We start from the raw sequence: 91,434 nt of genomic DNA, 5'->3' as shown, positions 1-91,434 counted from the left end.
GGCCTATGAGGCGGGGCGGCGGGCGGGAAAATAACGCTAGGACCTCGGGGCGATGAGGCAGTGCAGACTTTTTCGGAGACGTCCAGCAGGACAGAGGAGGGCGTGACGGAACTCGGTGGTCGCGAGTAGCCGTGGTGCCGCCGCTCGTATTTCCGGCGTCCTACAGCGCCCCGGCAATTCGCGCTGCCAGCCGAGCATTGTTTTCGACCAGCGCGATGTTGGTCTTCAGGCTCCGGCCGCCGGTGAGTTCGAGGATTTTGGAGAGCAGGAACGGCGTCACCGCCTTGCCGGTAACGTTGAGCGCCTCGGCGGCCTTCTGGGCGGCCTCGATGTAGCCGGCCATCTCGCCGGCCGGGATTTCGTGATCCTCCGGCACCGGATTGGCGATCAGCATGCCGCCGCTCAGGCCCAGCGCCTGTCGCGTCTTGTAAAAATGCGCGATCTCTTCCGGCGCGTGCAAGGTCAGCGGCGCGCGGAACGGCGACTGCCGCGACCAGAAGGCCGGCATGGTCTCGCAGCCATGGCCGATCACGGGCACGCCGCGGGTCTCCAGCACCTCCAGCGTCTTTTCGATGTCGAGGATGGCCTTGGCCCCAGCCGAGACGACGATGACGGGCGTGCGCGCCAGCTCATCGAGGTCGGCGGAAATGTCGAAGCTTTTTTCGGCGCCCTTGTGCACGCCGCCGATGCCGCCGGTGGCGAACACCTTTATCCCAACCATATGCGCGGCGATCATTGTGGCGGCAACCGTGGTGCCGCCGGTGCGCCCTTGCGCGACGGCGAAGCCGAGATCGGCGCGAGAGAGCTTCATGGCGTCGCCGGTCATGGCGAGCGATTCGCGTTCTCCGTCGGAGAGGCCGATCTTGATGCGGCCCGCCACCACGGCGATCGTCGCCGGCACCGCGCCGCCGTCCGCAATGATCCTTTCCACTTCGGCCGCCATGGCGCCATTGTCGGGGTAGGGCATGCCGTGGGTTATGATGGTGCTTTCCAGCGCCACCACGGGCTTTCCGGCCGACAGGGCCTGCGCCACCGGCGCGTGGACATCGATGAAGGGGCGGGCGGTGTCTGGGGTCATCTTGATCTCCAATCCGGAGTGCGGCGCATCTTTTTGGACGCTCGATCGGCACTGCGGCACTGTGAACTGGCCGGTCTCATGCCATTTCCTGCTCTTCGGGCACAAGAGCCAGCGCTTGCGCGAAAGTCGCCGCGGTGAAATCGGGAACGGCGCCCGCGCTTTCAATAGCCAGCGTCGCGGCGGCGACGCCCTCGCGCAACGCCGCGCGCAAGGGCATGCCGCGCAGCAGGGCGGCGACCGTCGCGCCGGCAAGCGCATCGCCGGCGCCGGTGACGTCCACGACCTTTCTTGGAGGGGGCGGGACGACGGCAAAGCTGCCGTCGCGGTCGAAGCCCAGCACCGGGCCGCCGCCCGCCGTGACCACCGCGCTGTCGAGGCCGGCGCTTCTCAGCCCGTCGAGGACAGTTTTTTGAGAGGCGGCATCGTCAAGCCCGGCAAGCGCCACCGCCTCGCGCCTGTTCATGAAGGCGACGGCCAGGCCGCCGAGCACTGGTGTCAAGCGCACGACCTTGGCCGGTGAAATGGCAATGGCGAACACGGGCTTGCCGGCGGCAAGCGATACCAGCCGCTCCAGAGCCGCCGATGGCAGATTGGCGTCGCACAGGACGGCATCTGCGGCGGCGATCTCCTCCCTCACCCTGGAGCGGCGGATCTGCTTTGCAAATGCCAGCTCATAAAGCGCCATGTCGGCAAAGCCGACGAGCAGTTCGCCCTCGCGGTCGATCAGCGCCGTATAGCTCGGCGTCGTGCGGTCGAGGAACACCGCGGACAGGTCGGCAATGCCTGCTTCGGCGATGGCGCGCGAAACCGTGTCGGCGGCGGCATCGCCGCCGCGCACCGACAGCAACGAGCCCGAGACGCCTCGCCGCACCGTGCTGCGCAAAGCGTTGAAGACGCCGCCGCCGACATCCTCGCGCATCGTGCCCGGGTTGGAGGCAGCCGGCACGTAAGCGCCGGACACCTGGCCGCGCCTGTCGATATGGGCGCCGCCCACCGCCAGGACTCTTGGAGATCTCACCATGCGCCGATATGACCTTTGTTGGCGGTCACGCACAAGCGCCATGCTGTGCGACGGAGCTTCGCAGGCAACAACCAGCGATTCGTGAGGCCGGCACGGCGAACCAGCCTGGCCCAATATTCGGACCATGTTGGAGCCGAATCCTGAGACAAAAAAAGAACAAATCAGGATGTTGCTTATTTTTCAAATGCTTGATCCCTCTTGCCAAATGAGAACAAAAAAGGTACAAATAACCAAGGATTACGGATTGTCCGGCCTTCATTGACGACTACGGGGTGATGTATCATGGCTCAGAACAGCTTGCGGCTTGTAGAGGATAAGGCAGTGGACAAATCAAAGGCTCTGGATGCGGCGCTGTCGCAAATCGAGCGGGCTTTCGGCAAGGGCTCGATCATGCGGCTCGGCGCGAACGAGCAGGTCGTCGAGATCGAAACCGTGCCGACCGGCTCGCTTGGCCTCGACATCGCGCTTGGCGTCGGCGGCCTGCCGCGCGGCCGCATCATCGAGATCTACGGGCCGGAAAGCTCGGGCAAGACGACGCTGGCGCTGCACACGGTGGCGGAAGCCCAGAAGAAGGGCGGCATCTGCGCCTTCGTCGATGCCGAGCACGCGCTCGATCCGGTCTATGCCCGCAAGCTCGGCGTCGATCTCGAAAACCTCCTGATCTCGCAGCCTGACACTGGCGAGCAGGCGCTTGAAATCTGCGATACGCTGGTGCGCTCCGGCGCCATCGATGTGCTGGTGGTCGATTCGGTCGCGGCGCTGACGCCACGCGCCGAAATCGAGGGCGAGATGGGCGATTCGTTGCCCGGCCTGCAGGCCCGCCTGATGAGCCAGGCGCTGCGCAAGCTGACCGCCTCGATCTCGCGCTCCAACACCATGGTCATCTTCATCAACCAGATCCGCATGAAGATCGGCGTCATGTTCGGCTCGCCTGAAACCACCACCGGCGGCAATGCGCTCAAATTCTACGCCTCGGTGCGTCTCGATATCCGCCGCATCGGCTCGGTCAAGGACCGCGACGAGGTCGTCGGCAACCAGACCCGCGTCAAGGTGGTCAAGAACAAGCTGGCGCCGCCCTTCAAGGTGGTCGAGTTCGACATCATGTACGGCGAAGGTGTGTCGAAGACCGGCGAACTGGTCGATCTCGGCGTCAAGGCCGGCGTGGTCGAGAAATCGGGCGCCTGGTTCTCCTACAATTCGCAGCGTCTCGGCCAGGGCCGCGAGAACGCGAAGCTGTTCCTGCGCGACAATCCCGATACGGCGCGCGAGATCGAACTTGCGCTCAGGCAGAACGCCGGACTGATCGCCGAAAAATTCCTCGAGAATGGCGGCTCCGAAGGTGGCGATGATGGCTTCGAGGATGAAGCCGGCGCGATGTAAGCGCTCGTCGGCACGATCTAGCGTTCGCTGGCGCGATCTAGCGTTCGGTTTACGGCCCGAGTTCGGCCATAATCCCGGTTCATCAACTTGAGCTTATGTAATCGAGTTCTGTAGTATTGCGTTTCGAACCGCCGGCCCCGTGCCGGCGGTTCGCGTTTTGAGCGGCTGGCGAACCGCGAATTGGCCAGCTTGCGTGTTTCTGGACAGGGTGCCAAGCGGCGGCTAAAAGGCCAGCTCCATCTTCTAAAGCAGAGCCCATTTTCCGCCGGTCCGGCCGGCGGCTCTCTCGAAAAGGCAGCATTCATGAGTGGCGTGAACGAGATCCGGTCGACATTTCTCGACTATTTCCGCAAGGAGGGTCACGAAGTCGTGGCGTCGAGCCCGCTTGTGCCGCGCAACGATCCGACGCTGATGTTCACCAATGCCGGCATGGTGCAGTTCAAGAACGTCTTCACCGGCCTGGAGAAGCGGCCCTATTCGCGTGCCACGACCGCCCAGAAAAGCGTTCGCGCCGGCGGCAAGCACAACGATCTCGACAATGTCGGCTACACCGCGCGCCACCTGACCTTCTTCGAGATGCTCGGCAATTTCTCCTTCGGCGACTATTTCAAGGAGCGCGCCATCGAGTTGGCCTGGAACCTCATTACCAGGGAGTTCGGGCTTAAGAAGGACAAGCTGCTCGTCACCGTCTACCACACCGACGACGAGGCGGCCGGCTTCTGGAAGAAGATCGCCGGCTTTTCCGATGATCGCATCATCCGCATCCCAACCTCCGACAATTTCTGGGCGATGGGCGACACCGGGCCGTGCGGGCCATGCTCGGAAATTTTCATCGATCGCGGCGAGCACATCTGGGGCGGTCCGCCCGGCACCCCGGAGGAGGATGGCGACCGGTTCCTGGAATTCTGGAACCTGGTGTTCATGCAGTACGAGCAAGTGACGAAGGACGAGCGCATTGACCTGCCGCGCCCGTCGATCGACACCGGCATGGGGCTGGAGCGCATGGCCTCCATCCTGCAAGGCGTGGAAAGCGTGTTTGAGACCGACCTGTTCCGCCATCTGATCGATGCGGCGTCGTCCGCGCTCGGCCGCGGTCCCGACGCCGAGACCGTCGCATCCTATCGCGTCATAGCCGATCACCTGCGCTCGTCCTCGTTCCTGGTCGCAGACGGCGTGCTGCCATCGAACGAAGGCCGCGGCTATGTGCTGCGCCGCATCATGCGCCGCGCCATGCGGCATGCGCAATTGCTCGGTGCGAACGAGCCGCTGGTGTGGCAGCTGGTGCCGGCGCTGGTTCGCGAGATGGGTCAGGCCTATCCGGAACTGGTGCGCGGCGAACAGCTGATCACCGAGACGCTGAAGCTTGAGGAGACCAGGTTCCGCAAGACACTGGTGCGTGGCCTCGGTTTGCTGTCGGAGGCGACGGAAAAGCTCGGCGCCGGCGACATGCTGGACGGCGAGACGGCCTTCAAGCTTTACGACACCTATGGCTTCCCGCTTGACCTGACGCAGGATGCGCTGCGCCAGCGCAACATCTCGGTCGATCTTGCCGGCTTCACCAATGCGATGGAGCAGCAGAAGGCCGAGGCGCGTAAGCACTGGGCAGGTTCCGGCGAGGCGGCGACGGAAGCGGTCTGGTTCCCGGTGCGCGAAAAAGCCGGTGCCACCGAATTCCTCGGCTACGAGACCGAGCAGGCGGAAGGCATCATCCAGGCGGTTGTCCGCGACGGCAAGACCGTCGACAGCGCCGGCAAGGGCGAAGCGGTAGCCGTGGTCGTCAACCAGACGCCGTTCTATGCCGAATCCGGCGGCCAGATGGGCGACACCGGAACCATTTCAGGCGAAGGCTTCTCGATCGAGATTTCCGATACGCAGAAGAAGGCCGACGGGCTGTTCGTGCATCTCGGCAAGGTGGTCAGCGGCACTGCCAGGACGGGTGCCGCCGTCGAGCTGAAGGTTGACCATGCGAGGCGCTCCAGGCTCCGCGCGAACCATTCCGCGACGCATCTGATCCATGAGGCGCTGCGCGAGGTGCTGGGCACCCATGTCGCACAGAAGGGCTCGCTGGTCGCGCCCGAGCGCCTGCGCTTCGACATCTCGCACAACAAGCCCATCTCGCCCTCGGAACTCGAGGAGGTCGAGCGCATGGCCAATGAGATCGTGGTGCAGAACAGCCCGGTGATCACGCGCCTGATGTCGGTCGACGATGCCATTGCCGAAGGCGCCATGGCGCTGTTCGGCGAGAAATACGGCGATGAGGTGCGCGTCGTGTCTATGGGCACGGGCCTACATGGCGCCAAGGCCAACCGCCCCTATTCGGTCGAGCTTTGCGGCGGCACGCATGTCAGGGCAACCGGTGACATCGGCCTGGTGCGCGTCGTGTCCGACAGCGCCGTCGCCGCAGGCGTGCGCCGCATCGAGGCGCTGACGGGCGAGGCCGCGCGCAAGCATCTCGACGAACAGGACCGGCGGCTGAAGGCGGCCGCGGCAACACTGAAAATCTCGCCGGCCGACGTGCCGGCGCGTGTTGAAGCCCTGCTCGAAGAGCGCAAGAAGCTCGAGAAGGAGCTCACCGAAGCGCGCAAGAAGCTGGCGCTGGGCGGCGGGTCGCCCGCTGACGCGCCGGCCGCCAACGAGACCGTCGCGGGCGTCGGCTTCCTCGGCAAGTCGGTTTCCGGTGTCTCGCCGAAGGATCTGAAGCCGCTCGCCGACGCCGGCAAAAGCTCGCTCGGCTCCGGCGTGGTCGTGTTCGTCGGTGCGGGCGAGGACAACAAAGCGAGCGTCGTGGTCGCCGTCACCGATGATCTCGTCGGCCGTTTCAGCGCCGTCGACCTGGTGCGTGTCGCCTCCGCCGCCCTCGGCGGGCAGGGCGGCGGCGGCCGGCCCGACATGGCGCAGGCCGGTGGCCCCGATGCCTCGAAGGCCGACGACGCGATTGCTGCGGTGAGGGCGGCGCTGGAGGCAGCGTGATTCATTGCAGAATTGGGGGGCAACGCTCCAGGCCGGTTGCTTCCCTTCGAGGTCGCGCGGCCCCTCATGAGGGGCGGCGCGACATCAATGATCGGTTGTCCGCGAAATCGTTGACCTGAATCGAATATCGCTGCGCTGCGCTGTCGCAGATCAGCCGGCCTTTTCAGTCCTGGCAAAGCTTGTCTGTTTAGCAATACAATCCCACCAGTCCTGTATGTCGGCAAAGCGAGCCAGCAGTTTGCGCCCTTCCGCCACCTTGACGAAATAGCCGATGATCGGTGCCGCATGCAGGTCGGCGAGCGTCAGTTGATTGCCGAGCAACCACGGCCCCGGGGATCTCAATGATGAGAGCGCCTGAAGGACCGTTCCTGCTTGTCGTAATCCGCTGACAATCAGCGCTTCGTCAGGCGACGCCTTCTCCAGCCGCTCCACGGCGACGTCCCAGACCATGGCCCGATAGCCATAAGCGTCGAGCATGCCGATGATCTGGTTCATCCGCGCGCGGCCGCGCGGATCGTTCGGCTGCAAGGGCGGTCCGTCGAAAGCTTCATCGACATAGCGCGTGATCGCGCTGGCCTCGAACAGGCGAAAACCGTCATGCTCGAAGGCCGGGATGCGGCCGAACGGGTGGTGCTCGAAATACCAGCCGGGGATGCCCTCGGCGGCAAAGACATCGACCGGCACAAGCTCATAGTCGACGCCCTTCTCCTCCAGCGCCATGCGCGCTATGCGCACGTAAACGCTGTAGTCCGCGCCGTAGAGGACCGGTTTGGCCATGTTGCCAGTCCTTTGCTTTCGATTTCGTTGGCCCAAAAAAGCGAAGGCTCCTTCCGGAGCCTTCGGCGTGTTGAACCCGCGGGTGCCTACGCCATCGCCTTCTGCAAATTCTCGTCGATCTTGTCGAGAAATCCGGTGGTCGACAGCCAAGGCTGGTCGGGGCCGATCAGCAGCGACAGGTCCTTGGTCATGAAGCCGGATTCGACCGTCTGGATGCAGACCTTTTCCAGCGTTTCGGCAAAACGCTTCAATTCGGCATTGTCGTCGAGCTTGGCGCGGTGGGCCAGCCCTCGGGTCCAGGCGAAGATCGAGGCGATCGAATTGGTCGAGGTTTCCTCGCCCTTCTGGTGCTGGCGATAGTGGCGCGTCACGGTGCCGTGCGCGGCTTCCGCTTCCACCGTCTTGCCGTCCGGCGTCATCAGCACCGACGTCATCAGGCCAAGCGAGCCGAACCCCTGCGCCACCGTGTCGGACTGTACGTCGCCGTCATAGTTCTTGCAGGCCCAGACATAGCCGCCCGACCATTTCAGGCTGGAGGCCACCATGTCGTCAATCAGGCGGTGCTCGTACCACAGCTTCTTGGACTTGAACTCGGCCTCGAACTCAGCCTCGTAGACCTCCTGGAAAATATCCTTGAAGCGGCCGTCATAGGCCTTGAGGATGGTGTTCTTGGTCGAGAGATAGACCGGGTAGTTGCGCAGCAGGCCGTAGTTCAGCGAAGCGCGGGCGAATTCGCGGATCGACTCGTCGAGATTGTACATGGCCATGGCGACGCCGGCGCCGGGCGCGTCGAACACGTCGTGCTCGATCACCTGGCCATCCTCGCCGACGAACTTGATCGTCAGCTTGCCCTTGCCGGGAAAACGGAAATCGGTGGCGCGGTACTGGTCGCCATAGGCGTGGCGGCCGACGATGATCGGCTTGGTCCAGCCGGGCACCAGCCGCGGCACGTTCTTCATGATGATCGGCTCGCGGAAGATGGTGCCGCCGAGGATGTTGCGAATGGTGCCGTTCGGCGATTTCCACATCTTCTTCAGCTTGAATTCCTCGACGCGCTGCTCGTCGGGCGTGATGGTCGCGCATTTCACGCCGACGCCGTATTTTTTGATGGCGTTGGCCGAATCGACGGTCACCTGGTCGTTGGTGGCGTCGCGATGCTCGATGCCGAGGTCGTAATATTCAAGCTTGAGGTCGAGATAAGGGTGGATCAGCTTGTCCTTGATGAACTGCCAGATGATGCGGGTCATCTCGTCGCCGTCGAGTTCGACGACCGGGTTCGCCACCTTGATCTTCGCCATGGAAAGAATGCCTCGTTGCTGGGAAATGGGACGGCCTTGCCCGCGTGGCGTTCGGCCGGGGATGCGCCCCTATATCAAAGCGTTTTTGGCCGCGCAAACGACGATCGGTCACGAAAGCGAAGCGATCGCCCCGCCATTTGCGAATGGTTCATTTTCGCGGCCGAATATGGCAGGGGACGCTGAAATGCCGCAAACAGCAGTTCATTGACAATCATGCCCGTCACCAAAGATTCCGATACCGCTTCAGTCGCCAGCCCCGCCATCATCCTCGTGGAGCCGCAGCTCGGCGAGAATATCGGCATGGTTGCGCGCGCCATGGCCAATTTCGGCCTGGTCGAACTTCGCCTCGTCAACCCGCGCGACGGCTGGCCGAACGAGAAGGCGCGGGCGGCGGCCAGCCGCGCCGACCATGTCATCGACGCCGTCAAGGTTTTCGACGATCTCGCCACGGCGATGGCCGACCTGAATTTCGTTTTCGCGACCACCGCAAGGCAACGCGACGGCTTCAAGCCCGTGCGCGGGCCGGTCGAGGCGGGCAGGGTGCTCCGGGCTCGCCATGGCATGGGTCAGCGAACCGGCATCCTGTTCGGCCGCGAGCGTTTCGGCCTCTATAATGACGAGGTTGGCCTCGCCGACGAGATCGTCACTTTTCCGGTCGATCCCGATTTTTCCTCGCTCAACATCGCCCAGGCCGCGCTTCTCATGTCCTACGAGTGGATGAAATCCGGCCTCGAGGACGAGACCAAGACCAACTTTACGGGTCCGGACATGAAGCCGGCCAGCAAGGAAGAACTGCACGGCCTGTTCGCCTATCTCGAAGGCGCACTCGAAGCGCGCGGCTATTTCCGGCCGGCGCCGAAGAAGCCGAAGATGGTTGACAATCTGCGCGCCGTATTGACCCGGGCGGGATTTGCCGAGCCGGAGCTCAAGGTGCTGCGCGGCATCATCTCGTCGCTGGACAGGTTCTCGCCGGCGATGCCGCGCGGCGACGGCTCTCCGGGAGATGATCCAAGGCGGCTTCCGGCAGCGGCGCGCGCCGGCGGTCCCGGCCGCAAGACCAATGCGGATCGTCAGGTGGCCGATGACGACGACAACGCCGCGCCGCCGCTCGGCGGCAAGGGAACCGACAATGACTGATCAGCCGATCCTGATGTTCGATTCCGGCATTGGCGGGCTGACTGTGCTGCGCGAGGCGCGCGTGCTGATGCCCGACCGCCGCTTCGTCTACATCGCCGACGACGCCGCCTTCCCCTTTGGCGCCTGGGAGGAACCGGCGCTGCGGATCCATATTCTCGACCTGTTCGGCAAATTGCTGGACCGGTTCTCCCCGGCCATCTCGGTCATCGCCTGCAACACCGCCTCGACGCTGGTGATCGACGCGTTGCGCGAGAGATTTCCCGGCCATCCCTTTGTCGGCACCGTGCCTGCGATCAAGCCGGCGGCGGAGCGTACCCGCTCCGGCCTCGTCTCCGTGCTGGCGACGCCGGGCACGGTGAAACGGCAATACACGCGCGACCTGATCAGCAAATGGGCGCAGAAGTGCCATGTCCGGCTGGTCGGCAGCGACCGTCTGGCGGGGCTGGCCGAAGCCTATATGCGCGAAGGCTTCGTCGACGAGGAAGCCGTGCGCGCCGAGATCGCCCCATGTTTCATCGAGCGCGACGGCATGCGCACCGACATCGCCGTGCTCGCCTGTACGCACTATCCTTTTCTGGTCAACCGCATGCGCAAGACCGCACCCTGGCCGGTCGACTGGATCGATCCTGCCGAAGCGATCGCCCGGCGGGCGATGTCGCTGCTGTCGCCGGTCAATGGGCCGTTGCCGCATGGTGAGCCGGACATCGCGGTCTTCACGTCCGGCAAGGCGGATTTTGCCACCAGCCGTTTGATGCAGGGCTTTGGACTGACGGTCGCCTGATTTCCGGAACATTGGCGAGGCCGTTTCGTTTTCTCCCAGGCAATGAAGGGAGAAAAACCATGCCTGCCACCTCGAAAGCCCAGCAGAAGGCCGCCGGCGCCGCATTGTCGGCCAAGCGCGGCGAGACCAAGAAGAGCGAGCTCAAAGGCGCTTCCAAAGGGATGTACGAATCCATGAGCGAAAAGCAGCTCGAGGAATTCGCCGAAACCAAGCGCAAGGATCTGCCGGAGAAAAAGAAGCACTGAGGGAAGCGCTATTTGGCACGCCCTTTGTGAAGGGCTCGTCCAATGGCAAGAAATAGGCCCGCGACGGGGTCGCAGGCCTTGATGTTATTGTCTGGTCAATGGCCGACGTAATCAGCGCCAGTGGCGGCTGTTAGCGCCAGTGGCGGCTGTTAGCGCCAGTGGCAGCTGTTAGCGCCAGTGGCAGCGTCGCACTTTTTGGCGAATGACATGGCGGTGACCATGGCGCCAGACGACGCGCTTCTTGACCACGATCCGGCATACCTGATGAGGCCGGTGACCTTGCCAATGCCTTGCCATCGCCGGCTCCGGCGTGATGACGGCCATCGATCCGGCCAACACCGTCGCACCAGTCAGGCTTAGAAAGAACTTCTTCATCCGAATTCAGGCTCCTCTGCTCAAGTCCCTTCCTGGAGCGGTTCAGCTTCGGGGAATCGCCGCCCCGCTCCGGTTTTTTACACAATCCCGGGTAGAAACCGCTAGCGCTTTCCGGGAATTGTTCCAATACCGCGGGCGCGACAACCTCCCGCCGGATGCGACACCGCATTGAACAACAACACTGAAAATCGTAGATGGTCGCGGGGCGGCGCCAGTTGGAACCTTGACAGCGGTTAAATCTCTGTTTAACAGCGCTCCCAACACCGGGCCGCAACGCCCGGTGGTTTGTTTTGCATGCGCAAGACCTCGACGGAAACCAGTCTGTTTTCCAAGGTCTTGTTTGAACTGACGTGTCCCGTGGGTTTTTCGCCGCGTTGCGTGGAAAAACCCTGTCAGGTCTCGAAAACGGAGGCCAGAGGAGGGCGCGTTTCCTTCACCCGGACCATGAGGCTCCGGGTTATGTTGTTTTGAAAGGGAATGCGATGAGCAAGCGCGAATCCGCGAAGTACAAGATCGACCGCCGTCTCGGCGAAAACATCTGGGGCCGCCCGAAGTCCCCGGTCAACAAGCGTGAATACGGCCCCGGCCAGCACGGCCAGCGCCGCAAGGGCAAGCTTTCCGATTTCGGCCTGCAGCTGCGCGCCAAGCAGAAGCTGAAAGGCCACTATGGCGACGTTTCGGAAAAGCAGTTCCGCAAGGTCTATGAAGAGGCCGATCGCCGCAAGGGCGACACCTCGGAGAACCTGATCGGCCTGCTCGAGTCGCGTCTGGACGCGGTCGTCTATCGCGCCAAGTTCGTTCCGACCATTTTCGCCGCCCGCCAGTTCGTCAACCACGGCCATGTCAACGTCAACGGCAAGCGCGTCAACATCGGCTCGTACCGCTGCAAGCCGGGCGACGTCGTCGAAGTGCGTGAAAAGTCGAAGCAGCTGGTGATCGTCCTGGAATCGGTCGGCCTCGCCGAGCGCGACGTGCCGGACTACATCGAAGCCGATCACAACAAGATGACCGCGACCTTCTCGCGCATCCCGGGCCTGGCGGACGTTCCGTTCGCCGTCCAGATGGAACCGAACCTCGTCGTCGAATTCTATTCGCGTTAAGCGAAGGCTTTTTGCGAGACCGGAAGGGGCCGCCCATCGAGGCGGCCTTTTCTTTGTCGGCCATGTCCGCTAATCCGGGCGGCAACGAAGCTCCGAACGTTCGTTGCTCCAGGATTTGGAACCGACGCCATGAACATGCTGCCAGACGCTCAATCGCTTGAGCAGGCCGCCGACATCGAAGGCGGTTTTCACCCGCTGTTCGCCGATGTGCCGTCTTCGGTCGAGTTCAACAAATTGCGCAAGCGGCTGCTGCGGCTGACCCGCCAGGCGATCGAGGATTTTTCGATGGTCAGGCCAGGCGAGCGCTGGCTGGTGGCCCTGTCGGGCGGCAAGGATTCCTACGGCCTGCTTGCCATGCTGCTGGACCTCAAATGGCGCGGCCTGCTGCCGGTGGAGCTGCTGGCCTGCAATCTCGACCAGGGCCAGCCGAACTTTCCCAAGCACATCCTGCCCGATTACCTCAATGCCCACGGCATTGCACACCGCATCGAATACCAGGACACCTACTCCGTCGTCACCGACAAGCTGCCGCAGGGCAGCACCTATTGCTCGCTCTGTTCACGCCTGCGGCGTGGTCATCTCTATCGCGTAGCCCGAGAGGAGGGGTGCTCGGCGCTGGTGCTCGGCCATCATCGCGAGGACATTCTCGAAACCTTCTTCATGAACCTGTTCCACGGCGGCCGTCTCGCCGCCATGCCGCCAAAGCTGCTCAACGACGAGGGCGACGTCATGGTGCTGCGGCCGCTGAGCTATTGCGCCGAAATCGATCTGGAAAAGCTCGCCGCGGCGATGCGGTTCCCGATCATCCCTTGCGATCTCTGCGGCAGCCAGGAAGGTCTCCAGCGCAACGCCATGAAGGCCATGCTCGACGATATCGAAAAGCGCATGCCCGGGCGCAAGGACACGATGCTGCGTGCGTTGTCCAACACCAGGCCGTCGCATCTGCTCGACAGGAAACTGTTCGATTTCGCCGCACTCGATGAAACGCTCTCCAGCAGGCAAGACATTTCCGATGACATTTGACGATACCGCGATCGACTGGCTGGCCAGCACCCTGGCCGAAGCAGCCGAAGCCGAAATCATGCCGCGCTTTCGCCGGTTGGGCGGCGGCGACGTCCGCCAGAAGACGTCGGCCGCCGACCTGGTGACGGAAGCCGACGTCAGTGCCGAGCGGCTGATCACCGCCAAGCTGCGTGAGCGCTACCCAACGGCCATGATTGTCGGCGAGGAAGCCTGTTCCGACAATCCGGCGCTGCTCGACGGTCTTGGCGATGCCGATCTGGCTTTCACCATCGATCCGGTGGACGGCACTTTCAATTTCGCTTCCGGCGTGCCGTTGTTCGGCGTCATGCTGGGTGTCGTGGTCCGGGGTGAGACCGTCGCAGGCATCATCCACGATCCGGTCGGCAAGGACTGGCTGATCGGCGCCAGGGGCGCCGGCAGCCATATCAGGCACGCGCATGGCAACCTGGAAAAAGTGCGTGTCGCGGCGCCCGTGCCGATCTCGGGAATGACCGGCTCCGTCTCCTGGCAGTACATGGCCGAACCAGAGCGGTCGCGGCTGGCGCGCAACCAGACGAAAATCCTGTCGCAATTCGCCTATCGCTGCGCCGCGCATGAATATCGCCTGCTGGCCAGCGGCCATGCCCATTTCGTCGTCTACAACAAGCTGATGCCGTGGGACCATCTGCCCGGTGTCCTGATTCATGCCGAGGCCGGCGGCCACGCCGCGCGTTTCGACGCCAGTGCCTACCTACCGTCGCATGTCGGCGGCGGCCTGCTTGTCGCACCCGACCGGGAAAGCTGGCGCGAGTTGCGCAGCGAACTCTGGGCGCAATAGCCGGCTGCCAATTCGATTACCCAGCCGAGCGCCGCAAAGGCGACAATTCAATGCAGATCGGCAATGTGCCCCGAGACGGGTTGATTCTGCGGCTGGAACATCTTGCCGCGTTCGGCGATGAAGATCATCAGCAGGGCTGCGACCGAGACGCTGCAGAAGCCGGCGGCCAATGGCGTCACCGTGCCGTTGAAAGCCTGGCCGATCAGCGTGCCGAGAATGCCGCCGAGAAACGTCTGCATGAAGCCCAGGATGGACGAGGCCGTGCCGGCCAGCTGACCAAGCGGCTCCATAGCCAAGGCATTGAAATTCGCGCCGAGCGCACCGAAAGGGAGCATGGCGCAGGCAAAGAAGGTGACGAACAGCCAGAGCGGCATCTTCATTTCCAGCGAAACGACCAGCCAGGCCAGGCTGATGACCAGAAACAACAGCAGCGCGCTCTGCGACAGGCGGCGCATGCCGATGCGGCCGACAAGACGCGAGTTCAGATAGTTGGAGAAGGCGAGCACGCCGGCAACGCCGGCAAAGATGACCGGAAACAATTCGCCGACATTGAATATGTCGACATAAATCTGCTGCGCCGAGGCGATGAAGCCGAACATGGCGCCGAAGATGAACGTACTGGCGAAGGCATAGCAGATCGCGACGCGGTTGGTCAGCACGATGCGGAACCCGCCGACAATGGCATTGACGGTCAATGGCCGGCGATATTCCGGATGTAGCGTCTCGGGCAGGCGCAGCAGCGACCAGGCCGAGACGACAAGCGCGCCGACGGCCATGGTGACGAAGATCAAATGCCAGGTCGCGAACAGCATGATGAACTGGCCGATGCCGGGAGCAATCACCGGGATCGCCATGAACACCATGAAGATCAGCGACATCACCTCGGCCATGCGCCGGCCATCGAACGTGTCGCGCACGATCGAGACGGCGATGACGCGGGTCGCGGCCGCACCGATGCCTTGCACGGCCCGGCAAAGTAGAAGCGTTTCAAAGCTTGGCGATATGGCGGCCGCGGCGGCCGCCGCCACATAAATGATCAGGCCGGCGACAAGCGGCGCACGGCGCCCGAATCGGTCCGAGAGCGGTCCGAAAAACAGCTGTCCGCCGCCAAAACCCAGAATATAGGCGGTGATGACATATTGCCGGTGGTTTTCGTTCTCGACGCCAAGCGAGGCGCCGATCTGCTGCAGCGCCGGCAGCATGATGTCGATGGCCAACGAATTGAGCGCCATCAGCGCTGCGCACAGCGCGATGAACTCCCAGCGCGGAATGGGCAATTTGCTTGCCGATTGCGGTGCTGACGTCTGCTGGTCCACGGCAAGTCCGATCTCTCAAACGAAAACGCGCCGGTGGCCCGGCGCATTGGCTCGTCCTGGTCCGGGTCCCGGACGCAAAATTGCCGAGGCGGGGCTGCCCCGGTGCTCAGGGCATGTCGACGGCGACATGCCCAACCGAAATCAGGCGGCGCCTTTGACGCTCACGCCCTTCTCGACAAGGAATGTCTGCAACTCGCCCGCCTGGAACATTTCGCGCACGATGTCGCAGCCACCGACGAATTCGCCCTTGACGTAGAGCTGAGGGATCGTCGGCCAGTTGGAGTATTCCTTGATGCCCTGGCGCAGCTCGGCCGAATCCAGCACGTTCACGCCTTTGTAGTCGGCGCCGATATAGTCGAGGATCTGGACAACCTGGCCGGAAAATCCGCATTGCGGGAAACCGGGCGTGCCCTTCATGAAAAGCACGACGTCGTTGCCCTTCACCTCGTTGTCAATGTAGTCGTTGATGCCGCTCATAGAATATCCTTTCCCGCCTGTGGGAGTCAGGCTCGAAGCTTTTCCATCAGATAAACCCATAGGTTGCCCGAAACAAGACTTTAGCCGCGTGGTGGCCTGAATGGCGCAAAAGATGCGGCGTTTTGGGCCAAGCGACTTTGGCGTTGGAAGCCCCTAGTCCGGCACGCTGGTCTGCAGCGCCAGCGCGTGCAGCACGCCGCCCATATTGCCCTTCAGCGCGTCATACACCATCTGGTGCTGCTGCACGCGGCTTTTTCCGCGAAAGCTCTCGGCCACGACTTCGGCCGCATAGTGATCGCCGTCGCCGGCAAGGTCACGGATGGTCACCCTGGCATCCGGGATGCCCTCCTTGATCAGTTTTTCGATGTCGCGGGCATCCATTGCCATGGCAAGTTCCTGTTTTCGGGCGGGCTGCGGCATGGCTGCCCGTGCGATGAGAGTCGGAGTGAACCTAAAGCCTTTCCGGCCGGGATTGAAGCCGTTCCGTCCAGCCCCAGCGCGATTGTGGCTCACGACGCGTCCTCGCTCTGACCGCCGGCGTCGTCTGCGGGGTCGTCCTCGGGCGTCGAGAAGGTCCGCCCAAGGCTGAAGGTCAGCACATAGAGGGGAAGGTTGATCGCCAGGTTGGCAATCGGCAGGTAGGCGGTCATCCGCCAGACGGGCGAGAAGAACGGCTGGCCGTAGCCATCGCAGGCCAGCGAGGAGCCATACTCCCACAGTGCCCCCAATGCGGCCGCGACGGCGAAAAGTTTTATGCAGGTGAAGATGTGCCTTGTCCGTGCCCGGTCCGGCAGAAGCCGGCTCCAAAGCACTAGGCAGACAAGCGGAACTGCATAGAAAAGGTTTTGTAGGCCAAGCATCGGAAGCGTGTCGTTGGCCGCGGCGAGGAACTCCGCGCGTGTATCCAACCGGGCGCAGACCTCGCTCGATGTCGTAGACAGCAGGAAAAAGACGAACGGGCCGAGAAACCAGAAGAAGAACAGCGATGGCCAGAAGACGACTGCAAGCAGTGCCCGGACGGCCAGTTTCCTGTGGTTGAGCATGATTTTTCCGAAAAAATCGTTTCCCACTTTTCGGGATCACGCTCTGCTCAAATGGCCTGATCCATGAAGCGCGGGAACCAGCCTTCGTGCGCGGCGGTCAATTCGCCGAGCGGGATCGCCCGTGCCTCGCCGAGTTTCAGCGTGTTGCCGCCGGTCGAGCCGATCCAGGGCGCGAAAATGGCGAGTTCGCTTTGCTGTTTGCGGATCGCGTCCCAGTCCTCACTGTCTGGATCGATTGACAGCGTGAGGAGATAGCGGCCCTGGTCCTCGCCGAACCAGACCGGAATAGGATCGGTGCCGGCCAGTCCGGGGACCGTCGCGCCGATGCCTGATGCCATCGCCATCTCGGCCAGCGCGACCGCAATGCCGCCGTCGGAAACGTCGTGAGCCGCGGTGACGATGCCGGACGCGATGAGGGCGCGCACATGGTCGCCGACACGCTTTTCATGGTCGAGGTCGACCGGCGGCGGCGGGCCGTCGCTGCGGCCGTGGATGTCGCGCAAGTAGACCGATTGGCCGAGATGCGTGCCCCATGAGGCCGGCGCGCCGACCAGCAGGATCATCTGGCCTTGCTCAGCGAAGCCGGCCCGCACCATCTTCGACCAGTCGGCGATCAGCCCGACGCCGCCGATGGTCGGCGTCGGCAGGATGCCCTGGCCATTGGTTTCGTTGTAGAGCGAGACATTGCCCGAAACGATCGGGAAGCCGAGCGCGCGGCAGGCATCGCCAATGCCCTTCACCGCGCCGACCAACTGACCCATGATCTCCGGCCGTTCCGGATTGCCGAAATTGAGATTGTCGGTGGCGGCCAGCGGCAGCGCGCCGGTGGCGGTCAGGTTGCGCCAGCATTCGGCCACCGCCTGCTTGCCGCCCTCATAGGGATCGGCCTCGCAATAGCGCGGCGTCACGTCCGACGAGAAAGCCAGCGCTTTGGTCGGATGGCCTTCGACCCGCACCACGCCGGCATCGCCACCGGGAAGCTGCAGCGAATTGCCCTGGATCAGCGTGTCGTACTGTTCCCACACCCAGCGGCGCGACGACAGGTCAGGGCCGCCGAGCAGCTTCAGCAGTGCGTCGGCGACATCGGCCTGCGGAATGTCATTGGCCGCAAGCGGCGCCGGCTTCTTCGGCTCGATCCACGGACGGTCATATTCCGGTGCCTTGTCGCCGAGATCCTTGATCGGCAGGTCCGCAACCTGATCACCCTGATGCAGGACGCGAAAGCGCAGATCGTCGGTCGTCTTGCCGACAATGGCGAAGTCGAGCCCCCATTTGTGGAAGATCGCCTCGGCCTCCTTTTCCTTTTCGGGGCGCAGCACCATCAGCATGCGCTCCTGGCTTTCCGACAGCATCATCTCGTAGGCGCTCATGCGCTCCTCGCGCACCGGAACCTTGTCGAGCTCGAGCTCGATGCCGAGATCCCCCTTGGCGCCCATCTCGACCGCCGAGCAGGTAAGGCCGGCAGCACCCATGTCCTGGATAGCGATGACCGCACCGGACGCCATCAGTTCGAGACATGCTTCAAGCAGGCACTTTTCGGTGAAGGGATCGCCGACCTGCACGGTCGGGCGCTTCTCGTCGATCTTGTCGTCGAATTCGGCCGAGGCCATGGTGGCGCCGCCGACGCCGTCGCGACCGGTCTTGGCGCCGAGATAGACGACCGGCAGGCCGACGCCCTTGGCCTCCGACAGGAAAATCGCGTCCGTCTTGGCAAGACCCGCGGCAAAAGCGTTGACCAGGATATTGCCGTTGTAGCGGGCGTCGAAATTGACCTCGCCGCCGACCGTCGGCACGCCGAAGGAATTGCCGTAGCCGCCGACGCCGGAAACCACTCCCGCCACCAGGTGCCTGGTCTTGGGATGATCGGGAGCACCGAAGCGCAAGGCGTTCATCGCCGCGATCGGCCGCGCGCCCATGGTGAAGACATCGCGCAATATGCCGCCGACGCCTGTCGCCGCCCCTTGGTAGGGCTCGATAAAGGAGGGGTGGTTGTGGCTCTCCATCTTGAAGACGACGCAGTCGCCGTCGCCGATATCGACCACGCCGGCATTCTCGCCCGGTCCCTGGATGACCCGCGGGCCGGTCGTCGGCAGCGTGCGCAGCCATTTCTTCGAGGATTTATACGAGCAATGCTCGTTCCACATCGCCGAGAAGATGCCAAGTTCGGTGAAGCTCGGCTCGCGCCCGACGAGGTCGAGGATGCGCTGGTATTCGTCTGGCTTCAGCCCGTGCGCGGCAATGAGCTCGGGCGTGATCGGCACGGAATTGGAAATGGTCATGGGCGGCGGTTTTTATCCGTGGGAGCTTGGGATTTTGAGTCTCCTCTTATCGCAAGCTTTGCGGCCGATACACCCATGGACCGACGAAAAGTGGCTGAATCCGGAGAAAGCCACGGCGCCTTGAACGCGCGTCCCACCGGACCGGACTCAACCGATGCGCCTCGGGTCTTGCCTGGAGGCATCCTGAACCGCCGGCGCTCCAAGGCGATGCGGATCAGGAAAAACTGTCGTAGCCGGCGCGGCCTTCGTCGAGGAGCCTCCGGATCGCCGCAACGCCGTCCGCGATGTCCTTGCGCTGCCTCGGCTGCGAAATGCCGAAGCGCACACCGTGGAAGACCTGCTCGGAACGGCCCGCCTTGAACTCGTCTTCGTCGTCGATCAGCACGCCGTGCTCGAGGCAGGCGTTCTTGAACGTGCCGGAAAGCCAGGGGTCGGGCAAGGTCAGCCAGACAAAGGGTATATTGTCCCGCGACTTGAATTCGAAGCCGGCCAAAGTCTCGCACACAATGGCGGTGCGGGCGTTGATTTCGGCGATGGCGCGTTTGCGTATGTCCGCGGCCTGGCCCGACAGCACCAGCCGGGCATTCACCTCGGCCAGCAGGAAAGGCATGCCGCCGGTCATCATCTTATGGGCAACACGGATGCGATGGCGATAAGCGGGCGGGCAGGAAAGCCAGCCGCCGCGAACGCCGGCCGCTACCGATTTCGACAGGCCGCCTGCGACGATGGTGCGCTCGGGTGCATAGTCGGCCAGCATTGGCGTCGGATCTTCGGTCAGGCCGCCGTAAAGATCGTCCTCGATAATGACGACATTGTATTCACGCGCGATCCGCGCGATTGCCTCACGTCGCGCTGCCGGCAGGATCGCCAGCGTCGGATTCTGCACCGTAGGCATCAGAAAGATCATCTTCGGATGCTTTTGCGCGCAGACGCGCTCGAAATCGTCGGGGTCGAGACCCTGATGGTCCGATGCCACCAGCGCCGTGCGACGACCGATCAGGCCGGCGCTGCGCGAAATCTGCGAATAGGTCAGGTGCTCGAAGGCGACGTAATCGCCGGGCGTGGTCAGTGCGGCGATCGCCGCCATGACAGCGGCATGGGTACCGAGCGTCGGCACGATCGTATCGGCGCTCGGTCGAAACGAGTTGCGCGACAGCCAACTGGCGCCGGCCTCGAACCAGCGCTCGGGAAAATCCCGCGTGTAGCTCGAAATCTCATGCGCATGATCCGAAGCCGTGCGCGACAGCACTTCGGTGACGATGGCGCCCTGGCCGACATCGGGCGCCGCGGTGCTGTCGAAGCGCAGCTTGCCGCGCGGCGCATCGATGTCGCGCGTGCCTTGCGCGTCCGGCGCTATGAAGTCGGGCTTCGCGTTCTGCCGGCCGAGGACATAGGTGCCGCGCCCGACCTCGCCGCTGACCAGCCCGCGCTCGCGCAGCAATTGATAGGCCCTGCCGACCGTGCCGACGGTTGCGCCGATGTCATAGGCGAGATCCCGCTGCGGTGGCAGCTTTGCCCCGGCGTCGATCACGCCGCGGTCGATATCTGACTCAATGCTGTCAGCAAGGCGCTGATAAAGCGGGCCGGAGCTGGCCGTGAGGTCGGGAAGCCAATTTGTCATGGTGACAATTTTGTATATTGCGTCGAACGATGAGTCAATTCACATGCGTTGTGTGGAATAAAAGAGTGCAATTTGCAGCTTTGGTAGAGCGAAGATGGATACAATCGAGACAATCAGCCAGACAACCGCAGGATTGTTCGCCGCGCGACCTGTGGACCGCGGCGGCTTTGTCAGCCGCATCGTGCGTATGGTCAAATCGCTGGGGCGCTGGATCGACGGCCTGCTGGAGCGCAGGCGCAGCCGGCTCGCCTTGCTGGACATGACCGACGACCAGTTGAAGGACATCGGCATTTCCCGCTGCGACGCCCATCGCGAAGGGATCAGGCCATTCTGGGAATGAACAGGCGCGATGCAATGTTCAATCCTGCTTGCGTGGCTGCACAACTGGCGCCCTGATCCGCGACAGGCCGCGGTCCGCAAGCACGGCGCCAACGCACAGCGCCAGGAAAAGGGCGGTGATGGCCAGCGAGGCGATGGCGACGCTGGCGATGCCGTACCTGGCGACATCGAGGAACGGGTAGGGCACTTCGCCTGTTATGGACGCCCCCGCCAGCGCATAGGCCAGATAAGCGAGCGGATAGAGCATCCACCAGGAAACGTCTCGCCATCGCGTCTTGCCGTCGGCACCGGCGGCCAGCCACCACAGCACGAACAGTGCAGGCGTCACATAGTGCAGCAGCACGTCGCACAGCAGGAACAGGCCCTGCGGCTGCCAGAGGCGTGCCAGCACGGTGGCGTAGACCATGAAGACCACGGTGATGGCGACGGCGACGCCTGCCCGCATCCGCGCTCCGGCAAAGGCCGGAAACCAGGCATGGCCGGCGGGCGACAGCAGCGACGCATGGACGAGCACCGCACCGATGTTGGTCAGGATGGTAAAGAAGCTGAAGTAGAAGACGACCGAACCGATCAGGCCGCGGCCGGCTTCCATCGAGGCCGGAACGGTGATCGAGAACTGCAGGAAAAGACCGGCCAGCCCTGCGACCAGACCCGCGACCTGCAGCAGCCGGCCCATCTTACGCGGCGGCGGCGCAGGCCGGATTGCCGGCCTGCCAGCGGGCGATGTCGGAGCCGATGCGCGCGCCGAGCGGCTCGGCCATCAGCGGACCGAACACGTCTACACGGCTCGAATTGCCTTGCGCCTGCACCACCAGCAGCGGCTTGCCGCCATAATGCTTGGCCGGCACCAGCAGGAAGCGCGGCGTGCCGCTGAACGAATTCAGCTCATTGGCCATCTGGTAGGATTTGAAGGCCGGGTCCTTGCTGGCGATCCAGCATTTGTGGGCGGAGATCGCCACCTGTTCCATGGCCAGCAGCGCGGCGCTCTTGCCGGAAGGCGGCGGAGCGCTCTTCGGACCCGACTGGCAGGATGCCAGCGCAAGGCCGGCGGCAGCCAGGAGAGCAAAGCGAGCAATCGTCAGTCTCATCGTCAGGCCGCCCCCAGGTTCTGAAAGAATTTCGGAAGATATCAGGCGGCGATGCCGAGCGCGCCTTCGAACAACGCCCGGCCGTCATTGCCGCCATGTGCCGCTTCGATCAGGTTCTCGGGATGAGGCATCAGGCCCAGCACATTGCCCTGGCTGCTGATGATGCCGGCGATGTCGTTGATCGAGCCGTTGGGATTGGTGCCGTCCGCATAGCGGAACACCACCTGGCCTTCGCCTTCCAGGCGTGCAAGCGTCTCGGCATCGGCGAAGTAGTTGCCGTCGTGATGCGCCACCGGCGAACGGATGATCTGGCCCGGCTGGTAGCGGCGGGTGAACATGGTGTTGGCGTTGGCGATCTCGAGCTTCACCTGCCGGCAGACGAATTTGAGCGAGGAGTTGCGCATGAGCGCTCCCGGCAGCAGGCCGGCCTCGACCAGGATCTGGAAACCGTTGCAGACGCCGATGACCATGACGCCCTTGGCCGCCTTTTCAGCGACCGCCCGCATCACCGGCATGCGCGCCGCGATCGCGCCGCAGCGCAGATAGTCGCCGAAGGAGAAGCCGCCGGGAATGGCGATCAGGTCGACATCCGGGATTTCGGTGTCGGTCTGCCAGACCGTGGCTGGCGCCTTGCCGGAAATCTTGGTCAGCGCCGCGATCATATCGCGGTCGCGGTTAAGGCCAGGCAAGAGGACGACGGCTGATTTCATTTTGTTGGCACCCTGATCGTTTGGGTCAATCTGATCTGTCTCGTGAGGAACGCCATTTAGTCAGCTATTTCGACGAACCATGAAGGCAATCTCTCATGGTCTTGGATCATAAGGCGTTTGTGCCTTTTTCGGCCAGTTCGCGCAATTCGAGGCGCTGCTCGATTCGCTCCAGACGTTGATCGATACGGCTTGTTATTGAGTAGATATTGTTGATGTCTGTCTGCGTGCTCAACGCCTGCAATCTGATCGCGACGATCTCGTGCTTAACCTCGCCGAGACCATTCTCAAGTCGATCCATTCGCGAATGAATTTTCTTCAGCAGTTCGTACATCGTCGGTGACTTCGGGCATCCGTGCCTCCGGCGCAACCTCAGGTAAGCGTCACACTATAGTTCTCAATCACCGTGTTCGCCAGCAGTCTGTCGCACATGGCCTTGAGATCGGCCTCGGCCTTGGCCTTGTCGGTCCCGGCGAGCTCGACGTCGAACACCTTGCCCTGCCGCACCGAGCCGATGCCGTCAAAACCTAGCCCCGACAGCGCATGCTCGATCGCCTTACCTTGCGGGTCCAGCACGCCGTTTTTGAGGGTTACGGTGATACGGGCTTTCATCGATGCTCCTGAATGATCGGTATCGGTCTGCGCCGGACCTGCCGTTTCCGGCAAGCCCGTTGCTGGCAATTAGTGCTTCATGCCCTTCGGCGGCTCGCTCGACGCGACGAGCACCGGTCCGGTTGGACGCGGCGGCTCGTTCTCGTTCATGATACCGAGACGGCGGGCGACTTCCTGGTAGGCCTCCACGAGGCCGCCCATGTCGCGGCGGAAACGGTCCTTGTCGAGCTTGTCCTGCGTCGCCACGTCCCACAGCCGGCAGGAATCGGGCGAGATCTCGTCGGCTACGACGATGCGCATCATGTCGCCCTCGAACAGGCGTCCGCATTCGATCTTGAAATCGACGAGCTGGATGCCGACGCCCATGAACAGGCCGGACAGGAAGTCGTTGACGCGAATGGCCAGCGCCATGACGTCGTCGATTTCCTGCGGGCTCGCCCAGCCGAAGGCAGTGATGTGCTCTTCAGAGACCATCGGGTCGTCGAGCGCATCGGCCTTGTAATAGAATTCGATGATCGAGCGGGGCAGGACCGTGCCCTCCTCGATGCCAAGGCGCTTGGACAGCGAACCGGCGGCGACATTGCGCACCACCACTTCGAGCGGGATGATCTCGACCTCCTTGATCAGCTGCTCGCGCATGTTGAGCCGGCGGATGAAGTGGGTCGGAATGCCCATCCGGTTGAGATGATTGAAGATGTGCTCGGAAATGCGATTGTTAAGCACGCCCTTGCCATCGACGACTTCGTGTTTTTTCTTGTTGAACGCGGTGGCGTCATCCTTGAAGAACTGGATCAGTGTCCCGGGCTCAGGGCCTTCATAAAGTATCTTGGCCTTGCCTTCATAAATGCGGCGGCGATTTTTCATTTGATTTTTCTCTGGATTTGCGGGCAGGCGGCAAGCGACCAGTTCCTGTCCGTCTGCCTAAATTAGTGTGGCGACGGTGGCGTTCAATGCCGGTGTCTATCGTAATCGCCTTGTTTGCTCAATCGGCAAATCCTTTCAATCAACTGCTTTCGGGACCGAAATGCCGCAGCGCAGCAAGCCACGAAGCGTATTGACCGGCCGCCAGCCTTTTGGTTTGTGCTTCGCCATCACATATTCATCAATGCCAGCGAATCGATTTCCATCGGAGGGACGCCATGAGCAACATGAAGGATCGCGAAGAGGGTTTTGAGCGCAAATTCGTGTTCGACGAGGAGCTTCGGTTCAAGGCGTCGGCGCGCCGCAACAAGGCTCTCGGCCTGTGGGCCGCGGAAAAGCTCGGGAAATCCGGCGCCGAGGCCGACGCCTACGCCAAGGAAGTGGTTGTTTCCGATATCGAGGAAGCCGGCGATCACGACGTCTTCCGCAAGATCCGCAAGGATTTCGACGCTGCCGGCGTCAGCCAGTCGGACCATCAGATCCGCCGCACCATGGACGAATTGATGGCGCAGGCCATCGAGCAGATCAAGAACACCTGATCCGGCCGAAGCAGGTTCCGCAAAAATGTCCCACAATTTTGCGACGGAACCTGCGGCAAAAGAATGACTGGACCAATCGACCGCCCGGCCCAGCCGGGCGGTTTTTCTTTGCGTTTCCCGTCGTTTCCGGCTGAAACTGCGATCCTTAGCGAGGAAAGAGCCGATGTCCCTGAAATCCCGCCTTGCGGCCGATGAAACGCTGGTCACCGCATGGTCAGGCGTGCCGGACGCGCTGACCGTCGAAATCCTTGCCAGGCAGGGCTTCGATGCGGTCACGCTCGACATGCAGCATGGCGGCCATCATGAAGACAGCGTGTTGCGCGGCCTGGCGCCCGTGCTTGCCACCGGCAAGCCGGCATTGGTGCGTATTCCCGTCGGCCGTTTCGACATGGCCAGCCGGGCGCTCGATTTCGGCGCCGAGGCGGTGATTGCGCCGATGGTCAACTCGGTGGCGGATGCAAAACTGTTCGCTGCGGCGATGAAATACCCGCCGGTGGGCGAGCGCTCCTGGGGCCCCACCTATGCCTTCCCACGCCATGGCAAGGGTGATCATGCCGAATGGCTGCGCGACAGCAACCAGCGCACCATGGCCTTCGCCATGGTCGAGACGCGGGCGGCGCTCGATGCGCTGGACGGCATCCTCGATACACCCGGTATCGACGGCATTTTCCTGGGGCCATCGGACTTCTCGATTGCCTGGTCGAACGGCGCGACCGTCGATTCGACGCTCGAAAGCATGATGGAAACGGTGGGTTCGATCGCCGAGCGTACCCGCAAGGCCGGCAAGCATGCGGCGATCTACGTCATCGAACCGGCCATCGCCGGCCGCGTCGTGGCGATGGGCTACCGCCTGCTGGCCACAGGGTCCGAGCACTCGCTGATTTCGCTAGGGGCGAAGACGCTGTTGAAAGGCATCAAGGATTCGATCGGCGGCTGAGAGCCGCGATCCGGTCGAGGTCGTCAGGCCTTCAGTTCGGTTAGAAATTTGGCGAAGGTCATCGAACCTTCGGGCCATGGGCCGAAGCCTGAATCGGTGTTGAGGTGACCGGCTTCACCGGCATCGATGAACAGAGATCCCCAGGCGCCGGCAATGTCCTCGGCGACGTGGAAGGCGCAGAACGGATCGTTGCGGCTGGCAATCACCATGGACGGGAAGGGCAACGGCTCGCGCGAGTAGGGGCCGAACGTCATCAGGTGCCTTGGCCGTACCTCCGGATTGGCGACATCGGGCGGCGCCACGAAGAATGCGCCGGCGACCGGCTTGCGAAACTGCGGGACGGCTTGCACCGCCGCGGCAACGCCAAGGGAATGCGCGACGAGGACGACGGGCTTCTCGGCTTCATTGACCGCTTTTGCCACGCCCGCCGTCCAGTCATCGCGCACGGGCTTCGACCATTCCGCCTGCTCGACGCGCCGCGCGGTCGACAGCTTTGACTGCCAGCGGGTCTGCCAGTGCTCGGGTCCGGAGTTGGTGTAGCCCGGGATGATGAGAATATCTGCGTCTTTGACTTTCATGGCGCTGAGATAGCGAGCGTGATTGCCTCATGCAACCGTCGATGGACACGCTCCTGCTTGCAATGGTGAACACCATGTTCGCTTTTCGCTGTCTTGTGTGAACGATCACGATCGCCGATTTGTCCTCTGGAAAGAAACAGCCGTGAAGGACCGCATTTGGTGCTGACACGATGTACAATGATCGCCGGCGCCGGGCTCCTGACCTCGGGGTTTATGCCAAAGCGTCGCCGCAACGGAGACAATCATGAGCGAACTGCCCTTTGCCGCCACCACGCCGGTGAGCGTTGCCCGGGTCGGGCTGAAGGCGCGCGACGCCGAAAGCCTAGCGGCCTACTATCGCGCTGTTGTCGGCTTGCAGGAATTAAGCCGCGCCGATGGCGCGATCACCCTGGGCGCCGCCAACCGTCCGCTGTTGGTGCTGGAGCCGGACGCCTCGGCCAAGCCTGACGATCCGCGCAGCGCCGGCCTGTTCCACACGGCTTTCCTGCTGCCCAGCCGTGCCGATCTCGGCCGCTGGATCAACCACGCCATATCAGACAAGATCGCCATAGAGGGCGCTTCGGACCATCTGGTCAGCGAAGCGCTGTACCTCACCGATCCCGAGGGCAACGGGATCGAGATCTATGCCGATCGCCGTCCGCAGGACTGGACGTGGAACGGCGACAAGATCGCGATGGCGACCGAACGGCTGAACATTCCTTCGGTCGTCGCCGAAGTGCCGGCGGGCGACGCGGGCTGGCAGGGAGCGCCTGAAAACAGCATTGTCGGCCACGTCCACCTGCGCGTCGGCCGGCCGGAAGAGGCGGAAGCCTGGTGGAAACAGGAATTCGGCTTCGACACGGTGGCGAAGTATGGCGGCCAGGCTGTGTTCCTGTCGTCAGGCCACTACCATCATCATATAGGCGCCAATGCGTGGCAGAGCGCCGGCGCCGGCCGCCGCGACCCGGCCCGGTCGGGCCTTGCCTGGGTCGAGATGCGTTCCGACAACGTGGCCAGTGAAACGACCCGCGAAGATCCGTGGGGCACGGTGATCAGGACCATTCCCGGCAAAGCGTGATCGGCAGTTACGTCCTGCGGTACCTTCTCCTAGTATAGCGACGGGGAGAAGGAAAGCCCCTCACGCCTCTCCGAACACCCGCCGGAAGATCGTGTCGACATGCTTGGTGTGGTAGCCCAGGTCGAATTTCTCGCGGATCTCGGCTTCCGGCAAGACGGCGGTGACGTCATTGTCGGCCAGTAGTTCTTCAAGAAAATCAGCGCCTTGCTCCCACACCTTCATGGCATTGCGCTGCACCAGCCGGTAGGCATCCTCACGGGAGACGCCGGCTTGCGTCAATGCCAGCAGCACGCGCTGTGAATGCACCAGGCCGCGGAACTTGTTCATGTTCTTCAGCATGTTGTCGGGATAGACGAGCAGTTTGTCGATGACGCTGGTCAGCCGCGCCAGCGCGAAATCCAGCGTCACCGTCGCATCCGGCCCGATCATGCGCTCGACGGAGGAATGCGAAATGTCGCGCTCGTGCCAGAGCGCCACATTCTCCATCGCCGGCAGCGCGAAGGAGCGCACCATGCGGGCAAGGCCGGTTAGGTTCTCGGTCAACACCGGGTTGCGCTTGTGCGGCATCGCCGACGAACCTTTCTGGCCAGGCGAAAAATACTCTTCGGCTTCCAGCACCTCGGTGCGCTGCAGATGCCGGATCTCGATCGCCAGCCGCTCCACCGACGATGCGATGACGCCGAGCGTGGCGAAGAACATGGCATGGCGGTCGCGCGGGATCACCTGCGTCGATACGGGCTCCGGCTTCAACCCGAGCTTTGCCGCGACATGCTCTTCCACATAAGGCTCGATATTGGCGAAGGTGCCGACCGCTCCCGAAATGGCGCAGGTGGCTATGTCCTCGCGAGCATGCACGAGCCGCTCGCGGCAGCGCGAAAATTCGGCATAGGCTTGCGCCAGCTTGACGCCGAAGGTGGTCGGCTCGGCATGGATGCCGTGGCTGCGGCCGATGGTGACGGTATCCTTGTGCTCGAAGGCGCGGCGCTTCAGCGCCGCAAGCAGCGCGTCGATGTCGGCCAGCAGCATGTCGCTGGCACGCGTGAGCTGCACCGCGAAACACGTGTCGAGAACGTCCGAGGATGTCATGCCCTGATGGATGAAGCGGGCGTCGGGTCCGACGAATTCGGCGAGATGGGTGAGAAAAGCGATGACGTCGTGCTTGGTGACGCGCTCGATCTCGTCGATCGCATCGACGTCGAACTTTGCGGCATTGCCTTTTTCCCAGATGGTCTTCGCCGCCTGTTTCGGGATGACGCCGAGTTCGGCCAGCGCGTCGCAGGCATGAGCCTCGATCTCGAACCAGATGCGGAACCGGGTTTCGGGCGACCATATGGCCACCATTTCCGGCCGGGAGTAGCGAGGGATCATCGGTCAGTCCTAACGTGTCGAGAAATTTGCCCGCGTCCTAACAGAGGCGGACAAAATGCTCAACGCCGCCGCCGCGCAAACCAGAGGCTGGCGGCAAACAAGGCGAGGAACCCGATCGGGAAATAGAGCCTGATGCCCAGCACCACGAACTGGTAGAGCGCCACCGCCATCGTGAAGACGAACTGAAGCCCCCAGGTGAGGGTGAAGGTGGGTGCATGCCATGCGGCATAGTAGGACCGGTATTGCAAGGCATACAGCCCGGCGGTCAGGCCGATCGTCGCGGCGGCGAGACCCACGAATGCCGCCGCGAAGGCGACTTCCCAGCTCCTTCCGCGCGAGACCAGCCGTGCCGCGAACAGGCCAACAGGAAAGGCCAGAGCGCCGCCGCCTGCAAACAGCAGCGTCACGGTGCGGATTTTATCTGGCGTCACCCAACTTTCCAGCAACAGGTTGAGGAGCGCGCTGGCGCCCATCGTGGCGGCCCAAAGCAGCGCGCCGAGCAGCGCCGTGCCCGGCGTTGGTATGGCGCCGCGGAGGCGGCCCAGGGCGCGATGACGCCTGGCGGGGTGGACGAGCGGTGTCACAGGCGGCCGGTCACCGCGATCCAGCGATAGTCCGGGCCTTCGAAGCCATATTGGCGCACCGCGATCAGCACCGCATAGGCGCTGGGATTGTCCATCGAAAATGTCTGCACGGCTCCGATGCGGTAGCCGTTCGGGCAACCCCGGCTCTTGGGGATCGATTTGTCCTCGTGCAACAACTTCGTCGTACCGCCGGCTTGCGCCTCGACGCGCAGCAGCCGAAAGCCATTGATCTCACCCTGGCTCTCGCAGCCCTTAGTCTCGTTCATGCCGATCTCGTCCAGCCGGAACTCGAGCGGCTGGTCGACTGGCGAGAAGATCGGACGCGGATTGACCGCCATCCGATGCGGGTCGGCGGACATCTCCGTTACCGGGTTGAAGCCTGCGGTGATGCCCTTGTTCGCGGCCAACTCCGCCTGGCTGACGACCGCTTCGCCCTTCTCGCGGGCCTGAATACGAGCCGCCGTCAACGTGGCGTTCTCGTCGTCGAGCCGGACGCGAATAGGCGTTCCCTGGAGAAAGCTGTCGTTGCTGGTGTCGATATAATAGCGATTGGCGTAGGGAAATCCCGATCCATCCTGCACGCCATATTCTTCGAACGCGAAGATGCCGCCGTCCTTGGTGAAGCCCAGGATTTCAAGCTCGGCGACATCCCCGGCCCGGGCGGCGACGACTGCGCAAAACTGCGCAAGCAGGCAAACGGCAAACAGAAGAAGGTTTTGCATGAGGTTTTCCGCCGGCCAACGATATCGCCATTCCCTATCACGACAAGATACCGGCGTCGCGCTGCCCGATAAAGCAAGCGCCATGCATCCAATCGCGGCCTCGTCTGTTATTGTCGGCAGTCCCAATGGAGAACCACCATGACCGACACCAGCAAAATTCGTGAGCATATGGAAGTGATCGGTGCCGATGGCGTTCATGTCGGCACGGTCGACAAAGTCGAGGGGCAGCGGATCAAGCTGACCAAGTCCGACAGCGGTATGGGCACGCATAAGGGGCACCATCATTTCATTCCCCTGAGCCTTGTCGCGGAGGTCGAGGGAAAGAAGGTCTGGCTGTCGGCGAATTCCGACGTCGCGGGCACTTTCGAGGAAGAAAAGTCCGACCCCACCTGATCGCGTATAAGTCAGCGCGAAGACCAGACCGGAAACAGATCGCCCTCGGCGGGCGTCGCGGCGAAAACGCCGCGCGTGATGGCGCGCGCCATCGTGGCGCCTGCCGCGGCATAAAGGTCGATTGCCGCGTCGGCTTCGAGCCGGATACCGCTCCTGCCGGTCGCCAGCGCGAAGACCAGATCGCCATCGGCCGGCGTGTGCGTCGGCCATATGGCCCGCACGAAACCGTCATGCGCTGACATGGCCAGGCGCTTTGCGGCGGCCTTGGTGAGAACGGCATCGGTGGCGATAACGGCGATGGTGGTGTTGCCGCCGGCATCCGCCTTGCCCGTGAACGTCTTGTCGCGAAACTTCAAGAGGATGCTTTTGGCGTCGTCCGGCATTGGCGAGGGATAGCCAAGCCCGCCGAATTCATCGCCGATCTCGAACGGAGCCGCCCAGAAATGGCGGCTTCGGCTGATGGTCACCGAGCCGATCGGATTGACCGCCGCCAGCGCGCCGATGGTGACGCCATTGTCAAGCAGCGTCGAAGCCGAGCCAAGCCCGCTCTTGAGACCGGAGGTCAGCGCGCCGGTGCCGGCGCCGGTCGTGCCGATCTGGAAATCCGAACCGGCGGCCTGCACCGTCTCGTAGCCGAGGTCGCGGTATGGCGGATAGCGGCCCCAGTCCTTGTCGCCGCCATTGCGCAGGTCGAACAGGATCGCCGCCGGCACGATCGGCACGCGAAAGCCGCCGACCTCGAAGCCGATGCCACGCTCGCGCAGTGCTGCCTGTACGCCGGACGCTGCGTCGAGGCCGAAAGCCGACCCGCCCGACAGCACCACGGCATGGACCGTCTCAACCGAATTGTGGGGTTCGAGCAGGTCCGTCTCGCGCGTGCCCGGCGCACCGCCCAGGATCTGGACGCCGGCTACGGCCGGTTCGTCGCAAAGGACCGTCGTCACGCCGGATTTCAGTCGGGCATCGGAGGCGTTGCCGACGCTGAGACCGGCGACATCGGTGATCAGGTTGCGCGGGCCGGTGCGAAACATCAGTTGCTTTCCAACGGTACGAAGCGGGCGCCATCGAACCGGAAGACGCGGTACGGATTCCGGCTGAGGTCGCCCTTCGCATCAAAGCGCACCGGCCCGATCGCCGTGGTGAAATCATGCCCGATGAGCGCTTCCGCAAGCGGCCTGCCGGAGCTTGCGGCTTCCGCCATCGCCGCCTTGGCGGTTTCTACCGCCGCATAGGCCGGCAGCGTGTAGCCGTCCGGCACGATCTTCTGCGAGGCAAACACCTCGAGCACCTTGGGATTGGCGACATCGGCCCATTCCGGGGGAGCGATCATCAGCGTTCCCGTGGCATAGGGCATTGCGCCGGGCGGAGTGCGCAGGTTCTCGCCGCCGGCGAATACGATGCCGGCGTCGAGTTGCGCGGCGTCGCGACCCATGATGGCGATGTCGTCGCCGTCGCCACCGGCAAAGACATGGGTTGCGCCGGCCTTCTTCAGCCGGCCAATCAGACCGATCTGGTTGTCGAGCTGCGGCCGGAACGTATCGACGAACACCGGCTTCAGCGCCGCCTGTTCGGCCGCCGCCCGCAACGTCTCGGCGATCTCACGGCCGTAGATGGTGCCGTCATCGATGACGGCGAACAGTTCGTTCTGCCAAAGCCGGGTAAGGGTGTTGGCGACGGCATTGCGCTCGTCGTCGCCCCTCGGTCCGAGCCGGTAGACCGGCCAGCCGGTCTGGGGACGACGGTCAGTGAGGCTTTCGGTTCGCACGCCAACGGTGATGACGGCGATGCCTGCGTCCTTCAAGATCGGCATCGCCGCCTCGATCGCTTCCGTACAGAGAAATCCCACGACGACATTGACCTTGGCGGTCGCGAATTCCCGGGCTGCCGCGGCACCCCCATCGGCCGTGCAGGCATCGTCGATGGTCTTGAGCTCGATGCCGTTCGCCTGGGCCGCCACTTCGGCGCCGGCTTCGATCTGCCTGCCAAGGATCGCCGAGGATCCGGAGAGCGGCGCGGCAACACCGACGAGCAGCGTCTGGGCGTTGGCGGCGCCGGTTAGCAGCAGCCAGGCCAGCGCGGCAGATATCGTTGCCCCGGGTCGCATCCTGTCGAAGACTTCCTCCAAGCGAGCCCGGATGGTCCCGGCCCCACTCCCGCCAAGACCTAAAGGCTGCCCGGTCTTGGCGCAACACGCGAATTTCGGGATATGGGCCAAGCACTTCGCTTGTGGCTTGTCATATCTAGCCATATATAGCGATAGGGTTCAGGCTATGGAAAATCTCCGGTGTTGAAGAAGAACGACATAGGACCGCAGGCCTATCGCGACGCGATGAGCCATTTTGCCGGTCACGTCCATGTGGTGACCACCGACGGGCCGGCCGGCAAGCGTGGCGCGACGGTCATCGCCGCCTGTTCGGTTTCCGATACGCCGCCGACCATTTTGGTCTGCCTGAACCGTGAAAATCCCAAGAACGAGCCGTTCGTGAAAAACGGCAGGTTTGCCTTGAACACGCTTGCCTCGCACCAGGAGCCGCTGTCGATCGGCTTTTCCGGCATCACCGGCCTGCCGGTCGAGGAACGTTTCGCGCTCGGCGAGTGGGATGTGATCTCCACCGGCGCGCCGACCTTGAAGGGCGCGCTCGCCGTGTTCGACTGCGAACTGATCGACACCAAGGACCTGGCCACCCATCGTGTGCTTTTTGGCAAGGTGACAGGCCTGCGCATGGGCGATAATTTGCGGCCGCTGATCTATCACGCCCGCGGCTACCACGTTTTGGAAAGCGGGGCAGAGGCGTCCACGGAGAAGGAATGACCGAGCTAAAACCGCGCCCCGTGCCGCGGACGATCGACGAGACGCTCGATCTCTTGACCGGCGCGGACTATGTGGCGGACCGGTCGTTGGCCACCGTGCTTTTCCTGTCGCTGCGCATGAAGCGGCCGCTGTTCCTCGAGGGCGAGGCCGGCGTCGGCAAAACCGAGATCGCCAAGGTGTTGGCAGAGGCGCTCGGCCGCCGGCTGATCCGTCTGCAATGCTATGAGGGTCTCGACGTCTCGTCCGCCATCTATGAGTGGAATTATGCCGCGCAGATGATCGAGATCCGCATGGAGGAGGCGGCCGGCAAGGTTGACCGCTCCGACATGGAGCGCAACGTTTTCTCGGAAAAATACCTGATACGCCGTCCGGTGCTCGATGCGCTGACCGGCAAGGCCGGCGCCGCCCCGGTTTTCCTGATTGACGAGCTCGACCGTACCGACGAGGCGTTCGAGGCCTTCCTGCTCGAGATCCTTTCCGATTTCCAGGTGACGGTGCCCGAACTCGGCACGATCAGGGCGGAGGAGCCGCCGATCGTCATAATCACCACCAACCGCACCCGCGAAATCCATGACGCGCTGAAGCGGCGCTGCCTCTATCACTGGGTCGATTATCCCAGCGCCGAGCGGGAGTTGGAGATCGTGCGCCGCAAGGTGCCGCAGGCCAACAGCCGGCTTTCGGCCGAGGTGGTCTCCTTCATCCAGAAGCTGCGCCAGATCGAATTGTTCAAGATGCCGGGCGTTGCCGAGACCATCGACTGGGCCGGCGCGCTGACCGAACTCGACAAAGTCGCGCTCGACCTGGAAACCGTCTCCGACACGATCGGCGTGCTGCTGAAATACCAGGACGACATTGCCCGCATCGGCGAGGGCGAAGGCCGGCGTATCCTCGATGAGGTGAAGGCCGAGCTTTCGGCGGCGGAGTAGGGCCCATGGCCATGCCTCGCGCGGAACCCAAGGAGGCGACCGTCGACGGCCACATCGCCGACAACATCGTCTATTTCGCCCGTGTCTTGCGCAAATCAGGCATGCGCGTCGGGCCGGCCTCGGTCAAGGATGCCATCGAGGCGGTACTTGCCGCCGGCATCGGCTCGCGCGACGATTTCTACTGGACGCTGCATGCCGTGCTGGTGTCGCGGCATGAGGACCATGCCATCTTTGACGAGGCCTTCCGGCTATTCTGGAAGTCGCGTGAGCTGATCGAAAAGATGCTGGCGATGCTTTCGCCGGTGGCGCCCGATACCAGGGAGAAGCAGAAGCCACGCGCGGCCGAAAGCCGTGTCAGCCAGGCCATGTTCGCAGGCCACAGCAGGAACCAGCCGGCGCAGGAAATCCCCGAGATCGAGGTCGACGCGCGCTTTACTTTCTCCGGCAACGAGGTGCTGAGGGCCAAGGATTTCGCTCAGATGAATGCCGCCGAGATGGCCGACGCCAGGAAAGCGATCGCCGAACTGCGGTTGCCCTTCGATATGGTGCGGACGCGCCGTTTCAAGGCCGATTCGCACGGTCGCCGCATCGATCCGCGTGCCATGATGCGCTCGGCCGCACGCACTGGGGGCGAACTGATCCTGCCGAAATTCCGCTCGCTCCGCGAAGTGTATCCGCCGTTGGTCGTGCTTGCCGACATTTCCGGTTCGATGAGCCAGTACACGCGCATCTTCCTGCATTTCCTGCATGCTCTGACGGAAAAGCGCCGGCGCGTGCACACTTTCGTTTTCGGCACTAGGCTCACCAATCTGAGCCGACAGATGCGCCATCGCGATCCCGACGCCGCCCTGGCCGACTGTTCCACCGCGGTCAAGGACTGGTCGGGCGGCACGCGCATCGGCGACACGCTGGCCGAGTTCAACCTGATATGGTCGCGGCGCGTGCTAGGACAGGGCGCGGTGGTGCTTTTGATCACCGACGGGCTGGAGCGAGACGAGGTCGACGGCCTGTCGGAGGAAATGGAGCGTCTGCACAAATCCTGCCGGCGGCTGATCTGGCTGAACCCCTTGCTGCGCTTTGACGGTTTCCAGGCGCGCGCCCGCGGCGTCAGGGCGATGCTGCCGCATGTCGACGAATTCCGTGCCGTGCACAATCTCGACGCGCTCGCCGATCTCTGCGCCTCGCTGGACCGGAAGCCTGGATATGCCGTCGATCCTCGGCGATGGATGGAGGGTGGCGCGAGGCGCGCCGCGTAGCCATATGCTGCTGAACACACATATTTCCGGGAAAAACAGACCCTGAGAGAAGCAACGATGAGCGACAGCATTTATCTCGACGAGGCCCGTGACCCGCTGATCATCGCAGAAGGCTGGATGAAGGACGGCAAGGATGTCGCCATCGCGACCGTTGTCGAGACCTGGGGTTCCGCGCCACGCCCGGCCGGCAGCCATCTGGTCATCGACGCCGACGGCAATTTCCACGGCTCGGTTTCGGGCGGCTGTGTCGAAGGCGCCGTGGTGACGGATGCCATGGACGTCATCGGCACCGGCAAGCCCAGAATGCTGGAATTCGGCGTCGCCGACGAGACCGCCTGGCAGGTGGGCCTTTCCTGCGGCGGCCGCATCAAAGTGTATGTGGAAAGGCTAGGCTGATCTTCGATGGATCCCTATGCGCTGAAAACACTCAACGCCGAGCGCCGCGCGCGCCGCGCCGCGATCCTGGTCACCGATCTTGGTGACGGCCGCGACCGTGTCGTGCGCGAGGGCGATCCGGTCGCCGGCGATCTCGGTGCCGCGATCAGCAAGGCGTTCCGCACCGGGAATTCCGGCTCGGTCGAAGCGGAAGGGCGGACCTTTTTTCTCAACGCGCATCTGCCGCATCCTCGCCTGGTGGTGATCGGTGCCGTGCATATCAGCCAGGCGCTGGCGCCAATGGCCAGGATCGCCGGCTATCCAGTCGAGATCATCGATCCGCGCACGGCTTTTGCCACGTCGGACCGCTTTCCCGACGTCGCGTTGCACGCCGAATGGCCTGAGGAGGTGCTGCAACGACAGCCACTCGACAGCTATACGGCGGTCGCCGCCGTCACCCACGATCCCAAGATCGACGATTTCGCGCTGAAGGCGGCGCTCGACGCCAGGTGCTTCTATGTCGGGGCACTCGGCAGCAGGAAAACCCATGCCAAGCGTGTCGAGCGCCTGTTGGCGCTGGGCGCCAGTTCCGAGCAGATCGGTCGCATCCAGGCGCCGATCGGTCTCGATATCGGCGCGGCCAGCCCCGCCGAGATCGCCGTCGCCGTGCTGGCGCAGGTCATTCACGCGTTTCGCTCGCGCGGCCTTGAAGCCAGGGAAGCCGCAGCGTGAAATTCGGCCCGGTTCCTATCGAACAGGCCGAAGGCGCCGTGCTTGCGCACGCGACGACGGTCGGCGAGCGACGTTTCCGCAAAGCGCATCGGCTGAGTGCAGAGGATGTCGGGGTGCTGAAAGCGGCGGGCATCAGCGAAGTCGTCGCGGCCGTGCTTTCTCCCGGCGATCTGGGCGAAGACGCCGCCGCCGAACGGATCGCGACCGGTATGCGCCACCGCAATGTCGCGGCCAAGCCTGCCGCGACGGGGCGGGTCAACCTCCATGCCGAAGCCGCTGGCGTCTTCACCGTCAACAGCGCGATGATCGACGCCATCAATGCCGTCGATCCAACCATCACCATCGCCACGCTTGGCCAGCATGCGCCGGTCGAAAAGGGCCAGATGGTGGCAACCGTGAAGATCATTCCCTTCGCCGTTGGGTCGGCGCTGGTCGATGCGGTCATGGAAATCTGCGCCGGCGGCGAGATCTTTGCCGTCAATGCCTATCGGCCCATTCGTGTCGGTGTTATCCAGACCGTCTTGCCGGGCGTCAAGCCGAGCGTGCTCGACAAGACGCTGCGCGTCACCGAGGCACGGCTGGCGCGTTCGGGCGGGCGGCTGACGGCCGAGCGCCGCACGCCGCACGAGGTTGCGCCGGTTGCCGAGGCGGCCGCCTCGCTGGCGCGCGATAACGACATGGTCGTGATCTTCGGCGCTTCGGCCATGAGCGATTTCGCCGACGTCGTTCCGGCCGCGATCGAGGAAGCGGGCGGTACTGTCATCCGCGCCGGCATGCCGGTCGACCCCGGCAATCTACTGGTGCTCGGCAGGCTCGCCGGCAAGCAGATCATCGGCGCGCCGGGCTGCGCCCGCAGCCCCAAGGAGAACGGCTTCGACTGGGTGCTCGACCGGCTGATCGCCGGCCTCGACGTAACGGCGACCGACATCGCCGGCATGGGCGTCGGCGGCCTGCTGATGGAAATCCCGACACGCCCGCAGCCGCGCGAACCGCTGCCGGCCGTAAGCCGGCTCAAGGTCGGGATCGTGCTTTTGGCGGCAGGCCGTTCGAGCCGCATGGGCGGGCCGAACAAACTTATGGCGCTTTTCGACGGCCAACCGTTGGTCCGCCGTACAGCAGAGCGTGCGCTCGCCTCGAAAGCTTCGGGCACGATCGTCGTTACCGGCCACCAGCGTGAGCGGGTGCGCGGCGCGTTATCGGGCCTGGACGTGACTTTCGCCGACAATCCCGATTTTGCCGATGGGCTCTCCACCTCCCTGAAAGCCGGTATGGCCTATCTGCCGGGAGATGCCGCCGGTGCGATGATCGTTCTCGGAGACATGCCGGGTGTCTCGACCGGCGATCTCGACCGGCTGATCGATGCGTTTCGCGGGGCGGGAGGCAATTTGGTCGTCCGCGCCTCGCACCTTGGCAAACGCGGCAACCCGGTACTTCTGCCGCGCTCGCTGTTCCCGGCTGTCGCCCATCTCGAAGGTGATACCGGCGCACGCCATCTGGTCGAGGCCGGAGGACTTGACGTCGTCGATGTAGAGATCGGCGAGGGCGCGTCCGTCGATGTCGACACTCGCGAGGCGCTGGAAGGCGCCGGCGGCGTGCTGCAGGATTGACAAACCCGGGCCGAATTACGCAAGCCTGCGGTATGGCTTCCGGTTTCATTTCGTTAATGTCAACGCTTCTACCCCCCTCTGGCCTGCCGGCCATCTCCCCCTCAAGGGGGGAGATTGGACATCATTTCGGCTTTCGCCAATCTCGACGGCCGGCAGAAGGGCGCCCCCGCCGAAACTGCCAATCTCCCCCCTTGAGGGGGAGATGGCCGGCAGGCCAGAGGGGGGTGCTCACGCTCCCTGCCTTTCTGATTTCGATATTCTTCCTGTTTTCTGCTGCCCAGGCCTCTGCTCTCCAACTAAAACCCTTCAAGGACGATCTGTTCGCCTATCCCGCTACGCTCTCGTCAGACACCAACGGTGACTACACGGTGATCGACTACCGCGAGATGCGCGACATCAACCAGCGCGACGAGGTGCCGGAAAAGCGCGTGCATGCGCAGTATACCGATACCGGTGTGCGCAAGGTGCAGCAGGATCTGCTGTTGAAAACCGATGCCGGCGACGTCCGGCACATCGCCGTAGGCAAGACGCAAGGGGCTTCCGTCATCGTGCTCTACCTGCACGGGCAGGGCGGCAGCCGCAAGCAAGGTATCGATGACTTCACCTTCGGCGGCAATTTCAACCGCATCAAAAACCTGATGGCAGGCAATGGCGGCCTTTATCTCAGCCCTGACTTCCCAGATTTCGGCGACAAGGGGGCGGCACAGGTCGCGGCGCTGATCGATCACTATGCGCAACAGTCGCCGGGCGCGAAGATCTTCGTCGCCTGCGGCTCGATGGGCGGCGCATTGTGCTGGAAGCTTGCCGCCCGCACGGACACAGGCAGGCAAATCGACGGGCTTTTGCTGCTTGGCTCGCTGTGGGATGAGAGTTTCTTCTCCAGCCTTGCCTTCAGACGCCACGTGCCGGTTTTCTTCGGTCAAGGCAGCCATGACGTGGTCTTTCCCGTGGCAAACCAGGAATCCTTCTTCCGGTCCATCATCGCCAAGTCGAAAGCCTATCCGACCCGCTTCGTGCGCTTCGAGACCGGCACGCACGGCACCCCCATCCGCATGGTCGACTGGCGCGGCGCGTTGAACTGGATGCTGTCGAAGGCGCCGTGATCGGACCTCGCGGGGCTCAGGGAGCGGTGTTGTAGTCGACAACCGTTTGCGGGTTTTCCTCGCCGTCATAGGAGGCGTCGACGTCGTACTGGACGAGTGAAAAATCGCCGTTGCGGAACAGATAGGTGCCTGCTGACGAGGCATCGCCGGCGCCGCGCCACTTGTTGAAGGTGGTTATCGTGTGGGCGTCCTGGTCGTAGCTGGAATTGGTCGCCCAGCCGGTGGTCCGGAAGCCGACGATGTGCATGGATTCGACCTTGCCTTCGCTGTCGTTGTTCACGTAGCGGATGTCCATCTCCGGTTCGGTGAACTGCAGTTGCCTGACGCCGTTCGCCTCGTCGGTCATGTAGTAGATCGAGCTTTCATTGTAGGCGGCCGCCGAGCAGGAAAAATGGAACAGGCGCGTTTCCTTGTCGGGATCGCCGGCCGCCGCATCCTTGTCCCTGTATTTGATGGAAAAAATCTCCGGCTCCTTGGCCGCGAGATCCTTGTCGCATTGGTCGCTATAGCTGGCCAGGAAAGCCTTCTTGGCCTGCTCCAGCGCTGCATCCCTCTTCGGCGGCGGCGGGCCGTCGCCACAGCTAGCCGGCACAGCCTCCTCGAAGTCCGCGCTCGACGGCTTCAGCGCTCCGCTGTCGATGAAGATCGGCTGGAATGGCGGCGCCTGAATCTGGGCATTGACCTGGCGCAGCGTGTAGCAGCCGGCAAAGACCTTCGCCTCGCCCTTCTTGTCGGTTGCCTGGATGGCGACCGGCACGCTGTAGTAGATGCTGCCTGCCGCGCCCTCGTTGGATACGGCGCCGGTCCTGACATCCACCTTGTCGGTACCGTCATAGCCCTTGACGAAGCTGTCGAAGTCCTTGGCCGGCTTGGTATCGCCATAATAACCCCAGGCACGTGCGAATTCATGCCGGTTGATGGCACTGTAGAGCGAGCGGACAACTGCCTCGGCGCTCGACCTGTCATCGACGTAGGGCGCCTCGTCGGCAGGTGCCGACTGGGCGATCGAGGCAAGGGAGAACAAGGCAGTCGCTGCGAGAAAAGCGTGTCTCATCGGGAATCTCCACGCGGTAACGGAGATTCTACCACGGTGATTGCGGCGACGTGGTGACGCCTTGCGGGTATCGCTTGAAGAATCGCCCGGGAAGGCGCTAGTTCGCGCTCGCGGCGCTTCAACTGCCCCGGGAGATAATTGCGTGACCCTATCCATGTATGAAGTATCGGTGGCTGTGTTTTCGGCCCGGTTGAAAGCGCTGTCCAGCGTGCTGTCCACGGCCGAACAAAACGCCGGCGAGCGCAAGATCGACCCGCAGGTGTTCCTGACGGCGCGGCTGGCGCCCGACATGTTCGCCTTGACCAGGCAGGTGCAGATCGCCACCGACCACGCCAAGGGAGCCCCATCGCGGCTCGCCGGCCGGGAGGTTCCCAAATACGAGGACAATGAGGCGAGCTTTGCCGAATTGCATGCGCGCATCGCTAAGACGCTTGACCATCTGGCGACGTTCTCCGCGGCCGATCTGGAAGGTTCGGACGAGCGGATTGTCGAGGTCAGGCTCGGCGGGCGCGAGGTCTCGATGGCCGGTTTGCAGTATCTCCTGCATCTGGCCATGCCCAACTTCTATTTCCACCTCACCACCGCCTACGACATTCTTCGCCATAATGGCGTGCCGCTGGGCAAGGCAACGTTCCTGGGCTCGCGTTGACGGATCACGTCGTCAAGGCGTTGCCCGTCCGGAGCCGGAATATCCCTGGCTGGCCGAACTAGCGAACGGACATTTCGCGGGCGATGCGCGGGAAATCGGCGGGCTTGATGCCGATGTCGGCGCGGTCCGCATTGCTCATGGAATGCAGCAGCGCGAGCGCGGCACGATAACGCAGATGTTCCTGCGGCCGTGGCCGCGCGAACATTTCAGTGAAGAACCCCATAATCCAGGCCCCTGTTGGACCTCCCAGCGTCCGAATATAGGGGATTCGTGACAATTGTGCAGTGCAGCATTTGCATGCCTGCCATGCTCAGCAAATTTTTCTGCCATGATCCTGCATCGCCTGAAACTTTCGCAGATCGCGAATCGTATCCCTCTTGCTGGCACATGGCCGGTTTTTCCTCGCCGCTTCTGGCGAATTCCGGACTGCACCAACCGCAGTCCGGCTTTTTGTGACTGACCGGGCGTGGTCCAGCCCCGTAAACCTTCAATTGTTAAAATCGGCGGCATGCATTTTTAACGAGCGGACCCTAAGGTGGATGTCTCGGACACACCGTGAGACTGGGGAGGCTGACATCGTTACCAGCGCCAAGCGGGATTTCGCTTCGTTGCTCGATGATCTCTTCGTTGCCTCCGACAAGGACGGGGGAGGCGAAGAGGCCGCCACTCGCCCGTCGATTCCGTTTGACTATCTTTCCGTCGCCGACGAGCTCCATTCGGGCCGCATCAAGGTTTCTGGCAGCGGATTTGCCACGGAATATCGCGAGGCAGGCGCGGATCTCGCCGCAGAATTCGCGGCTCTGCTCGATCATGCGAAGCTGGCACTTGCGGGCGAAGAGACAAGGCCCGAAGAAAAACTGCCGCCGATCGATCCCGAATCGATTGCCGTGGAATTGGGATTGGACACGCCTAAGGCTGTCGCCGATTTTGGCCGCATGCGCCGCAGCTTCGCCTTTTCCAACCATCCTGATCGCGTCGCGCCGCACCTGCGCCAGCGCGCCATGATCCGCATGCAGGTGGCTAACATGCTGATCGACGAGGCCAAGCGGCGCGCCCTGGCAGGGGCTCGCCGCTAGCGCAGTCTGGTTCACGTAAAAGTCGGTTTGCCGAGGCTTGGAGAGCGCCTCTGCTTTCTTGTAGGATGAAAATTCCTTCCCCGCGCAGCCGCGCAAGCTTTCCCGCCGGAGCACACTTCCATGCACAAACGCCGTCTCGGTCGGACCGATCTTCTTGTCACCCAGATCTGCCTCGGTTCGATGACCTGGGGCCAGCAGAACACCGAAGCCGACGGCCACGCCCAGATGGACCTGGCCTTTTCGCGCGGGGTGAATTTCATCGACACTGCCGAGCTCTACCCGATCCCGCCCAAGGCGGAGACGCAAGGGCGGACCGAGAAGATCATCGGCAGCTGGATGAAGGCAAAGGGCAACCGCGACAAGGTGATACTCGCCTCCAAGGTCGTCGGTCGCACCGCAAACAGCTGGTTTCGCGGCGACAGGCCGTCGCAGCTGGTGCGCGCCGATATCTTCGATGCCGTCGACAAGTCCCTGGCCAGGCTCGGCACGGACTATGTCGATCTCTACCAGATCCACTGGCCGGAGCGGGACATACCCTGGGGCGCCAATCCGACGCGCGTCGGGGCCGTGGCGCGCCGCGCTGATTCCGTCGGGGCGCCGACCGGAGAAACGCCGATCGCGGAGACGCTTGCCGTCTTCGATGACCTGGTGAAGGCCGGAAAGATCCGCCATTTCGGCCTGTCCAACGAGAGTTCCTGGGGCGTCATGCGCTTCATTGCAGAGGCTGACAAAGCTATTGGTCCACGGGTCGCCTCGATCCAGAACGCCTATAATCTGGTCAACCGGACCTTCGAGGTGAACCTCGCCGAAGTCTGCGATCGCGAAGAGGTCTCGCTGCTTGCCTATTCGCCGCTCGCGCAGGGCTATCTCTCGGGCAAATACGACCATGGTGCGCGCCCGCAGGGGTCGCGCTCGCAGCTCTTCAACCGCGGCCAGCGTTACGAGACGCCCAATGCCGCCGAGGCGCAGCTTGAATACAACGAGCTGGCGCGCTCCTTCGGCCTGGAGCCGGCGCTGTTCGCCAACGCCTATGTATCGAGCCGGCCCTTTGTCACGTCGAACATCATTGGCGCGACGACCATTTCGCAGCTGGAAATGGCTCTGTCTTCAGTGGAGGTCGTCTGGACCGAAGAGATGCAGAAGGCAGTGGACGCCATTCACCAGCGGGTCGGCAATCCCTGTCCTTGATCGACTCGGGAGTTGAATTGTCTGGGAATAACAGCGGGATGGAGGATTTTCCGATCGAAACATTGCATGGAAATTTCCCGCTCTCGCTCTGACTGATGGAGGTCTCAGGCGCAGATCGACCGATCAGCGTGCCTTGGTGCCGAACCCGGTCAGGAAAGCGGTGAGGTTGTCACAGAGTTCGTCGCAGAGATAGCCGCCTTCCTGAACGATTGTCGTCGGCAGGCCGAGCTTGGCGATGGCTTCGCCGATGCGCGAGAAACCTGGCGTCGTCACCGAAAGTCCCCCGAACGGATCACCCTCGAACGCGTCGAGCCCGAGCGCCACGACCAGCGCGTCGGGCGAGAAGGCGCGGATGCGCTGGAACGCCACCTCAAGCGCTTCCAGAAACGCCGCGTCGGCGGATTTGCGTGGCAAGGGCAGGTTGAAATTATAGCCGAGACCGGGGCCTTCGCCGCGCTCGTCGGCATGTCCCCAGAAGAACGGATAGAAGCGCACCGGGTCGGCATGCAGCGACACGGTGAGCACGTCGGGCCGCGCATAGAAGATGCCTTGCGTGCCGTTGCCGTGATGCAGATCGACATCGAGGATCGCAACCCGTGCCGCTTGGCGGCGCAGTACCTGTGCTGCGACGGCCGAATTGTTGATGAAGCAGAAGCCGCCGGCGACGTCGGCGAACGCATGGTGACCGGGGGGGCGGCAAAGCGCATAGGTGGCCGGCGCGCCCGCCATCACCGCTTCCGCCGCCTCGACCGCGCTCCAGGCGCTCCACAGCGCGCTTTGCCAGGTCTCGCCAGAGATCGGGCAGGCCGTGTCGGCCATGTGGTACCCAGCCTGGCCGACCGCGGAGGCCGGATAGGAGCCGTTGCGCGCGATCGGGTGAATGTTGGGGATCACTTCCGCCGAGGCACCCTCGATGCGTTGCCAACGCGTGTAGATATGCTCCAGGAAATCGAGATATTCGGGCGTGTGCACCGCCGCGACCGGACCAAGTCCGTGATTGCGCGGCCGCTCGATCGTGCAGCCGGCCGATTTTGCGCCTGCTAACAATCTCTCGACGCGCTCCGGCTTTTCGGGATTGGGCTGCGGGGCGCCGCTGGAAAGGAAAGCCTTGGGGTCGTGGCGCTTCTGCTCCTGCGCGTAGAAGGCTTTCATTCTTTTTCCTCCGGCGCGTCGGCAAAGGCGAAGAAAGCGTCGCCGATGATCTTCTGCGTCTGCTCGTAGCTCGAGCAGGCGATGCCCAGCCTTTCATAAAAGGCCTTTGCGCTCTCATTGTCGGTATCGACGGACAATCTGAGATAAGCGCCGCCTTGCTTGCGGCACTCGGTCGCGACGCGCCGCAGCAGGCGCTCGCCGATCCTGCGACCGCGAAACCGGTCCTCGACATAGAGGTCCTGCACATAGACGCCGGGCCGCCCCATCCAGGTCGAGAAGATCGGGAAATAGAGGCACAGTCCGGCGAATTCGCCATCGACTTCGGCGATCAGGGTCGAGAAGGCAGGTCTTTCGCCAAAGCCCCAGGTCCTGAGATCGTCTGGCGTTGAGACGATTTCTTCGGGCGCGCCGATATGGGTGCCGAGCTTCAGAATTGCGGCATGGATGGTTTCGACGTCTTCGATTCGTCCGGGGCGGAGGAGGATTTTTTCCGGACTTGTCATGGCAAGCAGGGAGCCAAGGTGTGACGGAGCACTATCATCTCAGCCAGTCGCATTAAAACGCTACCCTGTCGCCACCCTTCAGCGCCAGCATGTCGCGTGCTTCGGCCGGGGTGGCAACCTCCAGCGACAGTCCATCGAGAATGCCACGGATACGGCGCACCTGATCGGCATTGGATTTCGCCAGCTGGCGGCCGTCGTAGAGACTGTCTTCGAGCCCGACACGGACATTGCCGCCCATGGCCGCGGCGATAGAGATCAGCGGCATCTGGTGGCGGCCCGCGGCCAGCACCGAGAACTGGTAGCTGTCGCCGAACAGCTTGTCGGCGATGCGCTTCATGTGGATGAGATTGTCCGGATCGGCGCCAATGCCGCCAAGAATACCCAGCACGAACTGGATGAACAGCGGCCCCGACACCAGCCCCCGGTCGCGGAAATGCGCCAGCGAATAGAGATGGCCGACATCGTAGCACTCGAATTCGAAACGCGTGCCGCAGCCCTTGCCCAGTCTCTCGAGAACGCCCTCCATATCGGCGAAGGTATTCTTGAAGATCGTGTCGCGTGTGGCTTCCAGCAGCTTCGGTTCCCATTCGTGCTGCCATTCCCTTGGCTTGTCGAGCATCGGGAACAGCGCGAAATTCATCGAGCCCATGTTGAGCGAACACATTTCGGGCTCGGCCCGCAAAGGTGCCGCCAGCCGCTGGTCCAGCGTCATGAGGGAGGAGCCGCCGGTTGTGATGTTGATCACCGCCGACGTCGCCTGCTTGATGCGCGGCAGGAACTGCATGAACACGTCCGGATCGGCCGTAGGCCGTCCGTTTTTTGGGTCGCGGGCATGCAAGTGCAGGATCGAGGCGCCGGCCTCGGCCGCGGCGATGGCATCCGCCGCGATCTGGTCCGGCGTTACCGGCAGATAAGGCGACATGGACGGTGTATGCACCGAGCCGGTGACGGCGCAGGTGATGATGACCTTTCTCGGCGCCATTGTTTTATCCCCGGCCTTCGACCGGAAGGTCGAGTTCGGCAGCCAGGACTTCGAGCGAGTCGCCGATGATGGAGATGATCTCGCCGACCTGCTCGCTGGTGACGATCATCGGTGGTGCGACCATGAAATTGTCGCCGTCGACACCGCCCTTGACCTTGCGGCCGTAGATGATCAGCCCGCGCTCATAGGCGAGGTCGAGCAGGCGCTGCGTCGCCTTCCTGCTCTGGTCGATCGGCCGCAGCGTTTCGGGATCGGCAAGCATCTCGGCGCCGGTGAGCAGGCCCTTGCCGCGCACGTCGGCGATGAACGGGAAGCGCTCGGCTAGCTCTCGCAATCCGTCCATCAGCACATCGCCCATGGCGGCGGCATTGGCGATCAGGTCGAGGCGGTCCATTTCGCCGAGCACGGCCAGCCCTGCGGCGCAGGCGAGCGGATTGCCGGCATAGGTATGGCCGTGCTGGAAGCCGCCGGAGGCGAGCAGCGGCTGCACCAGCTGCATCGGCGCCGCCAGCGCGCCGAGCGGCGCGTAACCCGATCCCAGGCCTTTTGATAGCGCGACGATGTCCGGCTTGCAGTTCCAATGGTCGCCGCCGAGGAATTTTCCCGTGCGGCCGGCGCCGCTCATCACTTCGTCATGGATGAGCAGGATGCCGTAGCGGTCGCAGATTTCGCGGATGCGCCCATAATAACTGTCCGGCGCGACAAGCGCCGCTGTCGCCGCGCCGCCGATCGGTTCCATGATGAAGGCGACCACGCTCTCCGGCCCCTCGGCCAGGATCTTCTCCTCCAGCATGTCGGCATAGCGGAGACCGCGCTGTTCCATCGAGAGATTGTCGCGGTCGCGCCAGGCCGCCGGTGCCGGCACGGTCGGCATCACCCGCATCATTGGCGTGAAGGTCTCGGCCAGCGCGTCGTCGCCGGTGATCGACAGTGAACCCAGCGTGCCGCCGTGATAGGAGGGGAAGCGCGTGATCACCTTCCAGCGGCTGGCCTGGCCGGTGGCCACCGCCCACTGCCGCGCCAGCTTAATGCACGATTCGGTCGCTTCCGAGCCGCCTGAGACGAAGAAGATGCGGTCCATGCCTTCGGGCAGCTTGCCGGCCAGCTCACGCGCCAGCTCTTCTGCCGGTTCGTTCTCGAAATGCAGCCGGTAGGCGAAGGTGGCGCGGTCCATCTGCCGCTTCATGGCGTCGAGCACATTGCGGTTGGAATGACCGATATTGGCGACCATCGGGCCGCTCGATCCGTCGATGAAACGGCGGCCGTCCTGCGTCCACATATAGATGCCCTCGGCACGGTCGATCAGCGGCCGCCGCAGGCTGGAGAGGTAGAACAGATGCGATTGGCGCCGGGCGTCAATGTCCGGGGCGGCGGTCTGGGCTTTCGACATGTCAGGACTTTCCGAGATAACGATCGAGGACATTTTGGGTAACGCGTTCGACCATCGGGTCCTGCCTCAGCAGGCCGGCGACCCATTCGCAGCTTCCGGCGTGAAAGACCTCGCCCTTGCCGCGCGGGAAACTGACGATCATGCCGTTGCCGCGTTTGATCTTTTCCAGATTGGCGTCGCTCCGATCGCCGAACAGCGTCTCGGCGCTGAAGCGACCATCCTCGTCGGTGAGAAACTGATCCTCGATCGGGATATCGGCGCTTTCCTCGACCTGACTGGCCATGCCGACGGCGAGAACCTGCAAGCCATTCGGCGCGCCGCTGGTCGCGGTCGGGTAGGGCAGGCCGCCGCGGATTTCGAAATCCAGCCCGTCGACCTCGTAGCCATAGACATGGCTGTCGGCGCCAAGCAGGTCGCCATAGTAGATGCCGGTTCCGGCAAAGGCCCAGTGCTCGGGTCGATACACGGGAAAGCCGCGCACACCGCGTGGCGCGCAGCCGCCCCATCCGGCATAGAGGCCGCGTGTGGCGTTGAGCCCGAAGGTGGCCGAACCCGGCCGGCCGATCTCGGGCGCCTCCCAGGAGTTGGTGGCGCGGGTGACGTCGCCGCCGCGATAGGCGGGGTCCTCGGCTCGGGCGCGGTATTTGTAGCAGACCTGCCGCCGGCCTTCATCCTCCAGCCGCGTCTGCCACATGAAATTGCCGGCGAAACGCGCCGCGTGGCCGCCGCGTTCGACGTAGCTGTCGACCGCATCGCGCATCTCCCAGGTCCAGTATTCGTCATGGCCGACGAAGACGGCGCAGTCGTAGCCATCGAGAATGTCCGGCGAGAAATGCAGATCATGCTGGCTGGCGAGGTCGACGGCGTAGCCCGCCCGTTCGGCGAAGCGGAAGAAATGGCTGTCATAGCTCGCCCAGCCCGACGAGGCGTATTTCTTCGAATGGCCCGTCGCAAGCGCCCATTCCATGTGAGGATAGCGCGGCACGGTCCTGGGTGGCACCGCGACCTCCAGCGGCACGCGCGGCGCCTCCTTGGGGAGCACGACAAAGCCGCGGCACCAGGGGCGCTGCGTCGAGACGATCGGCGAGTACTGGTTGCGGTCCGGCCCGGTGATGCCCTGATAATGATTGGAGCCGCCCCAGGTGTTGTAGGCGAGCCAGGTGCCTGTCGCCGCCACCTGCAGCACACGGCCTGGCTTCTTGCCGGGCAGGGGCGCGACGATGAAAAGATGATAGGATTGGATCGGCTTGCCGTCACGGCCGTCCGCGGTCAGCGTCACGCGATAGGCGCCGGACGGCCAGTCGCTGCCGACGCGGAATTCGAACGAGGCTTCCCAGCCGCAGCCTTCGGCCGAGCACTGGTCTGGACTTTCCTGCCAACGCGCCGGAATGCCGGACTTCTCGAATACCTTTGTCTCGGTGCCACCGTCGCGGACGATCGTCATGATGAAGGACGGAGCCGTCGAACTGACATGCAGCGTCACTGTCTCGCCGGCGCGATAGGAAAACCGGTCGCTGTAGCACCAGATTTCACCGCGCTCGCCATCCATACCTGGCCATTCGTAGTAGTGTCCGCGCACCGCGTGCCGGCGCTGCTCTGGCGTCAATCCGAAATCGGGGAATTCAGTGGTCAATCTGGTCATTGTCATGCTCAGGCTGAAAGGTATTTCTTGAGGAAGGTGCGGGTGCGTTCCTTTTGCGGGGCGCGGAAGATGTCGCCCGGCGGGCCTTCTTCCACTACCACGCCGCCATCCATGAACAGCACCCTGTCGGCCACTTCGCCGGCAAAGCGCATTTCGTGCGTTACGATGAGCATGGTCATGTGCTCGGCGGCAAGCTGCTTCATCACCGCGTTGACCTCGTCGACCAGCTCCGGATCGAGCGCCGAGGTGGCCTCGTCGAACAGCATCACCTTGGGCTGCATGGCCAGCGCGCGGGCAATCGCCACGCGCTGCTTCTGCCCGCCCGAAAGACGCGAGGGATAGGCGTCGATCTTGTCGGAGAGCCCGACCTTGGACAAAAGACCAAGCGCCAGCGCACGAGCTTCGGCTTTCGGCATGCTTTTCAGGATCACCGGCCCCATCGTGATGTTCTCGATCACGGTCAAATGCGGGAACAGGTTAAAGTGCTGGAACACCATGCCCATCTGCTGGCGCACCTTGTTGATGTGCCTTTCGAACGCCTGGCCATGCAGCTTCTGGTTGACCTGCAGGCCGTCCAGCCAGACCTCACCGCTGTTCAAACCCTCGAGATGGTTGATGGAACGCAGCAGCGTGCTCTTGCCGGAGCCGCTCGGGCCGATGATGGCGACGATCTGCCCACGTTCGACCGACAGGTCGATACCTCTGAGGACCTCGACGGCGCCAAACGATTTGCGTGCGCCGCGGACCTCGACCATCGGCCGCTGCGTGCTCATCGGGAAACCTCCACATGTCTTTCGAACCGATGCAGGGCCGCTTCGAGCACGAGGTTGAGAATGTAGTAGAGCGCGGCGGCAGTGATATAGAATTCGAAAGGGCGAAACGTTTCGCTGATCGCCAGTTGCGCCGAGTGAACCAGTTCGGCAATGCCGATGACCGAGACGATGGAGGATTCCTTCAACAGCGCGATCAAATTGCTGCCGATCGGCGGCGCCGTGTTGCGGATGGCCTGCGGTATCACGACATGGCGCAGCGTCTGCCACTTGCCGAAGCCGATGCTGCGCGCGCCTTCCGTCTGGCCGACATCGACGGCCACGATGCCCGCGCGGATGACATCGGCATTGTAGACGGCAAAATGCAGTCCAAGGCCGACAATGCCGGCCACGAGGGCAGGGATGTCGATGCCGACCTGCACCAGGCCAAAATAGATCAGGAAGAGCTGCAACAGCAGCGGCGTGCCCATGAACACCCACATGAAGGCGCGCACGGGGTAGGCCAGGATTGCCGGCGCGTAGAGTACGACAACCGCAAAGAAGATGCCGCCGGCGAAGCTAAGCGCTCCCGCCGAGACCGTCAGCACTGATGTCCACCAGGCGCCGGTCAGCAGAAGATCCCAGTAGGGCGCGACGACGGTGAAATCCAGGCCTTGCATTGTTTTCCGCCCCTCAGATGATTGCGAAGCGCTTGTCGAGCATGTCGACGATACGGGCGACGGCATAGACCATGACCATGTAGAGCAGGGCCGCGACGCCGAAGATCTCGAACGGCTTGTAGGTGGAGCCGATGAAGCGCTGGGCGGTGTAGGTCAATTCCACGACCGAGATGGTGGACACCAGGGCCGAGCCTTTCAACAGCGCGACCGTGTTGACGCCAAGCGGGCGGATCATCAGCCGGGCGGCTTGCGGCAGCACGACCTTGCGCAAGGTCTGGAACCGGCCGAATCCGATTGTGCGGGCCGCCTCCGTCTGGCCCCGGTCGACCGCCACCACCGCGCCTCGGATTGACTCCGCCATATAGGCGCCGATGTTGAGGCCGAGGCCGATCACGCCGGCCGCGAACGGATCCAGATTGATGCCGATCTGGGGACCGCCGAAATAGAGCACGAAGAGCTGGATCAGGCACGGTGTGCCACGGAACAGGCTCACATAGAGCGTGCCGATGGCCCGCAGGACCGCCGATCTCGACATTCTTGCGGTCGCGGCCAGTGCTGCCACGGCCAGCCCCAGAACCAGGGCCAGCGCTGTCAGTTCCAGCGTCACCAAGGCGGCTTCCACGAAGAACGGGAAGACGCGCTGCATCAAGGAGAAATCCATGGAATGGCCCGGCGCAGTGGCTTTCGGCTTCAGGCGGCCTGGACCGCCGAAGCCTGGCGAAGTTAGCGGATGTCGCTGCCGACCCAGTGCATCGATATCTTCTCGTAGGTACCATCGGCCATCATGCCGTCCAGCGCCTTCTGCATGGCGGCCTTGAGCTCGGGATTGTCCTTGCGGATGGCGATGCCGATGGCGACGCTGCCGCCTTCGATACCCGGCGTGTCGAGCTTGCGTACCTTCTCGCCGGTCTCCTTGACGGCGACCATGACCGGAATGTTGTCGACGACGATGGCGTCGACGCGGCCCGCCTTCAGCTCAAGCAGCAATTCCGGCAGCCCCTTATAGGTGCGGATGTCCCAGCCGCCCTGTTGGCGCGCCCATTTCTCATGTGTTTCGCCGAGCGTCACGCCAAGGGTCTTGCCCTTGAGTTCGTCGAGGCTCTGCACCTTGGAATCCTGGTTGACGAAAACCGCACGGCCGGCGTGATAGTAGGGGCCGACGAAATCGACCACCTTCTCACGCTCCGGCGTGATCGTCATCGAGCCGACCACGGTGTCGTATTTGTTGGCGAGCAGGCCGGCGATGATGCCGTCCCAGGCGGTCGTGATGATCGTGCCCTTAACGCCCATGCGCTCGGCGATGGCCTTGCCGATATCGGCGTCGAAGCCGACGACCTCGTTCTGGTCGTTGACGAAGTTGAAGGGGGGATACTGCCCGCTCATGGAAATCTTCAATTCGCCCGCCGCCTTGACCTTCTCGAGGTCATCGGCCCTGGCCGAGACGTTAGCGAAGGAAGACGCAAACAGCAGCGCCGCGACGGCAATGCCGGAAAATACCTTGTTCATTTGAACCTGTCCTCTGGATGGAGCGCGAAGGCTTGTTCTTGGGAGGCGTTGGGGCGCACTCCTGACGGCAATGATTGCCTTTGCGGTAGCATTGCGCAAATAGATAATGGAAATAGGGAGCATAGATACCAGGAATGGCATTGCCGCGCCCCGAACGGCTGGTCTGGGATCTGGACTGGAACCTTTTGCGGACATTCGTCGTCATCGCGGAGGTGAAGAGCATAACGCGTGCCGCCGAGAGGCTGAACCTCAAGCAGCCAAGCGTCAGCAATGCGCTGCGGCGGCTGGAAGACCGGGTCGGCCGGCGGCTGGTCGAACGCGATGCGACGCGCTTCGAGCTCACCGAGGTTGGACGGCTTCTCTACGAGCAGAGCATCGAGGTGTTCGGCACCGTATCGCAACTGCCGCTCTTGATGCGCGGCATCAGCGACGATGTCACCGGCCACGTCATGATCGCGACCGCCAGCCATGTGGTTTCGCCGCTGTTCGATCGGGCGCTGTCGGAATTCCACCGCAACTATCCGCGCGCCAGCATCACCATTTCGGTCGCGGCAAGCACCGAAGTGGCCAAGCAGGTGAGGGAGCGCCGTGCTTCGTTTGGCGTCTGCCTAGTCAGCCAGCGCGATCCGGCGCTGCAATACGACATGGTCTATCGCGAGTTCTTCGGCTTCTTTTGCGGGCCGCGGCACAGGCTCTATGGGCAAACCGGACTGACGCTCGCCGATCTCCGCGACGAGCCGTCAGTATCGTTCCAGACCGACCATATTTCGGATGCGCTGCGGCCGGTCGCACTGTTGCGTAGCGAAGCACGGCTGAACGCCGATGTCGTGGGCGTTTCGTCGAGCCTGGAGGAGGTGCGGCGCATGATCGTCGCCGGGCTCGGCATCGGCCCGCTGCCGCTGCATGTGGCGCGGCGCGATGTGGCCGACGGCGCGCTGTGGCGGCTGCCGCCCTATGATGCGCCGCCGGCCGTCGATATCTTCCTGCTGGTCAATCCGGACAAGGCGATGAACCGCGCCGAGAAGGCGTTGCTGTCAGGGCTGCAGGCGCTGATTGCCGAGACGCCGCTCGAGGACCGTATCTACAAAGGCTGATACGCAATATCGAGTGCGCGGCGGCAGACAAACCCGGTTGCCTCCGCCCTATTCGTCGCCATGCCCTTGGCCCTCGTCAACAAAGCGACTATCTCAGGACAAGGCGGCGTTCCGCCCCGGGGGTCGACATGCTCAGAGTGCAGAAGGTCAAGGTCGACGACATCTACGTGCCGACGGCGCGTAAGAAGACGCTGCATCCCGAGACGGTCCGTCATCTCGCCGAGGACATTCTGGAAAATGGCATGAAGATGCCGATCCAGGTCCGTCACGACGGCAAGCGTCATATCCTGGTAGAAGGCCTGCATCGGCTGGAAGCGGCCAAGTGGCTCGGCGAGACCGAGATCGATGCCTATCTGGTGCAAGCCAAGCGCCACTGACGCGTCCTCGATTTCGCCGTTGGTCCTCATCCACGGGAAAGCCCCAGAATTTCTCCTTGATGATGTCGGTTTGCATTTCGCTGGTTCGTCCTTGGGACGGAAGCCGGTCAGACCAATATTCTCGATCGGTTTTCGCGCGGGTTGGGGCCGATGCACCAGCCAGCTCAAGAACGCACCGACACACGGACAGACTGGAGGAGATTGATATGTCCAAAGCCCTGCTTTTCGCCATTCTTGCTTCGGCCGCGGCGCTTCTCGCCTGTCCGGGCATCACCAACGCAAACGAGGTAAAATCTGCCATGATGACCGAAGCGAAGACACCGCCGAAGCCTGAAAAATCCGGCCTGCTGCCGATCAACGGCCTGAATTACTATTATGCCGTCCACGGCAAAGGCGAGCCGCTGCTTCTGCTGCATGGCGGTCTCGGCACAGCGGACATGTTCGCCCCCATTCTGCCGAAGCTTGCCGAACATCGCACTGTCATCACCGTCGACCTGCAAGGCCATGGCCGCACCGCGCTTGGCGACCGGCCGTTCACGCTGGAGGCGATGGGCGACGACATGGCTGATATCGTCAAACGGCTTGGTTACGGCGAGGTCGACGTCATGGGTTATTCTCTGGGCGGCGGCGTCGCCTTCCGGATGGCCGTCCAGCACCCCGAAACGGTGCGCCGGCTTGTGCTGGTCTCGACCGGCTATGCCGCCGACGGTTTCTATGACGAGATGCGCCCGCAGCAGGCGCAAGTGAGCGCGGCAGCGGCCGATTTCATGAAGGACACGCCGATGTACAAATCCTACGTCGCCGTGGCGCCGCATCCCGAGGAGTTCCCGAAGCTGCTCGACACGCTCGGCAACTTCATGCGCCAGAACTACGACTACTCGGCCGATGTTCCCAAGCTGAAGATGCCGGTCATGCTGGCCTACGGCGACAGCGACATGTACAAGCCCGAGCACGAGATCAAGTTCTACCAGATGCTCGGCGGCGGTTTGAAGGACGCGGGCTGGATGCGTGAAAACCTGTCGCGGAACCGCCTGGCGATCCTGCCCAATCGCACCCACTACGACGTCTTCTTCGCTCCAGAGCTGACGGCCGCCGCGCTGCCGTTCCTCAACGGCGAGACCAAGGTGAAGAGCTGGGACGAGGTGGTCGGCGAAACCGAATAGCTTGCCGGCATTGGCTGCCGGCGGTCTCCCTGGAGGCGGCCGGCAGTTTTATCGCTGCAGTCGATGGGATCGCATCAATGCTTTTGAATTGACCCGATATCCGGCCTCGATAGTCTCGCATCAAATCTTCTCGGGAATGGATACGGCAATGGCTAACTATCAGGGCGGATGCCTGTGCGGGGCGGTGCGTTATCGCGCCGACGTCGAGCCCGTCAACGAACGCATCTGCCATTGTCGGCTTTGTCAAAAGGCGATCGGCGCCGCCTGCAATGCGCGTGTGCTGTTTCGCATCGACGATGTGACGGTCGAAGGGCCGTTGGCGACCGCGAACAGCTCGCCGGATATTAAACGCGGGTTTTGCCCAAGCTGCGGTACGACGATGTTTTCGCGGCGCGATGCCGCCGGCATTATAGGCGTCACCACCGGGTCACTCGACGATCCGTCCGTCTTCAAGCCGCAGATGCACATCTGGACCGCCTCCAAGCAGCCCTGGGTGGTGCTCGATGACGGCTTGCCGCAGCACGAAGGCGCGCCGCCTGCCTGAGGCCTCCGGCCTCCCTTCCCGCCTTATGAAAGAAGGTGGATCGGCGCTTGAGCGCCGAAACCGATGAGCTGTGCCGGATGAAGCGGGCCAACAGAAGGGTGAAATTACGTGACCGTGACAAAAATTAATCGAAACAGTCACGAAATAACCGAAACAGTCACGCGAAAGCCGGCAAAGCGTCATTGGCGAGCCATCATTGTCTCCCTATTTAACCGGTGCGGGCCGGCATTCGAGGAGACGACGGATGAACGACAGCATCAGTACCCTGGACGAGCTTTTGAGCGATCCGATGGTCCTGCTTGTGATGGAGCGCGATCGTGTGCGCCCGGAACAGGTGCGCATGCTGCTCGAACGGGCGCGTCGGCCTTCCGTCGAGGAGCCGGTTGTCCCGCCGGCGCACGTGATCGCCAGGGCGTGCCAGACACTCTGGCTGTGCCCCTGATCGCATCGTGATTTCCTCCAGTTTTTGCGGACCGACCCGCCGGGCCGGTCTGGCCACTGCCTGGTGCTGCCAACGCGCCGAGGCGGCGCGGTGTTGATATTCGAACGCGCCTTCCGCACTCGCTGACGCCCATTCCCGGGTGCCAGTTCACAAATCCGTAAATTGATTTTCCGTCCCATGGCGGTATGGCTTGCCCAGGGGCCGATCGCCCCAGTCGTTCCCCGCGCAACTCCGATCTCTCTGACATGGAATTCGACATGGCCGACAGCTGCATGCAAGGCATGGACATGGGCTTTGTCGGCCTGGGCTACGCCAAGGTCGCATTTCTCGGCTTGGTGCAAGGCATCACCGAACTGCTGCCGATTTCCTCGACCGCCCACATGCGCGTCGTCCCGGCGATGCTGGGCTGGCAGGATCCCGGCTCCGCTTTCTCCGCCGCCATGCAGCTTGCGGCCCTCGCCGCGGTGATCAGCTACTTCTGGAACGATGTCAGGGACATCCTGTCCGGTTCGGTCAGTGCCTTGAAACGGCGCGATTTGGCCGACCGACATTTCCGGCTGGCGCTCTGGATCGTGCTGGCGACGATCCCGATCGTCATCGCCGGCGTGGCTCTGTCTGGCCTTCTCAACGCCTGCAATTCGCCGCTGCGCGGCCTCGGGGTAATCGGCTGGGCCTGCATCGTGATGGCACTCCTGCTGGCGCTGGCCGAACTCCGTGCCCGCCATGCGCGCACCATGGGCCAGGCTTCCATGGCCGATGCGCTGCTCGTTGGCATCGCCCAAATCGGCGCATTGATCCCGGGCGTCTCGCGGTCCGGTTCGACCTTGACGGCGGCACTGGGGCTCGGCTTCAAGCGGGAAGAAGCGGCGCGCTTTTCATTCCTGCTTGGGCTGCCGGCCATCGCACTCGCCGGTCTCAAGGAGCTTTGGGAACTGCACAAGGCCCATCTCGATGCCCATGGCTGGTCGATCCTCGCGGTCGGCCTGGTGGTTGCCTCGCTATCCGCCTTCTTTGCTATATGGAGCCTGATGCGTGTGCTGGAACGCTTCTCGGCCTGGCCTTTCGTCATTTATCGCGGCGTGCTCGGCATCGCTTTGCTGCTGGGCCTGGCGATGGGATGGCTTGCCTGAAGCAATCCCGGAAAAGCGCGCAGCGGTTTTCCGCCGACTTCAGACAAGGGACTAAAAGGCAACTCCAGGAACGTGCGAGCCGGTGTTGCTTCGGCGCAACCCCGGTCGGGCATGAGTCGATCGCCAAAGATGTGATCGGCCGCCTTCATTGACTCCAGGCAAAATCCATCTTTAACGTTCTGTTAACAAAAATAGATGGGTGGGGCCGTATGGCATCCTCGGTGGGTTGGCGCCGCAAGGCGAGGGGTTTGGGGTTTGCGTTGGCGCTGACGGCTTTTTGTTCGGCCGCGGGTTTGGCGAATGCGGGACCGCTTTCCATGACCATCGGCGGGCAAACCTCCCAGCCGATCGGGCACTATGATTTTTGCAAGGTCCATTCTGCCGAATGCTCCATCCGCTCGCCCGCCAACGCTCCGGAGAGCATGACCGGCCAGCTGTTGCGGGAAATTTCCGCCGTAAATCTCTCGGTCAACACCCGCGTCAAGCCGATGAGCGACATGGACAACTACGGCAAGGATGAGTGGTGGGCCTACCCCGATAACGGGTTTGGCGACTGCGAAGACTACGCGCTTGAAAAGCAGCGCGAACTCCAGGCCGCCGGCATTGCCATTGCCAATCTGCTGATGACGGTGGTGCGCAAGCCCGACGGCGAAGGCCACGCAGTGCTTACGGTGCGCACCGACAAGGGCGATTTCATCCTCGACAATCTCAGCGACAAGGTTCGCCTCTGGAACCAGACAGGCTATCGCTACCTGAAGAGACAGGCGAGCGACAACAGCGGTCGCTGGGTTTCCATCCTTGGCGGCGACGAGCGGCTCGTCAGCTCTGTTCAATGATGTCGCCGATGTCTTGCGTCGGCAGCCGCATGTCGACCTTGGCCGTTTGATCCATTCCCGCTTGGGACCGTTCTTGCGTCGTGCCGGCGAATGCTGGCGGCGGCTCGTTGGAACTGGAAATCCGGTGCGCGCATGGATCTTTTGACTGTCCTCCAATCCGCGCCATTACTGCTCGCGCTGATCAAGACCGCGCTGCCGTCGGCGGCGGCGATCGGCATGGGAGTCGGCCAATGGTTCGCCTCGTTGCCGCCGTGCCGCGATTTCGTCTTCGAGGTCACCAGCTATCTGGTCTGCGAGGTCGATCCCAGGCAATATCGGATCGAATTGTTCTGGAAGGATCCGGCCGGCAAGCCCTATCAATCGCTCCACAATCTCGACGATGCCCAGCGGCGGGCCGGGCGCACGATGCTGTTCGCCATCAATGCCGGAATGTACCATCCAAACCTCGCGCCGGTCGGCCTGTATGTCGAGCGCGGGCAGGAACTGGCCTCGGCGAAGGTCGGGTCGGGAAGCGGCAATTTTTCGCTCCAGCCCAATGGTATTTTCTACATCAGCGACGGCAAGGCCGCGGTCCGCGCGACAAGGGATTTCTTAGAGAAGCGTCCGCCCACCGATTATGCCACGCAGTCCGGGCCGATGCTGGTGATCAACGGCAAGTTGCACCAGAAATTCCGGGCCGACAGCACCTCGCGCAAGACGCGCGACGGTGTCGGGGTGCGAAAGGACGGCGTCGTCGTCTTCGCCATTTCGAATGGCACGGTGACATTCCATGCATTCGCACGCCTGTTTCGCGACGGGCTCGGCTGCGACAATGCGCTGTTCCTCGACGGGTCGATATCGAGCCTGCTCGCGCCGGCCATCGGCCGCAATGACGACTACTGGAACCTGGGGCCGATGATCGGCGTCTTCAGGCGATAGGATCGGCAGGCCTAGATTGCGCTTGTCACCGCGCACGGCCGACACTCGGAACCGTGCCCAACATGCTTAAAAACTTGATTCAATCTTTATTGGTAATTTCTCGTTCATAACTAGACCTGGTTTGTCCGTCGGCCGTTGCCTTCGGTCTGTTGTGTTTGAGTACAGGTCCAGATGCGGTTACCAGGCGCCGTCAGTTTCGTGATCGCAACGCTGTGCCTTGCCGGCTGCTCGTCGACATCCGGCATGGACGCGCTGGACATCCAGAAGCCGTCGAACGAGATCACCAACTCGGTGGTGCGACCAAGCGCGCCGATCGCATCCGCCCCAGTGACCAAGGCCGAACGGAGAATGGCAGCCGAACGCAGGATGGCGGAAGCCATGCCGGTGGACGAGAATGTCCGACCTTACGGCCTGGCGGAGGAAGAGACGGTGGCGTTTCCGGCGCCCGACCTGCCGGACAGCGTCGAGCCGCCGGTCGTCGAGCCGGCGGCGCTGGTATCGCCGCCGAAGCTCTTGTCGCGGGCGGCACCGCCGATGCTGGCCGGGCCTGTCACGCGCTACGGCTTTCGCGATGCCAAGCCGATCAATTTCGGCCGCTCCTCGCCCCGCCACCTTGCCGTGCATGGTGTCGACGTGTCGCGCTGGCAAGGCAACGTCAACTGGGAGAAGCTGCGCGCCCAGGGGGCCAACTTCGCCTACATCAAGGCGACCGACGGCGGCGACCATCTCGATCCGATGTTCACCAGGAATTGGCGCAACGCCGACGCCGCAGGGCTGAAGCGCGGCGCCTATCACTTCTTCTACTGGTGCCGCACCGCCGGCGAGCAGGCCGACTGGTTCATCCGCAACGTGCCCAGGGTCGAGGGCGCCTTGCCGCCGGTGATCGATGTCGAATGGAATGGCGAATCCAGCTGCAAGCGGCGGCCGTCGCGCGAAAAGGTGCTGGAGAAGATGCAGGTGTTCATGGACAAGCTTGAACGCCATTACGGCCAGCGGCCCATCATCTACACCGCGCCCGATTTCTACCGCGACAATCTTCGCGGCGAATTCCTCGATTATTCGTTCTGGCTGCGCGCCGTGGCGCAGCACCCCTCAAAAGTCTATCCCGGCCGCAAATGGCTGTTCTGGCAATATTCCGGCTCCGGCCTGTCGCACGGCGTAACCGGCCGCATCGATCTCAACGTCTTCCAGGGCGACGAACGGCAATGGCGCGCCTGGGCCGGCGGCCGGCAAATGGTGGCCGACGCGGATTGAAACAAGCCATCAGGCTTGGCGTGCTTCGCTCTCCCAGGTCTCCGCCGGTTTGGCCAGCAAATGGGAGACGATGATGAGCATCCGCGGAGGCTTCGGCCGTTTCAGCGAATAAGCAAGACATTGCCGTCGTCATGATGTCTATGTGCGGGCTCCTGAACTCCGGGGGAGATGAGTTGGAACTCAAATTTCTGTTGGTCGGCTTTGCCTGCGCGGTCGCCGGCGGGCTGTCGATCGTCACTTTCCTGAAATGGCGAGAGGTCAAAGCGGTCAGCCGCTGGTTGCCGGCGCCGGGAAAGATCATCTCCTCGCGCGTCGAAGCGCGCGAGGTCCGAAGCTCCGGCTCCGGGTCTGACAGCAGCGATTCCACCGAGATCCGCAATTTTCCGGCGATCACCTTCGAGTACAAGGTGGATAAGAAGACATTTCAGAGTTCGCACTACAGCGTGCAGGAAAATCTGGGGAATTTCGAAGTCGCCGAAACCCTTGCGCGATTTCCCCGCGGCGCAGCCGTGACCGTCTTCTATAACCCTGTCGATCCGGCCAAGGCCGTGATCGAGCGCACCATGCCGGAGGGCGCCTTCAAATTCATGGTGCAGCTTTCCGCCGGGCTGGTGGTCGGCGCCCTGGTGTTGGTGTTTTCCGTCGGCGGTGTCCTGGAGGCGATCGGCCCGTATTTGCCCAAGCCGCAGTATGTCGGTGCGGCGGCTCTGTTGCTGTTCATGGGCCTGTTTGTCCTGCGCATGGGCTTCGTCCAGAAATCGATGGCCGAGCAGGCGGCAAAATGGCCGGTCGCCGTCGGCCGCATCGACGCGTCGGGCCTGCAGGCGATCAAAACCCGCGAGCGGACCGGGAGCTATCGGCCCTGGCGTACTGTTTTCAAATCCCGCATCGTCTACAGCCATGGCGTCGCCGGCCAGCGATACAGTGCCGATCGCGTCGCTTTCGGCGCCAGCGTGACGGCTTCGTTGCCAGGCCTCGTCGGGGCTCAGGCGCGGCGCTATGTCGAGGGCACCAAGGTGGACGTGCACTATGACCCCGCCAACCCTGCTTCGGCGGTGCTCGAATGCAGGGTGCTCGGATTGTGGGTGCTGTGGGTCTGTTCGGTTGGCTTTCTCGGCAGCGCTGCTTTTCTGGTCGGGCTGGTCTGACGCGAACGCCTCAGCAATGCACAAGAAGTCCGCTGTCGAAGCCAGGCCAGGTGAACCGCATCGTGGCGCCATGCCTCTCGATATGGATGACACGAGTGAAGGGCTCCTCCAGTGACGGGTACGATCCGTAGCACCGGCTAGCATGTACCACCCAGCCGGTCGGCGACTTGCGAAATGACGCGTGCTCGCAGCCGAACTCGGGCAGCGACAGGGCCGCTCGGTCTACGGAGTAGACGGTCTGGCGTTGGATGTCGGCGGCCGCGTGGCAGTTCAGTCGGTCGCTGGACCAAGTCCCGACATAGGGCGACGCCGCCAGCGCAGCACCAGTCGCGAATGCGGACATTGCCATCGTAATCACCAAACGTCGCATCACCACCCCTCGATCAGTGCGCTCGACCATACAGGCTGTTGGGTTGCGAGAGATAAGTTTTCGTCCAAGGAGCCGACAATGCAGCCGTTCCGGATTTCGCTTATGCTTTTGCGTGGATGATGCGACTGTGCGGGACGGTATGCGGCCAGCATTTGGCTTTCACAACGCTTTCCCAGGGACATTTGATGATCACCCGTAAACTGGCCTTCGTCTTCGCGGGTCTGCTCAGTTCGATGCAGGTGGCGAACGCCGGGGAATGCTTGCTGAGCCATGCCACCTATCGGGAGCAGCGCTCCGGTGCGATCATGCAATTCCGGCCGCTCGCCAATGAGCCGGCGGCACTGACGGCGCAGGTGTTTTCGCTGGCCGTGCCCAAGACCGATATCCGCCTCCCGGCCGATATCACCTGGACCAACGGCAGGAATTCGTTGCCGCTCGGCACCATCCGCCATCCCTGCACCGACGATGACCGCGAAGCGGGGCTGCAGGACGGCAGCGGCCTGTGCAGGATATGGGAGGGCCAAGTCTATGCCTTGACCGGAGGCGGCGCCGAGCAGTTGAACTCGCGCGAAGCGACGCCGGCGCCGAAAGGGCTGCTGCTGCCGATTTCGGCGTGGCTTTCACCGATTGGGTCGACTTCGCCAACGCCAACCCCGGTGGCTCGGCGTGGGATGTCTTCACTTTGACAGGATGCAGCGATGAATAGCGCCATGATATCGATCGTCTGGGGCAGCGCCCTGTTTGCGTCCGTGGCAATATCGGCCGTGGCACGAGCGGATGAACCGGCGCCGTCGCGCCCGCCCATCGACAAATGCGCCTGGGAAAGGCTGACCGACAAAACCGTCGGGCTCGCCGCCTGGGTGCAGCGCTGCGATTTCGGTTTCCGCCAGATCCACTTTGAGTTCGCAGGCGAGGCGCTCGCCGTCAAATACAGCGATGGCGGCGCGGCCGATCCTCTGGTTGAGGTATTCGACATCAAGCCCGGCGAAACTGCCGAAGCCGCGTTGCAGCGGCTGTTCCTGGAAAAGACCGACAACGCCGTCGGCGCACGCTGCGTGCTCGCCCCCTACACGGAAGGAACCGTGCCCGCCGGTGTCAAACGCTATACATTCAGCCCCGACGCCGCCTACGCGAAAGAGCTGAAGGCACTTGCCGACCCCAACGAGGTCCCCGAACCGCCCTGCGGCGACTGGGGCGAGATGCCCGATGGCATCCAGTATTTCGAGATACCGGCGGGTGCGGCGCAAAAGCTGCTGTTTGTCCGGATTGGCCAGGACGAGCCGCTGTTTGATGAGCAGACGCTGCGAGTGTTGCCGGCGGAATAGGTGCTGAGGTCAGAGGCTGATCTGGATTGGAAGGATCGCAGCGGCGCCTTCTATGCCTCTACATATTCTGCCAGGCTGACACTTTCGGGCACATCCAACCCATCGGCACGCAAGCCCTCGATATGAAAGCGTATTGCGTCGCGAATCTCGGTTTCCACCTCAGGCACCGTCGCGCCGGTCGCGATACAGCCGGGCAGGTCCGGCACATAAGCAGAAAAATTATCTCCTGCTTTTTCAATCACCACAGCGTAACGCATGTCGTCACTCCTTTAACCCGGACTGCTTGAGGATGCTGTTCAATGTCCCTGGTGCAACCTCTTCAGACGACTTGCCGGCCACGGTGACGCGGCCGGCTTTTATCTTGTGCTTATATTGGCGATGGCTGCCCTTGGTTGCAACCAGATACCAGCCATCGGTCTCCAGCAAGCGAATGACTTCGCGGACTGTAAGCCGAGGCGGCATCAGCTCTCAGCTGCACCCGCTCGTGCTTCCACACGTATCGCACTTCTCGCAGGTGCCGTTCCGCACCATGGTGAAGTTGTGGCATTCCGAGCATTCGTTGCCGGTGTAACCCTGCATCAGCGATTGCTGGCGCCGGGTGGCGGCGAGCGCCTTGGCTTCCGCGGCTTCGTGCGCGGCGGCGTCGGAGAACAGCCCCTCGGCACCCGAAGCCTCGGCTTCCTCCTCGGCGATGTCCTCGACCAGTTCCCTGGCGCGTTCCTCATAGTCGCGCTTGTAGGCGATGGCCTCGTCGCTCGCCGGCTTCAGCGCCAGCACGTTGGAGCCAGAGAAGGCCGTCGGCGCCACGCGGGCAGGGGCCGTGGCCGGGCCAGACCCGCCAAATCCCTTAGGCTCGGCGCCCGACACCAGCTTGACCGGCGAGGCACCGCGGTAAAGGCCCTTGGAGAACGGCGTGGCCTTGCCTTCGGTGATGCCGCGGCCAAGTGCCGTCTTGTCAAAATCCGACTGGTCGACATGGGCGAGGTCGTGGCGGTTGAGATAAGAGACCGCAAGTTCGCGGAACACGTAGTCGAGGATCGACGTCGCGTTCTTGATCGCGTCATTGCCCTGCACCATGCCGGCCGGCTCGAACTTGGTGAAGGTGAAGGCTTCGACAAATTCCTCCAGCGGCACGCCATATTGCAGGCCGAGCGAGATGGCGATGGCAAAATTGTTCATCATCGCCCGGAAGGCAGCGCCTTCCTTGTGCATGTCGATGAAGATCTCGCCGAGACGACCGTCGTCGAACTCGCCGGTGCGCAGGTAGACCTTGTGGCCGCCGACGACCGCCTTCTGCGTATACCCCTTGCGGCGGTTCGGGAGTTTCTCGCGGTCGCGGTAGAGACGCTCGACGACGCGCTCGACGATCTTTTCGGTGACCTGCACCGCACGCTGCGCGGCAGGCGCGGCGACCAGCTGTTCGATCGCCTCGTCCTCGTCCTCCTCGCCATCGGCGAGCAGCGAGGCATTGAGCGGCTGCGAGAGCTTCGAGCCGTCGCGGTAGAGCGCGTTGGCCTTCAGCGCCAGCTTCCACGACAGCATGTAGGCGTTCTTGGCGTCCTCCACCGTGGCGTCATTCGGCATGTTGATGGTCTTGGAAATGGCGCCGGAAATGAAAGGCTGTGCCGCCGCCATCATCTGGATGTGGCTGTTGATCGACAGCGAGCGCTTGCCGATCTTGCCGCAGGGGCTGGCGCAATCGAACACGGGGAGGTGTTCGGCCTTGAGGAAGGGCGCTCCCTCGAGCGTCATCGCACCGCAGACATGGATGTTGGCGGCTTCGATGTCCTTCCTGGAGAAGCCCAGTGCCGGCAGCATCTCGAACGAGAAGTCGTTGAGCTGCTCGTCGGTGAAGCCAAAGGTCTCCTTCACCCAGTCGGCGCCGAGCGTCCACTGGTTGAAGACGAACTTGATGTCGAAGGCCGACTTCAGCGCCGCGTTGAGCGCCGCGATCTTGTCGTCGGTGAAGCCCTTGGCCTTGAGCGAGCCGGGGTTGATGCCGGGCGCCTGGTTGAGATTGCCGTGGCCGACGGCGTAGGCCTCGATCTCGGCGATCTGGCTTTCCGAATAGCCCAGCGTGCGCAGCGCTTCCGGCACGGCGCGGTTGATGATCTTGAAATAGCCGCCGCCGGCGAGCTTCTTGAACTTCACCAGCGCGAAGTCGGGCTCGATGCCGGTTGTGTCGCAATCCATAACCAGACCGATCGTGCCGGTCGGCGCGATCACGGTCGCCTGCGCGTTGCGATAGCCATGCTCCTCGCCGAGTTCGATGGCACGGTCCCAGGCAGCCTTGGCGTGCGTCGCCAGCTCCTGCTGCTTGAGGTCGGAAGCGACCAGCGGCACCGGGTTGACGGCCAGCTTCTCGTAGCCGTCCTTGTCGCCATAGGCGGCGCGGCGATGATTGCGCATGACGCGCAGCATGTTCTGCGCATTGCGGTCGTAATCGGGGAAGGCGCCGAGCTCGGACGCCATCTCGGCCGAGGTGGCGTAGGCGGTGCCGGTCATGACGGCGGTGAGCGCGGCGCAGATGGCGCGGCCCTCATCGGAATCGTAGGGAATGCCCGAGGTCATCAACAGGCCGCCGATGTTGGCATAGCCGAGGCCCAGCGTGCGGTAGTCGTAGGAGAGCTTGGCGATCTCCTTTGACGGGAACTGCGCCATCATGACCGAGATTTCCAGCACGATGGTCCACAGCCTGACCGTATGCTCATAGGCAGCGATGTCGATCGTGCCGTCGGCATTGCGGTAGGGGAGCAGATTGATCGAGGCGAGATTGCAGGCCGTGTCGTCGAGGAACATGTATTCCGAGCATGGGTTGGAGGCCCGGATCGCACCGGCGGAGGCGCAGGTGTGCCAGTCGTTCATCGTCGTGTTGAAGTGCAGGCCCGGATCGGCGGATGCCCAGGCGGCGTAGCCGATCTTTTCCCAGAGATCCCTGGCCTTCAGCGTCTTCAGCACCTTGCCGTCCTTGCGGGCGGTGAGATGCCAGTCGGCATCATCCTCGACGGCGCGCAGGAAATTGTCCTTCAGCGACACCGAATTGTTGGAGTTCTGGCCGGAGACGGTGAGGTAGGCGTCGGAATCCCAGTCGGTGTCGTAGGTCTTGAACGACATCGAGGTGTAGCCCTGCTTGGCGAACTGGATGACGCGGTAGATGTAGTTCTCCGGCACCGCGTCCTTCTTGGCCGCCTTGATCTCGCGCTTCAGCGCCGTGTTGATGGCGGGGTCGAAGCAGTCGTCGTCATGGCCTTCGCAGTTGACGCAGGCCTTCATGATCGCTTCGAGATGCTTCTTGACGATCTTGGAGCCGGTCACCAGCGAGGCGACCTTCTGCTCTTCATTGACCTTCCAGTCGATGAATTCCTCGATGTCGGGGTGATCGGCGTCGACGATGACCATCTTGGCGGCGCGGCGCGTCGTGCCGCCCGACTTGATGGCGCCCGCGGCGCGGTCGCCGATCTTGAGGAAGCTCATCAGGCCGGACGAACGGCCGCCGCCGGACAGCTTTTCGCCCTCGCCGCGCAGCAGCGAGAAATTGGAGCCGGTGCCCGAGCCGTATTTGAACAGGCGCGCCTCGCGCACCCACAGATCCATGATGCCGCCCTCATTGACGAGGTCGTCCTGCACGCCCTGGATGAAGCAGGCATGCGGCTGCGGGTGCTCGTAGGAGGATTTCGACTTGGTCAGCTTGCCGGTGAACGGGTCGACATAGAAGTGGCCCTGGCTCGGGCCGTCTATGCCATAGGCCCAGTGCAGGCCGGTGTTGAACCATTGCGGCGAGTTCGGCGCCACGCGCTGGGTGGCAAGCATGTAGGCAAGCTCGTCGCGGAAGGCGCGCGCGTCTTCCTCCGACTTGAAATAGCCGCCCTTCCAGCCCCAATAGGTCCAGGTGCCGGCCAACCGGTCGAAGACCTGGCGGGCGTCGATCTCGGACCCGTAGCGCTCGGCTTCCGGCAGCTTGGCAAGTTCGGCCTCGTCGGCGACGGAGCGCCACAGGAAGGAGGGAACATCGTTCTCCTCGACCTTCTTCAGCCGCGCGGGGACGCCGGCCTTGCGGAAATATTTCTGCGCCAGGATGTCGGCGGCGACCTGGGAGAATTGCGCCGGCACGTCGATATTGTCCAAGCGGAACACCACCGAGCCATCCGGATTCTTGATCTCGGAGAGCGCCTTGCGGAATTCGATCTCCGCGTAGGCCGATTGTCCTTGTCTGGTGAAACGACGCTCGATGCGCATTGGTCCGGTCCCTTTTGTCTATATATAGCGCTTTCGTCAGGAGATTTCTGCTCCCAATGCGAAACGCGCATGTCCGCCGTCTGCCGGCGTTCGAAAACGGCCGGCTCTCCATTTTCGCGGTCTTCGTCCGCCTTGCTGGTCAAACTTCTTGCGAAGCGCCTGTCCAACTCACCGACGAACCCGCGGGTCCCTCAAAACTGATTTTTTCCGATTCCCTCACTCGAGGGAAATTCACATTATCTAGCGTCGAACCTGCCTGCAAACACTAAATATAGTGTTAACAGACAATTTATTCCAGTCCGACAATTCTCCCTTTTATCGCCCATGCCCCCGCAATCCCAACGCTTCCGCCAGCCTCGTAAACAGGCGGAAATGTGGGGAAAAACGCACATAATCCGGGAAAAAGACCGGGCTCAGAACTTTCCGGTCGCGCTCTCAACAGGAGCGCATGGCCTATAAAAGGCGACTCGTTTTGCGCCGTCAAGGATTCGTTTGCGTAGCTTTTGTGACCTCAACATCTTGTGTGTCACACATGTGGATAACGGGGATAGAATGGAGCTGCCGCGGTAGCCCCCGGCCGAGGGACAAAGACGCGCTTGTCAGGCTTCGCGACGGCTCCGGGGCGTGATGCAGGCACAGACCATCTGGCGCATCCGACGTCGCGGATCAGCCGTAATGCATCCTGGGCTTCGGCTCGGTTCCGGTGAAGTGCACCCCGATCCGGCCGTTGCGGCGCCAGCGGACCTCGCATCGATAGCCGATGCCGTCGACGGGCACATAGAGAAGGAAATGATCCGGAATTCTTGCTTCGGGCGGAACCTTGAGTTCGGCGCCGCCTCCATTTTGATTGCGCAGCGTGCAGCCAACTTCCGAATTCGAGATGCCCGTGATGATCGTGCCGCCCTTGAGCACGCGCTGGCGATGCTCGCGCTTGTGCTCGTCGGATCGCTCTGGATTGGGATTTGCGGGATTTGTCATCGGTAAACGCCAGGATCGGATCAGATCCTATTACGTCTTCATTAGAAAAGCATTCACGCCGCAGGCGCCCCCGTCCGATCTGTTTGGTGGCGCGGCCGGTCCCGGGTTCAGGCAAACCGGCGCGGGTCGGCGCAGAAATAGGCGATGATCTGGCAAAGATCCGGTTCGTTGACCATCCGCACCGCTTCGCTCGAACTGACCCATTTGCGGGTGCGGGAGCGTTTCTCCTTCCAATGGTCGGCGACCTTGTCGACATGCAGCGGGAACACCAATACCTCGCACGGCACTTCCTCGCCGGAGGCCAGGGCCTTGGCGTAGAAGTAGCGGCCGGCCTCGAGATGCGAGATCGTCCCGCGCAGTCCGGCTTCCTCGACAGCCTCGCGCGCCGCGGCTTCGCAAAGCGGCTCCCTGGCTTCAGGCCAGCCCTTCGGAAGCACCCAGCGGCCGGTATCGCGGCTGGTAATCAGCATGATCTCGACGCTGTTTCCGGTTTCGCGCCAGGGCAGGGCGGCTACCTGCAGACGGCACGGCGCGGTGCCGAAGAGTCGCCGGACCCTTTCGGCCAGATGGTTGTGCGTCGTTGGCCTCGTCAGCATCGGAGAAGCTAGCCCCAGCCCCCAGAATCGTTTGCCGTCTCACGAATCTTACGGCCAATTGTCGGCAATAAAAGTAAAAACTTTCATCAGGATGGCCGATTTTCGCCAACAGACGCCGATTTCCGCGCGCCAGCCAGCCTCGCGAGACCCTTTGCCTAGTGGATGAGACTTCCCTGCGGCTCGATTTGCGGCAGGTTGCTTGCCGCGAATCAGCCGGCGTGATCGTCAGCGATCGGCTTCTGGTAGGTGAAGCCCATGTCCCAGGGAAAATAGATCCAGGTATCCTGACTGACCTCGGTGACGAAAGTATCGACCAGCGGCCGCCCCTTCGGTTTGGCGTAGACGGTGGCGAAATGCGCCTTCGGCATCATGGCGCGCACGATGCCAGCCGTCTTGCCGGTGTCGGTCAGGTCGTCGATAATCAGCACGCCCGCGCCGTCGTCGGCAAGCAGGGCCGGCGTGACCTCCTTCAGCACCTGCAGCTGACCCTGGCTGCTGTAGTCATGATAGGAGGCGACGCAGACCGTCTCGATAACGCGTATGCCAAGCTCCCGCGAGATGATCGCCGCCGGCACGAGGCCGCCGCGCGTGATGCAGACGATCGCTTTCCATTGCGCCTTGTTGGTGCCGGCAAGCCGCCAGGCGAGCGCGCGCGCATCGCGGTGGAACTGGTCCCAGGAGACGGGAAAGGCTTTTTCGGGAAGGGACATCTTTCGCGCACTCCGCAGCACGCGCGGTCGCGCGCAGAAAACAGGGGAATGCGCGCGGAAGTAACTGGAAAACCTCGCGGTTGGCAAGAGCGGCCGCAAACGACACTGTGAACTTACCGCGACAGGAAAGCCGCCACCGGCGCGGTGCGCAGCACGGAGCGCGTCACTCCGCCGAACAGGAGCTGGCGCAGCCACGAGTGGCTGTAGGCGCCAAGCACCAGCAAATCGGCGCCGGTCTCCGCGATCCTGGTCTGGATCACCTCGTCGACCGAGGTGCCGCCCGATCTCTGCACCGAGACACTCACGCTGGCGCCATGACGCGACAAGGCGGAAGCGATTTCCGCTCCGGCGGCCTCGGGGCGTTCATCGAGCGTGTCCGGCGGATCGATGACCAGAATGTCGGTTTTGTCGGCCTCGATGATGAAGGGCAGCGCATCGAAGGCGGCGCGTGCGGCCTCCTTGCTGCCGTTCCAGGCAAGCAGCACACGCTTGAAGGTGGTGATCAGTGGACCCAGGTGCGGCACTACCAACACCGGCCGTCCGGCGTCGTAGACCAGTGTGTCGACGTCGGCGCTCGCATCGCCGCCCGTCTCGCGCTGCGCGGCGATGATCAGGTCGGCGGCACGCACGCTTGAAATGCCGGTCAGGGCGCTGTCGCCGGAAAAACTCTCCAGGCTGTGCCATTCGAAGGACAGGCCGGAATTCTCGATATGCCTGAGAAACGCGGCCCGCAGCTTTTCGGCCCGTTCGCGGTTCATGTCGGCCGAAACCTGCAGGAACTCGGTGTCGGGAAAGCCGGTAGCCGACGTGTAGGGCACCGGAAGCGCTTCGGCGTGGATGCCGATCAGATGGCTCTGGAAGCGGCCGGCAAGCGGAATGGCGAAGTCGAGCACGCGCTCCGCGTCCTGCTCGTTCTGCAGAATGGCGACGATGGTCTTGAAGCGCATGGTGATCCCCTCATTTTGCGAGCGATCCGCCCGCGGCAAGGAAACGTCGCCGCGTTGTGCTTGGTTCCGGCCTAGACCGGATCAGCTCGCGCTGCTGGCAAAGCCGGCCACCATCGCCTCGACATCGGCGCGCGCAGCGTCCAGGGCCTGCTGGCTGCGGGCACGGACCACCAGTTCGGTCCAGAACTTGCCGTCGCCGTATTTCGGATAGGAGCCGATGATCGTGTCCGGATGCGCTTTCTGGATCTCGCCCAGCGGCCCGCCGACGAGACCTTCGCCGAACGGGCAATGCACCGCTGCCGACAGCATTTTCGTGCCGGCTTTCAGCGTCGGCACGACATTGTCGAGCATGGCCTGGAAGATCGAGGGCACGCCCGCCATCACGTGGACATTTCCGATGCGGAATCCGGGCGCGACCGACACCGGATTGTCGATATGGTCGGCGCCGCGCGGCATTCGGGCCATGCGCTTGCGGGCCTCGGTGTATTCGATGCCGCGAGCGGCATAGCTTGTTTCCAGCAGGGCATAGGCCTTGGCATCGTATTCGCACGGCACGCCGAAGGCCTTGGCAATCGAATCGGCTGTGATGTCGTCATGGGTCGGGCCGATGCCGCCGGTTGTGAACACATAGGTATAGCGAGCCCGCACCGCATTTACCGCGGCGACAATCTCGTCTTCCTCATCGGGAACGATGCGCACCTCCTTCAGGTCGATGCCGATGGCCGTCATGATGTCAGCCAGATGGCCGATATTCCTGTCCTTGGTGCGGCCGGACAGGATCTCATCGCCGATGACGAGCATGGCGGCGGTAACGATTTCGGACATCGATGGCTCCGGCAAAAACGGGTCGCCTGAAATAGCGCGGCACGCGGCCAGCGGCAATGCCATCCGACCGGTGAACAAACTGTGCCCGCATACGCGGTATTCCCCGAATATTGGCGCCCTAAGTACCCTGGCGTGGCTGGGGCGGGCGAGGATCATCACGTCAAGGAGACGCAAATGGCCAAAGTACTTGTTCTCTACTATTCGAGCTGGGGTCACATGGAGCAGATGGCCAAGGCCGCAGCCGAAGGCGCTCGCGAAGCCGGTGCCGAGGTGACCATCAAGCGCGTCGCCGAACTCGTGCCCGAAGCGGTCGCCAAGGCCGCCCACTACAAGCTCGACCAGGAAGCGGCGATCGCCAGCCCGCTGGAACTGAGCGACTATGACGCGATCATCGTCGGCGCCTCGACGCGTTACGGAATGATGTGCGCGCAACTGAAGAACTTCTTCGACCAGACCGGCCCGCTATGGGTCAAGGGCGCGCTGATCAACAAGATCGGCTCGGTGATGTCTTCGACCGCGACCCAGCACGGCGGCGCGGAACTGGCGCTGATCAGCACCCAGGCCATGCTTCAGCACCACGGCATGATCATCGTTCCCCTGTCCTATGCCTATCAGGCTCAGATGGGCAACGATGTCGTGCGTGGGGGGGCGCCCTACGGCATGACCACCACAAGCGACAGCGACGGTTCGCGCCAGCCTTCGGCGCAGGAACTCGAAGGCGCGAAGTTCCAGGGCGGGCGCGTCGCCGAAATCGCCGCGAAGCTGCACGGCTGATCGTTGTGCCGCCGGTGCCTGCCGGCGTTGCTCCTGCTGGCGATGCTTGTGGTCCACGCCGTGGATCGTCGCTTCACCGACGCTTCACAAGGAATTCAAGGAACCATTCGGCTGATGACTGGTTTGCCCCGTGTCGCACCCAAGGCGACGAAGACAAAACGGAGTGATCCAATGTACAAAAAACTTCTCGCGGCATTCGTTCTGACGGCCGGTCTTGCCACATCGGCGATGGCGCAGTCGACGGACGGCAGGTATTACAACCATGACAATTGGTGGAACAATTGGTCGCTGTTCGGCAATGAGGATTCATCAGCCATCGACCAGAGCACCACCGGGAGCATCAACGCATACGGCTCCGGGTTGAGCACCCAAGGCAATACCGGTGGGATGGGCCCATGTGCTCACAACACTCCAGGTCCGGACGCCAATGCTCAAGGCAACGTCAATGACCAGTACTGCGGCAAATAATCAGCCGTAAGCTCCCTGCTGACCGTAGGACGTTTTCTCTCCCGACGTCCGCGGTCGGCGCTCCGGGGCGGCCGGCCTTTGGGGCGATCGGGCTTTGGGCTGAAAGATCAGTCGGAAACCTCGGTCTGCGGCCGGTCGCGTCCATCAGCCAGTTCCTCATGCCATTTGCCGTCGGCATCCTCGTACTGGATGCCGTCCGTCGACCCCGCGACCTGCTGCTCGGCTGAAGCGATCTCGGCGGCCCGCAACGCGTCCTGATGCGTGGGAAACGTCTCCGAGAAGGTCGCTCCGACCTTGTAGGCCCAGCCGCCGTCATGCTCGACGATCTTGTAAGTCAGCTTCGCCATCAAAAACCTCCGGTTTAAAGGTCCGTCCGCTCAATGCAGGCGGTCGTCGGACAGCTTGTCGTCTGGCACCAGCACTTCCGATTCCCTGGCGGCTTCGATAAGGGCCCGGCGCGCATCCGCTGTCGAACGATAACCTTCCAGCACTTTGAGGCAAGTGTCGAGAGCATCACGATGACGGGGGCCGCGATTGAGCGGCCAAACCGTCATCAGGCACTCCGCCGCCTCTTGGGTACTGCGGATGTGGCGATATTTGCCGACATGGCCGAGTTCGACCACGACCGGTGTTTCAAAAGGCTTGTTGTCCATCATGGCCGCAACGCAAAGCAGTCAATTTGGTTGCAACCGTGTCTTCAGCCTGCGCCCAAACGTCCCAGACCTCCTTGGAAGCTCTATTGCGGCGGTCGTCCGACGACGCGTTCCGCCTTCTCGGAAGGGCCGCTCAACCCGCCGCCTTCATCCAGTGCTGCATCGTCGTCACCGAGCGCGCGAGCTGCGGCGCGGGATGGATCGCCTCGCTGAACGTGGCGGCCGCTCGCCACCCCCAGCGCGGGTCGGCGAGGAAGGCGCGCGCCAGCGCAACCATGTCGGCGCGGCCTTCGGCGATGATCGCCTCTGCCTGCTTGGGATCGTCGATCAGACCGACCGCGCGGGTAGGGATGCCGGCGCCCCTGCGCACGGCTTCCGCCAGATGTACCTGATAGCCGGGGCCGGAGGGCAGTTTCTGCAAGGGCGAATTGCCGCCGCTCGAGCAACAGAGATAAGCGACGCCTTCGGCCTTCAGCGCTTTCGCCACTTCGATCGCATCCTCGACGTCGAAACCGCCATCGACCCAATCCTTGACCGACAGCCGGGCGCCCAGCATCAGTTTTGGCGCTGCCTTTTTCACCGCCTTGGCGATCTCGACGACAAGACGCATGCGGTTTTCCAGCGAGCCGCCCCAGCTGTCCGTGCGTTGGTTGGAGAGCGGCGACAGGAACTGGAAGATCAGGTAGCCGTGCGCCGCGTGCAGCTCGATGAAGTCGAAGCCCGCGCGTTCGGCCCGCCTCGCCGCCTCGGCGAACCGCTCGATGAGCTGGAGGATCTCCTCTTCCTCCAGCGCTCGCGGCACGTTCCAGCCGGTATCGTAGGCGATTGCCGAAGCCGAGACGGTCTGCCAGGGATCCTCGTTCGGCTGCAGCGGTCCGCCGCCCTCCCAAGGCTTGCGGTTCGAGGCCTTGCGGCCGGCATGGGCAAGCTGAGTGCCGAATTTGGTGCCGGGTGCGGCCACGCGCCTTGCTGCGTCCAGGGCGCGGCGCGCAGCGGCTTCATTGTCTTCGGAATAGAGGCCGAGGCAGCCATGGCTGATGCGGCCACGCCGCTCGACATCGGTCATCTCGACCGTCACCATGCCGGCGCCGGACATTGCCAGGTTCATCCAGTGGTGGAGATGCCAGTCGCTCGCCGAGCCGTCCTCGGCCGAATACTGGCACATCGGCGCGACGGCGATGCGGTTGGGAAAGCTCAAGCCATCGAGCGTGATCGGCTGGAAAAGCGATGTGGTCATGAACGAAACTCCGGGAATAGGATGCGCTATTTAGGCGATCGATCGCCGCCATGCCACACACGAGAGAGTGAAATGCTTGCTGGACCAACCGCTGCCCCGATTGCGTGAACGCTGGTTCGCGGCTACGCCTCCCGGGTAACGTGGAGGCAGCCGATGGAAGATCGTATCCGCATCCGTTCTGAAGAAATCCTATCCGACGACTGGGCGGTTCTGAAGAAGACCGTCCTCGACTACCGTCGCCGCGACGGACAATGGGAGACACAAATCCGCCAGACTTACGATCGCGGCGATGGCGCGGTGATCCTGCCCTATGATCCCCATCGTTCGACCGTGCTCCTGGTGCGCCAGTTCCGCTATCCCGCCTATGTCACCGGCCACCGCGAGCCGCTGGTCGAGGCCTGCGCGGGACTGCTCGACGAAAACGATCCGGAGACCTGCATCCGCAAGGAGGCGGAGGAAGAGCTCGGCTATCGGCTGAACCATGTGGAGCGGCTGTTTTCGCCCTACATGAGCCCAGGCAGCGTCACCGAGCGGCTCTGGTTCTTCACCGCCCTCTATTCGCCCGCCGACCGCATTTCGGCCGGTGGCGGCGCAGCGGACGAAGGCGAGGACATCGAGGTGCTGGAAATGCCGCTCGACGAGGCTCTGGCCGGCATTGCCGATGGCCGCATCATCGACGCCAAGACCATCATCCTGATCCAGCATCTGAAGCTCCATCCGATCGCTGTTTGACCGATACCGGTCGCCCCTGCGGGACGAAGAATCGGTGCGGGGCGAATGAAAACGAACGTGTTTTGCACAACGCTTTTTTGGGACTGCATGGCCCTAATTGACGAGATCGCCTAGGTAGTTGAAACGAAAGGCGCGCGGACGTGGCGGAATTGGTAGACGCAAGGGACTTAAAATCCCTCGATCTCTGATCGTACGGGTTCGATTCCCGTCGTCCGCACCACCTTAACTCTACTTCAATGCTCTGCAGAGCCTAGCCGCCACCAACGGGTGCCACCCGGGTCTCTTAGCGGCGGCTCGGCGACCGTGCGCCGAGGCGCGCCGTCGGCTATGGGCCCTCGGCGAACGTTGCCACGATCCGCCGACCTGAAACGGCGGATCGTGGCGTTCAAGCGCTCACTGGATAATCTTTACGATCTTGCGTGTGCCGGGATCCACGACGACGGTGTGATTGTCCACGACGACGTAGCGATATTTGACGTTGGGAATTTCATGAAGCTCGACCGTGTCGGGCAGGGCGGTCCCGACGTTGAGCTCGACGCCGGGAATCTTGACTGAGGCCAGAGGCTGTTTCTTTACGTATTCTTGTATGACGGTTTCGTCCTGCGGCTGAATGACCACATCCTGTGCGGCGGCGGCACCGATGCCGGCAAGCAGCAGGAATCCCGCTACGACGGTTGTAAGATCGGTTCTCATTGTTGCTTCCTTTCTCTCTCGTTGGGCTTGACGAAGCGCGGTGGCGCCCGAAGGATTGCCAGGGTTGGCAAGGGCTCCCAATGCTGGCCATCGATCAGGGGAACCATCGTTCGATGGCCTGTCAGGCAATCGCTCTTAGACGCGTGAGTTCCAAACAACCGTGGGTTTGGGCCTTTTGCGCGCCACGATCTGACTTTGGTCGCATGTTCAATAGGACCCAAGCCCTAGCAGTGGAACCGCCGGTAGGAAGCGTGCGTTGCGTTTGCTAATGATCTTCAACTGGAGGCCGATCATGGCAGCCGGGCCCGCTGTGGTAAATTCTGGCGGCAGCGCTGCCGTGGCCATTGTTCTGGCAGGCGGAAAAAATATTCGGCGTCAAGATTGACGCTCCCAAAGCCAAAGTGCCGTCCGCATCGGCGAATCCGGCAGCTCCGTCGAATGGTGGCTGATGTCAATCCGACGCTTCGTGAGGCAAAGCATGACCCCTGGTTCCATCAAAACTGATGGCCGTGACCGTGTCACAATCCCCGACAACGACAATCACATGGCTGGCGTCGACACCAAGCCGCTCTTGAAAAGTATCCAGAGCGACGATTTTGCTGACGCGCTTTGCGCGAGAGCTGAGCGCTTCGCGACCAAGGTGGTCGTGGCAATGGCGATTTGTTTGACATCGACACTGGTCGCCGGCGCTTATTTTTTACTGGCGCCCTCTTGAGGGACCAGAAGCTCAAGCTGGAGAGCACGACCGGCCTCTCATACCCGGGCTGCGATTAAGCACTCATTTTCAACAGGGAAGACCCGCCTGGCTTCCTCCACTTCCCTTGTTGTCGGTCCGCCGCTCGCGGGCACGGCCCGGCAGGGTTGGCGATCAGCCGGGCCGGATTGCACAATATTAGTCGTTGCTGTCGTAGATCACCACTGGGTGACGCCGGTGGTGACGGCGTTCAGTTGAGCCCGTTATGACGACGGTGTCGCGGCGATGATGCCGGCGACCTTGGTCATAGAAAGCCACCGTGCCATGGCGCCGATGATGGAGGCGATGGCCCTGATCGTTGATCACTGCCACGTGACGGTGATGATGGCGATGGGTTTTGATGACGACGTCGGCTTCTGCCGCCGAAGCGACAACCGGCATTGCAACGAAAACGAGCGCCATGGCACTTGTCAGAAAAATCGCTTTCATAAGTGTTTCTCCATTCCAGATCCCTCGGGGTAGTTTCACGACAGCTCAAGCCGCACGAGATCTCGATTTGAGCTTTCTGCCTGCGAACTGAGCAGGGGGTTGAGGGTGCAAATGATTGTAACCCTGCTCTCGTGGGCACATGAAGGACCATTGCTGCACCCGTTCAACAAATGAAAGGAATGCGAGTACGTTCCTTGCAGGAGAGCTGATCGGACCTCTGCTGTAGGTATTCGGACCAAGGTCTTGCTGATGTTCTTGGACCTTCGTCCGCACTTGCGGGTTCGATGGCTCTTTTCTCGATGCAATTCTTTGAGTGTTCACTGCGCGATCGGGCGCGGGTACTGCGATGGCGGACGCGCGCCTGCGTGCGAGGGCAGGATCATAAACGGCACGCGGCATCAAGTGCTGCGCCGGTGACGTTCAGACAAGCGGGCATGGTGATACTGGTGCGATCACGCAATTCCGCGCGCCGCAGGCAATGATACGGTGTCTGCGCGGCGGATCTGATCCGTCGAGGCCGGCGTCTACCAGGCCCAACCCATCCCCCCGCCCACTGGGGACGCCGGCCCCTCAGTCCTTGGAATTGCCGTAGAATTGCCGTCGCGGACCATGCGAGATCGAGCATGATCCTGCCCGGTGACCGGGCGCGGCGATGGGGCTCAGAACTTGTAGCTCAGATTGATGCCGACCGTATTCAGCTTCACATTCTGGTCGCGATCGAGAAAATCGTCCGGCGCATCAAAATGCTCCTTGCTGAAATCATAGTAGCGATACTGCGCCCCGACGACGAACCTGTCGGTCAGCGCATAGTCGACGCCGGCCCCAACCGTCCAGCCTATGCTGGTTCGCGTGTTGTCGAACGAGGTACCGGCATCTTGGGAGGTTTCGATGCCGGCAAAGGCGACGCCGCCGATGCCGTAGATCAGGAACCGATCCATCGCATAGCCGGCCTTGGCATTGATGGAACCGAACCACTTGACATCCGTGCCGAGCAGATTTCCCGCACCCAGTTCTTCGGCGCCCTTTGCCGAGGAATAGTTAAGCTCTGCTTCGGCGCCGAGCACAGCCTGGTCGAATTGCCACAGACCGGCGACATGGCCACCGACGAAACCGCCGTCGAGGTCTGGCGAGGCGGCAAACGGCTCGCCCTCGGTTCCCGAGATGTCGGAACTGCCCCAGCCATAACCGCCTTGCAGGCCGGCATAGTGGCCGGTCCAGTCGAAACCGGGCGCGGTCATCGGCACATCGGCCACAGGTTCGGCTGCGAAAGCCGGTGCGGCCAGAGCGGCAAGAAAACCGACACTTGCAAGCATTAGGCGACGCATCGAACTGCCCGAACGAAGAGCTGGAAGATCCTGGCAGGCACGGTAACCCGATTTGCGGCAAAACGGAATCGCATTTCTGTGCGGCCGATTTACGCTCTCCGTCGGTCTTGGAACAATCGGGAGAAAGTGTGAGGCTGGTCAAAACCGTGGCGGCTTGGCACAGTCGGGCAAACAGGAGTCGCTTCATGGCGAACACGCCGTCGGGCAGCAAACCCAGACCATGGACTGAAATGGCGACACATCTGGTCGATGTCGCCATGGGCAGGAAACCCGCGGATCTCGTCATCCGCAACGGGCGCTGGGTCAATGTCCACTCCGGCGAGATCGTAGCCGGCACCGACATCGCCATTGCCGGCGGCCGCTTCGCCTATTGCGGCCCGAATGCCGGCCATGCCATCGGGCAGGGCACCAAGGTGGTCGATGCCGGCGGGCGCTATCTGGTGCCCGGTCTTTGCGACGCGCACATGCATGTCGAGAGCGGCATGGTGACGGTGACCGAATTCTGCCGCGCGGTGATCCCGCACGGCACGACTTCGATGTTTATCGATCCGCACGAGATCGCCAATGTGCTCGGCCTGCCCGGCGTGCGGCTGATGCATGACGAGGCCGTCGCCATGCCGATCAACGTGCATGTCCAGATGCCGTCCTGCGTGCCCTCGGCCCCCGGGCTCGAACATGCCGGCGCCGAACTGACGGTCGCCGACGTCGCCGAGGCGATGGGCTGGGAAAATATCATCGGGCTGGGCGAGGTGATGAATTTCCCTGGCGTAGCCGCCAACGATCCTGTGATGTCGGGCGAGATCGCCGCGACCGTGAAAGCCGGCAAGACCGTCGGCGGGCACTATGCCTCGCGCGATCTCGGCTTGCCGTTCCATGGCTATGTCGCCGGCGGCCCGGAGGACGACCATGAGGGCACGCGCGCCGAAGATGCCATCGCCCGCGTGCGCCAGGGTATGAAGGCGATGCTTCGGCTGGGCTCGGCCTGGTACGACGTCGCCTCGCAGATCAAGGCGGTTACCGAGGGCGGCATCGATCCGCGCAATTTCATCCTGTGCACCGACGACAGCCATTCCGGCACCTTGGTTCACCAGGGGCATATGGACCGCGTGGTCCGCCACGCCATCAGCCAGGGCTTGAAACCGGTGACCGCGATCCAGATGGCGACGCTCAACACCGCTCAGCATTTCCGGCTGGAGCGCGAGATCGGATCGATCGCGCCGGGGCGGCTGGCTGACCTTTTAATCGTCTCGGATCTCGCCGAAATGACCATCGACGAGGTCTATGCGCGTGGCGTCAGGCTGGCCAAGGCCGGCAAGCTCGACATCGACATTCCGGTCTACGACTATCCCAAGGCGGCGAAGAACACCGTCAAGCTCGGCAAGAAGCTGAAGGCCCACGATTTCGACATCACGGCACCCAACGGCGCGAACGAAGTCCGGGTCCGGGTCATCGGGGTCATCGAAAATCAGGCACCGACGCGGGCGCTGGAAGCGGATCTCGCCGTCGAGGACGGGCTGGTCGCCATGGATCGCCGCAACGACGTCTGCCAGATCGCGCTGGTCGAGCGCCACAGGGGTACCGGCGGCGTCACCAATGCCTTTGTCTCCGGCTTCGGTTACATCGGCGATTGCGCGATGGCGTCGAGCGTGGCGCATGATGCCCACCACATCATCGTCGTCGGCACCAACAAGCGGGATATGGCGCTGGCGGTCAACCGACTGGGCGAGGTCGGTGGCGGCGTCGTGCTGTTTTCCAAGGGTAAGGAACTGGCACTGGTCGAAATGCCGATCGCCGGGCTGATGTCGGACGAGCGGGCCGAAATCGTCGCGGCCAAGGCCGACAAACTGACCGAGGCCATGCGCCAGATGGGCTGCTCGCTGAACAACGCCTACATGCAGCACTCGCTGCTGGCGCTGGTCGTCATTCCGGAGCTCAGGATTTCCGATGTCGGCCTGATCGACGTGACGACCTTCCAGAAGGTCGACCTCTTCGTATAAGAGCAGTTGCGGTCGCTTCGCTCATCCGCCGGTGGCGATCGTCAGCACCTTGAACGGCGTGGTGATGACGATCTCGGCAACCGAGCCGACGGCCTTGCCGAGGCCTTGGCCGAGATTGTTGAGCTGCACTGGAGGTTCGTCCGACGCCAGGCCGGCCGGGGCCCGCAGCCGGTCGCCGAGCAACTGAACCAGGATCGGATTGTCGGCGAATTTGGCGTGGTTCAGCCGGTCGCCACCCTTGGTCTGGCTGAGATCGACCACAGACACGCCATAGCTGGCCAGATCGGCCGCGTCGCCATAGTCGCCGACGCGGGGCTTGTCGCCCGAGATCAGGGAAGACAGTTTGAGCGCCCGGTCGTCCGCTGAAAGCAGGATGGCGAACGGTTTGTCCGGCTTGCCGTAGCGGATCATCTGTTTCTTGAACACGTCGACGTCGATGTCGGGCGAGGCCAGGACGACATAACCGAGCTTGCCGTCGAGATCGCGGTCGCCGGTGATGGCAAGCTGGCGCAGCGCCTCCATGGTCACCCATGTTCCCATCGAATGGGCAACGATGTCGATACTCTTGGCCCGCGTCTTGGCCAGCATCCTGAGCGTTGCCTCGAGGTCGTCACGCGCCGCGTTGGCGCTCTCCTTGTCATAGATGTAGCCCGTCGTCTTGCCGCTCGAGGCCCAGGAGAACAGCACCGGCGTGCCCGGATATTTCGTGTCGTGCGCGATCTGCGTCAGCCGGTAGATGCCGTCGTCGAAACCATTGTTGAACCCGTGCACGAAAACCAGCGCACGGTCGCCGCGCATGGCGATGTCGGCACCGACCGCCTTGGCGAATTGCGGCGCATCCGCATAGAACGCGACATCCTTGGCGGTGAAATCCTTGGCTGGATTGCTGTTGGCAGACCCCCGGACACGCTCGATCATGCCGACCTTGTGACTTTTCGGCACGGTGACGTCGACCCGGGCGAAGCTGGTGGTCAAGGAGCGATCGCCGTCGAACACCTGCCGCGGGTCCTTGGTCGCCTTCTGGCGGGTGGTGGCGACGAATATCTCGTGGGTGGCCGCGATGTCGGACGCGGGTACGGCAACCGTCGTCCTGTTCAGCAGATCGTGCGTGTTTCGGCCGGCGCAGCCTGCGACCAGCAGCGTGAACGCAATGACGACGAAACTCTTCGAATGCACCGTCACACGCCGGCTCCCGCAAAGGAGGACGTCAAACGCGTGACGTCGCTGGATATTTCGATAAGGCCAGAGGCCGGCGCGGTCCAGTTCAAAGTTGGTCGACTCTGTCGCAAGGCCGAGCGGGCCACGCGAACCCGCGGCGATGCATCTATTGGCCGAGCAGGCTGATGCGGTCGGTCACGTCGCGGTCGCTGGCAAATCCATCGTCTTCGCGCAGCCGTTGGCCGATCATCTTCACCAGCGCGGGATTGTCGGCGAATTTCGTATGGTTGAAACTGTCCGCTCCCTTGATCTTGGAGAGGTCGACGACCGTTACGCCGTAGGATGCAAGGTCGGCGGCGTCCTTGTAGTCGCCGACGCGCGGCCGCGCGCCGGCAATCAGACCGGAGAGCCGGAGCGCGCGGTCATCATCGGACAACAACAGGATGAACGGCTTGTTGGGTTTGCCATAGCGGCGCATCTGGCTCTTGAACACGTCGACATCGATGTCGGGCGATGCGAGCACGACGTCGCCGAGCTTGCCGCCGAGATCACGGTCGCCGGTGATGGCGAGCTGGCGCAGCGTCTCCATGGTCACCCAGGTTCCCATTGAATGGGCGACGATGTCGATGCGCCGCGCGCCGGTCTGCGCCAGCATGCGCAACGTCACCTCGAGCTGGTCGCGCGCGGCGCTGGCGCTTTCCTTGTCGTAGACATAGTCGGTGGTCTTGGCGCCGGATGCCCAGGAAAACAGCACGGGTGTGCCGGGATAGCCGGAATCGTGGACGATCTGGGTCAGGCGGTAAACGGCGTCGTCAAAGCCGGTGTTGTAGCCATGGACGAAGACCATGACGCGGTCGCCGCGCGCCGCGATGTCAGCACTTAGCGCATTGGCGAATTTCGGCTGGGTGTCGTAGCCGACGACCTCGGAGGCCATGAAATACTTGGCCGGATCGTTCGACTTGCCGCGCGAGCGGCGTTCGATCTGCCCGGTCTGGTGGATGCCGGGCACGGTGACGTTGACGCGGGCGTAGTTCAGCGTGGCCGATCGCTCGCCGTCGAAGACCTTGTTCGGATCGTCGGATTTCTTGCGCGTGGTGGCGATGAAGATGCTGTGATTGCCGGCGATCTCGGTCACCGGCGCTGCCACGATGGCGCTGCCGAGCAGTTCCTGGGTCTGCTGTCCCGCGCAGCCCGCGACAAGCAAGGCTAGGCCAATGGCAAAAATCGTCTTCAACGGCACGTCTGAAATTCCACTCCGGCCCGAAAAGGCCAATCGCCTCCGCAAGTCTCCCCCGACAGCGCAAGTGCGGCGGAAGTAAGTCGTGCCCAGCCGAAAAGCGGTCGGCGTCTCGCGACCGCCGCCGCAGTGTTGCACGAAAGCCAGACTGCATCAGGGCGAGCCCCGACGGGCCTTGGCACCCGCATGGATTTTAAGAATTACATGAACAATCACCTCCAACTAACGGCAAATATGTCACTAAACGCCGACCGCTTGGGAACATGAGTGACGGGCAATGGTTTCACGGGGTCGCCTGTGCAATAGACGGAATCGGGTTGCTTGGCGGCAAGGCTCGCGACAAAAGGGCGTTCCGCAGCCAATCGATGATAGACGTTCCCAAACGACATGCGTTCAAGGTGGCTTTCCGATGACCAGCTTCTCTTCCCGTGTTGCCACCGCTGCTTCCGCGATCCGCCGGATCTTTCCGGAAACGCCGCTGCAGGAGAACGACTATCTGTCGAAGAAGACCGGCGCGCGGGTGCTTTTGAAGCGCGAGGACCTGAGCCCGGTGCGCTCCTATAAGATCCGCGGCGCGTTCAACTTCTTCCGCAAGGCACTTGGCGAAGGCAATCAGGCCGAACTGTTCGTCTGCGCTTCCGCCGGCAATCATGCGCAGGGTTTCGCCTTCGTCTGCCGTCATTTCGGTAAAAAGGGCGTTGTATTCATGCCGGTGACGACGCCGCAGCAGAAGATCGACAAGACGCGGCTGTTCGGCGGCGACTTCGTCGAGATCAGGCTCGTCGGCGATTTCTTCGACGATTGCTATCGCGCCGCCATCGAATTCACCGAAAGCGCCGGCGCTCATATGGTGCCGCCCTTCGACCACAAGGACATCATCGAGGGACAGGCGACGGTCGCCTATGAGATCGCCCACCAGATGCCCGGCGCGGGCATGCCCGACATCGTCATGCTGCCGGTCGGCGGCGGAGGTCTGGCCGCAGGGGTGACGCACTACTTCGCCGATCAGGGGCGTGAGGCGCGCTTCGTCTTTTGCGAACCGGCAGGGGCGCCAAGCCTGCGCGAGAGCCTTGCGGCGGGAAAACGGCTCAAACTCGCCAAGGTTGATAATTTCGTCGACGGCGCGGCGGTCGCCGAAATCGGCCGTGAGCCCCTGCGGCACCTCAAGGACTTCGCCGCCGACACGGTGCGGTTGATCCCGGAAAACCGGCTCTGCGCGACCATGATTGAGATGCTCAATGTCGAGGGCGTGGTGCTGGAGCCGGCCGGCGCGCTGGCTATCGATGCGCTGAAGGATTTTTCCAGGAAGGAAATCCGCGGCAAGACCATCGTGGCCGTGGTTTCGGGCGGCAATTTCGATTTCGAACGGCTGCCGGACGTCAAGGAACGGGCACTGCGCTTCGAGGGCCTGAAGAAATACTTCATCATCCGCTTTCCGCAGCGGCCGGGCGCGCTGCGCGACTTCCTTGAAATGCTGGGGCCGGACGACGACATCGCCCGGTTCGAATATCTGAAGAAGTCGGCACGCAATTTCGGCTCGGTTCTGATCGGCATCGAAACCAAGGATCGCCGCAATTTCGACCTGCTGAAATCGAATTTCGAGGCCGAAGGCGTCCAGTATCAGGATATCACCGACAACGAGACATTGGCCGGGTTCATCATATGAGCAGAAACGTCTTCATCGCCCTGTTTTCAGGCATCAATGTCGGCGGCAACCGCATCGTCAGGATGGCCGAGTTGCGGGCGTTCTTGGAGGATCTCGGGTTTTGCGATGTCGCTACCTACGTGCAGAGCGGCAATGCGGTGTTCCGGGCCAAGGAAGGTGACGCCGCCACGCTGACCAAACAGATCGAAGCGGCTTTCGAGGAGAAATGGGGTTTTCATTCGCGCATCATGGTGCGCGATCTCGGCTGGGCCGAACGGCTGGTCAGGGAAAATCCCTATCCGGAGATTGCCGAGGAGCCAACCAAGCTGCACGCGTATGCGCTGGAGCGCGCGCCTACCGCCGAGGAGGCGGCGCGGCTGGCCGAAAAATGTGCGGGTCCGGAGCGGTTCGAGATCAAGGGCGACGTGCTTTACCTGCATGCACCCGGCGGACTGGGCAAATCGGTATTTGCCAATCTCATTCCACGCGTACTGAAGGCACCGGGCACTGCGCGCAACTGGCGCTCGGTGCTGGCGCTGCTGGAGATGGCCGGCAAGCCCGGCGGCGGCTGATTAATGCCTGCCGTAATGCGCGGACAAGAGCCTACGCCGCCTCGGCGCGTTTCCAGTCGAACGTCAGCTCCTCGCGAAACGCAAAGCGTCTGATGTGGTCGGTGACGACGCTTTCAAGGCGCTCGATAGAGCCGGGGTCGTCGCTCGACACGGTGATGTGCAGCGCAGCTCCGTCGGCATCCATGATGGTGCGGCCGAGCGAAAGGTCGATAGCGCCATGATTGGGATCGAATTCCACGGGGAATTTGTGCGCCCAATGTTTGCACAATTGCTGCAGATAACGGCTTGCATGTGCGGTGGTGACATCGGCATGGCTGATCGTCATGAAGGGATCTCCGAGGGTGAAACGCACAAAACGGTGCCCGCTTTCGAGGCGGGCGCTATCGCCGCATAGATAGGCGCAAGCTCGCCCGCCGCCATAGGCCGGCTGCCGACCGCTCGAAAAGGTGATCGATCACCAGCTTCCGGTGTTCGGCATCGACGCCCACGGTTCGGCCTTTGCCTTCGCCGGACCTTTCTGCAGAAGTTCGATCGAGATTCCGTCCGGCGACTTGACGAAAGCCATGTTGCCGTCGCGCGGCGGCCGGTGGATGGTGACACCGCTGTCCATCAGCCGCTGGCAGGTGGCGTATATGTCGTCGACTTCATAGGCGAGGTGGCCGAAATTGCGGCCGCCCTTGTAGTCTTCCGGGTCCCAATTGTAGGTGAGCTCGACCAGCGGTGCTTTCTCGTCGATGCCGCTTTGCTCGTCTTCCGGCGCGGCCAGGAAGATCAGCGTATAGCGGCCCTGCTCGTTCTCGTAGCGGCGCACTTCCTTCAGGCCGAGCTTGTTGCAGTAGAAATCGAGCGAAGCATCGATGTCGGCGACGCGAACCATGGTGTGCAGATAGCGCATGTGATTTCCTCGACTTGTTGGGTTGCGGCGCAACATAGGGGTGGGCCGTCCAAAGGGCAAATCCCAGGCGGCTGCCGGCGCCGCCAAAGAACAAATCCGGTATTCGCATAATGAACCGTGAAAAAAGGCACGTCAGGTCTTGCACTCACCGGAAGCCGCAGTGTTAATCTGGTGTCAAGAATCAGTTGCGGTGTTCTTGAAAAAAGGGGGCATTCTTATGGGGGAAAAAGCCTCTTTGACGGGGCGGTCCGAAACCCTTGGCGACGCCATGAAGCGCGACGAAGGCGGCGATGCCGTCGATCTGACCGAAATATCCGGCGCCATCAAGTGGTTCGATGTAGCCAAGGGCTATGGCTTCATCCTCCCGGATGACGGCGTTTCAGGCGACATCCTCCTCCATGTGACATGCCTTAGACGGGATGGTTTCCAGACTGCTCTGGAGGGAGCGCGCGTTGTCTGCCTCGTCAAGCAGGGCGAGCGCGGATTGCAGGCTTTCCGGGTTCTCTCGATGGATGTCACCACAGCGGTCCATCCCGCGGAAATGCAGGAACAGCGCACCCATGTCTCGGTGACACCCGAAAGCGGGCTGGAACGTGCCTTGGTGAAGTGGTTCAACCGCACCAAGGGGTTTGGTTTCCTGACCCGGGGCGAGGGCACCGAGGACATCTTCGTCCATATGGAAACCTTGCGTCGCTACGGCATCACCGAGCTTCGGCCGGGGCAGGTCGTGCTTGTCCGCTTCGGGCGCGGCGACAAAGGCCTTATGGCTGCCGAAATCCACCCCGATATGGGAACCTTGCCGGTCGCGCATTAGGGCGGTTGCCGAGGATTTTCGCATGACACATAGGAACTGGCTGACGGCGGGCGCAATGTGCGTCCTGGCTGCCGTCATCGTCGCCGCGGGCGCCTATTTCTATTTGCCTGCACCGACGGCGGCCGACAGCCGGGTGATGACCCTGCCGGTGGACCCGACGCCGCTGGTCGTGGCGACGAAAGGCGGAGATCGCTCCTTTTCCATCGAAATCGCCGACACCGATGCTGAACGCGAGGCCGGCTTGATGTATCGCCAGGACATGGCGGACGATCACGGCATGTTGTTCGTCTTCGACATGCAGCAGCAGGTCAACTTCTGGATGCAGAACACGCCGATGCCGCTTGACCTGGTTTTTATCGGCCAGGATGGCAAGATCCGGGCGGTCAAGCACGGCGAGCCGCAATCCCAGGCGCTGATTTCGCCCGGCGTGCCGGTGCGCTTCGTGCTTGAGCTCAAGGCGGGCACCGCCGCCAGGAACGGTATCGATTATGGCGACCTGGTGCGCCATCCGGCCGTTGGCACCATATCAGGCCCCGAGGTGCCGCCATCGGACAATGGCGATGCGCCGAACGGCGGTGGCGGTTGAGGACGCGGGCAGTATAGCCGATGCAGTTTTTTTCCCATGACGGGTTCGATATCGCCTTCCTCGACCGCCAGCCGGAATCAGGCCGGGGCGATCCTGTGCTGATGATCCATGGCTTTGCCTCCAGCCATTACGTCAACTGGGTTTCGCCCGGCTGGTTCAAGACGCTGAACGATGACGGCTACCGCGCCATTGCGCTGGACAATCGCGGCCACGGCTCGTCATCGAAAAGCTACGAAGAGGCAGATTACACCCCGGCCCGGATGGCCTCGGACGCGGCTGCTTTGCTCGATCATCTCGGCATCGGGCGCGCCCATGTCATGGGCTATTCGATGGGCGCGAGGATAGCGGCATTCCTGGCGCTGTCGGATCCCGACAAGGTGGCGACGCTGGTCTTCGGCGGTCTCGGCATCGGCATGATCGACGGCGTCGGCGATTGGGATCCGATCGCGGCAGCCCTTCTTGCCGACGATCCGGCCAAGACCACTCATCCCCGCGGCCGTTCGTTTCGCGCCTTCGCCGACCAGACTCGCAGCGACCGCCGGGCGCTCGCGGCCTGCATCGCCACCTCCCGCGAGTTGCTGAGCGAGGATGAAATTGCCCGGATCGCCCAGCCGACGCTGATCGCCGTCGGCACCACCGATGACATTGGCGGCTCGCCCGACGAACTTGCCGCACTGATGCCCAACGCCAAGGCTTTCCACATCGAAGGCCGTGACCATATGCTGGCCGTCGGCGACAAGACCTTCAAGCGGCGTGTGCTGGAATTCTACGCCGAAAATCCGCTTTGACCCGGCGTAAGAGCCCGATAAACCGAAAGGCACAAGCCCGATATCACGCCGGTTTTTGCAGCGCTTCGAGCGACCGGGTGAGATTCAGCCTAGCCTGCTGCTCGAAGCGCCGGCGGAATTCCTCGCTGTGGAAGATGTGCGGGCGTGTCAGGAAGCTGTTCAGCACCGCGCCACGTCCGGCCCGCCATATCGGCTCCTCCACCCATTGATATTCGGCGCGGATCGCGCGCTCATAGGCATCGAATGCATCCGGCGCTGCGCCGAGGATCGACAGGTCCATGTCCAGGAAAAGAGCGGCGTCACGCACCGCGGCCGTGTCTTCGAAGTCCGGCAACTGGTGTGTTGCGGTGGCAAGGATCATGGCGCAGATGCAGCCGAGGCGCTGGGCGTCGATGCGGCCCGCGAGCTTTTTTTCCGCGAGCGCTGCGCTTTGCGCCTCGTTGTCCTTGGCCCGGCTGTCATAGACGGCGTCGTGGAACCAGATCGCCGCCTCGACGGCCTCGGGATCGCCGAGCAGCTTCTGGTACTCGCCGGCGAGCGCCAGCATCGCCTCGATATGGGCAAGGTTGTGGTAGTGGCGATCCTGTCCCTTATAGTGGGCGGAAAGCTCGCGTTTGAGGGCATTGTCGAGCAAGAGTTCATTTTCCATGGCGGCTTGAATTCCCGCGAACCAAATCCATTTGACAGAGCACTAAGGAAAATTGAGTTCAATCGTGCTATGATCTGGCTTATATGTGCGGCCCGATATTAGGCAAGGCGGCAGGACGACGTCGATGAACAGCATCAGCATTTCCCGACACAGCGCGTTGCAGCCGGTCGATCCGATCTGGCGCTCGATCCGTGACGAAGCGATGGACGCGGTCAATCGCGACCCGCTGCTCGCCGCCTTCCTCTATTCGACCATCCTCAACCAGGAGAGCCTGGAGGAGGCGGTCATCCACCGGCTGGCCGAGCGGTTGGCGCACCAGGACATAGGTTCCGATCTCATCCGCCAGACCTTCAAGTCGATGCTGGCCGACGACAAGGATTGGCCGACCACCGTGCGTGTCGATATCCAGGCCTATTACGACCGCGATCCGGCCTGCGACCGCTTCATCATGCCGGTGCTCTACTTCAAGGGATTTCACGCCATCCAGACCCACAGGCTGGCGCATTGGCTGTGGAACCAGGGGCGCAAGGATTTCGCGCTCTATCTGCAAAGCCGTTCGTCCTCGGTTTTCCAGACCGATATCAATCCGGCGGCCCGCATCGGCAAGGGCATCTTCATCGACCACGCCACCGGCCTGGTCGTCGGCGAGACAGCGGTCATCGAGGACGACGTGTCGATCCTGCACGGTGTCACGCTCGGCGGCACCGGCAAGGCCGGCGGAGACCGTCACCCCAAGATTCGTCGTGGCGTCTTGATCGGTGCCGGCGCCAAGATTCTCGGCAACATCGAAATCGGCCATTGCTCCAAGATCGCCGCCGGTTCGGTGGTGCTGTCGCCGGTGCCGCATAACAAGACGGTCGCAGGCGTGCCGGCTCGCGTCGTCGGCGAGACCGGCTGCGACCAGCCGTCGCGCCAGATGGACCAGCTTCTGCCGTCGCAGACGATGGACCAGGTCGTCAGCTTCGACATCTAATTTTACTGAGGGGCGTCGGGGAGTTTCGCACTGCTCGCGTCGACGGGTCCGATTGCCGTGCAATACGGCGAGCTTGCCTTTACATGGCCATCGTCGACGTGTCAGAAGCGCCGTTCAAACGAGCAAGCCCGATGATCGGAGAAGACTGTTGAAGCCTGACGAAATCAGAAAGCTGGACGCCTATTTCAAGCGCGTCTTCCAGAACCCCAAGCTCGAGGTCAAGGCACGGCCGCGCAAGGAGGATTCGGCCGAAGTCTACGTCGGCGACGAATTCCTCGGCATCGTCTTCAAAGACGAGGATGACGGCGACTACAATTTCTCGATGGCGATCCTCGACATCGATCTGGGCTGATCCCACGCCCATGGCGATGCCGGACGCAAACGCGGCCGGCCTTCCCGTCACTGTCCCGCCTTCAGGACACGCCCGGCCTCGGCGGTGATTGCCGCGTCAAGCGCCTGCCAATCCCCCAGAAATTCCTTCGGGAAGCGATAGGTGAGGCTGAGATCCTCGCCGACATGGATGTCGCGCTCGCAAGGCGCCAGCGATTGTTCGGCTGCCGGCCCACTCAGGCAGCGGGCCACGAACGGGTCCTTGCCGGGCCGGTTGCCGACAACGAGCACCTCGTTGAGGTAACCTGATTTCGCGTTGAAACCGTAAATCGTCGTGCCGCCCGGACCTGCCGTGCCGGGCTGCACGATCAACGCGCTGTAGATCGGCCCGAAACGTCCGCTCATGTCGCGAGACATCATCTGCTGTTCGAAGGACAGGAAGACGATGCTTTTGGCTGGCCCCGTGTGATTGAAATCGCCGCGGGCAGCTTCGCTGTAGCCATCCATCTGGGGATAGCGCAGGTAGAGGTCGAGCCGCGAGGCGATGCCGTCGCGCCGCGCCTGTTCGAAACGGATAAAGTTGGCAGGCACGGCGATGACATTGTTGCCGATCACCACCTTGCGCATCGTCGCATCATCCGTGTAGCCGGCCATGGCGATCGAATGGCCGAACCATTTGCCGCCCAGGCTGATTGCGACCGACAGCAGGGCGAGTGCTGCGAAGGCGTAGAACACCCGCTTCATCAGCGTGGAATCGACCACGGTGAATTGGGGGTCGTCGGCGATCGCTGCCTGCTTCATCTCTGTCCCCGGATTCCTGTCCCGTGACGGCACGCATCGCACGGCACGGCTCTTGCAGTCCTTCCAGCGACTGTGCGATTTCATGGTAAACGGAAGGTAAAGATGGGCCCGGTTGAGCTAACTGCGTTCGCTTTTCTTGTCGGGTTGACGGCTTGCGGGCTGGTCGGATCGGCGATGGAGTTGGTTGCCGGGCGCAAGGTCGCGTTCACCGAGCCTTATGTGTCCTCCGCGCACGTACTGCGTTCGCTCGCCGCCACGGCGTGCGCCGGGCCGTTCATGCTGGTCAACGATGCCTTGGACGCCCGCCGCGAGGGTCGCATTTCGTCGGTGGCGCTGATTTCCTGTGGCTGCACGGCGGTCGCCTGGACGCTGGCGCTCGGCATCGTTCTTGTGGCCGTTGCGTGTTGGGAGGTGTCAACCTAGGGTCGTTCGACTTCCAGGCTTGAGACGAATCGGAGACCAGAAATGCCGCTTTATGCGATCGATGGCACCGAACCGAACTTCGCGGATGCGGGCTCAAACTGGATCGCGCCCGATGCGACGCTGATCGGCGACATCAGCATCGGCCGCAATGCCGGCTTCTGGTTCGGCGTCGTCATCCGCGGCGACAATGAACCTGTCGTGATCGGCGCCGACACCAACGTGCAGGAGCACACGGTCATGCACACCGATCCCGGCTTCCCGCTGACCATTGGCGAAGGCTGCACGATCGGCCACCGCGCCATGCTGCATGGCTGCACCATCGGCGATAACAGCCTGATCGGCATGGGCGCAATCGTGCTCAACGGCGCCAGGATCGGCAAGAATTCGCTGGTCGGCGCCGGCGCGCTGGTCACCGAAGGCAAGGAATTCCCGGACAATTCGCTGATCGTCGGCTCGCCGGCCAAGGCGATCAGGGTCCTGGACGAGGCTGCGATTGCAAGGTTGCGGGCCTCGGCCGCGCACTATGTCGCCAACGGCAGGCGCTTCAAGGCGGGTTTGGAGAAGGTCTAGGCCTCCGCCAGAAATGGCGGAGCCGGCCCGGGGACGGGGCCGGCTCCTTAGACCCGGTCGTTGGGACGGGGAG

The 91,434-nt window shown here is 62.8% G+C and carries 104 protein-coding genes and 1 tRNA gene; 50 read left to right on the top strand and 55 right to left on the bottom strand.

Translation table 11 applies throughout. The annotated features are described in order from the left end of the window. Positions 1–160: 160 nt before the first annotated feature. Both FJ973_RS27590 and FJ973_RS27585 read right to left on the bottom strand, forming a co-directional pair. Entirely contained in the window at positions 161–1,078 is a 918-nt protein-coding gene (locus tag FJ973_RS27590; RefSeq protein WP_140558556.1) for a pseudouridine-5'-phosphate glycosidase, read from the bottom strand. 76 nt (positions 1,079–1,154) lie between these two features. Then, positions 1,155–2,099 (bottom strand): carbohydrate kinase family protein, encoded by a 945-nt coding sequence (locus FJ973_RS27585; RefSeq protein WP_140558554.1) that lies wholly within the window; start codon positions 2,097–2,099, stop codon positions 1,155–1,157. Positions 2,100–2,381: 282 nt separating this feature from the next. Here FJ973_RS27585 and recA point away from each other — a divergent pair, with 282 nt between their 5' ends. Together recA and alaS are read left to right on the top strand one after the other, a co-directional pair. Further along, a complete protein-coding gene (gene recA / locus FJ973_RS27580) occupies positions 2,382–3,479 on the top strand; it encodes a recombinase RecA (RefSeq protein ID WP_010909075.1) in 1,098 nt (365 codons plus the stop codon). Between the two features lie 303 nt (positions 3,480–3,782). Next, on the top strand, positions 3,783–6,449 hold the full coding sequence (alaS, locus tag FJ973_RS27575) for an alanine--tRNA ligase (RefSeq protein WP_140518329.1): 2,667 nt from the start codon (positions 3,783–3,785) through the stop codon (positions 6,447–6,449). Positions 6,450–6,599: 150 nt separating this feature from the next. Here the strand turns inward: alaS and FJ973_RS27570 are convergent, their stop codons facing one another. Then, positions 6,600–7,226, bottom strand: a complete 627-nt coding sequence (locus tag FJ973_RS27570; protein WP_140558552.1) for a glutathione S-transferase N-terminal domain-containing protein — start codon at positions 7,224–7,226, stop codon at positions 6,600–6,602. An 86-nt stretch (positions 7,227–7,312) separates the two neighbouring features. After that, complete coding sequence (locus tag FJ973_RS27565; protein WP_140493857.1) at positions 7,313–8,524, bottom strand: NADP-dependent isocitrate dehydrogenase; 1,212 nt, start codon at positions 8,522–8,524, stop codon at positions 7,313–7,315. 213 nt (positions 8,525–8,737) lie between these two features. Here FJ973_RS27565 and FJ973_RS27560 point away from each other — a divergent pair, with 213 nt between their 5' ends. Genes FJ973_RS27560 through FJ973_RS27550 form a run of 3 tightly spaced genes read left to right on the top strand, consistent with a single transcriptional unit; the run spans position 8,738 to position 10,687 of the window. After that, positions 8,738–9,661, top strand: a complete 924-nt coding sequence (locus FJ973_RS27560; RefSeq protein WP_140493855.1) for an RNA methyltransferase — start codon at positions 8,738–8,740, stop codon at positions 9,659–9,661. Next, the gene (murI, locus tag FJ973_RS27555; RefSeq protein ID WP_140558550.1) at positions 9,654–10,442 is read left to right on the top strand and encodes a glutamate racemase; all 789 of its coding nucleotides are present in this window, start codon (positions 9,654–9,656) and stop codon (positions 10,440–10,442) included. Before FJ973_RS27560 ends, murI begins: the two co-directional genes overlap by 8 nt. Before the next feature lie 59 nt (positions 10,443–10,501). Then, positions 10,502–10,687: a DUF3008 family protein gene (locus FJ973_RS27550; protein WP_140493851.1), complete on the top strand. Its 186-nt coding sequence runs from the start codon at positions 10,502–10,504 to the stop codon at positions 10,685–10,687. A gap of 168 nt (positions 10,688–10,855) precedes the next feature. Here FJ973_RS27550 and FJ973_RS27545 read toward each other — a convergent pair whose 3' ends face one another. Further along, positions 10,856–11,062 (bottom strand): hypothetical protein, encoded by a 207-nt coding sequence (locus FJ973_RS27545; protein ID WP_140518326.1) that lies wholly within the window; start codon positions 11,060–11,062, stop codon positions 10,856–10,858. Between the two features lie 482 nt (positions 11,063–11,544). Between FJ973_RS27545 and rpsD the strand changes: the two genes are divergently transcribed. The 3 genes from rpsD to FJ973_RS27530 all read left to right on the top strand — a co-directional run bounded on the left by rpsD (position 11,545) and on the right by FJ973_RS27530 (position 14,002). Further along, the gene (rpsD, locus tag FJ973_RS27540) at positions 11,545–12,162 is read left to right on the top strand and encodes a 30S ribosomal protein S4 (protein ID WP_140493847.1); all 618 of its coding nucleotides are present in this window, start codon (positions 11,545–11,547) and stop codon (positions 12,160–12,162) included. A gap of 129 nt (positions 12,163–12,291) precedes the next feature. Then, positions 12,292–13,185, top strand: coding sequence for a tRNA 2-thiocytidine(32) synthetase TtcA (gene ttcA, locus FJ973_RS27535; protein WP_140493845.1), 894 nt, complete (start codon positions 12,292–12,294; stop codon positions 13,183–13,185). Further along, a complete protein-coding gene (locus FJ973_RS27530; RefSeq protein ID WP_140522050.1) occupies positions 13,175–14,002 on the top strand; it encodes an inositol monophosphatase family protein in 828 nt (275 codons plus the stop codon). The genes ttcA and FJ973_RS27530 overlap by 11 nt, the downstream gene beginning before the upstream one ends. Positions 14,003–14,049: 47 nt before the next feature. On the opposite strand, the gene FJ973_RS27525 is transcribed toward FJ973_RS27530, so the two are convergent. The 6 genes from FJ973_RS27525 to FJ973_RS27500 form a co-directional block, all read right to left on the bottom strand. Continuing rightward, a complete protein-coding gene (locus tag FJ973_RS27525; protein WP_140493841.1) occupies positions 14,050–15,318 on the bottom strand; it encodes a multidrug effflux MFS transporter in 1,269 nt (422 codons plus the stop codon). 141 nt (positions 15,319–15,459) lie between these two features. Beyond that, entirely contained in the window at positions 15,460–15,795 is a 336-nt protein-coding gene (gene grxD, locus FJ973_RS27520) for a Grx4 family monothiol glutaredoxin (RefSeq protein ID WP_013532137.1), read from the bottom strand. 153 nt (positions 15,796–15,948) lie between these two features. Continuing rightward, entirely contained in the window at positions 15,949–16,182 is a 234-nt protein-coding gene (locus FJ973_RS27515) for a BolA family transcriptional regulator (RefSeq protein WP_140493839.1), read from the bottom strand. A 122-nt stretch (positions 16,183–16,304) separates the two neighbouring features. Next, the gene (locus FJ973_RS27510) at positions 16,305–16,838 is read right to left on the bottom strand and encodes a hypothetical protein (RefSeq protein ID WP_140558548.1); all 534 of its coding nucleotides are present in this window, start codon (positions 16,836–16,838) and stop codon (positions 16,305–16,307) included. A 47-nt stretch (positions 16,839–16,885) separates the two neighbouring features. Then, positions 16,886–19,117: a phosphoribosylformylglycinamidine synthase subunit PurL gene (gene purL / locus FJ973_RS27505; protein ID WP_140558546.1), complete on the bottom strand. Its 2,232-nt coding sequence runs from the start codon at positions 19,115–19,117 to the stop codon at positions 16,886–16,888. Between the two features lie 214 nt (positions 19,118–19,331). Then, positions 19,332–20,738 carry a PLP-dependent aminotransferase family protein gene (locus tag FJ973_RS27500; protein ID WP_140558544.1) on the bottom strand — a complete coding sequence of 469 codons (1,407 nt, stop codon included), beginning with the start codon at positions 20,736–20,738 and terminating at the stop codon, positions 19,332–19,334. 94 nt (positions 20,739–20,832) lie between these two features. On the opposite strand from FJ973_RS27500, the gene FJ973_RS27495 reads away from it, so the two are divergent. Next, positions 20,833–21,078: a DUF1127 domain-containing protein gene (locus FJ973_RS27495; RefSeq protein ID WP_140493830.1), complete on the top strand. Its 246-nt coding sequence runs from the start codon at positions 20,833–20,835 to the stop codon at positions 21,076–21,078. Positions 21,079–21,096: 18 nt separating this feature from the next. Here the strand turns inward: FJ973_RS27495 and FJ973_RS27490 are convergent, their stop codons facing one another. From FJ973_RS27490 to purC, 6 genes are all read right to left on the bottom strand, one after another. After that, positions 21,097–21,753, bottom strand: a complete 657-nt coding sequence (locus FJ973_RS27490) for a Pr6Pr family membrane protein (RefSeq protein ID WP_140493828.1) — start codon at positions 21,751–21,753, stop codon at positions 21,097–21,099. Position 21,754: 1 nt separating this feature from the next. Continuing rightward, on the bottom strand, positions 21,755–22,165 hold the full coding sequence (locus FJ973_RS27485; RefSeq protein WP_140517698.1) for a hypothetical protein: 411 nt from the start codon (positions 22,163–22,165) through the stop codon (positions 21,755–21,757). Between the two features lie 41 nt (positions 22,166–22,206). Further along, on the bottom strand, positions 22,207–22,875 hold the full coding sequence (gene purQ, locus FJ973_RS27480; protein ID WP_140493824.1) for a phosphoribosylformylglycinamidine synthase subunit PurQ: 669 nt from the start codon (positions 22,873–22,875) through the stop codon (positions 22,207–22,209). Between the two features lie 106 nt (positions 22,876–22,981). After that, entirely contained in the window at positions 22,982–23,206 is a 225-nt protein-coding gene (locus FJ973_RS27475; protein WP_246670994.1) for a hypothetical protein, read from the bottom strand. Positions 23,207–23,244: 38 nt separating this feature from the next. After that, positions 23,245–23,484 (bottom strand): phosphoribosylformylglycinamidine synthase subunit PurS, encoded by a 240-nt coding sequence (purS, locus tag FJ973_RS27470; protein ID WP_140517697.1) that lies wholly within the window; start codon positions 23,482–23,484, stop codon positions 23,245–23,247. Positions 23,485–23,553: 69 nt separating this feature from the next. Beyond that, positions 23,554–24,348 (bottom strand): phosphoribosylaminoimidazolesuccinocarboxamide synthase, encoded by a 795-nt coding sequence (gene purC / locus FJ973_RS27465; protein WP_127282327.1) that lies wholly within the window; start codon positions 24,346–24,348, stop codon positions 23,554–23,556. Between the two features lie 275 nt (positions 24,349–24,623). Between purC and FJ973_RS27460 the strand changes: the two genes are divergently transcribed. After that, on the top strand, positions 24,624–24,944 hold the full coding sequence (locus FJ973_RS27460) for a DUF1476 domain-containing protein (RefSeq protein ID WP_140493820.1): 321 nt from the start codon (positions 24,624–24,626) through the stop codon (positions 24,942–24,944). A 163-nt stretch (positions 24,945–25,107) separates the two neighbouring features. Continuing rightward, positions 25,108–25,881 (top strand): HpcH/HpaI aldolase/citrate lyase family protein, encoded by a 774-nt coding sequence (locus FJ973_RS27455; protein WP_140558543.1) that lies wholly within the window; start codon positions 25,108–25,110, stop codon positions 25,879–25,881. 23 nt (positions 25,882–25,904) lie between these two features. On the opposite strand, the gene FJ973_RS27450 is transcribed toward FJ973_RS27455, so the two are convergent. Further along, complete coding sequence (locus FJ973_RS27450) at positions 25,905–26,459, bottom strand: alpha/beta hydrolase (RefSeq protein WP_140558541.1); 555 nt, start codon at positions 26,457–26,459, stop codon at positions 25,905–25,907. A 244-nt stretch (positions 26,460–26,703) separates the two neighbouring features. Here FJ973_RS27450 and FJ973_RS27445 point away from each other — a divergent pair, with 244 nt between their 5' ends. Further along, a complete protein-coding gene (locus FJ973_RS27445; RefSeq protein ID WP_140522064.1) occupies positions 26,704–27,516 on the top strand; it encodes a VOC family protein in 813 nt (270 codons plus the stop codon). Positions 27,517–27,576: 60 nt separating this feature from the next. On the opposite strand, the gene purB is transcribed toward FJ973_RS27445, so the two are convergent. Genes purB through FJ973_RS27430 form a run of 3 tightly spaced genes read right to left on the bottom strand, consistent with a single transcriptional unit; the run spans position 27,577 to position 30,190 of the window. Then, positions 27,577–28,884 carry an adenylosuccinate lyase gene (gene purB / locus FJ973_RS27440; protein WP_140522066.1) on the bottom strand — a complete coding sequence of 436 codons (1,308 nt, stop codon included), beginning with the start codon at positions 28,882–28,884 and terminating at the stop codon, positions 27,577–27,579. Positions 28,885–28,943: 59 nt separating this feature from the next. Beyond that, a complete protein-coding gene (locus FJ973_RS27435; protein ID WP_224519150.1) occupies positions 28,944–29,468 on the bottom strand; it encodes a hypothetical protein in 525 nt (174 codons plus the stop codon). Further along, positions 29,465–30,190, bottom strand: a complete 726-nt coding sequence (locus tag FJ973_RS27430; RefSeq protein ID WP_140493810.1) for a DUF2259 domain-containing protein — start codon at positions 30,188–30,190, stop codon at positions 29,465–29,467. The genes FJ973_RS27435 and FJ973_RS27430 overlap by 4 nt, the downstream gene beginning before the upstream one ends. Positions 30,191–30,328: 138 nt before the next feature. On the opposite strand from FJ973_RS27430, the gene FJ973_RS27425 reads away from it, so the two are divergent. Beyond that, a complete protein-coding gene (locus FJ973_RS27425; RefSeq protein WP_140558539.1) occupies positions 30,329–30,583 on the top strand; it encodes a DUF2171 domain-containing protein in 255 nt (84 codons plus the stop codon). Between the two features lie 11 nt (positions 30,584–30,594). Here FJ973_RS27425 and FJ973_RS27420 read toward each other — a convergent pair whose 3' ends face one another. Next, positions 30,595–31,614 (bottom strand): P1 family peptidase, encoded by a 1,020-nt coding sequence (locus tag FJ973_RS27420; RefSeq protein ID WP_140493806.1) that lies wholly within the window; start codon positions 31,612–31,614, stop codon positions 30,595–30,597. Next, a complete protein-coding gene (locus tag FJ973_RS27415) occupies positions 31,614–32,687 on the bottom strand; it encodes a branched-chain amino acid ABC transporter substrate-binding protein (protein ID WP_140558537.1) in 1,074 nt (357 codons plus the stop codon). The genes FJ973_RS27420 and FJ973_RS27415 overlap by 1 nt, the downstream gene beginning before the upstream one ends. A 180-nt stretch (positions 32,688–32,867) precedes the next feature. On the opposite strand from FJ973_RS27415, the gene FJ973_RS27410 reads away from it, so the two are divergent. The 7 genes from FJ973_RS27410 (at position 32,868) to FJ973_RS27375 (ending at position 39,394) form a co-directional block, all read left to right on the top strand. Beyond that, the gene (locus tag FJ973_RS27410) at positions 32,868–33,395 is read left to right on the top strand and encodes a flavin reductase (RefSeq protein WP_140493802.1); all 528 of its coding nucleotides are present in this window, start codon (positions 32,868–32,870) and stop codon (positions 33,393–33,395) included. Then, positions 33,392–34,321, top strand: coding sequence for a MoxR family ATPase (locus tag FJ973_RS27405; protein WP_140558536.1), 930 nt, complete (start codon positions 33,392–33,394; stop codon positions 34,319–34,321). Before FJ973_RS27410 ends, FJ973_RS27405 begins: the two co-directional genes overlap by 4 nt. An 11-nt stretch (positions 34,322–34,332) precedes the next feature. Further along, positions 34,333–35,577, top strand: a complete 1,245-nt coding sequence (locus tag FJ973_RS27400; RefSeq protein ID WP_140558564.1) for a VWA domain-containing protein — start codon at positions 34,333–34,335, stop codon at positions 35,575–35,577. Between the two features lie 57 nt (positions 35,578–35,634). Further along, the gene (locus FJ973_RS27395) at positions 35,635–35,973 is read left to right on the top strand and encodes an XdhC family protein (protein WP_140493798.1); all 339 of its coding nucleotides are present in this window, start codon (positions 35,635–35,637) and stop codon (positions 35,971–35,973) included. Positions 35,974–35,979: 6 nt separating this feature from the next. Next, positions 35,980–36,684, top strand: coding sequence for an XdhC family protein (locus FJ973_RS27390; protein WP_140493796.1), 705 nt, complete (start codon positions 35,980–35,982; stop codon positions 36,682–36,684). After that, positions 36,681–38,291 carry a molybdopterin-binding/glycosyltransferase family 2 protein gene (locus tag FJ973_RS27385; RefSeq protein ID WP_140493794.1) on the top strand — a complete coding sequence of 537 codons (1,611 nt, stop codon included), beginning with the start codon at positions 36,681–36,683 and terminating at the stop codon, positions 38,289–38,291. The genes FJ973_RS27390 and FJ973_RS27385 overlap by 4 nt, the downstream gene beginning before the upstream one ends. Before the next feature lie 254 nt (positions 38,292–38,545). Then, complete coding sequence (locus FJ973_RS27375) at positions 38,546–39,394, top strand: alpha/beta hydrolase (protein WP_140558562.1); 849 nt, start codon at positions 38,546–38,548, stop codon at positions 39,392–39,394. A gap of 16 nt (positions 39,395–39,410) precedes the next feature. On the opposite strand, the gene FJ973_RS27370 is transcribed toward FJ973_RS27375, so the two are convergent. Continuing rightward, positions 39,411–40,448: a DUF1176 domain-containing protein gene (locus FJ973_RS27370; protein ID WP_140493792.1), complete on the bottom strand. Its 1,038-nt coding sequence runs from the start codon at positions 40,446–40,448 to the stop codon at positions 39,411–39,413. Positions 40,449–40,590: 142 nt separating this feature from the next. Between FJ973_RS27370 and FJ973_RS27365 the strand changes: the two genes are divergently transcribed. Then, entirely contained in the window at positions 40,591–41,097 is a 507-nt protein-coding gene (locus FJ973_RS27365; protein WP_140517685.1) for a DUF1993 family protein, read from the top strand. A gap of 58 nt (positions 41,098–41,155) precedes the next feature. Here the strand turns inward: FJ973_RS27365 and FJ973_RS27360 are convergent, their stop codons facing one another. Continuing rightward, complete coding sequence (locus tag FJ973_RS27360; protein WP_140493788.1) at positions 41,156–41,320, bottom strand: hypothetical protein; 165 nt, start codon at positions 41,318–41,320, stop codon at positions 41,156–41,158. 385 nt (positions 41,321–41,705) lie between these two features. Between FJ973_RS27360 and FJ973_RS27355 the strand changes: the two genes are divergently transcribed. Beyond that, entirely contained in the window at positions 41,706–42,173 is a 468-nt protein-coding gene (locus FJ973_RS27355; RefSeq protein ID WP_140494990.1) for a hypothetical protein, read from the top strand. Positions 42,174–42,293: 120 nt separating this feature from the next. Further along, positions 42,294–43,361, top strand: a complete 1,068-nt coding sequence (locus FJ973_RS27350) for an aldo/keto reductase (protein ID WP_140517684.1) — start codon at positions 42,294–42,296, stop codon at positions 43,359–43,361. 123 nt (positions 43,362–43,484) lie between these two features. On the opposite strand, the gene FJ973_RS27345 is transcribed toward FJ973_RS27350, so the two are convergent. The 9 genes from FJ973_RS27345 to FJ973_RS27305 form a co-directional block, all read right to left on the bottom strand. After that, entirely contained in the window at positions 43,485–44,513 is a 1,029-nt protein-coding gene (locus FJ973_RS27345; RefSeq protein ID WP_140558534.1) for a histone deacetylase family protein, read from the bottom strand. Further along, the gene (locus FJ973_RS27340) at positions 44,510–45,016 is read right to left on the bottom strand and encodes a GNAT family N-acetyltransferase (protein WP_140558532.1); all 507 of its coding nucleotides are present in this window, start codon (positions 45,014–45,016) and stop codon (positions 44,510–44,512) included. Before FJ973_RS27340 ends, FJ973_RS27345 begins: the two co-directional genes overlap by 4 nt. A 52-nt stretch (positions 45,017–45,068) precedes the next feature. Further along, a complete protein-coding gene (locus FJ973_RS27335) occupies positions 45,069–45,998 on the bottom strand; it encodes a 3-keto-5-aminohexanoate cleavage protein (protein ID WP_140558531.1) in 930 nt (309 codons plus the stop codon). Between the two features lie 4 nt (positions 45,999–46,002). Further along, on the bottom strand, positions 46,003–47,388 hold the full coding sequence (locus tag FJ973_RS27330; protein ID WP_140558529.1) for an aspartate aminotransferase family protein: 1,386 nt from the start codon (positions 47,386–47,388) through the stop codon (positions 46,003–46,005). Between the two features lies 1 nt (position 47,389). Beyond that, positions 47,390–49,030 (bottom strand): N,N-dimethylformamidase beta subunit family domain-containing protein, encoded by a 1,641-nt coding sequence (locus tag FJ973_RS27325; protein ID WP_140558528.1) that lies wholly within the window; start codon positions 49,028–49,030, stop codon positions 47,390–47,392. Between the two features lie 8 nt (positions 49,031–49,038). Beyond that, the gene (locus FJ973_RS27320; RefSeq protein ID WP_140493771.1) at positions 49,039–49,803 is read right to left on the bottom strand and encodes an amino acid ABC transporter ATP-binding protein; all 765 of its coding nucleotides are present in this window, start codon (positions 49,801–49,803) and stop codon (positions 49,039–49,041) included. After that, positions 49,800–50,459 carry an amino acid ABC transporter permease gene (locus tag FJ973_RS27315; protein WP_140558526.1) on the bottom strand — a complete coding sequence of 220 codons (660 nt, stop codon included), beginning with the start codon at positions 50,457–50,459 and terminating at the stop codon, positions 49,800–49,802. The genes FJ973_RS27320 and FJ973_RS27315 overlap by 4 nt, the downstream gene beginning before the upstream one ends. 13 nt (positions 50,460–50,472) lie before the next feature. Then, positions 50,473–51,120 (bottom strand): amino acid ABC transporter permease, encoded by a 648-nt coding sequence (locus FJ973_RS27310; RefSeq protein ID WP_140517677.1) that lies wholly within the window; start codon positions 51,118–51,120, stop codon positions 50,473–50,475. 62 nt (positions 51,121–51,182) lie between these two features. Then, the gene (locus FJ973_RS27305; RefSeq protein WP_140558524.1) at positions 51,183–51,965 is read right to left on the bottom strand and encodes an ABC transporter substrate-binding protein; all 783 of its coding nucleotides are present in this window, start codon (positions 51,963–51,965) and stop codon (positions 51,183–51,185) included. Between the two features lie 134 nt (positions 51,966–52,099). On the opposite strand from FJ973_RS27305, the gene FJ973_RS27300 reads away from it, so the two are divergent. From FJ973_RS27300 to FJ973_RS27255, 10 genes are all read left to right on the top strand, one after another. Continuing rightward, on the top strand, positions 52,100–53,059 hold the full coding sequence (locus FJ973_RS27300) for a LysR family transcriptional regulator (RefSeq protein WP_140558523.1): 960 nt from the start codon (positions 52,100–52,102) through the stop codon (positions 53,057–53,059). Between the two features lie 128 nt (positions 53,060–53,187). Further along, positions 53,188–53,436: a ParB N-terminal domain-containing protein gene (locus FJ973_RS27295; RefSeq protein ID WP_006206067.1), complete on the top strand. Its 249-nt coding sequence runs from the start codon at positions 53,188–53,190 to the stop codon at positions 53,434–53,436. A gap of 206 nt (positions 53,437–53,642) precedes the next feature. Further along, positions 53,643–54,599, top strand: coding sequence for an alpha/beta hydrolase (locus FJ973_RS27290; RefSeq protein WP_140558521.1), 957 nt, complete (start codon positions 53,643–53,645; stop codon positions 54,597–54,599). Positions 54,600–54,747: 148 nt separating this feature from the next. Beyond that, on the top strand, positions 54,748–55,143 hold the full coding sequence (locus tag FJ973_RS27285; RefSeq protein WP_140558560.1) for a GFA family protein: 396 nt from the start codon (positions 54,748–54,750) through the stop codon (positions 55,141–55,143). 244 nt (positions 55,144–55,387) lie between these two features. Beyond that, positions 55,388–55,585 carry a hypothetical protein gene (locus tag FJ973_RS27280; RefSeq protein WP_140558520.1) on the top strand — a complete coding sequence of 66 codons (198 nt, stop codon included), beginning with the start codon at positions 55,388–55,390 and terminating at the stop codon, positions 55,583–55,585. 257 nt (positions 55,586–55,842) lie between these two features. Then, on the top strand, positions 55,843–56,715 hold the full coding sequence (locus FJ973_RS27275; protein WP_140558518.1) for an undecaprenyl-diphosphate phosphatase: 873 nt from the start codon (positions 55,843–55,845) through the stop codon (positions 56,713–56,715). A 209-nt stretch (positions 56,716–56,924) separates the two neighbouring features. After that, positions 56,925–57,551 carry a transglutaminase-like cysteine peptidase gene (locus tag FJ973_RS27270; RefSeq protein ID WP_140547555.1) on the top strand — a complete coding sequence of 209 codons (627 nt, stop codon included), beginning with the start codon at positions 56,925–56,927 and terminating at the stop codon, positions 57,549–57,551. A gap of 132 nt (positions 57,552–57,683) precedes the next feature. Further along, positions 57,684–58,469 carry a phosphodiester glycosidase family protein gene (locus tag FJ973_RS27265; RefSeq protein WP_140517672.1) on the top strand — a complete coding sequence of 262 codons (786 nt, stop codon included), beginning with the start codon at positions 57,684–57,686 and terminating at the stop codon, positions 58,467–58,469. Positions 58,470–58,640: 171 nt separating this feature from the next. After that, positions 58,641–59,723, top strand: coding sequence for a GH25 family lysozyme (locus FJ973_RS27260; protein ID WP_140558516.1), 1,083 nt, complete (start codon positions 58,641–58,643; stop codon positions 59,721–59,723). 173 nt (positions 59,724–59,896) lie between these two features. Continuing rightward, positions 59,897–60,871, top strand: coding sequence for a DUF3592 domain-containing protein (locus FJ973_RS27255; RefSeq protein WP_246675958.1), 975 nt, complete (start codon positions 59,897–59,899; stop codon positions 60,869–60,871). Between the two features lie 10 nt (positions 60,872–60,881). Here the strand turns inward: FJ973_RS27255 and FJ973_RS27250 are convergent, their stop codons facing one another. Further along, positions 60,882–61,220, bottom strand: coding sequence for a hypothetical protein (locus FJ973_RS27250; RefSeq protein WP_224519152.1), 339 nt, complete (start codon positions 61,218–61,220; stop codon positions 60,882–60,884). 206 nt (positions 61,221–61,426) lie between these two features. Here FJ973_RS27250 and FJ973_RS27245 point away from each other — a divergent pair, with 206 nt between their 5' ends. Both FJ973_RS27245 and FJ973_RS27240 read left to right on the top strand, forming a co-directional pair. Next, positions 61,427–61,927, top strand: a complete 501-nt coding sequence (locus FJ973_RS27245) for a hypothetical protein (RefSeq protein ID WP_246675956.1) — start codon at positions 61,427–61,429, stop codon at positions 61,925–61,927. 12 nt (positions 61,928–61,939) lie between these two features. Beyond that, positions 61,940–62,566, top strand: a complete 627-nt coding sequence (locus tag FJ973_RS27240; RefSeq protein ID WP_140517669.1) for a hypothetical protein — start codon at positions 61,940–61,942, stop codon at positions 62,564–62,566. A 50-nt stretch (positions 62,567–62,616) separates the two neighbouring features. Here the strand turns inward: FJ973_RS27240 and FJ973_RS27235 are convergent, their stop codons facing one another. The 8 genes from FJ973_RS27235 to FJ973_RS27200 all read right to left on the bottom strand — a co-directional run bounded on the left by FJ973_RS27235 (position 62,617) and on the right by FJ973_RS27200 (position 70,858). Beyond that, complete coding sequence (locus FJ973_RS27235; RefSeq protein ID WP_140517668.1) at positions 62,617–62,823, bottom strand: type II toxin-antitoxin system HicB family antitoxin; 207 nt, start codon at positions 62,821–62,823, stop codon at positions 62,617–62,619. A gap of 4 nt (positions 62,824–62,827) precedes the next feature. Further along, positions 62,828–63,028 (bottom strand): type II toxin-antitoxin system HicA family toxin, encoded by a 201-nt coding sequence (locus FJ973_RS27230; protein ID WP_140517667.1) that lies wholly within the window; start codon positions 63,026–63,028, stop codon positions 62,828–62,830. Positions 63,029–63,034: 6 nt separating this feature from the next. Next, positions 63,035–66,802 carry a vitamin B12-dependent ribonucleotide reductase gene (locus FJ973_RS27225; RefSeq protein WP_140558515.1) on the bottom strand — a complete coding sequence of 1,256 codons (3,768 nt, stop codon included), beginning with the start codon at positions 66,800–66,802 and terminating at the stop codon, positions 63,035–63,037. 666 nt (positions 66,803–67,468) lie between these two features. Then, a complete protein-coding gene (locus FJ973_RS27220) occupies positions 67,469–67,780 on the bottom strand; it encodes a PilZ domain-containing protein (RefSeq protein WP_140558513.1) in 312 nt (103 codons plus the stop codon). A 107-nt stretch (positions 67,781–67,887) separates the two neighbouring features. After that, positions 67,888–68,376 (bottom strand): NUDIX hydrolase, encoded by a 489-nt coding sequence (locus tag FJ973_RS27215; protein WP_140493739.1) that lies wholly within the window; start codon positions 68,374–68,376, stop codon positions 67,888–67,890. 209 nt (positions 68,377–68,585) lie between these two features. Further along, positions 68,586–69,086 carry a xanthine phosphoribosyltransferase gene (gpt, locus tag FJ973_RS27210; protein WP_140493737.1) on the bottom strand — a complete coding sequence of 167 codons (501 nt, stop codon included), beginning with the start codon at positions 69,084–69,086 and terminating at the stop codon, positions 68,586–68,588. A 113-nt stretch (positions 69,087–69,199) separates the two neighbouring features. Continuing rightward, positions 69,200–70,033, bottom strand: coding sequence for a universal stress protein (locus FJ973_RS27205; RefSeq protein WP_140493736.1), 834 nt, complete (start codon positions 70,031–70,033; stop codon positions 69,200–69,202). 81 nt (positions 70,034–70,114) lie between these two features. Then, positions 70,115–70,858 (bottom strand): competence/damage-inducible protein A, encoded by a 744-nt coding sequence (locus FJ973_RS27200; RefSeq protein WP_140558512.1) that lies wholly within the window; start codon positions 70,856–70,858, stop codon positions 70,115–70,117. Positions 70,859–71,032: 174 nt separating this feature from the next. Between FJ973_RS27200 and wrbA the strand changes: the two genes are divergently transcribed. Together wrbA and FJ973_RS27190 are read left to right on the top strand one after the other, a co-directional pair. Next, positions 71,033–71,632 (top strand): NAD(P)H:quinone oxidoreductase type IV, encoded by a 600-nt coding sequence (gene wrbA, locus FJ973_RS27195; protein WP_140517663.1) that lies wholly within the window; start codon positions 71,033–71,035, stop codon positions 71,630–71,632. Between the two features lie 171 nt (positions 71,633–71,803). After that, the gene (locus FJ973_RS27190; RefSeq protein ID WP_140558510.1) at positions 71,804–72,100 is read left to right on the top strand and encodes a hypothetical protein; all 297 of its coding nucleotides are present in this window, start codon (positions 71,804–71,806) and stop codon (positions 72,098–72,100) included. A gap of 107 nt (positions 72,101–72,207) precedes the next feature. On the opposite strand, the gene FJ973_RS27185 is transcribed toward FJ973_RS27190, so the two are convergent. The 3 genes from FJ973_RS27185 to FJ973_RS27175 form a co-directional block, all read right to left on the bottom strand. Further along, on the bottom strand, positions 72,208–72,447 hold the full coding sequence (locus tag FJ973_RS27185; protein ID WP_140493732.1) for a DUF2188 domain-containing protein: 240 nt from the start codon (positions 72,445–72,447) through the stop codon (positions 72,208–72,210). 30 nt (positions 72,448–72,477) lie between these two features. After that, positions 72,478–72,756, bottom strand: a complete 279-nt coding sequence (locus FJ973_RS27180; protein WP_032920128.1) for a DUF982 domain-containing protein — start codon at positions 72,754–72,756, stop codon at positions 72,478–72,480. A 130-nt stretch (positions 72,757–72,886) separates the two neighbouring features. Further along, entirely contained in the window at positions 72,887–73,990 is a 1,104-nt protein-coding gene (locus FJ973_RS27175; RefSeq protein WP_140558508.1) for an NADH:flavin oxidoreductase/NADH oxidase, read from the bottom strand. A gap of 153 nt (positions 73,991–74,143) precedes the next feature. On the opposite strand from FJ973_RS27175, the gene FJ973_RS27170 reads away from it, so the two are divergent. Both FJ973_RS27170 and FJ973_RS27165 read left to right on the top strand, forming a co-directional pair. After that, a complete protein-coding gene (locus FJ973_RS27170) occupies positions 74,144–74,722 on the top strand; it encodes an NUDIX domain-containing protein (RefSeq protein WP_140517660.1) in 579 nt (192 codons plus the stop codon). Between the two features lie 134 nt (positions 74,723–74,856). Beyond that, positions 74,857–74,942: transfer RNA gene (locus FJ973_RS27165), tRNA-Leu, on the top strand. Positions 74,943–75,115: 173 nt separating this feature from the next. Here the strand turns inward: FJ973_RS27165 and FJ973_RS27160 are convergent. Next, entirely contained in the window at positions 75,116–75,415 is a 300-nt protein-coding gene (locus FJ973_RS27160; protein ID WP_140493726.1) for a DUF1236 domain-containing protein, read from the bottom strand. A 478-nt stretch (positions 75,416–75,893) separates the two neighbouring features. Between FJ973_RS27160 and FJ973_RS27155 the strand changes: the two genes are divergently transcribed. Then, on the top strand, positions 75,894–76,130 hold the full coding sequence (locus FJ973_RS27155) for a hypothetical protein (protein ID WP_140558506.1): 237 nt from the start codon (positions 75,894–75,896) through the stop codon (positions 76,128–76,130). Between the two features lie 177 nt (positions 76,131–76,307). Here the strand turns inward: FJ973_RS27155 and FJ973_RS27150 are convergent, their stop codons facing one another. Further along, the gene (locus tag FJ973_RS27150; protein WP_140558505.1) at positions 76,308–76,598 is read right to left on the bottom strand and encodes a hypothetical protein; all 291 of its coding nucleotides are present in this window, start codon (positions 76,596–76,598) and stop codon (positions 76,308–76,310) included. Between the two features lie 659 nt (positions 76,599–77,257). Next, on the bottom strand, positions 77,258–77,923 hold the full coding sequence (locus FJ973_RS27145) for an outer membrane protein (RefSeq protein WP_140558503.1): 666 nt from the start codon (positions 77,921–77,923) through the stop codon (positions 77,258–77,260). A 185-nt stretch (positions 77,924–78,108) separates the two neighbouring features. Here FJ973_RS27145 and ade point away from each other — a divergent pair, with 185 nt between their 5' ends. Continuing rightward, the gene (gene ade / locus FJ973_RS27140) at positions 78,109–79,920 is read left to right on the top strand and encodes an adenine deaminase (protein ID WP_140493720.1); all 1,812 of its coding nucleotides are present in this window, start codon (positions 78,109–78,111) and stop codon (positions 79,918–79,920) included. A 21-nt stretch (positions 79,921–79,941) separates the two neighbouring features. Here ade and FJ973_RS27135 read toward each other — a convergent pair whose 3' ends face one another. After that, positions 79,942–81,102 carry an alpha/beta hydrolase gene (locus tag FJ973_RS27135; RefSeq protein WP_140493717.1) on the bottom strand — a complete coding sequence of 387 codons (1,161 nt, stop codon included), beginning with the start codon at positions 81,100–81,102 and terminating at the stop codon, positions 79,942–79,944. Positions 81,103–81,244: 142 nt separating this feature from the next. Beyond that, complete coding sequence (locus FJ973_RS27130) at positions 81,245–82,318, bottom strand: alpha/beta hydrolase (protein WP_140493715.1); 1,074 nt, start codon at positions 82,316–82,318, stop codon at positions 81,245–81,247. A gap of 406 nt (positions 82,319–82,724) precedes the next feature. On the opposite strand from FJ973_RS27130, the gene ilvA reads away from it, so the two are divergent. Together ilvA and FJ973_RS27120 are read left to right on the top strand one after the other, a co-directional pair. Then, positions 82,725–83,981 carry a threonine ammonia-lyase IlvA gene (gene ilvA / locus FJ973_RS27125; RefSeq protein ID WP_140558502.1) on the top strand — a complete coding sequence of 419 codons (1,257 nt, stop codon included), beginning with the start codon at positions 82,725–82,727 and terminating at the stop codon, positions 83,979–83,981. Next, on the top strand, positions 83,978–84,532 hold the full coding sequence (locus FJ973_RS27120) for a DUF1697 domain-containing protein (RefSeq protein WP_140558500.1): 555 nt from the start codon (positions 83,978–83,980) through the stop codon (positions 84,530–84,532). Before ilvA ends, FJ973_RS27120 begins: the two co-directional genes overlap by 4 nt. A 31-nt stretch (positions 84,533–84,563) precedes the next feature. Here the strand turns inward: FJ973_RS27120 and FJ973_RS27115 are convergent, their stop codons facing one another. Both FJ973_RS27115 and gloA read right to left on the bottom strand, forming a co-directional pair. Further along, complete coding sequence (locus tag FJ973_RS27115; RefSeq protein WP_140558498.1) at positions 84,564–84,857, bottom strand: DUF2218 domain-containing protein; 294 nt, start codon at positions 84,855–84,857, stop codon at positions 84,564–84,566. A gap of 129 nt (positions 84,858–84,986) precedes the next feature. Beyond that, positions 84,987–85,427 carry a lactoylglutathione lyase gene (gloA, locus tag FJ973_RS27110; protein WP_140558496.1) on the bottom strand — a complete coding sequence of 147 codons (441 nt, stop codon included), beginning with the start codon at positions 85,425–85,427 and terminating at the stop codon, positions 84,987–84,989. Between the two features lie 268 nt (positions 85,428–85,695). Between gloA and FJ973_RS27105 the strand changes: the two genes are divergently transcribed. From FJ973_RS27105 to FJ973_RS27095, 3 genes are read left to right on the top strand one after another with little or no spacing between them, the layout of a single operon-like run. Next, positions 85,696–86,241, top strand: a complete 546-nt coding sequence (locus FJ973_RS27105; RefSeq protein WP_181165163.1) for a cold-shock protein — start codon at positions 85,696–85,698, stop codon at positions 86,239–86,241. Between the two features lie 22 nt (positions 86,242–86,263). Continuing rightward, positions 86,264–86,827, top strand: a complete 564-nt coding sequence (locus tag FJ973_RS27100) for a DUF192 domain-containing protein (RefSeq protein ID WP_140522103.1) — start codon at positions 86,264–86,266, stop codon at positions 86,825–86,827. A 20-nt stretch (positions 86,828–86,847) separates the two neighbouring features. Next, a complete protein-coding gene (locus FJ973_RS27095) occupies positions 86,848–87,615 on the top strand; it encodes an alpha/beta hydrolase (RefSeq protein ID WP_140558495.1) in 768 nt (255 codons plus the stop codon). Between the two features lie 43 nt (positions 87,616–87,658). Here the strand turns inward: FJ973_RS27095 and FJ973_RS27090 are convergent, their stop codons facing one another. Then, entirely contained in the window at positions 87,659–88,264 is a 606-nt protein-coding gene (locus FJ973_RS27090) for a hypothetical protein (protein WP_140558493.1), read from the bottom strand. 124 nt (positions 88,265–88,388) lie between these two features. On the opposite strand from FJ973_RS27090, the gene cysE reads away from it, so the two are divergent. Both cysE and FJ973_RS27080 read left to right on the top strand, forming a co-directional pair. Next, entirely contained in the window at positions 88,389–89,237 is an 849-nt protein-coding gene (gene cysE, locus FJ973_RS27085; protein ID WP_140493699.1) for a serine O-acetyltransferase, read from the top strand. A gap of 148 nt (positions 89,238–89,385) precedes the next feature. After that, a complete protein-coding gene (locus FJ973_RS27080; protein WP_019857879.1) occupies positions 89,386–89,589 on the top strand; it encodes a DUF3126 family protein in 204 nt (67 codons plus the stop codon). A 47-nt stretch (positions 89,590–89,636) separates the two neighbouring features. Here FJ973_RS27080 and FJ973_RS27075 read toward each other — a convergent pair whose 3' ends face one another. Beyond that, a complete protein-coding gene (locus FJ973_RS27075; RefSeq protein ID WP_140558491.1) occupies positions 89,637–90,368 on the bottom strand; it encodes a hypothetical protein in 732 nt (243 codons plus the stop codon). Positions 90,369–90,470: 102 nt separating this feature from the next. On the opposite strand from FJ973_RS27075, the gene FJ973_RS27070 reads away from it, so the two are divergent. Together FJ973_RS27070 and FJ973_RS27065 are read left to right on the top strand one after the other, a co-directional pair. Continuing rightward, on the top strand, positions 90,471–90,791 hold the full coding sequence (locus FJ973_RS27070; protein WP_140522113.1) for a hypothetical protein: 321 nt from the start codon (positions 90,471–90,473) through the stop codon (positions 90,789–90,791). A gap of 42 nt (positions 90,792–90,833) precedes the next feature. Beyond that, a complete protein-coding gene (locus tag FJ973_RS27065; RefSeq protein ID WP_140493693.1) occupies positions 90,834–91,361 on the top strand; it encodes a gamma carbonic anhydrase family protein in 528 nt (175 codons plus the stop codon). The last annotated feature ends 73 nt before the right edge of the window (positions 91,362–91,434 follow it).

The sequence above is a fragment of the Mesorhizobium sp. B2-1-3 genome (assembly GCF_006442495.1).
Classification (GTDB): Bacteria; Pseudomonadota; Alphaproteobacteria; order Rhizobiales; family Rhizobiaceae; genus Mesorhizobium.
Note: the sequence above shows the minus strand (reverse complement) of the source record. Positions and strands in the feature narration are given on the sequence as shown.

Bases quoted from the DNA above. Each gene is read 5' to 3' on its own strand.
- purQ (WP_140493824.1), bottom strand. From the start codon at position 22,875: ATGAAATCAGCCGTCGTCCTCTTGCCTGGCCTTAACCGCGACCGCGAT.
- FJ973_RS27065 (WP_140493693.1), top strand. From the start codon at position 90,834: ATGCCGCTTTATGCGATCGATGGCACCGAACCGAACTTCGCGGATGCG.
- FJ973_RS27350 (WP_140517684.1), top strand. From the start codon at position 42,294: ATGCACAAACGCCGTCTCGGTCGGACCGATCTTCTTGTCACCCAGATC.
- purC (WP_127282327.1), bottom strand. From the start codon at position 24,348: ATGAAAAATCGCCGCCGCATTTATGAAGGCAAGGCCAAGATACTTTAT.
- FJ973_RS27200 (WP_140558512.1), bottom strand. From the start codon at position 70,858: ATGTCCGAAATCGTTACCGCCGCCATGCTCGTCATCGGCGATGAGATC.
- FJ973_RS27590 (WP_140558556.1), bottom strand. From the start codon at position 1,078: ATGACCCCAGACACCGCCCGCCCCTTCATCGATGTCCACGCGCCGGTG.
- FJ973_RS27400 (WP_140558564.1), top strand. From the start codon at position 34,333: ATGCCTCGCGCGGAACCCAAGGAGGCGACCGTCGACGGCCACATCGCC.
- ttcA (WP_140493845.1), top strand. From the start codon at position 12,292: ATGAACATGCTGCCAGACGCTCAATCGCTTGAGCAGGCCGCCGACATC.
- murI (WP_140558550.1), top strand. From the start codon at position 9,654: ATGACTGATCAGCCGATCCTGATGTTCGATTCCGGCATTGGCGGGCTG.
- FJ973_RS27450 (WP_140558541.1), bottom strand. From the start codon at position 26,459: ATGAAAGTCAAAGACGCAGATATTCTCATCATCCCGGGCTACACCAAC.
- FJ973_RS27325 (WP_140558528.1), bottom strand. From the start codon at position 49,030: ATGACCAGATTGACCACTGAATTCCCCGATTTCGGATTGACGCCAGAG.
- FJ973_RS27295 (WP_006206067.1), top strand. From the start codon at position 53,188: ATGCTCAGAGTGCAGAAGGTCAAGGTCGACGACATCTACGTGCCGACG.
- grxD (WP_013532137.1), bottom strand. From the start codon at position 15,795: ATGAGCGGCATCAACGACTACATTGACAACGAGGTGAAGGGCAACGAC.
- FJ973_RS27260 (WP_140558516.1), top strand. From the start codon at position 58,641: ATGCGGTTACCAGGCGCCGTCAGTTTCGTGATCGCAACGCTGTGCCTT.
- FJ973_RS27390 (WP_140493796.1), top strand. From the start codon at position 35,980: ATGGATCCCTATGCGCTGAAAACACTCAACGCCGAGCGCCGCGCGCGC.
- FJ973_RS27245 (WP_246675956.1), top strand. From the start codon at position 61,427: ATGATCACCCGTAAACTGGCCTTCGTCTTCGCGGGTCTGCTCAGTTCG.
- FJ973_RS27145 (WP_140558503.1), bottom strand. From the start codon at position 77,923: ATGCGTCGCCTAATGCTTGCAAGTGTCGGTTTTCTTGCCGCTCTGGCC.
- FJ973_RS27120 (WP_140558500.1), top strand. From the start codon at position 83,978: ATGAGCAGAAACGTCTTCATCGCCCTGTTTTCAGGCATCAATGTCGGC.
- FJ973_RS27495 (WP_140493830.1), top strand. From the start codon at position 20,833: ATGGATACAATCGAGACAATCAGCCAGACAACCGCAGGATTGTTCGCC.
- FJ973_RS27275 (WP_140558518.1), top strand. From the start codon at position 55,843: ATGGCCGACAGCTGCATGCAAGGCATGGACATGGGCTTTGTCGGCCTG.
- FJ973_RS27180 (WP_032920128.1), bottom strand. From the start codon at position 72,756: ATGATGGACAACAAGCCTTTTGAAACACCGGTCGTGGTCGAACTCGGC.
- FJ973_RS27585 (WP_140558554.1), bottom strand. From the start codon at position 2,099: ATGGTGAGATCTCCAAGAGTCCTGGCGGTGGGCGGCGCCCATATCGAC.
- recA (WP_010909075.1), top strand. From the start codon at position 2,382: ATGGCTCAGAACAGCTTGCGGCTTGTAGAGGATAAGGCAGTGGACAAA.
- FJ973_RS27090 (WP_140558493.1), bottom strand. From the start codon at position 88,264: ATGGAAAATGAACTCTTGCTCGACAATGCCCTCAAACGCGAGCTTTCC.
- purS (WP_140517697.1), bottom strand. From the start codon at position 23,484: ATGAAAGCCCGTATCACCGTAACCCTCAAAAACGGCGTGCTGGACCCG.
- FJ973_RS27420 (WP_140493806.1), bottom strand. From the start codon at position 31,614: ATGTTTCGCACCGGCCCGCGCAACCTGATCACCGATGTCGCCGGTCTC.
- FJ973_RS27570 (WP_140558552.1), bottom strand. From the start codon at position 7,226: ATGGCCAAACCGGTCCTCTACGGCGCGGACTACAGCGTTTACGTGCGC.
- cysE (WP_140493699.1), top strand. From the start codon at position 88,389: ATGAACAGCATCAGCATTTCCCGACACAGCGCGTTGCAGCCGGTCGAT.
- FJ973_RS27150 (WP_140558505.1), bottom strand. From the start codon at position 76,598: ATGAAAGCGATTTTTCTGACAAGTGCCATGGCGCTCGTTTTCGTTGCA.
- FJ973_RS27425 (WP_140558539.1), top strand. From the start codon at position 30,329: ATGACCGACACCAGCAAAATTCGTGAGCATATGGAAGTGATCGGTGCC.
- FJ973_RS27545 (WP_140518326.1), bottom strand. From the start codon at position 11,062: ATGAAGAAGTTCTTTCTAAGCCTGACTGGTGCGACGGTGTTGGCCGGA.
- FJ973_RS27225 (WP_140558515.1), bottom strand. From the start codon at position 66,802: ATGCGCATCGAGCGTCGTTTCACCAGACAAGGACAATCGGCCTACGCG.
- FJ973_RS27190 (WP_140558510.1), top strand. From the start codon at position 71,804: ATGTACAAAAAACTTCTCGCGGCATTCGTTCTGACGGCCGGTCTTGCC.
- FJ973_RS27490 (WP_140493828.1), bottom strand. From the start codon at position 21,753: ATGGGCCGGCTGCTGCAGGTCGCGGGTCTGGTCGCAGGGCTGGCCGGT.
- ade (WP_140493720.1), top strand. From the start codon at position 78,109: ATGGCGAACACGCCGTCGGGCAGCAAACCCAGACCATGGACTGAAATG.
- FJ973_RS27530 (WP_140522050.1), top strand. From the start codon at position 13,175: ATGACATTTGACGATACCGCGATCGACTGGCTGGCCAGCACCCTGGCC.
- FJ973_RS27100 (WP_140522103.1), top strand. From the start codon at position 86,264: ATGACACATAGGAACTGGCTGACGGCGGGCGCAATGTGCGTCCTGGCT.
- FJ973_RS27155 (WP_140558506.1), top strand. From the start codon at position 75,894: ATGACCCCTGGTTCCATCAAAACTGATGGCCGTGACCGTGTCACAATC.
- FJ973_RS27235 (WP_140517668.1), bottom strand. From the start codon at position 62,823: ATGCGTTACGCTGTGGTGATTGAAAAAGCAGGAGATAATTTTTCTGCT.
- FJ973_RS27220 (WP_140558513.1), bottom strand. From the start codon at position 67,780: ATGACAAATCCCGCAAATCCCAATCCAGAGCGATCCGACGAGCACAAG.
- FJ973_RS27460 (WP_140493820.1), top strand. From the start codon at position 24,624: ATGAGCAACATGAAGGATCGCGAAGAGGGTTTTGAGCGCAAATTCGTG.
- FJ973_RS27160 (WP_140493726.1), bottom strand. From the start codon at position 75,415: ATGAGAACCGATCTTACAACCGTCGTAGCGGGATTCCTGCTGCTTGCC.
- FJ973_RS27360 (WP_140493788.1), bottom strand. From the start codon at position 41,320: ATGGGGTTCTTCACTGAAATGTTCGCGCGGCCACGGCCGCAGGAACAT.
- FJ973_RS27310 (WP_140517677.1), bottom strand. From the start codon at position 51,120: ATGGATTTCTCCTTGATGCAGCGCGTCTTCCCGTTCTTCGTGGAAGCC.
- FJ973_RS27280 (WP_140558520.1), top strand. From the start codon at position 55,388: ATGAACGACAGCATCAGTACCCTGGACGAGCTTTTGAGCGATCCGATG.
- wrbA (WP_140517663.1), top strand. From the start codon at position 71,033: ATGGCCAAAGTACTTGTTCTCTACTATTCGAGCTGGGGTCACATGGAG.
- FJ973_RS27250 (WP_224519152.1), bottom strand. From the start codon at position 61,220: ATGGCAATGTCCGCATTCGCGACTGGTGCTGCGCTGGCGGCGTCGCCC.
- FJ973_RS27405 (WP_140558536.1), top strand. From the start codon at position 33,392: ATGACCGAGCTAAAACCGCGCCCCGTGCCGCGGACGATCGACGAGACG.
- FJ973_RS27305 (WP_140558524.1), bottom strand. From the start codon at position 51,965: ATGAACAAGGTATTTTCCGGCATTGCCGTCGCGGCGCTGCTGTTTGCG.
- alaS (WP_140518329.1), top strand. From the start codon at position 3,783: ATGAGTGGCGTGAACGAGATCCGGTCGACATTTCTCGACTATTTCCGC.
- FJ973_RS27455 (WP_140558543.1), top strand. From the start codon at position 25,108: ATGTCCCTGAAATCCCGCCTTGCGGCCGATGAAACGCTGGTCACCGCA.
- FJ973_RS27430 (WP_140493810.1), bottom strand. From the start codon at position 30,190: ATGCAAAACCTTCTTCTGTTTGCCGTTTGCCTGCTTGCGCAGTTTTGC.
- FJ973_RS27510 (WP_140558548.1), bottom strand. From the start codon at position 16,838: ATGCTCAACCACAGGAAACTGGCCGTCCGGGCACTGCTTGCAGTCGTC.
- FJ973_RS27485 (WP_140517698.1), bottom strand. From the start codon at position 22,165: ATGAGACTGACGATTGCTCGCTTTGCTCTCCTGGCTGCCGCCGGCCTT.
- FJ973_RS27550 (WP_140493851.1), top strand. From the start codon at position 10,502: ATGCCTGCCACCTCGAAAGCCCAGCAGAAGGCCGCCGGCGCCGCATTG.
- FJ973_RS27175 (WP_140558508.1), bottom strand. From the start codon at position 73,990: ATGACCACATCGCTTTTCCAGCCGATCACGCTCGATGGCTTGAGCTTT.
- FJ973_RS27230 (WP_140517667.1), bottom strand. From the start codon at position 63,028: ATGCCGCCTCGGCTTACAGTCCGCGAAGTCATTCGCTTGCTGGAGACC.
- FJ973_RS27340 (WP_140558532.1), bottom strand. From the start codon at position 45,016: ATGACAAGTCCGGAAAAAATCCTCCTCCGCCCCGGACGAATCGAAGAC.
- gpt (WP_140493737.1), bottom strand. From the start codon at position 69,086: ATGTCCCTTCCCGAAAAAGCCTTTCCCGTCTCCTGGGACCAGTTCCAC.
- FJ973_RS27315 (WP_140558526.1), bottom strand. From the start codon at position 50,459: ATGCAAGGCCTGGATTTCACCGTCGTCGCGCCCTACTGGGATCTTCTG.
- FJ973_RS27415 (WP_140558537.1), bottom strand. From the start codon at position 32,687: ATGCGACCCGGGGCAACGATATCTGCCGCGCTGGCCTGGCTGCTGCTA.
- FJ973_RS27185 (WP_140493732.1), bottom strand. From the start codon at position 72,447: ATGGCGAAGCTGACTTACAAGATCGTCGAGCATGACGGCGGCTGGGCC.
- rpsD (WP_140493847.1), top strand. From the start codon at position 11,545: ATGAGCAAGCGCGAATCCGCGAAGTACAAGATCGACCGCCGTCTCGGC.
- ilvA (WP_140558502.1), top strand. From the start codon at position 82,725: ATGACCAGCTTCTCTTCCCGTGTTGCCACCGCTGCTTCCGCGATCCGC.
- FJ973_RS27070 (WP_140522113.1), top strand. From the start codon at position 90,471: ATGGGCCCGGTTGAGCTAACTGCGTTCGCTTTTCTTGTCGGGTTGACG.
- FJ973_RS27320 (WP_140493771.1), bottom strand. From the start codon at position 49,803: ATGAGCACGCAGCGGCCGATGGTCGAGGTCCGCGGCGCACGCAAATCG.
- FJ973_RS27560 (WP_140493855.1), top strand. From the start codon at position 8,738: ATGCCCGTCACCAAAGATTCCGATACCGCTTCAGTCGCCAGCCCCGCC.
- FJ973_RS27300 (WP_140558523.1), top strand. From the start codon at position 52,100: ATGGCATTGCCGCGCCCCGAACGGCTGGTCTGGGATCTGGACTGGAAC.
- FJ973_RS27105 (WP_181165163.1), top strand. From the start codon at position 85,696: ATGAAGCGCGACGAAGGCGGCGATGCCGTCGATCTGACCGAAATATCC.
- FJ973_RS27240 (WP_140517669.1), top strand. From the start codon at position 61,940: ATGAATAGCGCCATGATATCGATCGTCTGGGGCAGCGCCCTGTTTGCG.
- FJ973_RS27115 (WP_140558498.1), bottom strand. From the start codon at position 84,857: ATGACGATCAGCCATGCCGATGTCACCACCGCACATGCAAGCCGTTAT.
- FJ973_RS27515 (WP_140493839.1), bottom strand. From the start codon at position 16,182: ATGGCAATGGATGCCCGCGACATCGAAAAACTGATCAAGGAGGGCATC.
- FJ973_RS27265 (WP_140517672.1), top strand. From the start codon at position 57,684: ATGGATCTTTTGACTGTCCTCCAATCCGCGCCATTACTGCTCGCGCTG.
- FJ973_RS27095 (WP_140558495.1), top strand. From the start codon at position 86,848: ATGCAGTTTTTTTCCCATGACGGGTTCGATATCGCCTTCCTCGACCGC.
- gloA (WP_140558496.1), bottom strand. From the start codon at position 85,427: ATGCGCTATCTGCACACCATGGTTCGCGTCGCCGACATCGATGCTTCG.
- purB (WP_140522066.1), bottom strand. From the start codon at position 28,884: ATGATCCCTCGCTACTCCCGGCCGGAAATGGTGGCCATATGGTCGCCC.
- FJ973_RS27205 (WP_140493736.1), bottom strand. From the start codon at position 70,033: ATGCGCTTCAAGACCATCGTCGCCATTCTGCAGAACGAGCAGGACGCG.
- FJ973_RS27565 (WP_140493857.1), bottom strand. From the start codon at position 8,524: ATGGCGAAGATCAAGGTGGCGAACCCGGTCGTCGAACTCGACGGCGAC.
- FJ973_RS27285 (WP_140558560.1), top strand. From the start codon at position 54,748: ATGGCTAACTATCAGGGCGGATGCCTGTGCGGGGCGGTGCGTTATCGC.
- FJ973_RS27330 (WP_140558529.1), bottom strand. From the start codon at position 47,388: ATGTCGAAAGCCCAGACCGCCGCCCCGGACATTGACGCCCGGCGCCAA.
- FJ973_RS27170 (WP_140517660.1), top strand. From the start codon at position 74,144: ATGGAAGATCGTATCCGCATCCGTTCTGAAGAAATCCTATCCGACGAC.
- FJ973_RS27500 (WP_140558544.1), bottom strand. From the start codon at position 20,738: ATGACAAATTGGCTTCCCGACCTCACGGCCAGCTCCGGCCCGCTTTAT.
- FJ973_RS27445 (WP_140522064.1), top strand. From the start codon at position 26,704: ATGAGCGAACTGCCCTTTGCCGCCACCACGCCGGTGAGCGTTGCCCGG.
- FJ973_RS27345 (WP_140558534.1), bottom strand. From the start codon at position 44,513: ATGAAAGCCTTCTACGCGCAGGAGCAGAAGCGCCACGACCCCAAGGCT.
- FJ973_RS27075 (WP_140558491.1), bottom strand. From the start codon at position 90,368: ATGAAGCAGGCAGCGATCGCCGACGACCCCCAATTCACCGTGGTCGAT.
- FJ973_RS27475 (WP_246670994.1), bottom strand. From the start codon at position 23,206: ATGTACGAACTGCTGAAGAAAATTCATTCGCGAATGGATCGACTTGAG.
- FJ973_RS27290 (WP_140558521.1), top strand. From the start codon at position 53,643: ATGTCCAAAGCCCTGCTTTTCGCCATTCTTGCTTCGGCCGCGGCGCTT.
- FJ973_RS27215 (WP_140493739.1), bottom strand. From the start codon at position 68,376: ATGCTGACGAGGCCAACGACGCACAACCATCTGGCCGAAAGGGTCCGG.
- FJ973_RS27370 (WP_140493792.1), bottom strand. From the start codon at position 40,448: ATGAGACACGCTTTTCTCGCAGCGACTGCCTTGTTCTCCCTTGCCTCG.
- FJ973_RS27335 (WP_140558531.1), bottom strand. From the start codon at position 45,998: ATGGCGCCGAGAAAGGTCATCATCACCTGCGCCGTCACCGGCTCGGTG.
- purL (WP_140558546.1), bottom strand. From the start codon at position 19,117: ATGACCATTTCCAATTCCGTGCCGATCACGCCCGAGCTCATTGCCGCG.
- FJ973_RS27270 (WP_140547555.1), top strand. From the start codon at position 56,925: ATGGCATCCTCGGTGGGTTGGCGCCGCAAGGCGAGGGGTTTGGGGTTT.
- FJ973_RS27395 (WP_140493798.1), top strand. From the start codon at position 35,635: ATGAGCGACAGCATTTATCTCGACGAGGCCCGTGACCCGCTGATCATC.